117 protein-coding genes, 4 tRNA genes, 16 pseudogenes and 1 riboswitch (1 of these 138 cut by a window edge) are annotated in these 114,334 nt (G+C 40.8%); of the genes and pseudogenes, 60 read left to right on the top strand and 77 right to left on the bottom strand.

Features of this window, described 5'->3' with window-relative positions:
• Positions 1–53 precede the first annotated feature (53 nt).
• The gene (locus ACU8V8_RS06310; RefSeq protein WP_446889172.1) at positions 54–317 is read right to left on the bottom strand and encodes a YkgJ family cysteine cluster protein; all 264 of its coding nucleotides are present in this window, start codon (positions 315–317) and stop codon (positions 54–56) included.
• A 126-nt stretch (positions 318–443) separates the two neighbouring features.
• Between ACU8V8_RS06310 and ACU8V8_RS06305 the strand changes: the two genes are divergently transcribed.
• The 3 genes from ACU8V8_RS06305 (at position 444) to ACU8V8_RS06295 (ending at position 6,418) form a co-directional block, all read left to right on the top strand.
• Complete coding sequence (locus ACU8V8_RS06305; RefSeq protein WP_446889171.1) at positions 444–1,616, top strand: efflux RND transporter periplasmic adaptor subunit; 1,173 nt, start codon at positions 444–446, stop codon at positions 1,614–1,616.
• Between the two features lie 3 nt (positions 1,617–1,619).
• Positions 1,620–4,799, top strand: coding sequence for an efflux RND transporter permease subunit (locus ACU8V8_RS06300; RefSeq protein WP_446889170.1), 3,180 nt, complete (start codon positions 1,620–1,622; stop codon positions 4,797–4,799).
• A 173-nt stretch (positions 4,800–4,972) separates the two neighbouring features.
• Positions 4,973–6,418: a serine hydrolase gene (locus ACU8V8_RS06295; RefSeq protein ID WP_446889169.1), complete on the top strand. Its 1,446-nt coding sequence runs from the start codon at positions 4,973–4,975 to the stop codon at positions 6,416–6,418.
• Between the two features lie 51 nt (positions 6,419–6,469).
• Here ACU8V8_RS06295 and ribB read toward each other — a convergent pair whose 3' ends face one another.
• Together ribB and ACU8V8_RS06285 are read right to left on the bottom strand one after the other, a co-directional pair.
• On the bottom strand, positions 6,470–7,123 hold the full coding sequence (gene ribB, locus ACU8V8_RS06290) for a 3,4-dihydroxy-2-butanone-4-phosphate synthase (RefSeq protein ID WP_446889595.1): 654 nt from the start codon (positions 7,121–7,123) through the stop codon (positions 6,470–6,472).
• Between the two features lie 114 nt (positions 7,124–7,237).
• Positions 7,238–7,404: riboswitch (FMN riboswitch) on the bottom strand.
• A gap of 67 nt (positions 7,405–7,471) precedes the next feature.
• On the bottom strand, positions 7,472–8,410 hold the full coding sequence (locus tag ACU8V8_RS06285; RefSeq protein ID WP_446889594.1) for a LysR family transcriptional regulator: 939 nt from the start codon (positions 8,408–8,410) through the stop codon (positions 7,472–7,474).
• 116 nt (positions 8,411–8,526) lie between these two features.
• Here ACU8V8_RS06285 and ACU8V8_RS06280 point away from each other — a divergent pair, with 116 nt between their 5' ends.
• Complete coding sequence (locus tag ACU8V8_RS06280) at positions 8,527–8,817, top strand: putative quinol monooxygenase (protein WP_446889168.1); 291 nt, start codon at positions 8,527–8,529, stop codon at positions 8,815–8,817.
• Between the two features lie 23 nt (positions 8,818–8,840).
• Positions 8,841–9,497, top strand: a complete 657-nt coding sequence (locus tag ACU8V8_RS06275; RefSeq protein WP_446889167.1) for a nitroreductase family protein — start codon at positions 8,841–8,843, stop codon at positions 9,495–9,497.
• Between the two features lie 39 nt (positions 9,498–9,536).
• On the opposite strand, the gene ACU8V8_RS06270 is transcribed toward ACU8V8_RS06275, so the two are convergent.
• The 5 genes from ACU8V8_RS06270 to dapB all read right to left on the bottom strand — a co-directional run bounded on the left by ACU8V8_RS06270 (position 9,537) and on the right by dapB (position 16,657).
• The gene (locus ACU8V8_RS06270) at positions 9,537–10,580 is read right to left on the bottom strand and encodes a S66 family peptidase (protein ID WP_087531651.1); all 1,044 of its coding nucleotides are present in this window, start codon (positions 10,578–10,580) and stop codon (positions 9,537–9,539) included.
• A gap of 170 nt (positions 10,581–10,750) precedes the next feature.
• A complete protein-coding gene (greA, locus tag ACU8V8_RS06265) occupies positions 10,751–11,227 on the bottom strand; it encodes a transcription elongation factor GreA (protein WP_087531652.1) in 477 nt (158 codons plus the stop codon).
• Positions 11,228–11,277: 50 nt separating this feature from the next.
• Complete coding sequence (gene carB / locus ACU8V8_RS06260) at positions 11,278–14,496, bottom strand: carbamoyl-phosphate synthase large subunit (protein ID WP_087531653.1); 3,219 nt, start codon at positions 14,494–14,496, stop codon at positions 11,278–11,280.
• A 16-nt stretch (positions 14,497–14,512) separates the two neighbouring features.
• Entirely contained in the window at positions 14,513–15,649 is a 1,137-nt protein-coding gene (gene carA, locus ACU8V8_RS06255; protein WP_446889166.1) for a glutamine-hydrolyzing carbamoyl-phosphate synthase small subunit, read from the bottom strand.
• 207 nt (positions 15,650–15,856) lie between these two features.
• Entirely contained in the window at positions 15,857–16,657 is an 801-nt protein-coding gene (gene dapB, locus ACU8V8_RS06250; protein WP_446889165.1) for a 4-hydroxy-tetrahydrodipicolinate reductase, read from the bottom strand.
• 268 nt (positions 16,658–16,925) lie between these two features.
• Here dapB and ACU8V8_RS06245 point away from each other — a divergent pair, with 268 nt between their 5' ends.
• Entirely contained in the window at positions 16,926–18,239 is a 1,314-nt protein-coding gene (locus tag ACU8V8_RS06245) for a Na+/H+ antiporter NhaC family protein (protein WP_446889593.1), read from the top strand.
• A gap of 89 nt (positions 18,240–18,328) precedes the next feature.
• Complete coding sequence (locus ACU8V8_RS06240; RefSeq protein WP_446889164.1) at positions 18,329–19,105, top strand: outer membrane protein OmpK; 777 nt, start codon at positions 18,329–18,331, stop codon at positions 19,103–19,105.
• Between the two features lie 64 nt (positions 19,106–19,169).
• On the opposite strand, the gene ACU8V8_RS06235 is transcribed toward ACU8V8_RS06240, so the two are convergent.
• From ACU8V8_RS06235 to ACU8V8_RS06175, 13 genes and pseudogenes are all read right to left on the bottom strand, one after another.
• Positions 19,170–19,958: a putative porin gene (locus ACU8V8_RS06235; protein ID WP_446889163.1), complete on the bottom strand. Its 789-nt coding sequence runs from the start codon at positions 19,956–19,958 to the stop codon at positions 19,170–19,172.
• Between the two features lie 218 nt (positions 19,959–20,176).
• Positions 20,177–20,551, bottom strand: coding sequence for a PH domain-containing protein (locus ACU8V8_RS06230; RefSeq protein ID WP_446889162.1), 375 nt, complete (start codon positions 20,549–20,551; stop codon positions 20,177–20,179).
• The gene (locus tag ACU8V8_RS06225) at positions 20,551–21,462 is read right to left on the bottom strand and encodes an ABC transporter ATP-binding protein (RefSeq protein ID WP_446889161.1); all 912 of its coding nucleotides are present in this window, start codon (positions 21,460–21,462) and stop codon (positions 20,551–20,553) included. Before ACU8V8_RS06225 ends, ACU8V8_RS06230 begins: the two co-directional genes overlap by 1 nt.
• Positions 21,459–22,277 (bottom strand): ABC transporter permease, encoded by an 819-nt coding sequence (locus ACU8V8_RS06220; RefSeq protein ID WP_446889160.1) that lies wholly within the window; start codon positions 22,275–22,277, stop codon positions 21,459–21,461. The genes ACU8V8_RS06225 and ACU8V8_RS06220 overlap by 4 nt, the downstream gene beginning before the upstream one ends.
• Before the next feature lie 120 nt (positions 22,278–22,397).
• A pseudogene (locus ACU8V8_RS06215) lies at positions 22,398–23,579 on the bottom strand (cystathionine beta-lyase).
• A 13-nt stretch (positions 23,580–23,592) separates the two neighbouring features.
• On the bottom strand, positions 23,593–24,516 hold the full coding sequence (gene nudC, locus ACU8V8_RS06210; protein ID WP_446889159.1) for an NAD(+) diphosphatase: 924 nt from the start codon (positions 24,514–24,516) through the stop codon (positions 23,593–23,595).
• A gap of 135 nt (positions 24,517–24,651) precedes the next feature.
• On the bottom strand, positions 24,652–25,446 hold the full coding sequence (nagB, locus tag ACU8V8_RS06205) for a glucosamine-6-phosphate deaminase (protein WP_446889158.1): 795 nt from the start codon (positions 25,444–25,446) through the stop codon (positions 24,652–24,654).
• Positions 25,447–25,654: 208 nt separating this feature from the next.
• Complete coding sequence (gene nagX / locus ACU8V8_RS06200) at positions 25,655–26,797, bottom strand: transmembrane glucosamine N-acetyltransferase NagX (RefSeq protein ID WP_446889157.1); 1,143 nt, start codon at positions 26,795–26,797, stop codon at positions 25,655–25,657.
• A gap of 63 nt (positions 26,798–26,860) precedes the next feature.
• A complete protein-coding gene (gene nagA / locus ACU8V8_RS06195; RefSeq protein ID WP_446889156.1) occupies positions 26,861–27,979 on the bottom strand; it encodes an N-acetylglucosamine-6-phosphate deacetylase in 1,119 nt (372 codons plus the stop codon).
• A pseudogene (gene nagK / locus ACU8V8_RS06190) lies at positions 27,979–28,892 on the bottom strand (N-acetylglucosamine kinase). Before nagK ends, nagA begins: the two are co-directional and overlap by 1 nt.
• A gap of 348 nt (positions 28,893–29,240) precedes the next feature.
• Positions 29,241–29,453 carry a helix-turn-helix transcriptional regulator gene (locus tag ACU8V8_RS06185; RefSeq protein WP_446889155.1) on the bottom strand — a complete coding sequence of 71 codons (213 nt, stop codon included), beginning with the start codon at positions 29,451–29,453 and terminating at the stop codon, positions 29,241–29,243.
• Between the two features lies 1 nt (position 29,454).
• Positions 29,455–29,883, bottom strand: a complete 429-nt coding sequence (locus ACU8V8_RS06180) for a hypothetical protein (protein ID WP_446889154.1) — start codon at positions 29,881–29,883, stop codon at positions 29,455–29,457.
• A gap of 141 nt (positions 29,884–30,024) precedes the next feature.
• Entirely contained in the window at positions 30,025–30,543 is a 519-nt protein-coding gene (locus ACU8V8_RS06175) for a LabA-like NYN domain-containing protein (protein ID WP_446889153.1), read from the bottom strand.
• A gap of 154 nt (positions 30,544–30,697) precedes the next feature.
• On the opposite strand from ACU8V8_RS06175, the gene ACU8V8_RS06170 reads away from it, so the two are divergent.
• Positions 30,698–31,324, top strand: a complete 627-nt coding sequence (locus ACU8V8_RS06170; protein ID WP_446889152.1) for a hypothetical protein — start codon at positions 30,698–30,700, stop codon at positions 31,322–31,324.
• The gene (locus ACU8V8_RS06165; RefSeq protein WP_446889151.1) at positions 31,321–32,067 is read left to right on the top strand and encodes a DUF3307 domain-containing protein; all 747 of its coding nucleotides are present in this window, start codon (positions 31,321–31,323) and stop codon (positions 32,065–32,067) included. The genes ACU8V8_RS06170 and ACU8V8_RS06165 overlap by 4 nt, the downstream gene beginning before the upstream one ends.
• Before the next feature lie 43 nt (positions 32,068–32,110).
• Here the strand turns inward: ACU8V8_RS06165 and ACU8V8_RS06160 are convergent.
• Both ACU8V8_RS06160 and ACU8V8_RS06155 read right to left on the bottom strand, forming a co-directional pair.
• A pseudogene (locus tag ACU8V8_RS06160) lies at positions 32,111–33,511 on the bottom strand (DEAD/DEAH box helicase).
• 220 nt (positions 33,512–33,731) lie between these two features.
• Complete coding sequence (locus ACU8V8_RS06155) at positions 33,732–34,571, bottom strand: isopenicillin N synthase family dioxygenase (RefSeq protein WP_446889150.1); 840 nt, start codon at positions 34,569–34,571, stop codon at positions 33,732–33,734.
• Between the two features lie 237 nt (positions 34,572–34,808).
• Between ACU8V8_RS06155 and ACU8V8_RS06150 the strand changes: the two are divergent.
• Positions 34,809–36,012 (top strand): annotated as a pseudogene (locus tag ACU8V8_RS06150) (bifunctional alpha/beta hydrolase/OsmC family protein).
• Between the two features lie 91 nt (positions 36,013–36,103).
• A pseudogene (locus ACU8V8_RS06145) lies at positions 36,104–36,425 on the top strand (hypothetical protein).
• 38 nt (positions 36,426–36,463) lie between these two features.
• Here the strand turns inward: ACU8V8_RS06145 and ACU8V8_RS06140 are convergent.
• The 3 genes from ACU8V8_RS06140 to aspS all read right to left on the bottom strand — a co-directional run bounded on the left by ACU8V8_RS06140 (position 36,464) and on the right by aspS (position 39,153).
• Positions 36,464–37,054, bottom strand: coding sequence for a pentapeptide repeat-containing protein (locus ACU8V8_RS06140; RefSeq protein WP_446889149.1), 591 nt, complete (start codon positions 37,052–37,054; stop codon positions 36,464–36,466).
• A complete protein-coding gene (locus ACU8V8_RS06135; protein WP_446889148.1) occupies positions 37,054–37,263 on the bottom strand; it encodes a hypothetical protein in 210 nt (69 codons plus the stop codon). Before ACU8V8_RS06135 ends, ACU8V8_RS06140 begins: the two co-directional genes overlap by 1 nt.
• Positions 37,264–37,374: 111 nt before the next feature.
• The gene (gene aspS, locus ACU8V8_RS06130) at positions 37,375–39,153 is read right to left on the bottom strand and encodes an aspartate--tRNA ligase (protein WP_446889147.1); all 1,779 of its coding nucleotides are present in this window, start codon (positions 39,151–39,153) and stop codon (positions 37,375–37,377) included.
• A gap of 202 nt (positions 39,154–39,355) precedes the next feature.
• Between aspS and ACU8V8_RS06125 the strand changes: the two are divergent.
• A pseudogene (locus tag ACU8V8_RS06125) lies at positions 39,356–40,205 on the top strand (DUF72 domain-containing protein).
• Between the two features lie 4 nt (positions 40,206–40,209).
• Entirely contained in the window at positions 40,210–40,710 is a 501-nt protein-coding gene (locus ACU8V8_RS06120; protein WP_446889146.1) for a M48 metallopeptidase family protein, read from the top strand.
• A gap of 22 nt (positions 40,711–40,732) precedes the next feature.
• On the opposite strand, the gene ACU8V8_RS06115 is transcribed toward ACU8V8_RS06120, so the two are convergent.
• Positions 40,733–41,746, bottom strand: a complete 1,014-nt coding sequence (locus tag ACU8V8_RS06115; protein WP_446889145.1) for a DUF5924 family protein — start codon at positions 41,744–41,746, stop codon at positions 40,733–40,735.
• 178 nt (positions 41,747–41,924) lie between these two features.
• Here ACU8V8_RS06115 and ACU8V8_RS06110 point away from each other — a divergent pair, with 178 nt between their 5' ends.
• Positions 41,925–42,287, top strand: a complete 363-nt coding sequence (locus tag ACU8V8_RS06110) for a hypothetical protein (protein ID WP_446889144.1) — start codon at positions 41,925–41,927, stop codon at positions 42,285–42,287.
• A 71-nt stretch (positions 42,288–42,358) separates the two neighbouring features.
• Positions 42,359–44,326 carry a TonB-dependent receptor plug domain-containing protein gene (locus tag ACU8V8_RS06105; protein WP_446889143.1) on the top strand — a complete coding sequence of 656 codons (1,968 nt, stop codon included), beginning with the start codon at positions 42,359–42,361 and terminating at the stop codon, positions 44,324–44,326.
• An 80-nt stretch (positions 44,327–44,406) separates the two neighbouring features.
• Here the strand turns inward: ACU8V8_RS06105 and queE are convergent, their stop codons facing one another.
• A complete protein-coding gene (gene queE / locus ACU8V8_RS06100; protein ID WP_446889142.1) occupies positions 44,407–45,072 on the bottom strand; it encodes a 7-carboxy-7-deazaguanine synthase QueE in 666 nt (221 codons plus the stop codon).
• A 154-nt stretch (positions 45,073–45,226) separates the two neighbouring features.
• Between queE and queC the strand changes: the two are divergent.
• Positions 45,227–45,884, top strand: a pseudogene (gene queC, locus ACU8V8_RS06095) (7-cyano-7-deazaguanine synthase QueC).
• A 50-nt stretch (positions 45,885–45,934) separates the two neighbouring features.
• On the opposite strand, the pseudogene ACU8V8_RS06090 reads toward queC, so the two are convergent.
• Positions 45,935–46,383 (bottom strand): annotated as a pseudogene (locus ACU8V8_RS06090) (methyltransferase family protein).
• Between the two features lie 161 nt (positions 46,384–46,544).
• Here ACU8V8_RS06090 and ACU8V8_RS06085 point away from each other — a divergent pair.
• Positions 46,545–46,787, top strand: a complete 243-nt coding sequence (locus ACU8V8_RS06085) for a hypothetical protein (protein ID WP_087531686.1) — start codon at positions 46,545–46,547, stop codon at positions 46,785–46,787.
• Here the strand turns inward: ACU8V8_RS06085 and ACU8V8_RS06080 are convergent.
• From ACU8V8_RS06080 to ACU8V8_RS06050, 7 genes and pseudogenes are all read right to left on the bottom strand, one after another.
• Positions 46,774–47,067: a hypothetical protein gene (locus ACU8V8_RS06080; protein ID WP_446889141.1), complete on the bottom strand. Its 294-nt coding sequence runs from the start codon at positions 47,065–47,067 to the stop codon at positions 46,774–46,776. The two genes, ACU8V8_RS06085 and ACU8V8_RS06080, sit on opposite strands and share 14 nt — an antisense overlap.
• A gap of 44 nt (positions 47,068–47,111) precedes the next feature.
• Complete coding sequence (locus tag ACU8V8_RS06075; protein ID WP_446889140.1) at positions 47,112–47,633, bottom strand: hypothetical protein; 522 nt, start codon at positions 47,631–47,633, stop codon at positions 47,112–47,114.
• A complete protein-coding gene (locus ACU8V8_RS06070) occupies positions 47,578–47,802 on the bottom strand; it encodes a hypothetical protein (protein ID WP_446889139.1) in 225 nt (74 codons plus the stop codon). Before ACU8V8_RS06070 ends, ACU8V8_RS06075 begins: the two co-directional genes overlap by 56 nt.
• Before the next feature lie 59 nt (positions 47,803–47,861).
• Complete coding sequence (locus ACU8V8_RS06065; protein ID WP_446889138.1) at positions 47,862–48,533, bottom strand: tRNA (adenine(22)-N(1))-methyltransferase TrmK; 672 nt, start codon at positions 48,531–48,533, stop codon at positions 47,862–47,864.
• A pseudogene (locus tag ACU8V8_RS06060) lies at positions 48,520–49,471 on the bottom strand (class I SAM-dependent methyltransferase). Before ACU8V8_RS06060 ends, ACU8V8_RS06065 begins: the two are co-directional and overlap by 14 nt.
• On the bottom strand, positions 49,464–51,464 hold the full coding sequence (gene uvrB / locus ACU8V8_RS06055) for an excinuclease ABC subunit UvrB (RefSeq protein WP_446889137.1): 2,001 nt from the start codon (positions 51,462–51,464) through the stop codon (positions 49,464–49,466). Before uvrB ends, ACU8V8_RS06060 begins: the two are co-directional and overlap by 8 nt.
• The gene (locus ACU8V8_RS06050; protein ID WP_446889136.1) at positions 51,461–52,840 is read right to left on the bottom strand and encodes an MATE family efflux transporter; all 1,380 of its coding nucleotides are present in this window, start codon (positions 52,838–52,840) and stop codon (positions 51,461–51,463) included. The genes uvrB and ACU8V8_RS06050 overlap by 4 nt, the downstream gene beginning before the upstream one ends.
• Positions 52,841–53,945: 1,105 nt before the next feature.
• Between ACU8V8_RS06050 and ACU8V8_RS06045 the strand changes: the two genes are divergently transcribed.
• The 12 genes and pseudogenes from ACU8V8_RS06045 (at position 53,946) to nth (ending at position 63,274) form a co-directional block, all read left to right on the top strand.
• Positions 53,946–54,022: transfer RNA gene (locus ACU8V8_RS06045), tRNA-Asn, on the top strand.
• Between the two features lie 21 nt (positions 54,023–54,043).
• Positions 54,044–54,120: transfer RNA gene (locus ACU8V8_RS06040), tRNA-Asn, on the top strand.
• 24 nt (positions 54,121–54,144) lie between these two features.
• Positions 54,145–54,221, top strand: a tRNA-Asn gene (locus ACU8V8_RS06035).
• 26 nt (positions 54,222–54,247) lie between these two features.
• Positions 54,248–54,324, top strand: a tRNA-Asn gene (locus ACU8V8_RS06030).
• Between the two features lie 152 nt (positions 54,325–54,476).
• Positions 54,477–56,421 (top strand): annotated as a pseudogene (locus ACU8V8_RS06025) (EAL domain-containing protein).
• 220 nt (positions 56,422–56,641) lie between these two features.
• A complete protein-coding gene (gene rsxA, locus ACU8V8_RS06020; protein WP_446889135.1) occupies positions 56,642–57,223 on the top strand; it encodes an electron transport complex subunit RsxA in 582 nt (193 codons plus the stop codon).
• 1 nt (position 57,224) lies between these two features.
• Entirely contained in the window at positions 57,225–57,779 is a 555-nt protein-coding gene (rsxB, locus tag ACU8V8_RS06015) for an electron transport complex subunit RsxB (RefSeq protein WP_099295825.1), read from the top strand.
• Between the two features lie 8 nt (positions 57,780–57,787).
• Positions 57,788–60,193, top strand: a pseudogene (rsxC, locus tag ACU8V8_RS06010) (electron transport complex subunit RsxC).
• Positions 60,190–61,248, top strand: a complete 1,059-nt coding sequence (rsxD, locus tag ACU8V8_RS06005; RefSeq protein ID WP_446889134.1) for an electron transport complex subunit RsxD — start codon at positions 60,190–60,192, stop codon at positions 61,246–61,248. The pseudogene rsxC and the gene rsxD overlap by 4 nt, the downstream one beginning before the upstream one ends.
• Positions 61,245–61,880: an electron transport complex subunit RsxG gene (rsxG, locus tag ACU8V8_RS06000; RefSeq protein WP_446889133.1), complete on the top strand. Its 636-nt coding sequence runs from the start codon at positions 61,245–61,247 to the stop codon at positions 61,878–61,880. The genes rsxD and rsxG overlap by 4 nt, the downstream gene beginning before the upstream one ends.
• Positions 61,877–62,575, top strand: coding sequence for an electron transport complex subunit E (locus ACU8V8_RS05995; protein ID WP_087531698.1), 699 nt, complete (start codon positions 61,877–61,879; stop codon positions 62,573–62,575). The genes rsxG and ACU8V8_RS05995 overlap by 4 nt, the downstream gene beginning before the upstream one ends.
• A gap of 36 nt (positions 62,576–62,611) precedes the next feature.
• Positions 62,612–63,274: an endonuclease III gene (gene nth, locus ACU8V8_RS05990; RefSeq protein WP_446889592.1), complete on the top strand. Its 663-nt coding sequence runs from the start codon at positions 62,612–62,614 to the stop codon at positions 63,272–63,274.
• Between the two features lie 50 nt (positions 63,275–63,324).
• Here the strand turns inward: nth and ACU8V8_RS05985 are convergent, their stop codons facing one another.
• From ACU8V8_RS05985 to ACU8V8_RS05840, 30 genes are all read right to left on the bottom strand, one after another.
• Entirely contained in the window at positions 63,325–65,826 is a 2,502-nt protein-coding gene (locus ACU8V8_RS05985) for a host specificity factor TipJ family phage tail protein (RefSeq protein ID WP_446889132.1), read from the bottom strand.
• Positions 65,789–66,106 (bottom strand): hypothetical protein, encoded by a 318-nt coding sequence (locus tag ACU8V8_RS05980; protein ID WP_446889131.1) that lies wholly within the window; start codon positions 66,104–66,106, stop codon positions 65,789–65,791. Before ACU8V8_RS05980 ends, ACU8V8_RS05985 begins: the two co-directional genes overlap by 38 nt.
• 102 nt (positions 66,107–66,208) lie before the next feature.
• Positions 66,209–66,700, bottom strand: a complete 492-nt coding sequence (locus ACU8V8_RS05975; protein WP_446889130.1) for a DUF1833 family protein — start codon at positions 66,698–66,700, stop codon at positions 66,209–66,211.
• A 345-nt stretch (positions 66,701–67,045) separates the two neighbouring features.
• Positions 67,046–69,412: a M14 family zinc carboxypeptidase gene (locus tag ACU8V8_RS05970; RefSeq protein ID WP_446889129.1), complete on the bottom strand. Its 2,367-nt coding sequence runs from the start codon at positions 69,410–69,412 to the stop codon at positions 67,046–67,048.
• Positions 69,413–69,627: 215 nt separating this feature from the next.
• Complete coding sequence (locus ACU8V8_RS05965) at positions 69,628–69,882, bottom strand: hypothetical protein (RefSeq protein ID WP_446889128.1); 255 nt, start codon at positions 69,880–69,882, stop codon at positions 69,628–69,630.
• Between the two features lie 2 nt (positions 69,883–69,884).
• Positions 69,885–72,008 carry a hypothetical protein gene (locus ACU8V8_RS05960; RefSeq protein WP_446889127.1) on the bottom strand — a complete coding sequence of 708 codons (2,124 nt, stop codon included), beginning with the start codon at positions 72,006–72,008 and terminating at the stop codon, positions 69,885–69,887.
• A 3-nt stretch (positions 72,009–72,011) separates the two neighbouring features.
• A complete protein-coding gene (locus ACU8V8_RS05955; RefSeq protein ID WP_446889126.1) occupies positions 72,012–72,206 on the bottom strand; it encodes a hypothetical protein in 195 nt (64 codons plus the stop codon).
• Between the two features lie 44 nt (positions 72,207–72,250).
• A complete protein-coding gene (locus tag ACU8V8_RS05950) occupies positions 72,251–72,586 on the bottom strand; it encodes a hypothetical protein (protein ID WP_446889125.1) in 336 nt (111 codons plus the stop codon).
• A gap of 7 nt (positions 72,587–72,593) precedes the next feature.
• Complete coding sequence (locus tag ACU8V8_RS05945; protein WP_446889124.1) at positions 72,594–73,052, bottom strand: hypothetical protein; 459 nt, start codon at positions 73,050–73,052, stop codon at positions 72,594–72,596.
• A 1-nt stretch (position 73,053) separates the two neighbouring features.
• Positions 73,054–73,452, bottom strand: coding sequence for a hypothetical protein (locus tag ACU8V8_RS05940; protein WP_446889123.1), 399 nt, complete (start codon positions 73,450–73,452; stop codon positions 73,054–73,056).
• An 84-nt stretch (positions 73,453–73,536) separates the two neighbouring features.
• Positions 73,537–73,956, bottom strand: a complete 420-nt coding sequence (locus ACU8V8_RS05935; RefSeq protein ID WP_446889122.1) for a hypothetical protein — start codon at positions 73,954–73,956, stop codon at positions 73,537–73,539.
• Entirely contained in the window at positions 73,949–74,884 is a 936-nt protein-coding gene (locus tag ACU8V8_RS05930; protein WP_446889121.1) for a head-tail connector protein, read from the bottom strand. The genes ACU8V8_RS05935 and ACU8V8_RS05930 overlap by 8 nt, the downstream gene beginning before the upstream one ends.
• Before the next feature lie 5 nt (positions 74,885–74,889).
• A complete protein-coding gene (locus ACU8V8_RS05925; RefSeq protein WP_446889120.1) occupies positions 74,890–75,144 on the bottom strand; it encodes a hypothetical protein in 255 nt (84 codons plus the stop codon).
• A gap of 53 nt (positions 75,145–75,197) precedes the next feature.
• Positions 75,198–76,349, bottom strand: coding sequence for a phage major capsid protein (locus tag ACU8V8_RS05920; protein ID WP_446889119.1), 1,152 nt, complete (start codon positions 76,347–76,349; stop codon positions 75,198–75,200).
• A complete protein-coding gene (locus tag ACU8V8_RS05915; RefSeq protein ID WP_446889118.1) occupies positions 76,312–76,443 on the bottom strand; it encodes a hypothetical protein in 132 nt (43 codons plus the stop codon). Before ACU8V8_RS05915 ends, ACU8V8_RS05920 begins: the two co-directional genes overlap by 38 nt.
• Before the next feature lie 70 nt (positions 76,444–76,513).
• Entirely contained in the window at positions 76,514–76,918 is a 405-nt protein-coding gene (locus ACU8V8_RS05910) for a Clp protease ClpP (protein ID WP_446889591.1), read from the bottom strand.
• A gap of 28 nt (positions 76,919–76,946) precedes the next feature.
• Entirely contained in the window at positions 76,947–77,135 is a 189-nt protein-coding gene (locus ACU8V8_RS05905) for an ATP-dependent Clp protease proteolytic subunit (RefSeq protein ID WP_446889117.1), read from the bottom strand.
• Positions 77,132–77,257 carry a hypothetical protein gene (locus ACU8V8_RS05900; RefSeq protein ID WP_446889116.1) on the bottom strand — a complete coding sequence of 42 codons (126 nt, stop codon included), beginning with the start codon at positions 77,255–77,257 and terminating at the stop codon, positions 77,132–77,134. Before ACU8V8_RS05900 ends, ACU8V8_RS05905 begins: the two co-directional genes overlap by 4 nt.
• Entirely contained in the window at positions 77,254–78,501 is a 1,248-nt protein-coding gene (locus ACU8V8_RS05895) for a phage portal protein (RefSeq protein ID WP_446889115.1), read from the bottom strand. The genes ACU8V8_RS05900 and ACU8V8_RS05895 overlap by 4 nt, the downstream gene beginning before the upstream one ends.
• Positions 78,501–80,216, bottom strand: a complete 1,716-nt coding sequence (locus ACU8V8_RS05890; protein WP_446889114.1) for a terminase large subunit — start codon at positions 80,214–80,216, stop codon at positions 78,501–78,503. The genes ACU8V8_RS05895 and ACU8V8_RS05890 overlap by 1 nt, the downstream gene beginning before the upstream one ends.
• Positions 80,217–80,226: 10 nt before the next feature.
• Positions 80,227–80,688, bottom strand: coding sequence for a P27 family phage terminase small subunit (locus ACU8V8_RS05885; RefSeq protein WP_446889113.1), 462 nt, complete (start codon positions 80,686–80,688; stop codon positions 80,227–80,229).
• A gap of 60 nt (positions 80,689–80,748) precedes the next feature.
• Complete coding sequence (locus ACU8V8_RS05880) at positions 80,749–81,159, bottom strand: HNH endonuclease (RefSeq protein ID WP_446889112.1); 411 nt, start codon at positions 81,157–81,159, stop codon at positions 80,749–80,751.
• Positions 81,149–81,445, bottom strand: coding sequence for an HP1 family phage holin (locus tag ACU8V8_RS05875; RefSeq protein ID WP_446889111.1), 297 nt, complete (start codon positions 81,443–81,445; stop codon positions 81,149–81,151). Before ACU8V8_RS05875 ends, ACU8V8_RS05880 begins: the two co-directional genes overlap by 11 nt.
• A complete protein-coding gene (lysC, locus tag ACU8V8_RS05870) occupies positions 81,429–81,710 on the bottom strand; it encodes an Rz1-like lysis system protein LysC (RefSeq protein WP_446889110.1) in 282 nt (93 codons plus the stop codon). The genes ACU8V8_RS05875 and lysC overlap by 17 nt, the downstream gene beginning before the upstream one ends.
• The gene (locus ACU8V8_RS05865; RefSeq protein ID WP_446889673.1) at positions 81,604–82,032 is read right to left on the bottom strand and encodes a hypothetical protein; all 429 of its coding nucleotides are present in this window, start codon (positions 82,030–82,032) and stop codon (positions 81,604–81,606) included. The genes lysC and ACU8V8_RS05865 overlap by 107 nt, the downstream gene beginning before the upstream one ends.
• Entirely contained in the window at positions 82,025–82,498 is a 474-nt protein-coding gene (locus tag ACU8V8_RS05860) for a lysozyme (RefSeq protein ID WP_446889109.1), read from the bottom strand. The genes ACU8V8_RS05865 and ACU8V8_RS05860 overlap by 8 nt, the downstream gene beginning before the upstream one ends.
• 180 nt (positions 82,499–82,678) lie before the next feature.
• Positions 82,679–83,026, bottom strand: a complete 348-nt coding sequence (locus ACU8V8_RS05855; RefSeq protein WP_446889108.1) for an antiterminator Q family protein — start codon at positions 83,024–83,026, stop codon at positions 82,679–82,681.
• Complete coding sequence (locus ACU8V8_RS05850; protein WP_446889107.1) at positions 83,023–83,343, bottom strand: hypothetical protein; 321 nt, start codon at positions 83,341–83,343, stop codon at positions 83,023–83,025. The genes ACU8V8_RS05855 and ACU8V8_RS05850 overlap by 4 nt, the downstream gene beginning before the upstream one ends.
• On the bottom strand, positions 83,333–84,700 hold the full coding sequence (locus ACU8V8_RS05845; protein WP_446889106.1) for a VapE domain-containing protein: 1,368 nt from the start codon (positions 84,698–84,700) through the stop codon (positions 83,333–83,335). The genes ACU8V8_RS05850 and ACU8V8_RS05845 overlap by 11 nt, the downstream gene beginning before the upstream one ends.
• Complete coding sequence (locus ACU8V8_RS05840) at positions 84,700–85,743, bottom strand: PriCT-2 domain-containing protein (protein WP_446889105.1); 1,044 nt, start codon at positions 85,741–85,743, stop codon at positions 84,700–84,702. Before ACU8V8_RS05840 ends, ACU8V8_RS05845 begins: the two co-directional genes overlap by 1 nt.
• Before the next feature lie 89 nt (positions 85,744–85,832).
• Between ACU8V8_RS05840 and ACU8V8_RS05835 the strand changes: the two genes are divergently transcribed.
• Complete coding sequence (locus ACU8V8_RS05835) at positions 85,833–86,042, top strand: hypothetical protein (protein WP_446889104.1); 210 nt, start codon at positions 85,833–85,835, stop codon at positions 86,040–86,042.
• Here ACU8V8_RS05835 and ACU8V8_RS05830 read toward each other — a convergent pair.
• From ACU8V8_RS05830 to ACU8V8_RS05820, 3 genes are all read right to left on the bottom strand, one after another.
• A complete protein-coding gene (locus ACU8V8_RS05830; RefSeq protein WP_446889103.1) occupies positions 86,014–86,217 on the bottom strand; it encodes a hypothetical protein in 204 nt (67 codons plus the stop codon). The two genes, ACU8V8_RS05835 and ACU8V8_RS05830, sit on opposite strands and share 29 nt — an antisense overlap.
• Positions 86,218–86,319: 102 nt before the next feature.
• Positions 86,320–86,655, bottom strand: coding sequence for a hypothetical protein (locus ACU8V8_RS05825; protein ID WP_446889102.1), 336 nt, complete (start codon positions 86,653–86,655; stop codon positions 86,320–86,322).
• 187 nt (positions 86,656–86,842) lie between these two features.
• Entirely contained in the window at positions 86,843–86,989 is a 147-nt protein-coding gene (locus ACU8V8_RS05820; protein WP_446889101.1) for a YdaS family helix-turn-helix protein, read from the bottom strand.
• 197 nt (positions 86,990–87,186) lie between these two features.
• Between ACU8V8_RS05820 and ACU8V8_RS05815 the strand changes: the two are divergent.
• From ACU8V8_RS05815 to ACU8V8_RS05710, 22 genes and pseudogenes are all read left to right on the top strand, one after another.
• A pseudogene (locus ACU8V8_RS05815) lies at positions 87,187–87,288 on the top strand (helix-turn-helix domain-containing protein); the annotation flags it as partial.
• A gap of 60 nt (positions 87,289–87,348) precedes the next feature.
• The gene (locus ACU8V8_RS05810) at positions 87,349–87,744 is read left to right on the top strand and encodes a LexA family protein (RefSeq protein WP_446889100.1); all 396 of its coding nucleotides are present in this window, start codon (positions 87,349–87,351) and stop codon (positions 87,742–87,744) included.
• Complete coding sequence (locus ACU8V8_RS05805; RefSeq protein ID WP_446889099.1) at positions 87,719–89,218, top strand: ATP-binding protein; 1,500 nt, start codon at positions 87,719–87,721, stop codon at positions 89,216–89,218. Before ACU8V8_RS05810 ends, ACU8V8_RS05805 begins: the two co-directional genes overlap by 26 nt.
• Before the next feature lie 115 nt (positions 89,219–89,333).
• Positions 89,334–89,756 (top strand): hypothetical protein, encoded by a 423-nt coding sequence (locus ACU8V8_RS05800; protein WP_446889098.1) that lies wholly within the window; start codon positions 89,334–89,336, stop codon positions 89,754–89,756.
• Between the two features lie 153 nt (positions 89,757–89,909).
• Positions 89,910–90,314, top strand: coding sequence for a helix-turn-helix transcriptional regulator (locus tag ACU8V8_RS05795; RefSeq protein ID WP_446889097.1), 405 nt, complete (start codon positions 89,910–89,912; stop codon positions 90,312–90,314).
• 19 nt (positions 90,315–90,333) lie between these two features.
• Positions 90,334–90,498, top strand: a complete 165-nt coding sequence (locus tag ACU8V8_RS05790; RefSeq protein ID WP_016899782.1) for a hypothetical protein — start codon at positions 90,334–90,336, stop codon at positions 90,496–90,498.
• Between the two features lie 112 nt (positions 90,499–90,610).
• Positions 90,611–90,874, top strand: coding sequence for a hypothetical protein (locus ACU8V8_RS05785; protein ID WP_446889096.1), 264 nt, complete (start codon positions 90,611–90,613; stop codon positions 90,872–90,874).
• Positions 90,875–90,990: 116 nt separating this feature from the next.
• Positions 90,991–91,353 (top strand): hypothetical protein, encoded by a 363-nt coding sequence (locus tag ACU8V8_RS05780; protein WP_446889095.1) that lies wholly within the window; start codon positions 90,991–90,993, stop codon positions 91,351–91,353.
• Positions 91,354–91,365: 12 nt separating this feature from the next.
• Complete coding sequence (locus ACU8V8_RS05775) at positions 91,366–92,148, top strand: DUF2303 family protein (protein ID WP_446889094.1); 783 nt, start codon at positions 91,366–91,368, stop codon at positions 92,146–92,148.
• A gap of 65 nt (positions 92,149–92,213) precedes the next feature.
• Complete coding sequence (locus ACU8V8_RS05770) at positions 92,214–92,867, top strand: hypothetical protein (protein ID WP_446889093.1); 654 nt, start codon at positions 92,214–92,216, stop codon at positions 92,865–92,867.
• Positions 92,836–92,979 (top strand): hypothetical protein, encoded by a 144-nt coding sequence (locus tag ACU8V8_RS05765; protein WP_446889092.1) that lies wholly within the window; start codon positions 92,836–92,838, stop codon positions 92,977–92,979. Before ACU8V8_RS05770 ends, ACU8V8_RS05765 begins: the two co-directional genes overlap by 32 nt.
• Entirely contained in the window at positions 92,966–93,136 is a 171-nt protein-coding gene (locus tag ACU8V8_RS05760) for a hypothetical protein (RefSeq protein ID WP_446889091.1), read from the top strand. The genes ACU8V8_RS05765 and ACU8V8_RS05760 overlap by 14 nt, the downstream gene beginning before the upstream one ends.
• Before the next feature lie 2 nt (positions 93,137–93,138).
• Complete coding sequence (locus tag ACU8V8_RS05755; RefSeq protein ID WP_446889090.1) at positions 93,139–93,363, top strand: Acb2/Tad1 domain-containing protein; 225 nt, start codon at positions 93,139–93,141, stop codon at positions 93,361–93,363.
• Between the two features lie 70 nt (positions 93,364–93,433).
• Positions 93,434–94,018: a 3'-5' exonuclease gene (locus tag ACU8V8_RS05750; RefSeq protein ID WP_446889089.1), complete on the top strand. Its 585-nt coding sequence runs from the start codon at positions 93,434–93,436 to the stop codon at positions 94,016–94,018.
• A gap of 99 nt (positions 94,019–94,117) precedes the next feature.
• Positions 94,118–94,321 (top strand): hypothetical protein, encoded by a 204-nt coding sequence (locus tag ACU8V8_RS05745; protein WP_446889088.1) that lies wholly within the window; start codon positions 94,118–94,120, stop codon positions 94,319–94,321.
• Between the two features lie 145 nt (positions 94,322–94,466).
• The gene (locus ACU8V8_RS05740; RefSeq protein ID WP_446889087.1) at positions 94,467–94,733 is read left to right on the top strand and encodes a hypothetical protein; all 267 of its coding nucleotides are present in this window, start codon (positions 94,467–94,469) and stop codon (positions 94,731–94,733) included.
• A gap of 1 nt (position 94,734) precedes the next feature.
• Positions 94,735–95,046 (top strand): hypothetical protein, encoded by a 312-nt coding sequence (locus ACU8V8_RS05735; protein ID WP_446889086.1) that lies wholly within the window; start codon positions 94,735–94,737, stop codon positions 95,044–95,046.
• Between the two features lie 55 nt (positions 95,047–95,101).
• On the top strand, positions 95,102–95,371 hold the full coding sequence (locus ACU8V8_RS05730) for a hypothetical protein (protein WP_446889085.1): 270 nt from the start codon (positions 95,102–95,104) through the stop codon (positions 95,369–95,371).
• A gap of 9 nt (positions 95,372–95,380) precedes the next feature.
• Positions 95,381–95,569, top strand: coding sequence for a hypothetical protein (locus tag ACU8V8_RS05725; protein WP_446889084.1), 189 nt, complete (start codon positions 95,381–95,383; stop codon positions 95,567–95,569).
• On the top strand, positions 95,566–95,853 hold the full coding sequence (locus ACU8V8_RS05720; RefSeq protein ID WP_446889083.1) for a hypothetical protein: 288 nt from the start codon (positions 95,566–95,568) through the stop codon (positions 95,851–95,853). Before ACU8V8_RS05725 ends, ACU8V8_RS05720 begins: the two co-directional genes overlap by 4 nt.
• Entirely contained in the window at positions 95,846–95,992 is a 147-nt protein-coding gene (locus ACU8V8_RS05715) for a hypothetical protein (protein WP_446889082.1), read from the top strand. Before ACU8V8_RS05720 ends, ACU8V8_RS05715 begins: the two co-directional genes overlap by 8 nt.
• Positions 95,993–96,282: 290 nt before the next feature.
• A complete protein-coding gene (locus ACU8V8_RS05710) occupies positions 96,283–96,810 on the top strand; it encodes a KilA-N domain-containing protein (protein ID WP_446889081.1) in 528 nt (175 codons plus the stop codon).
• A 56-nt stretch (positions 96,811–96,866) separates the two neighbouring features.
• Here the strand turns inward: ACU8V8_RS05710 and ACU8V8_RS05705 are convergent, their stop codons facing one another.
• On the bottom strand, positions 96,867–97,406 hold the full coding sequence (locus ACU8V8_RS05705) for a helix-turn-helix transcriptional regulator (RefSeq protein ID WP_446889080.1): 540 nt from the start codon (positions 97,404–97,406) through the stop codon (positions 96,867–96,869).
• A gap of 463 nt (positions 97,407–97,869) precedes the next feature.
• Positions 97,870–99,534, bottom strand: coding sequence for a recombinase family protein (locus tag ACU8V8_RS05700; RefSeq protein ID WP_446889079.1), 1,665 nt, complete (start codon positions 99,532–99,534; stop codon positions 97,870–97,872).
• A gap of 55 nt (positions 99,535–99,589) precedes the next feature.
• Here ACU8V8_RS05700 and ACU8V8_RS05695 point away from each other — a divergent pair.
• Positions 99,590–99,853 (top strand): annotated as a pseudogene (locus ACU8V8_RS05695) (endonuclease III); the annotation flags it as partial.
• A gap of 103 nt (positions 99,854–99,956) precedes the next feature.
• Here ACU8V8_RS05695 and ACU8V8_RS05690 read toward each other — a convergent pair.
• Positions 99,957–103,751: an SIR2 family protein gene (locus ACU8V8_RS05690; protein WP_446889078.1), complete on the bottom strand. Its 3,795-nt coding sequence runs from the start codon at positions 103,749–103,751 to the stop codon at positions 99,957–99,959.
• Positions 103,752–103,850: 99 nt separating this feature from the next.
• Here ACU8V8_RS05690 and ACU8V8_RS05685 point away from each other — a divergent pair.
• The 3 genes and pseudogenes from ACU8V8_RS05685 to gloA form a co-directional block, all read left to right on the top strand.
• Positions 103,851–104,102, top strand: a pseudogene (locus tag ACU8V8_RS05685) (endonuclease III); the annotation flags it as partial.
• Positions 104,103–104,280: 178 nt separating this feature from the next.
• Positions 104,281–106,191, top strand: a complete 1,911-nt coding sequence (locus tag ACU8V8_RS05680; RefSeq protein ID WP_446889077.1) for an aminotransferase class I/II-fold pyridoxal phosphate-dependent enzyme — start codon at positions 104,281–104,283, stop codon at positions 106,189–106,191.
• 66 nt (positions 106,192–106,257) lie between these two features.
• The gene (gene gloA, locus ACU8V8_RS05675; protein ID WP_446889076.1) at positions 106,258–106,644 is read left to right on the top strand and encodes a lactoylglutathione lyase; all 387 of its coding nucleotides are present in this window, start codon (positions 106,258–106,260) and stop codon (positions 106,642–106,644) included.
• Between the two features lie 157 nt (positions 106,645–106,801).
• Here gloA and ACU8V8_RS05670 read toward each other — a convergent pair whose 3' ends face one another.
• A complete protein-coding gene (locus tag ACU8V8_RS05670) occupies positions 106,802–107,434 on the bottom strand; it encodes a GNAT family N-acetyltransferase (protein WP_446889075.1) in 633 nt (210 codons plus the stop codon).
• Between the two features lie 137 nt (positions 107,435–107,571).
• On the opposite strand from ACU8V8_RS05670, the gene ACU8V8_RS05665 reads away from it, so the two are divergent.
• The 3 genes from ACU8V8_RS05665 (at position 107,572) to ACU8V8_RS05655 (ending at position 108,965) form a co-directional block, all read left to right on the top strand.
• Complete coding sequence (locus ACU8V8_RS05665) at positions 107,572–107,802, top strand: DUF2789 domain-containing protein (protein WP_446889074.1); 231 nt, start codon at positions 107,572–107,574, stop codon at positions 107,800–107,802.
• 109 nt (positions 107,803–107,911) lie between these two features.
• Positions 107,912–108,178, top strand: coding sequence for a hypothetical protein (locus ACU8V8_RS05660; RefSeq protein ID WP_446889073.1), 267 nt, complete (start codon positions 107,912–107,914; stop codon positions 108,176–108,178).
• Positions 108,179–108,191: 13 nt separating this feature from the next.
• Positions 108,192–108,965, top strand: coding sequence for a Zn-ribbon-containing protein (locus tag ACU8V8_RS05655; protein WP_446889072.1), 774 nt, complete (start codon positions 108,192–108,194; stop codon positions 108,963–108,965).
• Positions 108,966–109,015: 50 nt separating this feature from the next.
• On the opposite strand, the pseudogene syd reads toward ACU8V8_RS05655, so the two are convergent.
• Positions 109,016–109,556, bottom strand: a pseudogene (gene syd, locus ACU8V8_RS05650) (SecY-interacting protein).
• 59 nt (positions 109,557–109,615) lie between these two features.
• On the opposite strand from syd, the gene queF reads away from it, so the two are divergent.
• Positions 109,616–110,461 (top strand): NADPH-dependent 7-cyano-7-deazaguanine reductase QueF, encoded by an 846-nt coding sequence (gene queF / locus ACU8V8_RS05645; RefSeq protein ID WP_446889071.1) that lies wholly within the window; start codon positions 109,616–109,618, stop codon positions 110,459–110,461.
• 20 nt (positions 110,462–110,481) lie between these two features.
• On the opposite strand, the gene ACU8V8_RS05640 is transcribed toward queF, so the two are convergent.
• The 3 genes and pseudogenes from ACU8V8_RS05640 to tamB form a co-directional block, all read right to left on the bottom strand.
• Complete coding sequence (locus tag ACU8V8_RS05640; protein WP_446889070.1) at positions 110,482–111,351, bottom strand: peptidylprolyl isomerase; 870 nt, start codon at positions 111,349–111,351, stop codon at positions 110,482–110,484.
• A 34-nt stretch (positions 111,352–111,385) separates the two neighbouring features.
• A complete protein-coding gene (locus ACU8V8_RS05635; RefSeq protein WP_446889069.1) occupies positions 111,386–112,216 on the bottom strand; it encodes a hypothetical protein in 831 nt (276 codons plus the stop codon).
• 8 nt (positions 112,217–112,224) lie between these two features.
• Positions 112,225–114,334: pseudogene (gene tamB / locus ACU8V8_RS05630) on the bottom strand (autotransporter assembly complex protein TamB) (it continues 1,582 nt past the right edge of the window).

Below are 114,334 nucleotides of genomic sequence, written 5' to 3'. Positions count from 1 at the left end.
TCAAAAACCGCGTTAAAAACGCGGCTTTTTTATAACCAAATAGCAGTAAAAACCTAGGTCATTTGCTCTAATTCAGTTATTAATTGTAACGCTTGGGCATTAGTCGTACCGCACACATCAATAGTCGCACTAAAATCACTACATACTTTTGGGCGACTTTCATCACCAAACAGTTTACATAAGTTATTGTTATCTAACTGAATGCAACGCTCACCGGCTTTTTTCCCATGAGGCATGCCAGGGATCGGAGAACTAATACTCGGTGCTATACAACACGCTCCGCAGCCTAGCCTACACGTCATTGGTTGTGTATTCATTTTCACCCCTTAATTACCTATTACTGACACTTTGTTACTTATGTAATGCTTTGTTACATCTTCATACGACTTGTAAATACTTTATTCATTATGCTTACCCTGTCACCCAATTATGAGGAAAGCCTTGTGGCTACTAAAAAACAAATAATTCTACCTATTGCCGTACTGGTTGGCGGCATAGCACTGGCAGCTGGTTTCTCATCTATGAAACAACCCCCAGAAGAAAAACCAGAACAAGATACCCGTCCTCTCGTATCAACTGATGCGCTTCACCTTGATGCCATTACCCTTGATGTTAAATCTTATGGTGTAGTTAAACCAAAAGACCATACACAATTAGTTGCCCAAGTTGCAGGGCAAGTAGTATATGTATCTGAACAATTTGTCCAAGGTGGTTTTGTTAAGCAAGGCGACATTCTAGCACGAATTGACCCAAATGATTATGAAGCTGCACTCATTGAAGCACAAGCAGGTTTAGCACAAGCAAGTGCTGATCTTGAAATCGAACGTGCTCAAGCCCACGTCGCAAAAGCTGAATGGGATCGTATAAAAGATGACTCAAACGAAATGATCCCTTCTAATCTCTATTTACGCAAACCGCAGCTGGCTGAAAAGCTGGCTCGCTATCGTGCAGCACAAGCAAGTGAAAAACGCGCAAGCCGTAATTTAGAACGCACCTATATTAAAGCCCCGTATGATGCCATTATTGCTGCTCGGGATATTAGCCTTGGCAGTGTAGTTAGCCTTGGCAGTAAATTTGGCGAGTTAAGCTCAACATCAATTGCTGAAATCCGTTTGCCTGTTGCCGACAAAGAATTGCAATACCTAAAAAATGGCGGTATCGGCGCAACAGTAACGGTTAATGCCGAGTTTGCAGGTAAGCCTACCACTTGGCAGGCTAGCGTTGTGCGCAGTGAAGGGGTGATTGATCAAACAAGCCGCATGAGCTATTTAGTCGCACAAGTTACAACACCGTATGCTAGTAAACAACCGCTTCGCTTTGGCTCGTATATAAATGCAACCATTTCAGGGCGTTCATTAGATAATGCCATTGTGGTACCACATCATTTAGTTAAAGATAACAAAATTGCAGTACTCAACGATGACTTAACGCTTTCATTCAAAACGCTCAATATTGTGCGAGAACAAAACGGTATGATAATAGCCGATGCTGGTCTAAATGAAGGTCAGCAATTAATTACCTCAGCACTTGAGTTTCCAACCGAAGGCATGCAAGTCAAACTCAACGATAGTCCTGCTCCTTCAGGCGTAACGCAGCTTGCGTTGAAAGAGGAATAAGCCATGACCATCCATAGTGAAAAAGGGCTTATAGCCTGGTTTGCTCGCAACCCAGTTGCAGCCAATTTGATGATGATTTTTATCTTGGTCGGCGGCATCTTAACTGCGTTTTCAATTCGCAAACAGATGTTTCCACAGTTTGAAAATAATTGGATCAGTGTACAAGCTGTCTACCCTGGTGCTGCACCTCAAGAAGTTGAAGAAGGTATCACCATCAAGGTTGAAGAAGCGATTGAGGGGCTCGAAGGCTTAAAGCGTAAAATCACCTATTCGAACCGTGGATATTCCCAAGCATGGATTGAAATAGACGAAAAATACGACACAAAAGAAGTGCTCGACGAAATTAAAATGCAGGTTGATTCAATCAACACTTTCCCTGCAGACATGGAACGCCCTGTTGTTCGCCATGACAAATTTGAACAAGAAGTCATGATACTAGCACTATATGGTGACATGAGTAACTACCAGTTAAAAGAGCTTGGTAATAACATAAAAGATGAGTTACAAGCGTTACCGCAAATAAACCTTGTTGAGTTCAATGGTGGTTTAAATTACGAAATTGGCATTGAAGTCAGCCCAGATAAACTACGCGAATATGGGCTAACCTTTAGAGATATTTCAAATGCTGTACGTGCCTTTTCAGCGAATATGTCAGCGGGGCAAATTCGCTCTGACAATGGCTATATTTCTATGCGTGTAGAAAAACAAGCCTATCGCGGCAACGAGTTTGAAAAACTCCCATTAATACTTCTCCCTGATGGTGCCCAGATTTTTTTAGGAGATGTTGCAACAATTAATGATGACTTTGAAGAAGGATTACAATATTCAAAATATAACGGTAAAAATTCCCTCTCCTTTGAAGTTAATGCATCAAAAGATCAAGACATCACAAAAGTAGCTAAAGTATTAAAGCAATATTTAGCTGATAAAAAAGATCAGCTGCCTGCCGGTGTAAAACTCTCACCTATTGTTGATTTAACCTACTACCTTGAAGGTCGATTAGATATGATGATCGACAACATGGTGTGGGGTGGTATTTTAGTGATGGTTGTTTTAGCCTTATTTTTACCACTACGCTTAGCGTTTTGGGTGATGATGGGCTTGCCTGTATCCTTCCTAGGTGCTTTTTTAATGATGCCAATGGGCTTTTTAGACGTCACGATCAATTTGGCATCACTGTTTGCATTTATTTTAGTACTAGGGATAGTGGTAGATGATGCCATTGTTGTTGGTGAGTCAGCTAGCGCTGAAATTGAAAAACACGGCCACTCACTCGATAACGTTGTACGCGGCGTAAAGCGTGTCGCAATGCCGGCCACTTTTGGTGTATTAACAACGATTGCCGCGTTTTTACCCCAAACGTTAGCAACTGGACCTGGCGCTGCATTTTCTAAAGCCATTGGTGGTGTAATTATTTTATGCTTAATTTTCTCTTTGATTGAATCAAAGTTAATCCTCCCAGCTCACTTAGCAGCAATGAAAGTGCGTAAACCTAATCCAAAAAACCCATTACATCGCTTACGTAAGGTGATGGATGGTGGCTTAAAGCGGTTTGTCGATAACTATTACACGCCGTTTATTGCACGTTGTATTCACTATCGTTATACCGTCATCATTGGTTTTGTGTGTGTGCTTATTGTTAGTGGCGGTATGTTTGCAGGTGGCTTAGTTAAATTTGTAGCTAACCCGAAAATCCCCCATGATTTCCCACGAATTTCAGTAGAAATGAACTTAGCTTCTTCTGAGCAAGCAACATTAGAAACCGCTAAAAAAATAGAAGACGTCATCTTAAAAGTTGATCAACAACTTAAAGAGCAGTATGGCACAGCGATGGTACGTGATTTATCAGTAAGCCTTCGCGGTCGTACCAATGCCAGTTTAATGGCTGTGCTTATTGAGCCTGATTTACGCCCTATTGATACCTTTGCACTAAGCGCACTATGGCGCGAGCAGATGCCACCTCTTCCTGGTGTTAAAACTCTCACAATTGAAGACAGCATTATGAATGGCGGGCGTGACGACGGTGATATTAGCTTTCGTCTTGAAGGTAAAGATGCAAAGCAACTTAAAGCAGTAGCAGCTCAGCTAAAACAGAAGTTAAACAGCATGGAAGGTGTCGGTGATGTAAATGACTCAATGCAAAGTGCCACTGACGAAGTGCAGCTTGACTTAAAACCATTGGCTTACAGCATGGGCTTAACCCTTGCTGATGTAGCGTCACAAGTTAGCTTTAGTTACTACGGCTTGGAAGCACAACGCATATTGCGTGATGGCGAAGAAGTCAAAGTGATGATCCGCTACCCACAAGAAGCACGTAATTCAATTAGCGATATACAAAGCGTACGTATCATTACACCGAGTGGTGTTGAGGTTCCGCTTACAGAAGTCGCCACTGTCAGCCTAGTTGATGGTGTTAACCGGATACGCAGGGAGAATTCAAAACGTACTGTTAACGTATGGGCTGCGGTTAATACGGATAAAGTAGAACCGTTTGCGATTGCACAAGAGATTCGTGATGAATACTTACCTGCCTTACTGAAAAACTACCCTGGTGTGCAAAGTAGTGTTGCAGGACGAATTCAAGAAGAAATGGACAGTGTTGCAGAACAAGTACGTGATTTTGCTCTGTCTATGATGATTATATTTGCATTATTAGCAATACCGCTTCGCTCATATTCACAACCCTTTATTATTATGTCTGTGATCCCATTTGGTGTCATTGGTGCCATGTTTGGTCACATGATTTTAGGAATGACCATGAGTGGCCTATCAATTTTTGGTATTATCGCTGTTGCAGGTGTTGTGGTGAATGATTCACTTGTTATGGTTGATTTTGTTAATAAAGCACGCGCAGAAGGCGTTGCAATAAAAGACGCCGTTATGCAAGCGGGTGCACGCCGTTTTAGAGCAATATTACTGACCTCAGTAACCACCTTTATTGGTGTATTGCCTATTATTATGGAAACTAGCTTACAAGCCAAAATTGTTATCCCAATGGCTGTATCACTCGCCTTTGGTGTGCTATTTGCCACTGTTATCACGTTAATTTTAATTCCATGTCAATATGTTGCACTAGAAGATGCCAAACGCTTAATTCGTAAATGGCGCGGCAAAGAAGCGCTGATAGATGGTGCGCCAATTAATAACCAGACGGATACGAAAATAAGTCATTCAGCGTTATAAAATTTGTTATCCCAACCATCAAGCCCGAGCTGTTTACAACTCGGGCTTTTTATTGCAAAAAATAAAAAAACAAACGAACTGAACACAAAAGTGCAACACGAAATCAGTTTACTTTTCATACTAACCACGCTAAAAATTGATTTTAAAACAAACAATAATAATTAAGGGAAATTATGAGTCACAAGACTAGAGTTTGGCTAACTCAATTATTAGCTATGAGTTTACTTTTTATATCTACAATAAGCTTAGCCGCTAATAAAGCCACAGAAATTGACTCTTTCATACAAGGCTTTCATGAGTTAAAACAATTTAATGGTAACGTGTTAGTTGCCAAACAAGGCGAAGTTATTTTTGAAAAAAGCTATGGTTACGCAAACTTTGAATGGGATATTAAAAATACATCACAGACCAAGTTTCGAATCGGCTCTATTACAAAGCAATTTACAGCCCTACTCATTCTACAATTGGTTCAACAAAACAAAATACAGCTCGATGCACCTTTAAGCACTTACCTGCCCAACTACCGCAAAGATATTGGCAATAAAATTACTATACGCCAAATACTTAACCATACATCAGGGCTAAGTAATTACACCCATGTAAAAGCATTTAGAGATGATTATAGCCGTAACCCTTACAGCGTTGATGAGTTTATAACGCTGTTATGCAGTGATGATTTATTATTTGAGCCCGGTACACAATTTCGCTACAGCAACTCAGGCTACTTTATTTTAGGTGCAGTGATTGAAAAAATCACTCAACAACGTTATCAGGATGTGTTGCAAGAAAATATTTTTACGCCGCTGAATATGCACAACACCGGCTATGATTCTCATGAAAAACTAATCACGCAACGTGCATCTGGCTATAATAATAACTTGAACGGTTACACAAATGCTGAATATTTGGATATGTCTATTCCCTATGCCGCGGGGTCTCTCTATTCAACCGCCCGCGATCTCGTAAAATGGGATCAAGCACTTTATACAAATAAGCTAATAAATGAAGAGCTAAAAAAGCAAATGTATACCGTAACGCAGCAGCGTAATTACGCATTTGGCTGGGAAGTTAATCAATTAAATACTGATAAATATGGCAAACCACTAACACAAGTACAACATGGTGGAGGTATAGATGGATTTAATGCATTTATTAGTCGTATATTGGAAGATCAGCTACTCATCGTGATTTTAAATAACACTGGCGGTGCCCCTCTTACACCAATGACACAGGGGTTAACCAATATTTTTTACGGTAAGCCCTACGACGACGCAACTGAAAATGTGGATAGTCAACTTTATCACGCCTTGCAAAGTGGTGGTATTACAGCATTAAAAGACAAGTACAAACAATTAGATAGGAATAATGTGCCACTTAGAGAAAGAAGTATTAATTATTTTGGTTATGAATTAATAGCAATGAAAAAACTCGATGCTGCTATTGCCATATTTAAACTAAACGCTATTAAGTATCCCAATTCTGCTAATACTCACGATAGTCTGGGTGAAGCCTATATTACCGCCAACAACCCGGAACTTGCATTAAAAAGTTACCAACGTGCTCTTGAATTAAACCCCGACAGTGAAAGCGCAAAGCAAGCTATTATAAAATTACAGTAAACTTTAATAATAAAGCCACAAGTATGTGGCTTTATTACGAATGCATAGTCTCTAACTAGCGTGTTGTTGGTGTAATCGTATGTACTGTACTAAATCTTCTATAGAGACCACCACCATGTCATGCTTTAACGCAAACTCACTTACCTGCGGTAATCGCGCCATTGAGCCATCAACATTATTTAACTCGCAAATAACCCCAAAAGGTTTTAAGCCCGCTAACTGCATTAAGTCTATTGATGCTTCGGTGTGGCCACGACGAACAAGTACACCACCAGTTTGTGCTTTTAAACCAAATACATGCCCTGGGCGCGATAAATCACTAGGTTGAGCATTATCGGCGGTAGCCGCTTTAATAGTAGTTACCCTATCTGCTGCCGAAACCCCCGTTGTAACACCATGTTTAGCTTCAATGGTAACCGTATAAGCGGTGTTATTTTGGCTGGTATTGTTCGTTACCATTTGTGGTAAATCGAGTTGTTTAACTCGCTCTTCCCCCATACACAAACACACAATTCCACTCCCCTCGCGGATCATCATTGCCATTTGCGCTGTGGTTAGGTGCTGTGCTGAAAACACAAAGTCACCTTCATTTTCACGATTTTCATCATCAACTACAAGCACACCTTCACCTCGCTGCAATGCAACAATAGCACGTTCAACACGTTCGAGTGGTTCGCCAAATTGACTAAGTAAAGAAGACTGAATCATCATTTTTAATACCTGTTAAAATATGAAAAGATTCAGGACACTGAAAGACACAACAAAAGGCCGCCTAAATTGGCAGCCAAGTAACTGTTTTAATAAGCCAAAAAACTTTGGCCTTGTTCTCTTTCATCCGGACTATAACCGTCGGCTCTGGCCTCTCACCAGATCTGCTGACCTTTATAACTAAGATAGAAATAAAGCGCTCGCGGGCTCATTTTGTAATAATAAATCACAGAAAATATACCGCCGGTGGGGAATTTCACCCCGCCCTGAGAATTTACTCACACTATTAATTTTGTGTCAGCTCAGCTATTTTATACCCAAACAACCTATTGACGCGAGTAATAATTAGTTATCTAACACACTGCCCTCAAGTATGCCTCTATCAACTAATTTAGTTAACGTTGTATTGGCTTTGTCTCTACACACGTCCCGTAATAAACGAACAGCAGGCGTTATTGATTGACGACTAGGACAAATTAACCACAGTTCGCCACAGGTGTGTTGATAACCAGGCATCAGTGTGATCACTCGGTCATTTAGTAGATCATCTGCAATGTCTAATGCTGATTTTACTGCAATACCCTTACCTGCAACGCACCAACGCCTAACTAAATCACCATCATTAGCGGCACGTGATCCATCCATTTTAACTTTGAATTTTGTCTCGCCATCAGTAAATTCCCAGACATTATTGATTATATCTTGTAACTGATAAAACAGCCCTTGGTGCTGGCTAAGTTCGTCTGGGTGCTGAGGGTTACCATGTTGCTGCACGTATTCTTTGGTCGCGCACAGTAAACGTGGCACATTACAAATTTTAAAGCCATACACGTTTGTGTCACTGGGCGAACCATAGCGCAATGCTATATCCACTGAGTCACGATAAAAGTCTATGTTGCTGTCACTGATATGCGCACGTAAGCTTACCTTAGGGTACTTATCCATTATTTCATCAATCCAAGGGATCACTAAGTTACGCCCTAAATCAGACGATAACGCCACTCTGAGCTCCCCCTCAATTTCATCGTGCTCGCCTTTTAAATTTTGCCGCGCGTTTTCAAGCACTACTAAAGCTTGCTCGCATTGTGGTATATATCGCTCTCCTGCTGCTGACAGTCTAAGGTGGCGTGTTGTTCGTACAAAAAGATCAACACCTAATGCTGCTTCTACACGTTTGATAGCAGCACTTGCTGTGGCGGTTCGCATATCAAGTTTTGCCGCAGCTAAGGTAATACTTTTGAACTCAGCCACTTTCAATATCAGTTTTAAATCATCTAACTGCATATTATCTATTTTATTTTGATAATGATTCAATAATTATGCTGTTTATAAAAAGCAATGCAAGGGCTATTATGCAATCCATAGTAAAACAATCGTTCTAAAACGCTTAAGGATTAACAATGAATCAGCTAACCGTTGTAGCAAATATTGTAGCCCATCAAGACAAAACTGAATTAGTAAAAAACGCACTATTTAAGTTAATTGACGAAACCAGAAAAGAACCGGGTTGCATTCGTTATGAATTGCATCAAGATGTTGATAATTTAAGCCATTTTATAATGTATGAACAATGGAAAACGACTCAGTTATGGTCAGAGCATACACAAACTGAGCATATAAAAACGTATTCAGCCGCGGTAGAAGGTGCAATTGCACATTTTACTATTAATAAATTGACCCTAATTAAGTAAACAGTTTTAAACAGGAAAGAAAAATGACACACCCTATCATTGCAGATTTAGAAGCACGTTATACCGCTAAAAAATACGACTCCTCTAAACGCGTATCTGAGCAAGACTTGGCGGTACTTATTGAGGCTATGCGTCTTTCACCATCCTCTATCAACTCACAACCTTGGAAATTTATTGTGATTGAATCTGATCAAGCAAAAGAACGTATGCACAATACTTTTGCTAATAAATTCCAGTTTAATCAACCCCATATTAAAGCAGCTTCGCATACGATTTTATTCGCTTACAATCCACACTACACGCGTGAAGATTATGCAAAAGTGATTGATGCTGATATCGCCAATGGCCGTACGCCCACAGAAAATCGCGAGCAAGCATTTGGCGCTTACGCCTTTGTAGATTTAAATACTGATGAAGCTGGTAATAATGCCACTTGGACCAAAGCACAAACTTATATTGCGCTGGGTAACACTATGCACGCAGCAGCACGTTTAGGTATTGATTCAACGCCAATGGAAGGTGTTGATGCAGAGCTTATCGGTGAAGAGTTTAAACAAGAGCTCGGTGGTTATATTTGCGATGTAGCCTTAGTCATTGGCTACCATGATAACGCTGAAGACTACAACGCTAAACTGCCGAAGTCACGCTTAGCACAAGAGCATATTATCAATATTTTATAAATTCAGAAGGCTCATGGGCAACCATGAGCCTTACTCACCTTATTTTAATGAAGTTGTTACACTCACTTCACTCGCTAAGCCTTTATTAATTTTTGCTGTTAGTGTACAAAATGCGCCATTAACTAAACTCATATTAGGTGCAACATGACCTATATCGGCATCAATGATTACTGGAAAAATACACTTTCCAAGAGCAAACTCAATGGCATCATAATAATCAATACCTTGGTAAGGTGATTTAACTAATGCACTTCGTCCTAGTATAATTCCATTAATGTCAGCGAAAACACCATTCAGCTTCAACGCCATTAAGCTGCGCGCAACCGCACTCGGTGACAACTCTGCATTTTCTAAATAAAGTACCAGCCCCTCTTGAGCAAACTCTTGTTTAAAGCTGTGTAAGTCTAAATAAGGTGTCGCAAGTAATACATTTAGAGTATCTAAACAACCGCCAAAAAGTCGCCCTGTTAATTCTATCTCACGTTTATCTTTGTAATTTAAACATCGCCATTGGCTAGGCTCTGTTAAATCAAACAATGTATCAGGTTCGTTTGCGTAATCAATCGCCTTGCTTTGGTAAAACTTAGCGGGCTCTTGAATAAACTGCTCCCCTTTAGTAAGGGTCAAAACATCAAATACTTGCAAGCATGCACTATCACTTTCGTCTGGGTGAAGCTGCATTAAATTTGCGGTGTGTAAAGTTGCCCAGCCACAACGTGCTGTTAGTACACACATAAAAGTGCTGATATCTGAAAAACCAACAACCCATTTAGGGCGACACTTTTTAAGTGCACTAAAGTCAATATATTGCAGTATTTCCATCGCTAACTCACCACCCCAAGGTGGCATAACTGCAGCGATAGTATCATCCTTTAAAAATGCCATTAACTCATCTGCGCGGTCTTTGGCTGAATTGAGCTCTCTGAGGCACTGCCCTTCAATAACATCATAACCGCGTGTTTTAAGCCCATGTAGAACTTTATCCAAACGTGGTTGAAATTCAGCATCTACACAGCTTGAGAATGCACAAATTGCAATTTTATCACCTTGTTCCAAAGGTGCAGGAAAAATAATTGGTTCCATAAAACTCCTTGGTAAACTTCTGCGCCACTAAAAATGTAAACTTAATGGAATGGTTTTTACAAGACTCTAAGCTACCGAAATAATCAAGCTGTGTCTAATTTAGCTCACGCATAAAAAAACCGCTGCAGTTACGCAGCGGTTTCTATTAAAACGCAAAGTCAGTAAAGTATTTAAACGTACTCAACCTCGATAACTTCGTATTCAACATCGCCGTTAGGGGTTTTAATGATCACAGCATCATCTGCCTGTTTACCAATTAAACCGCGTGCGATTGGTGAATTTACCGAAATACGATTATTTTTTATATCTGCTTCGTCATCACCCACAATTTGGTACGTTACTTCGGCATCAGTTTCAACATTAACGATTGTTACTGTAGTGCCAAAGATAACTTTACCTGTATTTGGTAATTTAGTTACATCAATAATTTGTACGTTTGAAAGCTTCGCTTCAATTTCTTGAATACGGCCTTCGCAAAAACCCTGTTGTTCACGCGCTGCGTGATATTCAGCGTTTTCTTTTAAGTCACCATGTTCTCGTGCATCTGCTATATCAGCAACGATTTTAGGACGGGTAACTGTTTTTAATTCGTTAAGTTCTTTGCGCAATAACTCTGCGCCACGAACTGTCATCGGAATTGTTTGCATACTTTTCTCACTTAATCCCAAGGCCGAAAACACGGCCTTGGCACATTTCCTTAGTTCAATCGCTGATGTAGTTCTTGAACTGACGTCACTTTGCTACGGTCATCCGCTTGGTTAGCAGTACAGTTAGCAAATGCCGCATTCAAGGTTGTCGTGTAATTGGTTTTGTTTTGCAATGCACCACGACGCAACACCTTCGAGTCTTCGATCGCTTGGCGACCTTCGGTCGTATTTACGATATAGCTGTATTCTTTATTCTTGATGTTATCAAGAATATGAGGGCGGCCTTCAAATACTTTATTTACACGGCGTACTTCAATACCCGCAGCTTTAAGGGCTTCGGCTGTACCACCTGTAGCATCTATTTTAAAACCAAGATCAGTCATAGTTTTAGCTAGTTCTACAATACGTGGCTTATCGCTATTACGTACCGATAGTAACGCGCGACCGCCGCGTGGTAAAGTATTGCTTGCACCTAATTGTGCTTTTGCGAATGCTTCGGCGAAAGTATCACCAACACCCATAACTTCACCCGTTGAGCGCATTTCTGGACCACGGATTGGATCAACACCTTGGAACTTAGCAAACGGTAATACAACTTCTTTTACGCTGTAATACGGTGGAATCACTTCTTTTGTGATGCCTTGACTTGCAAGCGATTGACCCGCCATACAACGTGCCGCTACTTTTGCAAGTGCTACACCTGTTGCTTTAGATACAAATGGCACTGTACGTGCGGCACGCGGGTTTACTTCGATTAAATACACTTTGCCATCTTTAACAGCAAACTGTGTATTCATTAAACCAACTACGCCAAGCTCAAGTGCCATATCGGTTACTTGCTTACGCATTACATCTTGTACTTCTTGCGTTAATGAGTGCGCAGGTAATGAACATGCAGAGTCACCTGAGTGAACACCGGCTTGTTCAATATGTTCCATGATACCGCCGATAATTACTTGTTCGCCGTCGCAAATTGCGTCAACATCAACTTCAATCGCGTTATCTAAGAAACGGTCAAGTAGTACTGGCGCTTCGTTTGATGCAGATACGGCTTCAGTCATGTAACGACGTAAATCTTGCTCGTCATACACAATTTCCATTGCACGGCCACCTAGTACATACGAAGGACGTACCACTAGAGGGAAACCAATTTCAGCTGATTTAGCAATCGCTTCTTCTGTTGAAGTCACTGTCGCGTTTTCTGGCTGTAATAAATCAAGACGTTCAACTAATTGTTGGAAACGTTCACGGTCTTCAGCACGGTCGATTGCATCAGGCGAAGTACCAATCACTGGCACGCCATTAGCTTCAAGTTCACGGGCAAGTTTAAGTGGTGTTTGACCACCATATTGCACGATAACGCCTTTTGGCTTTTCAACACGTACGATTTCTAGTACGTCTTCAAGCGTAATTGGCTCGAAGAATAAGCGATCTGATGTGTCATAGTCAGTAGAAACCGTTTCTGGGTTACAGTTAACCATGATTGTTTCATAACCGTCATCACGAAGTGCAAGGGCTGCATGAACACAACAGTAATCAAACTCAATGCCTTGACCGATACGGTTAGGACCACCACCGATAACCATGATTTTATCACGATCAGATGGGTTCGCTTCACACTCTTCATCGTATGATGAGTACATGTAAGCAGTATCAGAGCTAAATTCTGCCGCGCAGGTATCAACGCGCTTATAAACTGGCACGATGTTTAACTGATGACGTTTTTTACGAATTTCAGCTTCAGATACACCGGCAATTTCAGCGATACGTGGGTCTGCAAAACCTTTACGCTTTAATTTACGTAGGAAGTCAGCATTTAAGCCTGCCATACCTACTTCTGAAATTTTAGCTTCGTCTTTTAAGATGTCTTCAATCTGTACTAAGTACCAAGGGTCAATCTTAGTCAGTTCGAACACATCATCAACGCTCATGCCATGGCGCATTGCATCTGCAATATACCAAATGCGCTCTGCACCGGGCTCACGTAATTCACGAATGATTTTTTCTTTCGCTTTCGGGTCATCTAAGGCCACAATTGGGTTAAAGCCTGTTGCGCCAACTTCAAGACCACGTAAAGCTTTATGTAATGACTCTTGTTGGTTACGACCAATCGCCATTACTTCGCCCACTGACTTCATTTGCGTTGTTAGACGGTCATTAGCACCGGCAAATTTTTCAAAGTTAAAGCGTGGGATCTTAGTTACAACGTAATCGATTGATGGCTCAAACGATGCCGGTGTTTTACCGCCTGTGATATCGTTTTGTAGCTCATCAAGGGTGTAACCTACAGCAAGCTTTGCTGCAATTTTAGCAATTGGGAAACCCGTTGCTTTAGAAGCAAGTGCAGATGAACGTGATACACGAGGGTTCATCTCAATGATAACCATACGTCCATCAACTGGATTTACACCAAACTGTACGTTTGAACCACCTGTTTCAACACCAATTTCACGTAGTACCGCCATAGAGGCGTTACGCATTAATTGATATTCTTTGTCAGTGAGTGTTTGTGCTGGTGCAACCGTGATTGAGTCACCGGTGTGCACACCCATTGGGTCAAAGTTTTCGATAGAACACACGATAATACAGTTGTCTTTTTTGTCGCGGACAACTTCCATTTCGTATTCTTTCCAACCAATTAATGATTCATCAATCAATAATTCGCTAGTAGGTGAAAGGTCTAAGCCACGCTCACAAATTTCTTCGAACTCTTCTAAATTATAAGCAACACCGCCGCCGGTGCCACCCATAGTGAAAGAAGGACGAATGATACATGGCAAGCCGATGCGCGTCATCGTGTCGCGAGCTTCTTCCATTGAGTGAGCAATTTCTGCACGCGGACACTCTAAACCGATGTTTTTCATTGCAACATCGAAACGTTCGCGGTTTTCTGCTTTGTCAATTGCATCTGCCGTTGCGCCGATCAGCTCAACGCCGTGCTTAGCCAATACACCGTGCTTGTCGAGTTCTAGTGCACAGTTTAATGCAGTTTGACCACCCATAGTTGGTAGTACTGCATCTGGCTTTTCTTTTTCAATAATTTTTTCAACAACTTCCCAGTGAATTGGTTCGATGTACGTCGCATCAGCCATTTCAGGGTCAGTCATAATTGTTGCAGGATTTGAGTTAACTAAGATAACTCGATAGCCTTCTTCTCTAAGTGCTTTACACGCTTGAGCACCAGAGTAGTCAAATTCACAGGCTTGGCCGATTACAATCGGGCCAGCGCCTAGGATAAGAATGCTTTTTAAATCGGTACGTTTTGGCATTATTACTCCAGTCTAATTAGTTGTTACGCGCTTGCATCAAGTCGATGAAGTGGTCAAATAATGGGGCTGCATCGTGCGGACCTGGGCTTGCTTCTGGATGACCTTGGAAGCTAAACGCTGGCTTATCGGTGCGGTGGATACCTTGTAATGTGCCGTCAAATAATGATTTGTGCGTTGCACGAAGGTTAGCTGGCAAGCTTGCTTCGTCAGCAGCAAAACCGTGGTTTTGTGCAGTGATCATTACAACGTCACGGTCTAAGTCTTTCACAGGGTGGTTACCGCCGTGATGACCAAACTTCATTTTTGCGGTTTTTGCGCCCGACGCTAATGCTAATAATTGATGCCCTAAACAAATGCCAAAAATTGGCGTATCTGTTTCTAAGAAGGCTTTAATTGCATCAATTGCGTAGGTACATGGTTCTGGATCACCTGGGCCATTTGATAAAAAGATACCATCTGGGTTTAGTGCTAATACGTCTGCTGCCGAGGTTTGTGCAGGCACAACGGTTAGTTTACAGCCACGGTCTACTAGCATACGTAAAATGTTACGTTTTACACCAAAGTCGTATGCTACAACGTGAAACTTTTCATCAGCCGCATCTAAGGTTTTAAACCCTGCGCCTAATGTCCAGCTTGATTCACGCCACTCAAAATTTTCCTTGGTTGAGACTACTTTTGCTAAATCCATGCCTTTTAAGCCTGGGAAGGCTTGCGCAGCTGCGAGCGCTTTGCTTTCATCGATATCATCACCGGCAATAATACAGCCGTTTTGAGCGCCTTTATCGCGCAAGATACGCGTCAATTTACGGGTGTCGATATCTGCAATACCTAAGATATTGCGTTGTTTTAAGTAATCATCTAACGATTGCTCGTTACGGAAATTACTTGCTAGCAGTGGCAAATCACGGATCACTAGGCCTTTCGCCCAAATGTGGCCCGCTTCTTCGTCTTCGCTGTTAGTACCCGTATTACCGATATGTGGGTACGTCAAAGTTACGATTTGTTCCGCGTATGAAGGGTCAGTCAGGATTTCCTGATAACCAGTCATAGACGTATTGAATACTACTTCACCGACTGACATGCCGTCAGCGCCGATTGCAGTACCGCGAAACACTGTGCCGTCTTCTAGAACTAACAGAGCGGATTTAGTCAAGTTAACCTCCTAACAGTAAAAAACGGGAGTAAAGTCATTTGCTTTACTACCCGTTTATAGCGATTGGAAACACGCAATTATGAATTTTTGGCAAATTGGCGCTATTTTATAGCAATTTGCTCTTTAGGTCTAACGATAATTCATTAAATAGCAAAAATAAGCACTATCAACCAAAAAACACTTCAAACCGCCAAAAATGCACCTTAACTACTTCAAGTCAAGCACATCCTGCATATCATAAAGTCCAGCTGGTTTATTTTTCAACCAGCCTGCAGCTCTTACCGCACCTAATGCAAAGGTCATTCGAGAACTCGCTTTGTGAGTTAATTCAAGCCTTTCGCCAGAAGTTGCGAAATATGCTGTGTGTTCACCAACTATATCGCCACCCCTGAGTACTGAATAACCGATTTCTTTTTGCGATTTTGCTTGTTCAACCTGGCTACGATCATAAACAGCAACTTCATCGTGCTGCCACCCTTTTGCCTGTGCGATCGCTTCGCCAATGGCTAATGCCGTGCCTGATGGCGCATCAATTTTATGGCGGTGATGTGCTTCAAAGATTTCGATATCAAGATCATCACCAAATTTAGTCGCAGCGGTTTGCACTAAGTTAAGCAGTAAATTAACGCCAACGCTATAATTACGCGCAAAAACGATTGGGATTTGCTTAGCGGCTTCATTTAGAGCCTGCATATCATCATCACTTAGGCCCGTGGTGCCGATAACCATTGCGATATTATTTGCTACGGCAGTTTTTAAATGCGCGCGCATACCGGCAGGTAAAGTAAAATCGATTAAAACATCAATACCATTTGCCACTTCGCGCTCATCACTAAAAGTAACATCGAGTGGCGCAGCGCTATTTAATTGATTGACTGCAATATTCAGCAAAGGTGAACTACTACGAACATAGGCAGCTGCTAACTCGGCATTGTTATTTTTGTGTGCGGCTTCTACTAATGCCAACCCCATTCTTCCGTTTGCGCCAAATACGCCAATTCGATTCATATTAATAACCTTTGCAAAATTAAGTGAACTAGATTTTATCTAAAACTCGTGTAATAGTCAGGTAACCCTTTTAAAAAATAATAATAACAGATACCCATAGACTTTAGCCATCTATACATTTAAACTTCCTTTTTGCGCCGATTTGGTCTTTGGCTTGCGGGCGCTGTTGAGTTACTTATCATTGTGGTAAGAAAAACAACTAAATGCTGCTAAAAGAAGGATGTTTTGGCTGCCTAAGTTGTCTATGAGTTATCTAACGAGGAATATGATGCAGCCATCATTTAATAAAACTAACGCAAAGCTCTCTTTGCTACCCCTTCTTACCTTTGTAGCCTTATTTTTAGGTGCAGGTCTATACTTGCAATCACAAGGGGTCGATTACGCCTTTTATCAACTCCCTGCCCCTGTTGCTATTTTACCCGCCATTATGTTGGCGTTTATCCTCAATAAAAATAGCATCAATCACAGCGTTGAGACTTTTATCAAAGGCGCTGGTCACAATAATATTATTACCATGTGTTTAATTTACCTACTCGCAGGTGCATTTTCTGCTGTAGCAGGTGCCACTGGTGGTGTTGATGCAGTGGTAAATGCAGGTTTATCGCTTATTCCTCCCGCTTTATTACTGCCTGGTTTATTTTTAATTGCCGCGGTTGTATCAACGGCTATGGGTACCTCAATGGGTACTATCGGCGCAATTGGTCCGATAGCTTATGCTGTATCAATTAAAACCGGTATTGATCCTGCCTTAATGGCTGGTACTATTGTATCTGGCGCCATGTTTGGTGATAATCTATCAATCATTTCAGATACGACTATTGCAGCGACACGTACTCAAGGCTGTGAAATGAAAGACAAGTTCCGCGAAAACTTAAAAATAGCCCTACCTGCAGCAATCCTCACTATTGGCTTATTATTTTTCTTAACCCCTGCAGCGCAAGCGGTAGAAACCAAAGATTTCGACATCCTATTAGTGTTGCCTTATGTCTTTATTTTAGTGCTAGCGGTAATGGGCTTTAACGTATTTGTTGTGTTGTTTAGCGGAATAATTTTTGCGGCATTGATGGGGTTTACTGGTAGTTATGAAGGCGCCAGCTTTGTAAAAGACATCTATAAAGGCTTTACTGATATGCAAGAAATATTTTTGCTGTCGATGTTTATTGGTGGTTTGTCTGAGTTTATTCGCATTAATGGCGGCCTTGATTATATTGCACAAAAAATTCAAGCCATTACAAAAGTAATCGCTAAATGGCATAGAAAAGTGGCTGACCAGTTAGGCATAGCTGCACTCGTAATGACCAGTAACTTATGCATTGCAAATAACACCGTATCGATAATCGTTGCAGGACCTATCGCCAAAAAGTTAGCAGATGACGGTAAAATAAGCTCTAAGCGTTCTGCCAGCTTATTAGATATATTTGCCTGTGTAACACAGGGTTCACTGCCATATGGCGCACAAGCGCTATTACTCGGGGCAACCTTTAAAATTAGCCCATGGGAAGTATCCACATCCTCATACTACTGTTTTATTCTCGCGTTTACTGCGATTATAGTGATTTGCCTGCGTCGTAATAAAGCCTAATATCTTTTGCAGATACGCTCAAATTTGCGCGTATCTGCTATAATCTCGTTTTTGGATTAATTAACAACCTTTAGATTCGAGATAATACATTGAACAAAACCGTCATCTTTGCTGCCATTAGCTTGGTCAGCGCTTCAAGCCAAGCGGCTAATTGGAGCAACACCGCATTACACCTTAATAATGGTGATTTTAAAAACCCATTTACAGGGCAAAAATCAAACACCACCATCGCATCACTGCAACATGCATCGGCTTATGATTACGGCGATAACTTTTTCTTTATAGACTACATTAATGATGCAACCGATGATGACTACCAAGATAAAGACTTTTATGGTGAATGGTACTCAACGTTTAGCCTGTCGAAAATGTCTAGCAGCGATATGTCTTATGGACCGATTACTGATATCGGCTTAACAGCGGGTTTTAATGCAGCCGGTGATTCAAAGGTGTTGAAGTATTTACCCGGTGTAAAAGTAAACTGGCAAGCACCTGGTTTTACTTTTTTGTCTACATTAGTCACAGCCTATATTGATGATAATGATGGTGTAGCCCGCGGTGGGGCACCAATTGAAACTAATAGCTGGATGCTGGATGTTGCCTGGGGTTACCCATTCTCAATAGGCTCACAAAAGTTCAATGTAACAGGTCACGTGGAGTACATCGCTGAACGTGAAAATGAATTTGGCGAAGATGTAAAAGCATGGATTTTAGCTCAGCCCATTATTACTTGGGATTTAGGCCACGCTATAAGCATGAAAGAAAACACCTTATTGCTAGGTTTAGAATGGCAATATTGGCATAACAAGTTAGGCACTGATACCACCGAGTCAGTACCTCAATTTCACGTAGAGTGGACATTTTAAATAACCCCCTCGTGATGAAATGAAAAAAGCCTACTTAGAGTAGGCTTTTTTATATACATTCATATTAGAATTGTAAGCTTACATTTGCAAAGTATGCATCATAATCTGAGTCATCCCAATTATTCGCGTAACCCGCTTTTAAGCCTATATTCTTGTTGAAGAAATGTTGTGCACCAAAGCTATAGTCATCATTTTTGTCAAACGTAACAAATGCCGATGTAGCTTTAGAGAAGTAGTAGTTAGAACCTAACTCCCATGAGCTACCTGAGTTATCAGTGTCTGAAATAGTCCCTTCAACAGTTAAGTAGTTACCTTGTTGAAGATCCATGAAGTATTTAGCATTTACGGCACGGTAATCAAACTCATCATCTGATGTTACTGTAAAACCAACATAATCTGTGCTGTTTAGCTGGTGGTTATACGCTAAATCAAATAAAACACGGTTTTCACCATCTTCAACATCTTCAAATGTTGCTTTTAAAAGCAGATTTGGGTTGAAGAAATAACCTGCTGAAAGTTGAATTACATCAGTGCTAGATGCGTAATCTAGGTTTGAATATTCTGCACCTAGTACAAAATCTTGTACGAAATATTCGCCGCCAATTGTAGTTACATCACCAAAGTCATCATCGCTGTATGCACCATACACATTAGATTGCTTATTGATGTATTCAAATTGATCATAAGGACCTAAAGTCGCTTTTGGAGAAAAGTAATAAGTAGAGTCAACGCTGATAGTATCATTGTTGTCCGTGTCCTTGTACCCTACATGGCTAATTGAGTTGTAGCTATCCGCAGCAGTCGCGGCGCTAGAAAGAAGAATGCTCGAAATAATAACTGCTAATTTTTTCATGATAAGATTTCCCTATTAAAATTGTTACAATGCTGATTTGCCTAGCCTGTTGACTAAGACGGGTGCATGCTAACGCGGGGAAACTGAATGAAAACTTAACCAAGCCATTGTTTCTAAAGAACTAATTGTAATAAACTGTAGGTAAATGTAAATAAAAGTTTGCCAGCACACCAAGGTGCTGGCATCAATAAAGGTAAAACATCTGCAATATCAGATGATTATAAAGCGTATGTTGAGATTATTTTATATACTTCATTAATATTATCATCGGCTTTAAAATCTTTACTAATAGGTGTTGGATCAGAGCCCACCCATATTTTAAGCTCAGCATCGAGGTCAAAGTGCCCGGCACTTTCTTTACTAAATTTAGTGATTTTTGAGTAAGCGATGCTGATCATCTCCATTTTTGAACCTGTTACGCCTTGCTTATCAATTAAAATTAGGCGTTTATTGGTAAAAATAAACATGTCACGTACTACTTTGTAAGCTTTTTCGACCTGCTCGCCGTCAATCATGGTATTTGCTAATACTTTTTCTAAATCGTCATCATCTACTTCACTAGCATTGCCCATTAATCCGCTGAATAAACCCATTATAATTTCTCCTGTGTAAAAATCTGATTTTCTAAAGTGTGACCATTCACCAATTGACGGTAACGCCACCCTTGTTGATGGCAAAAGTTTAGTAACTCAATATCAAACAAGTTATCCGATTTTTGATATTCAATTACATACTCTTTGGCCTGACTCATATACACCCGACTAACGCCATTTAATGATTGTATTGTTTGCTCAACATTGGAGTAGTTATCAGCAAGTAGTATGGTCATAAAGTGTTGTGTTTGTTGCTGGCTGCTATCAGCTTGATGCTCTGTCAAGTGACCTTTATTTAAGTGTAGAACCTGGCCGCAAAGTCGCTCTAACTCTGTTAGATCATGTGAACTTAAAATAAATGTAGCTTCGTTACTTAAAGTTGCTACCAATTCACGTACTTCTCGCGCATGAATTGGATCAAGCCCTGCTGTGGCTTCATCCAACATTACAATTTCAGGTTTACCTATCAGGGCTTGGGCTATTGTTACGCGTTTTCGCATCCCGTGAGATAAATCGTCAGAGCGTTGCTTAGCGACCTCCCCTAATCCGACTAAATCAAGTACTCGCAGCGCTTCAATTTGACTTTGCTTGTTGGAAAGCCCTTGTAGTTGCCCATAAAAGGCTAACTGATGAGCAATACTAAAACGAGGGTCTAATTGCGCATCTTGCGGGAGCGCACTGAGTTTGCCAAATAATTCGCTGCTGCCAGGTTTATATCCTAAGACACTTAGCTGGCCATGCGTCGGTAAAATATACCCACATAGTATGCTAAACAAAGTGGTTTTTCCTGCGCCATTTGGGCCAACTAATGCAACTGGAGCGCCCTTTTTTACTTCAAAGCTAACATCATCTAATGCCAGCTTACTGCCATAACGTTTAGTTAATGATTGTGCTTGTATTAACGTACTCATAGCGAGCTCCTTACAAAAATACGTTGAGCAACAAGGAGTAAAATAGCGCTTTGGAGTAGCGGAATACCTAAACTACTAAGCAGGCTTGAATTTTGTCCCGCCATTTGATCTAGTTGTACCCCTGGGAATATATAATCAAGGACGCTTAGCGCAGGTATTTGCCAAGCTAAAATGCCAATAACAATATTGCCTAAGGAAAAAAATAAAATAGCCAGCACCAATGCTAATCTAGCAGAACGAGCAAACGTGTTTAGTAGTGCCATTAACGCGATAAAAGGCATGACGGCCACAATCAAGTAACACAACATAATAAAGCTGCGGCTGAGGCCATGCATTAATAAGCTGGCATCTCTAAACACCATAACAGCTAATGTTGCAATCAATGTTACAGCCATTAATGCGGCTAATATCAATACTTGGCCTAAAAATCGTCCAAATAAGATTTCATTTCTAGTCGCACGAAGAGTTAAAAATCGAAGAGTACCTCGTTGTTTATCACCGACAATTTGGTCACTGCATATAAACAAACAAAAACAGGGAAAGCTATACAAAGCAATAAGCCAGTACATCGCAAGTTCTGCTTCTGGCCAATCAAGCAATTTACTTAACCCTATTGCGCCAAACACCTGTTTAGCTAGTTCAGCCATTTCTGGCGAGCTAATAATACTAACCGCTTGCCCTATCGGGTAGCGTAAAACTAATAACCAACAAATGGTAAAGGCTGCTACTGCAAGTAGCCCGCGCTTAGTCATAAATAGCCTGACAAGCTCAAACTGTGCGATTTTCAATAATCGCTGTGGGTGTATTTGCGTCACAGGTGTTCCTTTTATTTTCTAGTTATATCTACATTAAGGGCAAACGTATTGAATTACTAGCAAAAAAAAGCTCACCAACGGTGAGCTTTGTAACAATAGATGAAATTGTAACAGCCGTTTTTAAAGGTGCTGCTGATATACCTCTAAAGCTTGTGCTAAGTCAGCAATTAAATCATCCACATCTTCAAGGCCTATATGTAAGCGGATCACTGGCCCTTGCTCCCAGCCGGTTGCAGAACGTAAATTTTTCATCGTTAAATTAGCCGTGACTAAACTTTCAAATCCGCCCCATGAAAAACCCATTTTAAAATGGGTTAAGCTATCTAAAAATGCATCTATAGCTTGCTGATTGCCTTGCTTCATAACAAATGAAAATAAACCATTACTGCCATCAAAGTCACGCTTGAAAAACTCATGCCCTGGGCAAGTACTAAACGCCGGGTGGCGAATATGATCAACAAGACTGTGTTGCTCCAACCACGTTGCCACTTCAATCGCCGCCTTTTCATGTTGGTTTAACCGCACGGCCATGGTTCTGAGTCCACGAAGTGCTAAATACGCATCATCTGCTGAAGTGCATTGACCTAATAAGTAAGATTGCTCACGTAGTTTTGGCCAATATTTTTTATTGGCAACCGCAACGCCCATCATCACATCAGAATGGCCTACAATATACTTTGTTGCAGCTTGAATACTGATATCAACTCCATGTTCCAAAGGACGATAATGTAAACCATTGCCATAGGTGTTATCTAACATGGTCATTACACCTTGTTCATTCGCAACAGCAACCATGGCAGGCACATCTTGGATTTCCATAGTGATTGAACCTGGTGACTCTAAAAACAACACTTTTGTATTATCTTTAATAAGCGACTTTATTCCGGCGCCAATAGTCGCTGGGTAGTAAGTTGTTTCCACACCAAAACCAGCTAAAATTTTATCGCAAAAAATCTCGCGTTGGCTCATAAGCGGTATCAACCATGAGTATATGATCGCCAGCTTTTACAAATGCCAGAAGTGCACTACTAATTGCTGCTGCACCACATGGGTATAAGGCACAACCCTCCCCCCCTTCAAGCTCAGTGATTGCCTCTTGCAAAGCAAAGTGAGTAGTTGTGCCGCGACGACCATAAAAAAGTGTTTTATCACCACGCTTTTTTGCCGCATTTTTTAATTCATCAACTGAATCGAATACCACAGTAGATGCGCGCTGTACCACGGGGTTTACAACACCATGTGTATAAGCTTTTTTCTACCACTACTGACTAATTGCGTATTCATATTTGTTTTACTGGTCATTATTAATCCTTGTTTAGTCTTTTTGGTCAAGCCAATAATTTATTAAATAGCGAGAGATTGAATCAGTCCGAGGTAACTTTAAGTGCTCCCCCTCTTCGTGCCAATTGCCAAATTTTCTAAGCTCTTCGCGGCTAAACCACTGTGCATCGTCTAACTCGTCTTTATCTACTTGGATTTTTTCTGTCACCGCTTCGGCAATAAAGCCAAGCATGATAGAGGAAGGAAACGGCCAAGGCTGTGAAGCAATATAGCGAACATTATCAACCACAACCCCAGCTTCTTCCATCACTTCACGGGCAACAGCTTGCTCAAGCGTTTCACCAGGATCGACAAAACCCGCTAAAGATGAATACATCCCTTGGGCCCAGGCAGCTTGCCGCCCAAGTAAACAACGCTCAATCCCATCTGAAAATTTACGCGTAACCACCATGATAACGGCAGGATCGGTACGAGGAAAAGTTTGATGTTTACATACAGGATTACTGCATAAACGCGAGTGCCCGGCCTCGACTAATTGATTTTGCGTGCCGCAACGACCACAAAATTTATGGGTTGCATGCCAATAACATAACCCTCGAGCCAGTGCAGCCATTGATCCATGTAACATATCCACTTGCGCGCCATAGTGACGAATATCAACAAACTCAGCGCCAGAAGTTAACGTTAATAAGTTGGCCTCATCAAGCTCAGTGACGTCCAAAGCAAAGTGGTTAATTTTTTGTTTGTCAAAACCTAAAAACACACTGTTTTCTAAGTTGAGGTGACTGACTTTGTCGTGAGATAAAAAGGTCACGGCAACACTGTTTTTATTAAAGAGCGTATGATTGTTATGAACTAATAACCACCTACTTTGCTGATTTTTTTGTGCTGCCAACCATTGCGTATCTTTTCTTAAGTTTGATCCGCGATCCAATGCCATGTGACTGTAATTTAGCATTGTTACCCCTTTTGCTATTTAGATGGCTAAAACTAACATAACACCGTGTTAAACCCAATTGATTAATCAACTAAAAAACAAGCAAAAAAAAAGCCCCACAGGGCTTTTTTGAACACACAATAAATTAGCTTCTTATTACAAGGCTGCAAGTTGCGCCTGTAACTTTTGATTTTCAGCTTCGATATGCTGATAAAACTCTAAATCTTCTAGTTTACTTGCAGCGGCTTTATCAATCACGATAACAGCATCTTTATGTAATTGCAGTGCCGAAGCTGGACACTTCGCCATTAATGGCCCCTCAATCATTGCCAAAACTGCGTCAGCTTTATTTTCACCCGTTGCTAATAGTACGACTTTTTTAGCTTCTAAAATTGTGCCAATACCCATCGTAATAGATAAGTGTGGTTGGTATTCATCAGCGGCAAAAAAACGTGCATTATCGTCGATGGTCGCTTTTGTCAGCGTTTTAACGCGTGTACGCGATGTTAAGCCTGATGATGGTTCGTTAAAGCCTATATGACCATTACGACCAATGCCTAATAACTGTACATCGACTCCACCTGCAGCTTTAATTTTGTCTTCGTATTCATTGCAAGCTGTCACAGGGTTGGTTGCATCACCCGGTGGTACAAATGTATTTGCAGTATCAATATCAACATGATTAAACAGTTGTTCATTCATAAAAAAGCGATAACTTTGTGGGTGTTCACCTGTTAAGCCAAGGTATTCATCAAGGTTAAATGTCGTCGCTTGTGAAAAAGATATGTCACCGGCTTTATTTTTAGCTATTAATTGTTGGTATAACGCAACCGGCGTTGAACCCGTTGCTAAACCGAGCACTGATGTTGGCTTTTGTTGTAATTGTTGTGCGAAGATATTTGCGCCATATGCCGCTACGGCTGCCGCATCATTTAAAATGACTATTTGCATATTAGTTTGCTCAGTTATTAATTAGTTGATAAAAAAATGGGATCTAAAACCCAACTCCACGTGCAATCGAGTTGGGTTTTAGATCAAACCTGACTGGGATACATCAGTCTAGGTTAATACCATTATGACAACGCTGTCATTATTGCTATTTACAATTCGTTTGTAAAGTAAAAGTGAATAAAAAACTATTTTTTTATCCACTAAAGGGCTAAACACTGACGAATATTTTACGTTTATACATCCAGTGCAATACCAGCATTTGCACTAGTAATAAAGCAATCACTGTGATGAGCGGTTGCAATGGCTCGCTAGCAGCCGAAATAAAGCCACCAAATACGCTAATACTGATAAACTCCCAATTGACTAAGCTAGATGCTAAATAAATAATGATTGAGTTAGCACCAATAATCACAAACGGGTAGGCCAACTTTTGTCCATTGAGAATATCGACCAATGCATAAAATACTGCCAATAATATGGCACTCCACCCAACGGTAACGAGTACAAAAGAGCTGGTCCATAACTCTTTATTTACTGGGAACTGTAAATCCCACAGCCAGCCTAAACAAATACTGATAACACCTGCTACAAATAATATTGCTGCCGTCTTCCACTCACCAATTTTACTTGCTTTAGCAATTAGCTGACCTGCAAATACACCAATCATCGCGTTCACAATAGCTGGTAAATTTGACAATACGCCTTCTGGATCAACGGCTCTATTTTGATAACTAATTCCCGGTAAAAAATATTTATCAAACCATGCATTCCAACTACCCGCAGCACTTAAGTCACCAGCAGTCCCACCCGGAACAGGAATAAAACACATAAGTAGCCAATAGCCAAACAGCAAACCAATGGCAGTAAATAGTTGGGTGCGAATACTTGTATGCCATACCAACATGGCGCAAAAGAACCATGCGATAGCAATGCGCCCTAGCACACTGGCATAGCGTATTTCATCCAGTGCCAGTGGAATGCCAGCCCCCCAACCATGGTTATACATGACACCTAATGCACTTAATAAAAGTAACCGCTTAATCGCTTTGCGGTAAAATACTTTACGCTCACCCCAAGGCAAGTGATCTATGCGCTTAGGTGCCAACCCCATCGCCACACCAGATAAGAATATAAATAACGGAAAAATTAAATCGTAAAATGTAAAGCCATGCCATTGACTGTGAACCGTTTGCGCCTCAAACGCCTTCCAGCCAGTCCAACCTGTTAATACAAATAAAGCGGCAAAAATTGATTGCCCCCCTAAAATCCAAAACATATCCATACCACGTAATGCATCCAGTGATGCTAAACGTTTTTTAACCGGTTTTACTTGTGCTTGCGTTGTTGTCATATTTTTCTTCTCTTAAAACAAAAAGCCCCGCGATACTACGGCGGGGTTTTTTCCAGGGAAACGTTAAATTGCTTTACCTGCAATATACGTGGCTTTGACATATTGGTGCTCATCAAGCACTACAAAATCTGCGTCAAAGCCATCAAGTAAGCGTCCCTTTTTCTTGAGGTTTAAATACTGGGCTGGGTACAGTGCCGCCATTCGTAAGCTTTCAGCTAGGCTTACATCCAATGAGTTCACTGTATTTCTCACCGCACTGGCCATATCAAGCACACTGCCCGCAAGCTCTCCAGTACTAGAATTAAGTCTGTCGCCTGTTCGGATCACCTTTCGGTCATCAAAAAAATCGAACTCCAAATCATCGGTACCGACCGGTGGCATAGCATCTGTTACTAACATAATTTTGCCACGCTGCTTAGTGCGAATTGCCAACTGAGCTGATAATGGATGAACATGATGACCATCCACTATCAAACCACACCAGCTGTTATCATGCCAAAGCGCGGCACCAACAACACCCGGCTCACGTGAGGTAAATGCAGACATCGCATTATATAAATGGGTAAACCCATCAGCACCAGCATTGAGCGCCGCCATCGTCGTTGCGTAATCCGCATTTGTATGGCCAATTGATACTTTAACGCCACATTCCACTAAGCGCTCAACATCAGCAACACTGACATTTTCTGGCGCTAAAGTGACCATTTTGATACCTAAATCTTGGCGTGCATAAATTGCAAATTCTTGTTCGCTGATAGGCCGGATAAGCCGCTCACTATGCGTGCCTTTCTTAGGCAATGATAAGTGCGGACCTTCAAAGTGAATACCTAAAACTCCCGGTACACCTTCGCTAATTGCTTTTGCTGTGGCGTCGGCCGCTGCTTGCATGATTTCAACTTTATCAGTAATGAGCGTTGGCATTAATGCCGTACTGCCAAATTGAGCGTGTGCTTTGGCTATTCTATTTAGGCATTGTGGCGTTTGTTCAGCATTAAAAAACGCCCCGCCGCCGCCATTAACTTGTACATCAATAAACCCTGGTGCTACTAAGCCTTCGAGTTCTGTAACCGCGCAATCGATTTGGGTTTCTAATTGAAAAACTCCATTCGCCACACTAAATAAAGCGTCATCAATAAAGTTTTCACCAGTGAATAAACACTCAGCACGGTAAAATTTTTTCATTACAAAGCTACCTTTTGATTTTGTTCTAATACCGACTGCTGTGCAAAATAAATAGCACCCATTTCAGGGGGTTGAATTGGTGCTTCAACCAGTTTTGCAATAGCAGGGTCAAGCCATTTATTAAGCGGCTCTGCAAGCCCGCCTATCATTGTTAAACGTGGTGGGTTGTTCTCTAATAAACGATGTGCTAATTGACTTACGTACGCTGCGCCTTCTTTTACTATCGCTAATGCAATTTCATCGTTTTGATGTGCTGCATCAAATACATATCGAGCAAGTTTAGCATAACTGCTTGAAGGCTGGCCGGCCATCTGCTCAGCTATACCCATCGCGTTATCAGTATTAAAGTGTTCTTTAATAATTGCTGTCAGGGCAGTTTTAGGCCCTAAACCATCTAAATCAACTAATGCCGCTTTTATTGCTTCAAGGCCCATCCACGCACCACTGCCTTTATCGCCTAAAGCAAAACCATGACCGCCATAATTCACTGACTGACCTTTCACATATGAGAAGCCACACGATCCGGTTCCGTGATGATAACCGCGCCATCACCGCCATCATGTGCGCCTATACAGGCTGTATGCAGATCTGTGGTTAAAAACATTTGTTTAAATGGGTGTTCCCATTCACTTATTTTTTCATATAAGCTGGGTAGGTTTACACCAGCCAAGCCAAGACCCGCATATATTTGATGAATGCTCTCTAGGGGTAAGCCTGCGTCACGCATAGCGAGTTGTGTAGACACCATTATTGACTCTAATGTGCGCTCTAACCCGTGTAGTGGATTCGCGGGGCCGCCAAGACCAGTTCCTAATACCCCATTTTGTACAGAGTATATAGTTGCACGGCACTTTGTTCCGCCACCATCGATACCAATAAACAATTGGTCCTCATTCGCACTCTTAGCCATCATCTAACGACCTCTAACCTTCGTTTTATATTTGTTTCAACCGCACTTTTTTTATTATATTAATGCGATTCACCCTCAACCCATGTTGAATTAATGTTACACAACAAATGACAGCGTTGTCATTATATTTTTGATAAAAATTCATATAACTTTTATATTAATTTGTAATTACCTGAATTAACTAGAAATTTAGTAAAAATAAATTTATGCCGGTTATTTTAAATACAGGTTAGTTTTATGGTTCTCACTCGTTTTTTTATCGATAATAGTTAAAAGTTGTTTAAGAACGTTATTTTATTTGAAATCAAATAACATTCTTAAGGTACAGCTTAAAAATAAATTAGTAAAGTTTCAAGGTGAATATTGGAATATATTTTCTAGAGGCTGACCAAATACCGCTGCAATTTTAAATGCCACTTCCAATGAAGGAGAATACCTAGCGGATTCTATTGCAGCAATTGTTTGACGCGTTACGCCAACGTGATCAGCTAACTGCTGCTGAGTCATTTCATTATGGTGAAATCGCTGGGTTCTAATTGTATTTGTGATTGCTAACTTTGCCATTTTAACCTCTGTGCAATAACCATGTTTCAACAGCTGCGCCAATCACCTCACTCAATAATGCAGCGATAACTAACTGATGTACTGGGCTCATTGGTATTGGGTAAACTGAGTCAACTAATAGGGCAAAAACAGCATTAACAACACCTAGCTGCAAAACAAATAAGCTCACACTTTTAGCCTTCAAGGCGATTGCTTGTTCACGCTCATCTTTAGCTTGGTTAGCGTATTTTGAGTTAAACGCAGCTAAAATACTATGCATAATTACCAACATTACTACCGTTTGAATCACTAACTTTATTAGTAAGCCACTAGCAAGTGTTGGATCCATCTGTGCTTCTGGGGTCATTGACAGCACGGCTTGTAAATAATTAAACAGCACGACTAACGTTATGCTCGCTTCTAATAACCGTGTTTTTTGTGTGTAACTCATTATTTGCTCCTTGTGTAAAGAATTACAAGCTTCATGTTAAATATATCTAACATGCAAAACTATAGAGTTCCCCCACCCCAATGTCAAACATATTTAACATGGGGGTAAGGTTATTTTACATAAGGATTGAATGTTCTTCTTTTATAGTAACAATGACTGATCGATACAATAAAAATGCTCTGCACTTTGTTTTAACGCTTCGGCAGTTAATTTATCTGCGCCATAAACATCAGCGGGTACATTGTACTTATGCTTTAAATGGCCTAGTAATAGCGCAAAATCGCCATCACCTGAGAGCAAAATAACACGATCGAGGTTTTTACCCTGCTCGAGCATATCGATGGTTATACCTACGTCCCAGTCCCCTTTAGCGCTGCCATCCTTACGCTGAATAAACGGCTTTAGCTTTACCTCAAAACCAATTGCCCGCAAGATATTTTGAAATTGTGATTGTTTATCATCACCTCGATAAATAGCGTAAGCGAATGCGCAGTCAATATCGTAACGCTCACTTACGTGTGCCCAAAATGCATTGTAATCAAAATTTTTGCCATAACTTTGTCGGCAGGTGTAGTAAATATTTTGCACATCAACAAATATTCCGACTCTGGGCTTTGAGGCTATTTGTGATATAGCTAACGACTCTGATGATTGCGACATAAACTGCTCTTCAATTAAGTTTTAAACAATGTAGCATAGTTAACTTGAAAAAAAGCTAAAAGTAACTTAAATTGGTTACTTAGCAACAAGTAACTGAATTTGGTTACATAACAAAAAGTAACTGATATAGGTTACATTTAGCTAGGTAAAAAGAATGATTGCAGTCATTAGTGGCGACTTGATCAAATCACAAAAAATTCCGCAACATCAGTACGATGATATGCTTTATCAACTAGATCAAAGCTTACGCTTTATTGTAAGCAAGTTTAATGGTCAATTCAGTGTTTATCGCGGTGATGCCCTACAAATACAATTACCTGATCCAACTGATGTGTGCAGTGCAGCCGTCTTGCTCTACTTACAGCTAAAATCAGCCAATTATTCATTACGCCAAAGCCTTGCTGTTGGTAAACTGGATAACCCTCGCGCTGATATAAAAACAGCCACGGGCTCTGCGTATACGCTCTCTGGCCAAGGCTTAGATGCAATGAACCAACTGTTATTATTGCAAATTGAGCATAGTCCGCTCGATACAAGCTTCGCACTTAATATAGATTTCATTGATGTGCTGCTCGATAAAATGAGCCAAAAGCAAGCTAATGCATTGTTCTACTATTTAACCACCAACAATAACAGTCATAGCGAGCTTGCCAAAGAGCTTAAAACCAGTCGTGAAAATGTGACTAAGTTACTTAATTTAGCACATTACCAACTTATAGAGCGCTTTTTGAATTACAGCAAACATGCTATCGAGCAACAGCTCAAAGGAGTGACGACGTGAGCTTTTATTTATTATTAACAGGTCTTGTTATTGCTCATTTACTTGCCGATTTTTATTGGCAACCCATGAGCTGGGTCCACGATAGAAACACACGGCACTTTAGCGCAAGTAAGCTTTACTTACATGTTTTAATGCACAGCCTAGTCAGCGCCCTCGTGATTGCTATATGGGAATACCACTATGGTTGGGGAGACGGCTTGAACATAGCACTTGCGACTGTAGCGATAGCGGTTAGCCATTACTTTATTGATATTGCCAAATCATACTCAAACAAAGGGGTGATCCCTTTTGTGCTAGATCAATGTGCTCATTTAATTGTTATCGTCATGGTCGCGGTGTGGCTTGCTGATAACCACGACTTTTACAACCAACTAGTACACCAACTTATTGCCCTCGATAATTTAATTGTACTGACAGGCTATTTATTAATGCTTAACCCAAGCTCGGTATTTATTCGCATGGCTCTTGAGCGTATCACCAGTGGCTTTTCTACATCAGGCAGCATTCCCGCTGCAGGGCACAGTATTGGTATATTAGAGCGAGTTTTAATGCTGACATTTATTTTATTAGGTGAGTATGCAGGTGTTGGCTTTTTACTGGCGGCCAAGTCTATTTTTCGTTTTGGGGATTTACGAGCTAGTGAAGAAAAGCAACTCACTGAGTATGTGATGCTAGGTACTTTGTTAAGTGTAACGGTGACTTTATTTATCGGTTTAACTATTAACTTTTTAATTGCACAATAAAAAACGCGCTATTAAAGCGCGTTATTTATTATTTCGGCAAAGGTTAAGCGTTCCCCTGCGAGCCGCCATTACTTGGGCGACGACGGCGCTGTGAATTACCACCGACAGACTGACGTTTCGCCCATGGATTTTGTTGCTCCCCCTCGCCTTTAGCGGCAGGTTTTTTAGACCCCCCACGGCGTGGTCCTGTGCCATTACCACCATTGTTTGGCTTTTTGCTATCAGACTTAGGCTTTGAAAACGGCTGTTTAGCTTTTTTAGGCTTTTTAGGTTTTATCGGCTTTGCATCAAGTGCTCTTTCTGGCACTGGGTTGCTTGGCTCAAAGCCCGGCTCAGAAGCTCGAGGAATAAGCTCACCAATAAAGCGTTCAATTCCGTATAAATCAGCAGCATCATCAGTCGTTACAAACGAAATAGCATGGCCTGTAGCACCCGCACGACCTGTACGGCCAATACGGTGAACGTAATCTTCATAAATGTTTGGTAAATCATAATTTACTACATGTGGAAGCTCTACAATATCAAGTCCACGAGCCACAATATCAGTAGCCACTAAAACACGCACTTCACCGCTTTTAAAGCCATCTAATGCTTTAACACGTGCGCCTTGTGATTTATTACCATGAATTGCAGCACCCACAATGTCATCGCGTTCGAGTTGCTTAACTAAACGGTTGGCACCATGCTTAGTTCGACTAAATACTAAAACTTGCTGCCAATCATTACTGCGAATTAAATGACTCAAAAGTGCAGTTTTACTTGCTTTGTCTACAGCATACACTGATTGTGTAACGCTCTTCGCCGTGGTATTTTTGCTGCTACTGAAATCTCAACTGGATCATTGATCAAACCTTTTGCAAGTGCACGAATTTCATCTGAAAATGTAGCAGAAAACATTAAGTTTTGACGTTTTTCAGGTAACTTACTAATAATACGTTTAATATCATGAATAAAGCCCATATCTAGCATACGGTCAGCTTCATCAAGTACTAATACTTCAAGGTTATCAAACTTCAGAGCATTTTGATTATGTAAATCAATAAGTCGCCCAGGTGTCGCCACTAAAATATCCACACCTTTACGAAGTCTTTGCATTTGCGGGTTTATTTTAACCCCACCATAAACAACAAATGAGCTGATGTTAGAGTGCTTAGCATACTCTTCAACGTTTTCACTTACTTGCAACGCAAGCTCACGAGTTGGCGCTAAAATTAACGCGCGTACTTGGTTACCTTTGGCTTTTTGTCCTTTGGCTAACGACTCAATCAGCGGTAACGTAAAACCAGCAGTTTTACCTGTGCCTGTTTGCGCTGCTGCCATTACATCACGACCTTCGATGATCGCAGGAATGGCCTGAGCCTGAATTGGTGTTGGCGTTTCATAGCCCCTTTTCTAAAACTGCATTAACTAAAGACTGTGATAAACCTAACCCATCAAAACTCATATAAACTCTCTTTTAAATAAGGCCAAAGTGGCCAGTTGCGCGCATTATACCGATCGTGGCCAATAATGCATTGAATATTAACCCTACTGTTCATTCGCTAACGATCAATTGAGTGTTCATGAGTTCAAAACCGCGATATAAACACAAGCAAATAAAAATAAAATACTCAGCAAAATAAAAAAGCGGCATTAAGCCGCTTTCATATCACTAGGAAGAGTAATTACTTAACACCTAACTCACGTAAACGCTCTTGCAGGTAGCTGTCTGCAGTATATCGCTCTGATAAAACAACATCAGGACGTGGGTGTAAAAATAACGGTAGCGAAATACGTGACTTAGTAGACGCCTTGCCTGTTGGGTTAATTACCCTGTGAATCGTTGATGGAAAATACCCACCAGACGCTTCTTGTAGCATGTCACCAATATTAATAATCAAACTGCCAAAATCACACGGCACATCTAACCAACCACCGTCAGTTTTTTGCACTTGTAAACCAGGCTCATTAGAGGCAGGTAAAACCGTTAATAGGTTAATGTCACCATGCGCAGCAGCGCGGATTGCACCAGGTTCTTCATCACCGGTCATAGGTGGATAATGCAATATACGCAATAACGTTTGCTCAGAATCAGCAATCATATCTTTCAAATCGATTGAAAATTTAGCACGTACATCAACTGGCGCTTCGGCTTGTACCCAGCTTAATAACGTTGCCGCAAACTCATTCGCTAAGCGGTAATATTCACGTACATCAGCTTCAAGCTGTTCAGGTACACGGCCTTTTGGATAAACATGAAAATATTCTTTAATATCTTTTACTGTAAAACCTTTAGCAACCTCAGATACTGACGGTGGGAAATACCCATCTTGTGTTTCTTTAGAGAATAAGAAATCATGCTTTTGCTCAGAGTTAAAAAATTCCTGCCAGTTGTGGTAAATCGATTCAACTAAAGATTGCGGAATTGGATGGTTTTTTAATACACCAAAGCCAGTGTTTCTAAGAGATTCAACAAATTGAGCGGCTGCATCGCTCGCTTGATAATCAACGGTAGGTAGTTGCATGTTCGTATCCAATGAATTAAGTTGTCAATAGCCTGTGCTAATCATAGCAGTTGCTCTATTGTTGCGCTTCGCGAGGATAATAAAATAGCCTTAAAAACATAAGGACTTATGTCCGCCCCTTTACCGAGTTCAACTAATAGTTGATATAGATCAAACGCTAAAAATTAGCACAATTAAATTGAAATCATACCGCTATTATATTGGTCTACTCTTTCTAACTACTATAAGGTACATTCAATGCGACAAAAATTAACCTTTCAAAGTGGTGAGTTACAACTTGCCGGACAATTAGAGTCACCGGCTGGCGATATTAAATTTTACGCCCTATTTGCCCATTGTTTTACGTGCGGTAAAGACATTGCAGCAGCCACTCGTATTAGCCGTGCATTAACACAACAAGGTATTGCTGTTTTACGGTTTGACTTTACTGGTCTGGGTAACAGCGATGGCGACTTTGCCAATAGTAACTTTTCATCAAATATTCAGGACTTAGTCGCTGCTGCTGACCATTTAAGAGAGCATTTCAAGGCCCCACAATTATTAATCGGACATAGTTTAGGTGGTGCAGCGGTCCTTGCAGCTGCTGAGCATATAAGTGAAGTACAAGCCATTACAACTATTGGTGCTCCATCAGATGCACAACATGTAGCGTATAACTTTAGCGCCCACCTTGATGAAATAAACAGCGCGGGCGAAGCAAAGGTAAGTTTAGCTGGGCGTGAATTCACCATTAAAAAGCAGTTTGTTGACGATATAGCTAAATACGATCGTAGCCATATCAGTAAATTAAAACGCGCTTTACTGGTTATGCACTCTCCCATTGATGCCACGGTTAGTATCAATGAGGCTGAAAAAAATTTACGCAGCAGCAAAACACCCTAAAAGTTTTATTAGTTTAGATAAAGCTGATCACTTACTCACTAACAAAGAAGATGCCGACTACGCAGCTGAGGTTATCGCATCATGGGCCAAGCGCTATGTCGATCACAATAAAACTCAATACTCTGGCAAACTAACCAATGGCAATGTATTAGTGGAAGAAAAAGACCATGTATTTACTCAACATGTTAGCACTAAGGATCATACTTGGCTTGCCGATGAACCTTTAAAAGCGGGCGGCAGTAATTTAGGACCCGATCCGTATCATCATTTACTCGCCGGACTTGGAGCCTGTACAGCAATGACACTTCGTATGTATGCGAGTCGCAAAAAGTTACCGCTTGAACATGTAAAGGTAGAACTTGATCATACCCGTGACTACCACGCAGATTGTGATGACTGTGATAAAGACGCTAAAATTGAAGCTATCACCCGAAAAATTACCCTGATAGGCGATTTAACTGATGAACAACGCATGCGCTTGCTTGAAATAGCAGACAAATGCCCTGTTCATAAAACCTTGCATAACGCTCCACTGATCGTCAGTGAGCTGGTTAAATAAATACAAAGGCGCTGTGTCGTGTTTAGCAGCGCCATAATTTTAATTATATGCAATAATAGCGCTAATATTTATATTTATTTAAAAGTGTCCCATGAAATCATACAGCAGCATCGAACAACGTATCGACATTTTACAAAGTCGCATTGAAGCCTATAAAGAAGAAATCGCAGTACTACAAGCCGAGCCAAAAAATAATAACGAACGTATTATTTTTAAGTTTATTGAAACCGGTAGCACAGGTAAAACAAAGGATTTTGTAAGAAACCGGCATTAAATCACCCCGTGATAGCTTATACTCATCTGGCGATGTGACTAAGTTAATTAAAGATGGCGCTGATGATATTAACCCTGCGCTACTTGAAATTGCTCGCGCCCTTGCCAGCGCTCGCAATAAAAACGGCCCAGCCTGCTAATAGTAAGTACAATAGCGCATTAGCCGTAAGCTCTACGGCTAATCCACCAGCTCGATATCAAGTCCTGCTAATAAATTTAACGCTTCAAGTCGTTCAAATTTAGCACCACTGATGTCGTTATTTTTTATATCAATATTGAACTGTGTAGCACCGACAAAATTAGCGTTACTTAAATTGGTTTGATGAAACACACTGTCTCTAAAATCTGTGCCTATAAACTGACTTTTCGCTAAGTTGGCATGTCTAAAATCAACATCTTTTGCAAAGCAGTCCGTCATTGTTAACGCTTTTAATGACAACTCGAAAAATGAGCTATGGCTAAGCTCGCAGTCTTTAAAACTAACAGGCGCAGTTAATGCTAGTTGCGGCCAGTTGACTTGTCCCCAAACAATGCTATTGAGTTTGCAGCCTTTAAAACTCACCTCTTCTAATGAGCTGTAGTTCCAACTTAAATCACACAAATTGCAATTAATAAACTCACAATCGATAAAACGACAGTTACTGAATTGACTGTGACTGAAGTCACACTCAATAAATTGGCATTGTTCAAATTCAATGTCGCTAAAACGCTGTGCTGTTGCTTTAACCTTGAAGAATTCGTGCTCATAATAATCGTTTTGTGAAAACATCAAACAGCTTCTTTAGATAAATCACTCTTTAAAGCTAATACAGCAATAAAAATAAGGCCAAGTATCGGCACCAAACCTAAAAAACCACCAATAATACCAACTATTATAGGAGTTGTTGTTTTACGCTTTCCTAAGAAATAACTAACTAGCCCAAATATCGGTATTAAAACGAGAACGATAAGACCTAAAAGGGTCGCATTAAAAGACATTTTATTTCCTTATTATTAATTAGTTAAGCTTAAAGTAAATCATAAAAAAACCCCTTAGGTATAGACCTAAGGGTTTTTTAAAGTCGGTGCACTTAAGCACTGTGTTATAACTTATTCAGCTGGTTTTTCAGCTTTTTCAACAACGTTGATAGCAAGCTCAGTCAATGAATCTGCATTGGCTTTACTTGGTGCGTCAGTTAGTAAACATGAAGCTTGTGTTGTTTTAGGGAAAGCAATAACGTCACGAATGTTATCAGTACCACACAGTAGCATTACTAAACGGTCTAAACCAAACGCAAGACCGGCATGCGGTGGCGTGCCGTATTTAAGCGCGTCAAGTAAGAAGCCAAACTTGTCTTGTTGCTCTTGTGCTTCAATACCTAGAATTCTAAAAGCCGCTTCTTGCATATCTGCATTGTGAATACGAACAGAGCCGCCGCCTACTTCGTAGCCGTTTAATACCATATCGTAGGCATCTGAGATAGCCGCTGCAGGGTTTGCTTCAAGCTCTTCAGCACTGATGTCTTTAGGTGCAGTAAATGGATGGTGAACGGCGTGAAGTGTGCCTTCGTCATCTTCTTCAAACATTGGGAAGTCAACAACCCAAAGTGGTGCCCAGCTATCAAGGTTAGTGATTTCTAAATCAACACCAATCTTCAAGCGTAATGCGCCCATGGCTTCATTTACTGTGTTGCGTTTATCTGCACCAAATAAAATGATGTCGCCAGTTTGTGCATTAGTACGTGCTAGAAGTTCGTTAATCACTTCTTCGTTTAAGAACTTGGCAATTGGCGATTGAACACCTTCAGCGCCTGCATCACGGTCGTTAACTTTCATCCAAGCTAGGCCTTTCGCACCGTAAATACCAATAAACTTGGTGTAGTCATCTAACTGCTTACGAGAAAGCTTAGCACCACCTGGAACTGTTAGTACTGCAACACGGCCTTTTTCATCATTTGCAGGGCCTGAGAATACTTTAAACTCAACGTCTTTTACCAAATCAGCAACGTCAATCAACTTCATTGGGTTACGTAGGTCTGGTTTATCTGAGCCGTACAAGCTCATCGCCTCTGAATAAGGCATGATTGGGAACCCGCCTAAATCAACGTTAAGCAATGACTGCCACATTTCACGGATCATCTTTTCAGTCATACCGCGTACTTGATCAGAGCTCATGAACGACGTTTCTAAATCTATTTGAGTAAATTCAGGTTGACGATCAGCACGTAAATCTTCATCACGGAAACATTTAACGATTTGGTAGTAACGATCAAAACCAGACATCATCAATAATTGCTTAAACAACTGTGGTGATTGCGGTAATGCGTAAAAGCTGCCTTTGTGAACACGGCTTGGTACTAAATAGTCACGCGCACCTTCAGGTGTTGCTTTAGTTAAAACAGGTGTTTCAATATCTAAAAATGCATTTTCATCTAAAAAGCGACGAACAAAGCTGCTTGCCTTAGCACGTAACTTAATACGGTCGCTCATCTCTAAACGACGTAAATCTAAATAACGGTACTTTAAGCGGCGCTCTTCTGAATTTACTTGGTTAAAATCAAGCGGTAACGGCTCAGAGCGATTGATGATAGTTAAGCTAGTGCCTAGAATTTCAACTTCACCTGTTGCCATATCTTTGTTTACTTGGCTCTCTGGGCGTGCACGAACAACACCTTTAAGCTGCACACAAAATTCTTGACGAAGTTTATTAGCTGTATCCATTAAGCCTTCAACTTCAGGATCGAATACAACTTGCACTAAGCCTTCTCTGTCGCGTAAGTCAACAAAAATAAGACCACCAAGGTCACGTCGTTTATTTATCCAGCCACATAGTTCAACTTCTTGATCCACGTGAGTTTTATTAAGCTGTCCGCAGTATATAGAGCGCATAGTATTCCTGTCAGTTAAAGACTCATAGCCGCTTTCCCTAAGAATTTGCTGTTTTTGGGGAGTTAAAGCCACTATTTATTAATCATTTTAGGGGGTGCATTATACCCAAGTTACTTAAAAATGCGAGCGCGGCAGCGGGCACTGTGCTTTCAATTTATAGATTTGATATACTAGCCAAAACACACAATCAGTTAACCGTTTTATGTTGTATTTAGGGTGTCCGCAGTGGTCAAGCACCGCGTGGAAAGGCAATTTGTTATCCAGCCATTGTAAAAATGCTGACATGCTGCATGAATACGCGCAGGTGTTCAATTCTGTTGAAGGTAATACAAGCTTTTACGCCGACCCTAGTATTGAATCCCTAAAGCGCTGGCGTGATGCTGTTAATAACGATTTTAAATTTACCTTTAAATTCCACCGCCGCTTTAGCCACGAATTACAATTAACCAATATTGATGATGAGCTAACTGCTTGGTTTAACTTATTCGAACCGCTATTACCTTATATTGGGCAAATCATGTTGCAACTACCAAGTAGCTTTAGCCCTGCACAATTGCCCCTTCTCGCTCAGTTTATTAGTAAGTTGCCACACGATATAAACTACGGAGTTGAAGTGCGCCACGGTGGAGTTCTTTAAAAAAGGTGATGCAGAAGTTGCGTTAAACCAGTTATTAATGGCCAACAACATAAACCGCATTGCCATGGACACGCGCGCCCTGTTTGCGGTAAAAGCTAATACCGAAGCCTTGATAGATGCGCAGCAAAAAAAGCCTCACTTACCTGTTCATGCTATCGCAACCGGTGAGCAGCCAATGGCCAGATTTGTGATTGCCAGTCTAGAACATGACTATAAAAGCTACTACCAGCCGTGGCTGAAAAAAGTACAACAATGGCTCGATGAAGGTAAAACCCCTTATGTGTTTTTTCATACCGCCGATAATCGCCAAGCTCCATTGTTAGCGCGTCAATTTTGCCAAGACTTAAATTATAACCACCGCGTTTTATCACCTTTTGTAGGTGAAAAAGAAGCCACTCAATCGAGCTTATTTTAAATTTATGAAAGACTACTCTCGCTATTTTACCGGCTACCCTGAACAAATTGTCACCCAAGTGATGCAGCTCATTAATAACAACAAACACGGCGCATACTTAACTAAAAAATACCCGCATGCTCATACGATAACGAGTGACAAGTCATTATATGCTTACGCAACCGAGCTTAAAAAACGCTACTTAAAAAATGCACCACCGTTTGGCCGCGCGGCATTTAAAAAGCAAGGTGATATGGTCACTAACGCACTGGGTACACATACTTACCGTATGCAAGGCAAAACCCGCAAACACGATTTAGCGATCAACAGCGATTTACTGCGCGCACCAGAGCCATTATTAAAAGCACTCGTGGTTCACGAGCTCGCTCACTTTAAAGAAAAAGATCACAACAAAAGTTTTTACGCCCTGTGTTGCCACATGGAGCCAGAGTACCACCAGCTGGAGTTAGATTTGCGAATATTTTGTGTGTTAGTGGCGCAAAATAATAATCCTTATTTAACCTAATAGTATCCATTAGTACTACTGACTATGCGCCCACTACAAACTTAGTTAAGCCTATTAACTGCCCTGACTCGGTTACTACTTGTACTTGCCATTTGCCAACAGGGTCTGCGGGAAAGTTCATTTTATGGGTCCATGCTCTATAGCCCTGCTCTCGCCCGCCGGTGATATCTAATGCAATTCGCTCCACGACTTGGTTATTAAGGATCCAAACATGAAAAATCTTTTCGTTTAACCCTCTTGGTGCCTTCACCGCTGTCCAACTATACAAACCTTCGTTATGTAATGTTTTTACATCTAATTGCTTCACGTTACCGATGGGCTTGCGTTGTGCAACATCGACTTCATGGGATAATGTAATATCTGTTAAGCGCAGCGCTGCCGGCGGTACCCAGCTACGTAGCTGCCATAAACCCGCGCTAAGCGCACTTAATAATAAAACGAGTAAAGGAAAACGCCACCAGCGTGCATTTGGCATTAAATTACCTAAACTTGGCAGTGTACAAATAACTGAGGTGATCAATGCTATTGTTAAGCTTTCACTGGTTGTAAGATTAAGTAAAATAGGCAGAGTAACGAGAATAACAACGAACAGTGCGAAATTATGAAATACGGTAAATAATATGCTGTGTTTAGCTAACTTTTTATAATAAAGCGGATCAACAACCGATATAAATGCACATAGAATAATCAAGGAAGTAAACACAGCCTGCGGATGGTTCCATGACGTCACTGCGAGAAAAAACGGCAATGCAAAAAACAAGCTTTCTTGTTGCACCATCTGTAATGCAAAACACATAAAATTTGGCGAAACAGCAACACCAAAGCGCTGCTCAACTTTATCGCGTAGCCAATTATCAACGATTAACCACACCCAGCTGACGAGTAAAAGTATAGCTATAATTTGCGAAAACGACTCCTTTCGCTCAACTAACACATAACTTGCCACACCGCTGCAAAATGCAAACACCGCTAATAAGCCCGGTCGATTTTGCATCATCATTATGAATTTTGTTATTAGATTTTTAAAATAGCTCATGCAAAAATAAGATCCTTTTACAACTTAACATCTTAGTTAGTCACCTAAACAATATACCTTAATACATGAACAACGGATTTACACTTTTGCTCTAAAATTATTTAGTTATGAGTCACAAGTATTCACATCACATTGTAAATTCAATATAATGTTCACACTTCTTCCTTTTGAGATTACTATGCCTAAGCCATTTTCAAACATGTTGGCTGTTTTGTTTATTTTGCTCACCTTTGCTGAACAAAGTATGGCGTATAGTGTATCTCCTTCGAACAGTACTCACCTTTACAATCAAACGTTAAATATTGACAGCCCTCTGGGGATTGAAAACACCACAAAGAGTGACGATGACTGTTGCGAAATAGAGTGTTGTGATAGCACCTGCTTTTGCCCTGCAAATACTTGTGTATCAGCCTTTTATCTGCCGTCAGAAATCACGACAACTCAAATTGATATGCAAAATCATCACGCTATAAAACAAAATATTGCAAAAATAATCTCCGTTGCCACTTATATTTACCGCCCTCCTATCGCTATCTCATAAATACAGTTCCCATGTTTTTTAGCCACGTTAAGGGCTAATTCGCTCTACTTTAATACAATTATGAGACAAATATGTTTATAAAAACATCTAAGCTAGCTGTTGTTGCTGCTTTACTCCCTGCTTATTCGTTCGCCAACGAACAGCATCATGACCATGACGAGCATGAAAAAAAATCGATAGAGAAAATCCAAGTCACGGCTTCTCGTCTTGGTCGAATTGTTACCGAGTCAGCAACTCGCACTGAAATTATCAATGCTGAAGAAATACATGAAAAAGCGTTAATGCGCCCTGGCAACATTTCAATGTTAGTGGCAGAAACTGGCGGTGTACGCGTGCAAAACACTTCACCCGCTTTAGGCAGTGCAAATATCCGTTTGCAAAGCCTATATGGCCGCTATACCCAGCTACTTAGTGACGGACTGCCATTATATGGCGGTCAATCAATAGGCTTATTACAAATCCCGCCGACTGATCTTGCCAATGTTGAGATCATAAAAGGCTCTGCTTCTTCATTATATGGAGGCTCTGCGCTAGGTGGTGTGATCAATTTGATTTCACGTACGCCGAGCGATGAATTTGAGGGCGAAGTTCTCCTCAATGCGACCTCAAAAAATGGCCAAGATGTTACCTCTTACTTTGCGGCCCCGTTAACTGACTCAATCAGCGCCTCTGTTACCGCAGGGCTTCATCATCAAGAAGAGCAAGACTTAGATGATGATGGCTGGCTTGATATGGCAAGCTATAATAGAGCAAGTGTACGACCCCGTATCTATTGGGAAGGTGATAATGGCGCCAATTTATACGTCACTGTAGGTGCAATGACCGAGCAACGAGATGGCGGCACCGTTGAAAACGCAACCATGCCAGATGGCAACCCATTTGCACAAACACAAGACAGCTTAAGGCTCGATACTGGGTTTATATTTGATAAACCATTAAATGAAGTACTGGCCTTAAATGTACGTGGCTCTGCAATGCAGCAAGATCATGATCACGTATATGGCACAGTAAACGAAGATGACAACCATGAAAGTTATTTATTTGAGTCAAGTATCTCTGGTTATACCGACAACATCGCATGGCTAGTCGGTGCCGCGTATCAATCTGAAAAATACCAATCTGAAGACTTTTCCGCGTTTGACTACAGCTACGAAGTGCCGGGTGTTTTTTCACAACTTGATTATGAAGCAAGCGAAAATATATCGTTGTCGTTGAGTGCACGTGCCGACTGGCACAATGAATACGGCACGCAATTTAGTCCGCGAATTTCCATGCTTTATAAACCAGAAAACTGGACCGTAAGAGGCTCGTACGGTAAAGGTTTTTTCGCCCCCTCCCCATTTATTGAAGACATTGAAGATGCTGGTTTATCCCATTTAGAACCGCTTGAAGGTATTGAAGAGGAACATGCAAACACCGCCTCTATCGATATCAGCTATGCATTTGATAGCGTCGAAACAAGTGTTACCTTTTTCTCCTCCGATGTTGAAAACGTCACTGAGTTAGAAGTTATTAATCAGCAACTCACACCTTCAGATAAAAATGTTCGCATTGTCAACGCACCTGGCCAAAGTGAAATACGCGGTGCAGAATTTCTATTACGTTATCGCTGGAATGATATCAAGCTAACGGGTAGTTATTTATATACAGATGCAAGTAAACAAAGCAGCTCAGGAACAGGTCGTGTGCCTCTTACTCTCACTCCAGAACACTCAGCGGGTGCAGTAATTATGTGGGAAGAACATGGTAGTCACCTAGTTGGTTTTGAAGCCTACTATACCGGCACACAACACCTTGAGAATAACCCTTACAGAGATAAAAGTGATGCTTACTGGCACTTAGGTTTACTTGGGCAAATTACAGTTGGGCGGATTAGCTATTTTGTTAATGCAGAGAATTTACTCAATGTAAGACAAACAAAAGAAGACTCTCTCATATTGCCACAACAAGCACCGAGTGGCCGTTGGACGACAGATATTTGGTCTCGAAACGATGGTTTTACTGTCAATGCTGGCATTCGTATCAAGTTTAACGATTAATGAAGGTGTAAACACGCTGGTAAGATAATCACCGGCGTGTTTTTACAAATTCAGCTATAAAAAATAAAATACAACGTTTGCTAACTGATTCCTAAGTACTTGTGTACTTGCACAGATAAACGCCAGTTTTTATCAATGCACGTTTCTATTGCCAATTTCGTTGCAGAAACTTTTTGGCTAATAGGTTGCAAGTAGACTAATTTAGGGTCAACACCCGTTTTAGCAAATAATGCTTCAAGCTCTTCTACATGTTTTTGCATTGCAATGGGGTGCTTTATTTCATCTGCGCGCTTCATTGCCGAGGTCAGCACTTCATAGCCACCACGCATATTAATTTTTGGCGATACAGTAACCCATGTTTGCGTTGGTACTAAAATTTCAAAAGTGCCGCTGGTTTCTATTTGCGTACTAAAACCATTCTCATGAAGTAATACGCATACTGGGTTTAAGTCATACATGCATGGCTCGCCACCGGTGATCACCACATGTTTTGCACGGTACCCTCGCGATTTAAATAGCGCTAATATTTGCTGTGCTGATGCATCAGCCCAGTGATCTGAGTCGGCTTTTTTTTCTACCGTCTCATCAAGTGAAACTTTATATACGTTATCGACATCCCAAGTTTGTTTTGTATCACACCAAGCACACCCAACCGGGCAGCCTTGCAGACGCAAAAATATTGAAGGCGTGCCTGTAAAACTTGCTTCACCTTGGATTGTTTCAAATACTTCATTTATTTTGTACAAACGTTATCTCACTTACTACTTAGCATATTTATCGGTTAAAATAGCGATAAAATAGAAATCAAAAAGCACGGGCAAAAATTGTTATTTATGCTCCAGCCGTGTAGTATATCGCGCCCTGATATAAACCTCTATTAAAACTAAGAGCAAAACAGATATGACGCAAAAAGTAGTTGTGATTTATTCCGGCGGTATGGATTCATTTACCGTATTAAATAAAGCCCTGCAAGAAGGCCACGATGTTTACGCCTTATCATTTGATTATGGTCAGCGTCATGTTAAAGAGCTAAAAGTCGCCGCACAAGTATGTGAAAAGCTTAATGTTCCACATAAAATCGTTGATATCTCTGCCATCAACCAACTTATTGGTGGCTCATCATTAACTGACGATATTGACGTGCCTGAAGGCCATTACGAAGAAGAAAGCATGAAAAGTACCATCGTGCCTAACCGTAATATGATTTTACTGTCATTAGCTGTTGGGTATGCTGTTTCTCTTAAAGCCAGCCAAGTTTATTATGGTGCCCATTCGGGCGATCATGCTATTTATCCTGATTGTCGTCCTGAGTTTGTGAAGAAAATGGACGATTTATGCCGTATTGCTAATTACGATGCTGTCGAAATTTTTAGCCCTTACTTAAACAATACTAAAATTGATATTTTAACCGATGGTATAAAAATGGGACTAGACTACAGCCAAACTTGGACCTGTTATAACGGCCGAGAAAAAGCCTGTGGTAAATGTGGTGCGTGCCAAGAACCGCCTTGAAGCATTTAAACTTAACGACGTTACAGACCCACTTGAGTATGAATAAGCTTATTTGAAGCTAAATTAAAGGCTATCATTGATAGCCTTTTTTATTATTTATAACCAGCGTCTTACTCGGTTCATGTAATCTGTGTATTGTTGACCAAATATTTTGCTCAATGCGCGCTCCTCTGGAATTATCTGAAAAAGCGTTAAATACGCAACAAACCCCGCAATGCAAGCGATAGCCCAAATAGACATTAGCCACACGCCCCAGCCTAATAATATAAACGCAAAACCAACATACATAGGATTACGAGACAACTTATACACTCCTGTTGTTACAAGCTCCGTAGCCTGCTCAGGGTTATTAGGATTAACAGTAGTTTTAGCTAAACGAAAACTCACCACACCGGCAATACAAAAAATAACCCCTATAACCACAAAAATAGCGGCAACATAGCTAATAAATGCGCTCAAATCGATAACACTATAGTGAGCAACTAACGCCATAATCGCGGCGAAAAAAGTACTACCAATACCGGCGGTATTTTATTATTTAACATACATATCCTTCTAGATAGTTTCACTTATACTGACTTAGTAAACGGCCTTAATTTAACCTCCCAGACTAAGAATACAAATAAAGTTACAATTGTCAGCTTTCTGGGTGCGTAAAGCAGGTTATACTTTATACTAATAAAAACGAATAAAGGAAATAAAAGTTATGTCAGGTACAACGATGATCGTGTTAATTGTGTTTATTTCGGTTGGCTCTGGAGTCATATACGATATGTACAAGAAGCACCTTGAGTTTAAACATAAAATGCAAAACAACAATAACGATGCAAATAAACAACTAGATGCGGTAAATGCTGAAGTACGCGCACTAAAAGAACGCGTACAAACACTTGAAGCTATCGTAACCGACTCAAGTTATGATGTTAAACAAGAAATTAATCGACTTTAAACTGCTTTGTGTACAAATGCGCATTTTCTGGCCGTTCGATACCATGAGCGGCTAAAAAACCCGTAATTTCGCTATCACAACCTTGTGGAACGCGTGCACTATCGATTTCAAAATTAAGTCGATTCGCGTTTTGTTTACCCAAAGAGCATAATTGTAAGGTATTATGCGATCTCAACTTGATGCTCAACTCCCCCACTTTTTCAACTGCGATACATCGACCAAACCGCGTTAATCCAGCGTAACTAAATTGCTCACTCACATATTCGTTACTTTTATCCACAAGCGCATTCATTAAGCCATGTAAAAAACCCGTTACTTGTATTATCAGTAACCAAAAAAGGTAATGGACGCATTATTAAATTCACTAAGCTGACACTCACTACACATAAGCTGAACTCGGTACACCCAACTGGTTGGATCAATATTCTGCACCGAAACTAATTCAAGCGCTTCACCTGCAAACAGACAATGACTTAAGAGCGTATGTATATCGATATCACACTCATCGCTTAGATGTACTAAAGCTGCATTGTCAGCCATTAAGGGAAGATCATGATGGTTATTAAATGGTGTACTAGTACCGTGATGGTGTTTGAACTGAAATAACTCTCTTACTTCATGTTCTCTCGCGATTTTTAGCGCTAAAAAAGCGGTTTGAATTAACTCCGAGGTAGGTAGGTTTTCTTCCACGTACCAACGCCGACCAAAAAGTAACTTTTTAGCATCAGGAGTTTGTGTATTAGTTTGATAATTATCAGGGCTCAGAACCGCTACTTGTAAATATAGTTGGTTATCTTTTTTGCGCTGCGAGCACTGTAAAGTGTGCTGAAAACTTGATTTTTTCAAGCACTTCATTGACTGACGTTAACGTATGCTTGTAACGTAAAAAGTGCTGCGGCACGACCCAATTATTATTAGCAAGTTGAACAAGTGGCGCATAAGAGATGGGCTGTTCATAACTATGCGGCCACTTTTCATTATTATTGCCCGAAGGTCTCATTGTTTGACGATTCATACTTACTTCAATTCATCTACAGGTTATCTTTGTATTACGAATTAACAGTATTAAATAGATCACTCAATGCTTAACAATTGTTTGTAATCATTGATCACTTTTTCAAAGCGTTGCGGGCTCTGCTGTGCCATTCGCGTATAATGCAAAAGCAGTTTATTTAAATAGCTACGATGATGTTTATTACTCATATCCCACATCGTATTGCCTGTTGGGGTTATTTTAGTTGTGCTTTCAAAACTAAGGTGTAGGGCTTCATAGAAACGCTTATTTTCAACAATAATGTGTTCTGATATCAGGCCTAAATCAAGCTCGTTTAGCCCCTCTCTTAAACTGTAGGTATGATGAACTGGGCAGATAATAAAGCTTATTTTAGCTAATTCTTGTTGAGTGTGGTTGGCTATAATTTGCTGCATTAACTTAAGTAGTAACTCGCCTCCCACACCGGCGATAATCACTAACTGTTTGGCGTTGTTCTCAAGTGTAATACCGCCTACATCTTTACACATTACTTGCCAGTCACTGCTTGACTGAGAACCCGCAAAACGCGTCAATGTCACATTAAGCTCGCTCATCAGCTCAGGTACAATATCAACAAACACCACTTTTTTTGCAATCTCGCGCTTGAGAATTGCCATACCCAGCAAACCATGATCACAACAGCAATCCCAAATCACATCATAGGGCTGAGTGATTAACGCATTGATCGCATTTAAACGATTACTCAGTTTCATTCATACCGTGTTTTGCTGAAGTTTTATAAATAAGCGCTTTTAAGCTACGGTCACTGTCAATTTCAATAAAACCAGCCGTAGGAGCAAGGCGCTCTACAAACTCAATGGCATCGTGGGTATGCTCTGCAATCAGTGCTTTGAATGCGCTTTCACTTAGCTCGGGACTATTTGCGCAGAGCAAAAAGCTGGGTATTGCTATTAAGTAGCTCAGGTAAGCGCCGTAATACTTTTTGATAGTCTTTGGTGAGTATAAAACTACCTTTTTGAAAGCTAGGCGGATCGACAATGATCAAATCAAACGGTGCCGCTTTTTTTAGCTTACCAAACGATTTCAAAATATCATGAGGTAAAAAGCTCACACCACGCTCAAAACCATTCAGCTGATGATTTTGTTTACCTGTGCGTAATACACCTTTATTCATATCCATGTTGATCACTGAATCAGCTCCACCTTGCATCGCACTGACTGAAAAACCACACGTATAAGAGAATAAATTAAGGACCTTTGCGTTTTGGCTGTTGTTGCTCACAAACTCGCGACCACTTCGCATATCAGGGAAGATACCGGTATTTTGCCGACTCATTAAATCTACAATAAATTCAACGGCACCTTCTTTAACTGTATGAGGTTCGGGCAGTATTCCCTGCACTAATTTATTTTGCGTTTGTAACCCAGCTCTTTGCTGGTAAACCATCGCAGTAACCTGATCAGGTGCATGTTGTTGCGCCCATTGCCACACCTGATCGGTTAATTCCTTTAATGTGTCATCGTCAATTTCTTCATACGATACTAAAAACAAGCTCGGTGGATAAAAGTCTAAATTTAAATGACTTAAGTGCTCAACACTGTGACCACGGCCATGAAAAATACGGCACAGCTCATTAGCTGCAAGCGGTGCACTTTCAAGTGCACTAATAAGAGGAGAAAAATTATGCATTTTTAATCAACTGTTGTTGTAATTCGTGTATTTCATCGCGTACTGAGGCGGCCTTTTCAAACTCAAGGTCGCTCGCATAGGCATGCATTTTACTCTCAAGTTGTTTAATCTGCGCCGCAATCTCTTTTGCACTAAGCACTTGCGTGGTTTCTTTACGAATAAGTTTTAAGTTATCTTGTGGACCGGCTTGCTCACCTACATCCATAATGTCGGTTATTTTCTTCAGCAGTGCTTTAGGCTCTATACCATGCTTTACATTGTAGGCATGTTGGATATCACGACGACGCTGAGTTTCGTCCATCGCTTTGGCCATCGACTTAGTTACCCGATCAGCATATAAAATGGCACGGCCATTTAAGTGTCGTGCAGCACGTCCTATTGTTTGTATAAGTGAGCGAGCTGAACGTAAAAAGCCTTCTTTATCAGCATCAAGTATCGCCACTAACGACACTTCTGGCATGTCTAAACCTTCACGTAATAAGTTAATACCGACTAACACATCAAACACCCCAGCACGAAAATCACGAATAATCTCAACGCGCTCGACAGTGTCTATGTCTGAGTGTAAATAACGTACTTTTACGTTATGCTCATTGAGGTAGTCGGTTAAATCTTCGGCCATACGTTTAGTGAGTGTTGTTACCAGCACCCGTTCATCAATTTCCACCCGTTTGTAAATTTCAGAGAGTAAATCATCAACCTGGGTGCCCACAGGGCGCACTTCTATTTCAGGGTCAAGCAAACCTGTTGGGCGAATAACTTGTTCAGCAATATCATCACCACAACGCTCTAATTCAAAATCCCCAGGGGTTGCTGAAACATAAATAGTTTGTGGCGCAATGGCTTCAAACTCTTCAAATCGAAGTGGTCGGTTATCCATTGCTGATGGCATCCGAAAGCCATATTCAACTAAGTTTTCTTTACGGCTTCTATCACCTTTATACATAGCGCCAATTTGCGATACAGTAACGTGTGACTCGTCAATAATCATTAATGCATCGTCAGGCAAATAATCCAATAACGTAGGGGGTGGATCGCCAGGTGTACGACCCGATAAGTAACGGCTGTAGTTTTCTATGCCTGAGCAATAACCAAGCTCGGTCATCATTTCTATGTCGTACTGGGTACGCTGTGCAACGCGCTGCTCTTCAACCAACTTATTGGCGCTGAGCAGTTGTGCACGGCGATCTTTAAGTTCGGCCTTGATATGCTCTACCGCATCAAGAATCTTCTCGCGTGGTGTGACATAGTGCGTTTTAGGGTAAATAGTTGCGCGTACAATGTGCTTCTCAATTGCACCAGTAAGTGGGTCAAAAATACTTAAGCGCTCTATTTCGTCATCAAACATTTCAACACGTACTGCATAGGTGTCTGACTCTGCAGGAAAAATATCGATTACTTCACCACGTACTCGATAAGTACCACGACTAAAATCAATGTCGTTACGGGTGTATTGTAATTCAGCCAATCTGCGTAACATATCGCGTTGGTCAACGGTCTCCCCGACTTTTAATAACAGCATCATTTTCATGTATGAATCAGGGTCACCCAAACCATAAATGGCTGATACTGAGGCCACTATTATCGTATCACGACGCTCTAACAAGGCTTTAGTCGCACTTAAGCGCATTTGTTCGATATGTTCGTTAATTGATGCATCTTTTTCGATGAACGTATCGCTGGCTACAACGTAAGCTTCAGGTTGGTAATAATCATAGTAAGAGACAAAATATTCAACAGCATTATTGGGGAAAAACTCTTTCATTTCACCGTAAAGCTGTGCTGCTAATGTTTTATTGTGCGCCATAATAATCGTTGGGCGATTTAAATCATTAATAATGTTCGCCATGGTAAATGTTTTACCGGTCCCGGTTGCACCGAGTAAAGTTTGATGAGCCAAACCGGCTTCTAAACCTTCACAAAGCTGGGCTATCGCAGTGGGTTGATCGCCGCTTGGGGTAAACTGTGATACCAATTGGAAATGATCACTCATGCTTGGCACTCCTTAACTGGTTGATTATTAATAGCGTCTAGCTCTTTTATAAACCACTTATACGCCACAATACCGGTAAATACATTGCCTATTGCAGCACCGATTAGCAGCCCTGACAATCCTGCAAGCACACTTCCGACGTAAGCAAATGGAACATAAAATACAAATAAACGCACAACACTCAAAATAAGCGCATTCATTGGTTTATGTAAGGCATTAAATGACGAATTAGATAAAATTATCACCCCTTGAAAGCCATAACTAAGCGGTAATGTGTATATAAAGAGTTTGATAACATCAATGACCATTTGCTCTTTACCAAACAACTGGCTTATAACACCAGAAAAAGCTATTAATAATAAATAAATAATAAATTGCCATACCATGACAAATTTTAACGTTGTACTGTACGCACTCTTCACTCTACTCAGCTTACCAGCACCAAAGTTTTGACTAATAAATGGGGGCAATGTCATTGATAAGGCGAGTACAACTAAACTTGCAATGGACTCAATTCGACTGCCGACGCCAAATGCTGCAACAGCTTCTGGACCATACCCTGCAACTAATGCTGTCATCACAGCCATAGCAATTGGGGTTAACATATTGGCTCCCGCTGCGGGAAAGCCTATTTTTAATATCTTCTGTATTGATGCTAAAGGCGTTTGGTTTTTTGCGTGTAAGCTTAATAACCCTTTTTTTACGGCTAAAATATATAAAATGATCACCACAGCAACTGACCATGCAATGACACTGGCAATAGCAGCACCTTGAATCCCCAGTGTAGGAATAGGGCCAAAGCCAAAAATTAACATAGGATCAAGAACAGCATTAATCAGCCCTGCTCCCCCCATAACAATGCTTGGTGTTTTTGTATCGCCGCTAGCGCGAAGCACTGAATTACCAACCATAGGAGTAATTAAAAATACGCTGCCCAGAAACCAAACACTCATATATTCATGTATTAATGGGAGTGTGTGCTGCCCTGCTCCTAGTAATGTAAATATGGGTTCAAGCATTAAGTAACCAAAAAGTGACAAACACAAAACCATTACTACGGCGATAATCAACGCCATGCTGGCATCAAAACGTGCTTCTTCTATATTGTTACTGCCTAGTGCTTTGGCAATCACTGCCGATGTTCCAATGCCTAAGCCAATTGCCAAACTAATAACAGTAAACGTGACAGGAAAAGTAAAGCTCACAGCAGCTAAAGGCTCTGTTCCAAGCATGCTGATAAAAAAAGTATCAACAAGATTAAACATCATTAACGTGATCATGCCAAAAATCATTGGTATAGTCATTCGTTTAAGTGTTGGAACTATAGGGGCATTTAATAAATCAGGAGATGTGTTTGTTTGCAAATTAGCACGCATGGGAATAAATAAGCCTCTTTTATTAAGCGTGCTATTTTAAAGCATGATGCCTTTTCAAGCCATGCATTTATCAAATGAATCCCAGCTAGCAGCAATAATTATCAAGAATAAGCAAACAGAAGCTGCTTTCTCTACGAAAACTTACTATTTCAAGCTGTTTAACGAAAATTGCAGCCAACCTCTAGTAAAAAACAATAAAAATACAGCTGTGCAACTTTTATTATACAAAACGCGTGGCCGCTGCTGTATTTTTACACAAAACTTGCTGATATCTAATCGTCACGAATAAATTTACTCATCAATCAGTTGTTTTTCACCCTTAATTTTTAAGTCATTGTTTTTATTTATAATAAAAAAACTGTTTTAAATACTTGATATCCTTACAGCGCCCGAAAAATCAGGCTCAAACGATGTTCTTAAAGTTTCATAAACAGAGTTATCCACAGAAACCGTGGATAACTCTCTCAAACCCGCATTAATAAAGGCGTACAACCACGCTGAAATTTCTATGCAAACTTCATGTTGGCGAATACTAACTTTAATGTATTTAATCAATCAGTTCAAAAAACATACTCAAACCAGACATTGCAGAAATATTAATGTAAGTGAATTATTTTTTAATATCGTATCTGAGCAACTATATAACTGATATAGAATAACTTTTACTAACCTTCTACTCAGATACTAAAAACCAAATTTAATTGAAGCAAAATATAATCATGGATTTTATTGCATGGTAATAATGAAATGCTTACTCATTAACTTAATTTATGTAGCTAGCAAGCTCAACTTAGCTAAATATTCTTTCTGCCTCTTAAAAATACTTTTTATGATTTTGATGCCTTTGAGCGAGGCAACTGCATTTTTAATACATTTATTACTGGCGTAACCCTAGTTAATTTTTGTACAAAACTAATTTGATTTTCGGTATTTGCTATTTCGACTGCTATTTTCGTGCGTTATAAAACGTACGATTAAAGCTATAAAACACACAGATCGAACATAAAAACATCGAATAGACTACTTTTTTGAATTTATGAAGTTTTTATGTTGACACTTTGCGGCTCCATCATTAATATTTCGCCCCGTTGAAAGGCATGACGCTTCCCCCTTAGCTCAGTTGGTTAGAGCGACGGACTGTTAATCCGCAGGTCCCCCGTTCGAGTCGGGGAGGGGGAGCCAAGTTTTTCAGCCATAAACGATTCCCCCTTAGCTCAGTTGGTTAGAGCGACGGACTGTTAATCCGCAGGTCCCCCGTTCGAGTCGGGGAGGGGGAGCCAAGTTTATGTAATATGATATGTAGTTCCCCCTTAGCTCAGTTGGTTAGAGCGACGGACTGTTAATCCGCAGGTCCCCCGTTCGAGTCGGGGAGGGGGAGCCAAATCATATAATTTAAGTTATTGTAGTTCCCCCTTAGCTCAGTTGGTTAGAGCGACGGACTGTTAATCCGCAGGTCCCCCGTTCGAGTCGGGGAGGGGGAGCCAACTTAACGAATCAATTAGACTTTTCTTAATATTTCCTCTACTCTACATCTGTCAAATAAATAATTTTTGTTATTACATTAACAACCAAATAAAACCTTTGACTGATCAAGGACTTGATTCCTTCCCTTTTGAACGACTTAAAGACTTAAGACATGGCTGGTTTTAAAAAACTTATATTAATACAACTTATTTCTTGGCTGTTACTAGCAAGTGTGGGCGGTTATTTTGTTGCTTTAGCTTTTGATAACGCAGCGAGCTCTGCACAAAAGAAAGCACAAAATGTTGTAAGTAATTACATCGACAATCACACCATCGAAGAAATTTCACCGCAACAGATTCAGCAAGCACTTGCTGATGGCAATACGTTTTCATCCTTTATTCTTCGTGATTATGATGGAAAAGAGCTTATAAATATTCAGTCCCCTACTCCATTGCCAAGTTTTGCGGCATTTGTTGAGGAGCGTTTTAACTCTATACGCCCACAATTTGCGGTTAATAAAGCATCTGATATCAAAGTTGAATTCACAATTAATGCTCACAACCTAGGTGCATTGTTACAACAAGCCATGTTCATTGTTATCTTGGTTTCAGGATTGATGGCAATAATCCCCGTTATATTTATGAAAGCGATGCTCAAAAGGCTAAACAGCAATATAAGTATGACGGTAGCAGAGATTGTTGACGTTTATATAAATCAAAACCAGGTAAACAACGGATTAGAAGCGTCTATTGATAATACTAAAATTAAAAAGCTTGCCGCTGATTTAGTGCCAAGCTTTAATCGGCTGTCACATTTTTTACAATCTAAACATGAAGATATTCAAAATGTTGCCCTCTCTATTAAGCAAGAAGCATATAAAGACGTAGTCACTGAGCTTGGTAACCGTAATATGTTTGTTGAATATTATGAAAAACATATTGAGAGCAGCGAAAAAAGTACATTTGGCTCCCTCGCTATGGTCAGATGTAGTGAACTACAATCTATCAACCAAACTCGCGGCTACCAAAAAGGCGATGAATACGTTAAAGCCGTTGCTGATATTATTAAGCATATAAGTGGTACGTATACCGGAAGCAAAGTTTTCCGCTTAAATAGCTCTGACTTTGCTGTAGTACTGCCAAACATTCCACTAAAAGAGTCTGAACGTTTTGGTGATAACTTACAGTCTCGCTTTACCCAATACCAACAAAATCAAGAGCTCAGTTCCGTCGCTAATACAGGTATTGTCGGCTACGAAAAAGGTAAACCTTTAGGAGAGTTACTGTCAATTGTTGATAATGCTATGAGTATGGCACAATCAAAACAAGCAAATGCATGGCATGTACAACGCGACACTGACTTAATAAATAACGTCAGTGCTGGTTTTGGCAACCAAAATTGGCGCAAGGTTATAAATGAAGTAATTGAAGCTGAGCGAGTGCATTTGGTAATGCAAAACATTATGCCAATAGGCAAAAGTGTTAAAGCTTATGCTGAGATCCAAGTACGTTTTAAAACCGAAGAAAACCAAGCGTTACCGACAGCTTCATTCTTAGCCATGGCTGAAAAACTCGATATGGCTATTGAAATCGACCGACTTATTATTGGCACTTCATTAGAAAAAAATCAAAAGCCGTAATTTTTCAGAAAAATACTTTGGAATCAACGTAACTGCATCGAGCGCTCATAATGACCAATTTGTCATTTGGCTAGAACGCCGCTTATTAAAAGACACTAACATTGCTTCTAAACTGGTTTTTGAAGTCAGCGAGTTCGGACTACAGCAAAATATTAAAGCTAGTAAACGCTTTATCGACATGGTGCACCGTGTCGGTGCTCGTATCACGGTTGAGCGTTTTGGTGTTGGTTTAACTTCATTTAAGTTTTTCCGAGATTTAAAGCCAGACTTTATCAAAATGGATGCAAGCTATACCCGCGGCCTAGAAGAAGATAAAAACAACCAATACTTTATGCGTTTAATGGTTGACTTAGCACATCGCATAGGCGTCAGTGTTTTTGCTGAGGGTATTGAAAGCCAAGAAGAAAAGCATATCGTTGAAACATTATGTTTAGACGGTGTCCAAGGCTATTACATAGAAAAACCAAAAGATATCTAACATTTCACATTTCACATTTCACATTTCTAATAAGGCGCGTCTAGCGCCTTATTGCTGCCCGTAAGAACGCGCCGATACTAACAAGATCCAACTGACTTATATTGCAAAATTGTAAATGATAGTAAGTATCATTACTAAAGTAGCTTTTTTCCTTTTGATGTGTTGTTAAACTAGTGAGAAAAAAGGATAATGTCGACGATTATGATAGCTTGAGGCGAATATGACAGAATATGTCTTGCTGTTAATTGGCACTGTGCTGGTTAATAACTTTGTTTTAGTACAGTTTTTAGGTTTATGCCCTTTTATGGGGGTATCAGGTAAATTAGATACTGCTATTGGTATGTCGCTCGCGACGACCTTTGTACTGACGCTCGCCTCTGTAACAAGCTATTTAGTCAATCAGTATATTTTAGTTCCTCTAGATATCACTTTTTTACGTACAATGAGTTTTATTTTGGTGATTGCGGTCGTCGTTCAATTTACCGAAATGGTGGTTAAAAAAACCAGCCCTACACTCTATCGTTTGTTGGGGATATTCTTACCTTTGATCACCACTAACTGTGCAGTATTGGGGGTTGCAATATTGAATATTAAAGAAGACCATACTTTCTTACAATCAGCTGTTTATGGATTTGGCGCTGCCATTGGTTTTTCATTAGTGTTAGTGTTATTTGCCGCCCTACGCGAGCGCTTAGCTGCCGCAGACGTCCCCTCTCCTTTTAAAGGTGCATCTATTGCGATGATCACCGCAGGCCTTATGTCCATGGCCTTTATGGGTTTTACAGGATTAGTGAAGTTTTAACATGACCTTGTTTTATGCATTGCTGGCGCTCGGATCGCTGGCACTTATTTTTGGCTTAATTTTAGGCTTTGCTGCTGTACGCTTTCGCGTGCAAGGCAGTCCTATTGTTGAGCAAATAGACACCATTTTACCGCAAACTCAATGTGGTCAATGTGGTTACCCTGGTTGCCGCCCTTATGCTGAAGCTATCGCCAATGGTGATGAAATCAATAAATGCCCACCAGGCGGTGAAGCAACCGTTAAAAAGCTGGCTGATTTAATGGGCGTTGAAGCCAAGCCGCTTGCCGGAGGTGAGCAAGCTGAACCGGTTAAAACTGTTGCCTATATACGTGAAGATGAATGTATTGGCTGTACAAAATGCATTCAAGCTTGCCCTGTTGATGCCATTGTTGGTGCAACAAGACAAATGCACACTGTACTGATAGATGAATGCACTGGCTGTGATTTATGTGTTGAACCTTGTCCTGTTGATTGTATCGATATGTTGCCCGTAGAAACCACAAAACAAACGTGGAAATGGCAACTCGATGCAATCCCAGTTACACAAATAGATTAAGGTCACACATGGAAAAGTTAATTCAGCAAATAAAACAAGGTAAAGTGTGGCCGTTTCCAGGCGGAGTTCACCCACCGGGGCAAAAAGCACTGTCGAATACTCAGGCTATATCGCGCCTCCCGTTACCTGATAAGCTTATTGTGCCGCTTAAACAGCATATCGGTGCAAACGGTCAGCTCATCGTCGAAAAAGGTCAGTCGGTTTTAAAAGGCCAAGCACTCACTAAGCCTGTTGCTAATTGGTCAGTGCCTGTGCATGCTCCTACATCAGGTGTTATCGTTGACATTTGTCAAATGCCATCAGCTCACCCATCTGCATTACCAGAGCTAAGCATTATTATTACACCTGATGGCCAAGATACATGGTGTGAGCTTAACCCTATTGCCGATCCCAGTAATCTCTCCATCAAGAGTTAATCGATATTATCCATAACAGCGGTATTGCTGGTATGGGGGGAGCGGGGTTTCCAACATATATAAAAGCAGATAGTCGCAAGCCGATTGAATTTTTTATTGTTAATGCCGTTGAGTGCGAGCCTTACATCACAGCCGACGATGTACTCATGCGCGAACATGCCGAGCAAATAGTAAAAGGGATAGAGCTGATGCAACAGTTACTATCTCCGACATTAACAATCATTGGCATCGAAGATAATAAGCCTGAAGCCATTGCAGCGATGAAGCATGCGGCTCAGCACAATGATAAAATTATCGTGCAAACCGTGCCAACCGTATACCCGTCAGGCGGTGAAAAGCAGTTAATTCAATTATTAACTGACAAAGAAGTTCCCAGTGGTGGAATTCCTGCAGATATTGGTGTACTGGTACAAAACGTGGGGACCTTGTTTGCCATTGAACAAGCAGTAATTCAAGGCAAGCCACTTATAGAGCGTGTGATCACTGTCACTGGTAATACAATTCACAATGCAGGAAATGTGTGGGCATTATTGGGCACTGAGATAAAACATTTATTAGATTGCCAAGGGTTTTCGCCTGTCCCGCAGCAACGTGTAGTAATGGGTGGGCCTATGATGGGCTTTACTTTACCGACAGTGCGTATTGGTGTAGTTAAAACAACTAACTGTATTTTAGCACCTGATCATAATGAGCTAGCAGAACCAGGCCCAGAGCAAGCATGTATTCGCTGTAGTGCCTGTGCTGATGCCTGCCCTGCTTCTTTGTTACCTCAACAGTTACAATGGTTCGCTAAATCTAAAGAATACGACAAACTCAAAGAATACAACCTATTTGACTGTATTGAGTGTGGGGCGTGTGCGTATGTATGCCCAAGCGAAATTCCTTTGGTTCAATACTATCGTGTTGCTAAAGTCGAGATAAAAGAGCAACAAGCAGAACAAGTTAAAGCTGAACGAGCAAAAGAGCGATTTGAGCTGAGAAAAGAGCGCTTAGAACGCGAGCAAGAAGCAAGGCAAAATCGCCATAAACGCAAGCCTACTGCCAAATCGGCTGATGAAAAGCAAAAAGTCGCAGATGCGCTAGCACGAGTTAAAAAATCAGACGATAAAGCAGACAGTAAATCAGCCGTCGCTGCTGCCATTGCCCGTGCTAAAGCTAAAAAGCAAACAGGTGAATTAGAGCCAGATAATAGCGAAGTAGCGCAAGAACGCGCCGCACGTAAAGAACAAGCACGCGCCTACAAAGCGCAAAAAGAAGCTGAGAAAAACTCAACAACGCAAGAAACAGGTGATAAGAAATCAGCCGTTGCTGCTGCCATTGCACGTGCTAAAGCTAAAAAAGCCGCGCAAGCTGATCATAGCGATACCGCTGATGCGCCTGTTGATGACAAAAAAAACGGCCGTTGCAGCCGCTATCGCCCGCGCTAAAGCTAAAAAAGACGCGCAAGCTGATAATAGCGAAACCGCTGATGCGCCTGTTGATGACAAAAAAGCGGCTGTCGCAGCCGCTATTGCCCGTGCTAAAGCTAAAAAAGCTGCGCAAGCTGATACTAGCGAAACCGCTGATGCGCCTGTTGATGACAAAAAAGCGGCTGTCGCAGCCGCTATTGCCCGTGCTAAAGCTAAAAAAGCTGCGCAAGCTGATACTAGCGATACCGCTGATGCGCCTGTTGATGATAAAAAAGCGGCTGTCGCAGCCGCTATTGCCCGCGCTAAAGCTAAAAAAGCTGCGCAAGCTGATACTAGCGATACCGCTGATGCGCCTGTTGATGACAAAAAAGCGGCTGTCGCAGCCGCTATTGCCCGCGCTAAAGCTAAAAAAGCAGCCAAACAGACTGATACTGCACAATCGGATGAAGTAATAACCGATGACGAATCAAGCCAAGTGCAAGAATCTGTATCGCAAACCGCAGATGATAAAAAGAAAGCTGCCGTTGCAGCCGCTATCGCTCGTGCCAAAGCTAAAAAACGCCAACAAGAAGGAAGTGATAAGTCATGAAATTAACCATGGCAAGCTCGCCCCACAATCATAGCCATAAATCACTTAATAAACTGATGCTGACTGTGATTTTAGCCTGTATTCCGGGTTTAATTGCCCAGCTGGTGTTTTTTGGCACAGGTGTTTTAATACAACTGATCCTAGCACTGGTAACCGTCAGTGTTGCAGAAGCGGCTATCATGCGGATACGTAAACGCCCAGCACTGACAGCGTTGAGTGACTCCAGTGCTTGGTTAACCGCAGTATTACTCGCTCTAAGTATTCCGCCACTTGCCCCTTGGTGGATTATTGTCATTGGTTGTTTATTTGCCATCATTATTGTGAAACAGCTGTATGGCGGCTTAGGGTTTAACTTATTTAACCCAGCCATGGCTGCCTATGTTTTACTGCTTATCTCATTTCCAGTGCAGATGACTGCTTGGCTACCTACAGCTGATTTACTGGCAAAGCCAATCACTTTTACCCAGCAATTGAGTGTTATATTTAATGGTTATACAACAGCTGGTTTTAGCGTTGATCAACTTAGGGTCGGCATTGATGGTATGACGATGGCCACCCCCCTTGATACGGTTAAAACTGATGTCGCACATGGTTTAACAATCACTGAAAGCATGCAGTCGCCACTATTTAATCAATGGCTTGGTAAAGGCTGGGGATGGGTAAACCTTGGCTTTTTGCTAGGTGGATTATATTTAATTAAAACTAAAGTTATCAATTGGCACATTCCAGTTAGTTTTATCGCAACACTTGCAATATGTAGTGGCATTGGCTATCTCGTTGCCCCAGGCACAGAGCCAGGTATCGTGTTTCACCTATTTAGTGGTGCAACCATGCTCGGCGCATTTTTTATAGCCACAGACCCTGTTTCAGCTGCAACAACGAATCGTGGGCGTTTAGTATACGGTGCATTAATTGGCTTATTAATTTATCTGATCCGTACATTCGGTGGTTTTCCTGATGCTGTCGCCTTCTCAGTGTTGCTTTTAAATATGGCAGTACCTTTAATTGACTATTACACACAGCCTCGAACATACGGCCATGGGATGAAAAAATGATCCTACCTTCAATGACAAAAAATGGCGCGATATTGACCCTTTTTGCGCTGCTTACAACAGGCGCTGTTGCAATTATTCATGAATTAACAGCTGACAGTATTGCTGAGCAAGAACGTAAGCAGCTATCAACCCAATTACAAGAAGTGCTGGATCCTAGTTTTTACGATAATGTTTTATATAATGATTGCGCCCTCATTAATGATCCATTATTGGCTAAAACACCACAGATTGTTTACCGTGCTCGAAAAAATGGTGAACCTGTTGCCTTAGTTATGCGACATATCACCCCTAAAGGCTACAGTGGTGATATTGAGCTATTAACCGCAGTATTTTCTAATGGTGAGATTGCAGGTGTTCGTGTGACTAAACATGAGGAAACTCCTGGCCTTGGTGACAAAATTGAAATTAAAAAATCACCTTGGATCACTGTATTCAATAATAAATCAGTATTGGGCGAAGACGACACACGCTGGGCGGTAAAAAAAGATGGTGGTAGTTTTGACCAGTTCACTGGCGCTACAATTACACCTCGCGCTGTTGTTGGCTCTGTAAAACACGCTGTGCTATTCTCTCAAACTCAATTTGATGCTGTATTTAATGCATCTAACGCATGCAAAGTAGGTGAGTCATGAGCCAATTAAAAGAACTTTTTAACGAAGGAATGTGGAAAAACAACCCTGCCCTCGTCCAGTTACTTGGTTTATGTCCATTACTCGCTGTCACGTCAACTGTCACCAATGCAATGGGGCTGGGCCTTGCGACCTTAATGGTGCTAGTAGGTTCTAACGTTACTATTTCTGCTGTAAGAAACTGGGTACCAAAAGATATTCGGATTCCTGTATTTGTGATGATCATCGCAGCCTTTGTAACGATTATTCAGCTTTTAATGAATGCCTATACCTTTGGCCTGTATCAATCTTTGGGGATTTTCATACCCCTTATTGTTACTAACTGCGCCATTATTGGTCGCGCAGAAGCGTTTGCCTCGAAAAACCCAGTGCATTTATCCGCCTTTGACGGACTCATGATGGGTGCAGGCTTTATGGTAGTATTGTTAGTTTTGGGAGCAATGCGAGAAGTCATTGGGCAAGGCACTCTTTTTGATGGTGCCGATTTATTACTTGGCCCGTGGGCAGCTGTTTTACGCATTGAAATATTTAGTTTTGACAATCAATTTTTGCTGGCCATATTACCGCCAGGCGCTTTTTTAGGTTTAGGTTTATTAATTGCAGCTAAAAATGTGATAGATGCACAAATAAAAGCGAAGCAAGTAGCACCGCCAGAAGCAGAAAAAGGCCCTCGGGCACGAGTAACCAGTTTAACTTAAGGGGAAGCGTACAGCTTGGCTGTACGTTTAAGTTGCATGAATAAAGAAAAACGCTACGAGATTTTAACTCGTCTACGCGATGATAATCCACATCCAGAAACCGAGCTTGAATACTCAAGCCCATTTGAATTACTTGTCGCGGTCACACTCTCAGCGCAAGCCACAGACGTTGGCGTCAACAAAGCCACCCGTAAGCTCTTTCCGGTTGCTAATACGCCGCAAGCTATTTTAGATTTAGGCCACGATAAACTTCGCGATTATATTAAAACCATTGGTTTGTTTAATTCCAAAGCCGCCAATGTGTACAAAATGTGCCAAATTTTAGTTGATCAGCACAACAGCATCGTACCTGAGAACCGTGAAGCCCTAGAAGCCCTACCCGGCGTTGGCCGAAAAACTGCAAACGTTGTGCTCAATACTGCCTTCGGCTGGCTAAAAGATAATGAAGGTAAATACTTTTTAGCGGTTGATACTCACATCCAACGCCTTGCAAACCGTACTGGTTACGCCAAAGGCAAGACTGTTGAGCAAACAGAACAAGCAATAATAAAAAACACACCAAATAAAAAAGAGTTTATGTTTAACCTGCATCATTGGTTTATTTTGCATGGGCGTTATACGTGTACAGCGAGAAAACCAAAGTGTGGAAGTTGTATTATTGAAGATTTATGTGACTTTAAAGAAAAAACTGAAGCATAAAGAAAAGGAAAGCCGCTTATTAGCGGCTTTTTTGTTGGGAATGATAATACCTAAGCTGCAGGTGCTAGGCTGTCGTCGTCTAGATAAACACGATCGTCGTCTAGCTCTGCGGTTACACTTACTTGCTCTGTGGATGATGGCTTTATGTCGCGGATCAATACTGCGTTGCACCAACGTTCGTTGATACCAAACATGTACAGGGGTGGCTCTATTGAGCCGTCAAATACTGGTGTGAAGTCTAGGTCATCATCAATTATCACTTCATTATTCGCGCTTCCTGGTGATGCATTGTAAGGGCCGGATAAAGTGCCATCTGGTTTTCTTAATGCTAGGACATGCGATTGCCCTGACTGCCACTCTAGACCTATATGATCAACATAAATAGAACGACCAGAAACCCCCACTACAGTACCGCTTTGTTCATAACCGGGTATGTCGTCAGCAAGTGCAGAATAATCTAAATAGCGTGAGTTAAGTGCGTCCAGTTCTGTTTTAAAATCAAAACGTGTTCGGCGGTAACGACGAGCTCGGCGCTTACGCATGCCAAATTGATAGGCTTTATCACGGTTTGTTATACCAAACGCCCTAATATTCTCAGGGTTTAAACCTAAGTCACCTGGCAATAGACACAGAATTGTTTCTGACTTCCAAGTAACTGGGTCAAAGTATTCAACCTCTACGCCGTCTGGTTCGTCGTCATCAATGAGTGATATTGAACGTTTGAGCATGCCAATGTAATTATCTGGCTGATACATGTGGCGGTATACTGTTCTTTTTTGGTCGCGAACTGGAATGATTTGACCATAATCTATTGTTGGCTCAGCAAAGCCTACGGCTAGCACACGTTTTAATACTTCAAACATGGTGCTTTCACTATCAAAAACAGCATTAAACTCGTCAGCGCGATTGTGCCAAATAGGGTGCAATGCTTCGAGTGCTTGCAGGCCTATTTTACTATCGCTATGCCCTGCGCTTTTAATTACATGTGCAAAAAACGGGGCTATGTCAGTTGTTGGCCTTGGGGCACTCCATGCGCCATTTTCATAAACAGGTAAAATACGGGTGGCTATTAGGTTAAATTTATTTTCGGCAGTGCCGGCTAATGCGTTGGTACCACGAATTTTAACTGCAATGGTTGTCATGCCTGCATAGCTCGTTGCGCTTGCTAATTCGGCTTTTAGCCCAGTCCAATAAATATCGTCGTTGATACGTGTACTGTCTGTTGCTGAAGTTACTCGTTTAACGCGTACCTCTGGGCGTATTTTACTTGGCAAAGTGAAAGGAATTGTGCGCCCTAGCTCATCATTGCTTGAATTAGTGAAGGAAGGGCTATCAGCAACTATCCAATCATCATCACCTTCGTTTCTATATTCAATCGTGATAGTGACTGAACGAGATAAGAAATCGCCATCATCATCAAGTTCACCCAAACCTTGTGGGAATTTAAAATCTAGCCAAAGCTGATCAGTTACCTCACCCGCAGGACAAGCAAAGAAAGGGCCGTTGAATTGACCATCACCACCGCCATCTTCAACAATTACTGAGGCGTTTGATGTGTTTTCAGTAACAAAGTCAGTCCAACTTGGGTCGTCTTGAAATTGGCCATCAACCTTATTAACTTGACTACCATTTGAGTTTTTATCAAGTAGTTCAAAATACCCATCGTTTTGGCCTTCAAGCGAGCCTGAAATAGTAAGAACTTCACCTACATCAAAAGGCGGAACTGTTTTGAATCTGTTTGGAGCTCCAAACTCACTGTCCCACTCCATAAAATGAACAACTAACTTATCATCAATAAATGAGTACTCATAAAATCCATTATAGCCACCAGTGCTGGTAACTCGGCCTTTTAATTCAATACCAGCACTGCCTGATGTCGCGCCGACTTCGCTTGATGTATATACGTTACGGTGCGCTTCATGGGCTGTTACATTTTCACCTGGGCCAAACACTTGATATTCGATATCACCGACATACCCGCGCACTGGTGTAGCTGCAATGAATATTTCTTCAGGTAATATCTCGTATTCACCATAACCTACACTGAGCATTAAATATAACCATTGCTCGTTGTTAATATATTCACGGCGCGGCATTGTTAAGTAGTCTGGGTATATTAAATGTCGGCCTGCTGTTTCAGGTATGATCCCCATCAAGCGCGGTTTATTACCCTGTGTATTTACATCATAAATACTGCTGCCATCAGGGGTGGTTGAATTGTAGTTATCGGGTATTTGATTCGCTGCATATACTGCATAACCAATAGCGACAATAGCTGCAATGTAATAAACAGCAGCAGGTATTGCGGCTTTAGCTTCTATTATTAACTTGATATCGTCTTTAGCTTTTAGCTTGTAGGTTTTCCACTGAGCAGGCAGTAAAATTTTGTTGTTTATTACAGCGCTAAATAATGGGCTCTCTGACTCATAATAATTAGACACTGTTTTAATGAGCCAATCATGTAGTGTAGTTCCTTCTTCGGCTAGACATTCTTCATAAGCTTCATCATTCAACTTATTTGGATATACCTTTATTTCTACCGGTATATTCATAAAATTTAACCTCTTCAAATAGGCGTTTAAATGCCTCTATTTTAATAAAACGAGCACCATGCTTTTCACATGTATGAAAAATATCAAGTTGCCCATCTGCTGCAATACATACAGCCACATGAACTAAACTACCGCCATCAAAACCACATGCAACTACGCCATCTTTAGGTTCGCATGGGTTGAATTGTCCAACTAGTGAAGAATAGGCTGATGAGCAATTAGCGCTATGTTCAGAACGAACATGGCCGAACGCTGAAAAAAAGCGGCTTGTTATACACATGGTGTAAAATAAGCCGAGATTGGCCCCAGCAGTCTAGGCCAGACATATCCCTGCCGCCATCTACATACGGCACAGTAAAGTAATCATTAATATGATGCATAATTAACTGAAGTATTTCAGCCCTGGGGCGATGGTTGGGGTATAGCGGTTTTTAGGCCAGGCTTTATTTACCAAGTCGTTAAATGACGCTATTACATTTAAACTTAACGCGGTGGCCTGTACATCAACCGCTTTCATTTCAATCGCTGGCTCTGCAGGTTCTGTTAAATCACTGACCGTATAAACACGGTAGATTACTTTAATTGGCACACCTGCATCGATGGCCTCATTTACTTTGGTTAGCGCTTCGCCAGTGACATTATCAATTTGAAATTGTAAGTCTTGGCGCCCTTTTACCCCGCGGGTAGGGAGCGAAACCCCCATCCCGCTGGCTAAAAATGGTACCATTTCATCCCCTTCAATGCCTGCCGTTACATCATCAAAGCCGTCACAAATTCTTAAAGTCCATAAAGAATCAGCTTGAAGTTCTAATGTGTGGATTGGCAGATCATCAACAGGGGCGCTGGCGTAAACGCGTTGGAGTACTTGACTCATAAGTGCTTTATATCGTTTTGATGTAACGACCGTACAACTTGTACGCCCGCAAACTTTCATAGATAGTGTTCATAAATACATTAGTCGATGCGATTATTTCATCATTTGTTAGATAACCCCCCCCAACTGTATCTCTGCTGCACTCAAAAGTACCACCTATTATCCCTGTCGCATCGAATTGATTAGCCATCATACCTGTATAGTCAAAAACACTTTCTGTCTCAGTGTATCTGTAGAAAGCATGAAAATCTTTATTGTTAAACCCTGTTAACTCATTAACAACGAGTTGATACGTTTGTAACGCCGCTGTCTGTGTAGCACATCTATAGCGGGGGTTGTTACCGATTACCCAATTGAACCGTACATCCCCCCCTGAAACGCATGGCAATCTATACCTACGTGAGGGGCAAAGCTGCCCATAACGTCAAGTAGTATTTGTGTTTCAACTTCCGAAGCGGGTGTTGTTCCACTGTAATAAGATCCCTCCTCTCTTAACTCCCAGTTAGCAGGAAAGTTTCTGTTAATGTCAACTCCTCTGGAATTTACCCTTGTTTTGTTTATCATACTCCACGGATTACCACATGGAATAACGTAAAATTCCACTCCCGTCCTAAGAGCTGATAATCTATCGTTTGCAGTCCAGTTTCTACATATTTCTCTCATTAATACATGTGTGTACACGTAATTAAGAGTTTCAGCATGTACTGCTGTTAGCATTACTCTCGGAGTTGTGCTTGTGTCAATAGCGTTAGGTAGAGATGGTTGAAATTTATAACCATAAATCGGGAGGGCCCCACTCTGATCATAGCCTAATAACTGCCTACTAACATAGTCGGGGAAGTCTGTGACCAGCTGATCATACCATTCGTAAACCGTATCTGGCATTAACGTGTTTGATGTAAATGCGCCGTAAATCGGTAGAGGGTCACTCTGAGTATGACTGTCAGAAACATGGACAGTGCTAACAGCTGCTGTATCATTAAATACAATATTATCTGACAAATCCCGTAAATCGGCTTTTTCTACACCGTTTATTTTATATCTGAAATCAGTGTAAACAGTTGCTAGTGCCTCATTGTAAAAATACAGTATTTCAAATAATCTAGTGTCAATATCATGGATTGACTTTACATGTAATGTGTCATCTCTTGAATCAAGCAGGACAGCATAAGTTCGTGTTCCAATTCTGTTAGTTTGTAGATCTACATTCTGTGCAGGAATTAAAACAGATTCACCGCTTCTAACTACTCTAAACTGAGAGTGTTCGATGACATTGTTAATAAAATCAAAATTAGCTAGAAATAGGTCTGTATTAACACTTAGTGTAAATGCTGTTAATGAGCTGGAGTTATTCACATCACTACCGTTCACAGTGTAATCATATTCTGTATAAGCGCGATGGAGTGCTTCATTGTAGAAATATAAAATCTCATATCTACCTGACCCATAGCTGAGAGTTGTCGAGTTAGCAACTGAAAGTGTTAGATCATCCTTATCTAAAACAATAGCATGTGTTTGAGCTTTTGACCTGTTAGGGTCTAACTGTATAGTTTGTGGTTGAACTAATGTTGTTTTGCTCCCTATAACCACACGCATAGCTTCGTGGTCAATTTCATCATTATTAAAATTAAAATTTGCGATGTGTTTTTGCGTATATAAAGACAGTGTATACGGTATTGTACCCCCAGATGACGTACCTAAGGAGTGACCATCCCTGCCGTTAATTAAATAGTTATACTCAGTGTAAACAATGTTTTTAGACTCATTGTAAGTATATAATACAATAAATTTTCTATAATCCTCATTGTCCATTTCTGACAGCTGTTTATAATCCAGCGTATTGTCAGTGAGATTTAACACAACAGCATGATCGAAACCTGTGTTTCTGTCAGTATTTAAACTAATTATTTGAGGATCTAGAATCTTAACAGTACCATTAATTACAACACGAATGGTGCGATGCTCAATTTGATTATTAGTAAAGTTAAAATTTGCTAATGGTTCATTTGCTGTTGTCAAATGAATGTTAACTCCTGTAGATATATTATCTCTGAATCCGTTAATAGTGTAATCACCATTAATACCTACATGACCTGTAGCACCATCAAAAATCAACAATACATATTCATATCTAGACAAATTCAAGTCTCTATAATCTGATAAAATACTCACAGAGTTATCAGATATGTCTAATATCAATGCTTGCGGCCATGCGCTGGATTCTATAGTTAAAACTTCAGGGGTTTCAAATAAATTAATTGCCTCATTATAAACCTGTACTCTACATTGGTTAATAGTCAACTCGTTATTAATAAAATCCAGTTCAAATATTGGGACGCTTTTTTCGTTGGGAACTGTGTGCGTTGCAATTAATACTTTAGAGTGGTATAAATCACGCTTATCTAAATAAGTTTGTTGCACAACTGCTGTCCCAGCATCGTTTTCCCATAATGTAACTCTAGGATCAGTTAAAAATCCCATCGTCCAAAACAATTCACCGTCAGACGTATTTGACAAACCTTCTGATATGCTACTGTAAAAATCAATCCCTCCGTTTATTAATAGTTGAACTATATCAAAAATTTTTTTTTGAATACTTGGTTTTTCTTCGCCATCAATCATTACAGAGGTATTCTCATCGCCTTGCAAGACTTGGTTCAGTTGATCTACCGCTGTTTTTAGATCCTCAGTTAACTCTAAAAATTCACTCATTGTTATTTTCCAAATAGTTGTTCATTGAATTGGTAATTGAATCTACGTACTCGTCATAAGTAGAAGGTTTGAGTAACTGCTCAACCATCCCCTCTTCACTCACCACTTGTCGTTTTTTAATCTCGATGTTTGCGCTGTAGTTCCAAAATCCGCCGTTGAAACTAGCGGATTCTAATGGGCTTTGTTTAAACCGTACTTCGTGTTCGATTAATCCCTCAGGGGTGCGGAACTGGCATTAAAAACCAGTTAACAGCATCGTTAACGCCGTGGGTTACAAATCCCTCAAGTATTTGCGCTTGATATTTATTGAGTTTCCAAGTGGCGCCCATGGTCGTGGGTACCGACTGAAAACGCTTTCGCTGGCGAGCGCGGCCGCTTGCCATATCTGTGCGTAATAAGTTTGATTGTTGTGCTAAGGTGTGGCTTGAAACGAGTGGGAGCTTTAAGTCTTTTGGATATTTTACTAACACGTTTATACCCCCTGCCTTTGTAGGTTATAGGTGCTTTCAATTGCAGTAGATGCATCACCACCTTGGCGGATATTGCTCACAAATATGTTTATAACGTCTTCGCCATTTAAATTATTACGGCTTTGTGAGCCTGCGCGGCTGGCATCTTCAATCACATTTACAGTGACACTAGAGCCCAGGCTTTGCCCTTTAGTGTGATCAACAACGGTTTCTTGAGGGTGCAGCATGGCCAGTTGACCACCTTTACCATCTAAACCGCCTGAACGAGGGCCATCCCATGTGTAACCACCGCCATCGAAAGAGGCTAGGCCGCTTACTTTGCCTGCATATAAACCACCGGCTGCAATTACAACACCCGCAGCGGCGGCACCAAGTACAGGCCCAACATACGGAATACCAGCAAGTGCGTTATAGGCTTTCATCGCTGTATCGTAGGTGTTGGTCCAAATGCTTTGCATTGAATTACGCTTTTCTTCATCAAGCATGGTTTGGCCAATCGTCATTGCTGATTTTGCATAGCTGGCGTTTTTACCTTCCATACCATCAAAATAGCCACTCATGGTGTTAAATAAGCTGCTATAGCCTTCATCCATCATTTGCTGGCGTTCTTGTTCTACTAGAGCAAGGTTTTCTTGATGTTCACGTTCTTTTTCTTCACGAACCGCTAGCTGCTCTTGCTTAATGAGGCTTATATTTTGCTCATGCTGGGCTAATGCTTGCTCTTTTGCTGTGTTGTATTCAGCCTCTAACTCAGCGGTGATAAGATTTTTATCACGCAGTAGCTGAAACTCACGCTCCATTTCTTGCTGCTTACGTTCAAAGCGGCGGTTCTCAAGCTCTACTTCTTTGCCGTCTTGTTGTAGTTGAGCATCAAATATTTGTTGGTATTGATTGCGTGCAGATTCAATCAGCTTTTGTGCTTTTTCATCAGCTACTTTAGGATCTGAATTTACCAATAAATCACTGAGGTCTTTCTTTTTTGGGTTGTTTACTTGTTCTTGTGCTGCGGCTTCAAACTTGTCTTGAACATCAGCAATCCATGTTTTTATTTTCTCTGATGGCATGGGTGCCATAGATAAATCACTGAGCTCTTTAGCTAGGCTATCTGTTGTTTGTGAAACTGACTCAGCAAACAAGTTGATTTCATCTAACGTTTCAGTGTCAAAACCTAAGGCATCCCCTAATTTACCGCCGACTTTTGACGCTACAGTGCCTATTTGCACTATGCCATTTACAAGCTCAGCCATCGCCTGGCGAACAAGTAAAAAGGTCACTTGCAAGCCACGGCCCATATCAGATAAAAAGCCAATACCTGATGCAACTTTGGTTACCACTTGCTGAGCAATAGAACCAAAGCCGCCGGCTTCTTTGGCTGACTCTGTCCACATATCTGAAATGGCCCCAATAATAGGCGCTGTTTCAATAGCTAAGGTTTGGCCAAAACTATGTGTGGTTTTTTGTGCTTTGTCGAATGCATCGTTTGCCATTTCGACTTTAGCTGCATCAATACGATCGAACGTCATGCCTAGGGCGTCGGCTTCTTGCATCATGGCAGTTATGCCATCTGCGCCCGCGTCCATCACGTTGATCATCTTAGCGCCCGATTTACCCATTAAGGTTTGGGCTATGTAAACCTTTTGGCTTTGGTCTTCAACGCCTTTTAGCTTGTCGGCAATAACTTTAAATTGCTCTTCAGGTGCTAGGCCTTGCAACTCTTGAACAGATAAACCTAAACCATCAAGCGCGTATTTAGCTTCACCAGTGCCTGTTTGCCCCACTTGGCCTAAGTTTTTTTGCATTATTTGCAGTGATTTATTTAGGTCTTCGTTGGAAGCACCGTATAAATTAGCAGCATGCTGTAAACCGCCTAACGCCTCTGTGGTAATTCCTAGTCGGTCGGCTGTTTTTGCCTGTTGATCAATAAACTCCGCATTTTTGGCATAAATTGAGGCATACGCGGCTACACCTGCCGCGCCAAACCCCGCCATAACTTTAGCGCTACTGCCTACCAACTTGCGGGTTTTATCAGCCCACGATGAGGTTTTTTTATTGGCTTTATTGAGCTCAGCAGTCAGCTTCCCACTTTTACCGATTAAATCGATAGTGAGTGTTGCAATTGATGCCATGTGTTAATTTCTCTTTTGTTTACGCCAAGGACAGGTATTTAAAAACGCTTCGGCTTCGCGGCGTTTTTGCTCGTATTCTATTTTTCGTTGTTCGCTTCTGTCGAAAGTCAGGCCCATTTTTAGCCCTTGGTGGACTAAGCGCAGTTCCAGTTCGTCAGCTGATAAGCGTGTATGAAGGTCATAGAGTGAGCAACCCAAGCTATCTGCTAGGTTGCAGAGCGCTTGTAACTCAGGTTGCTGTTTTAGTTTTTTTCAATCGCCTCAAGGTTTTCTTGAGCAAGGTTAGTGAAAAACAAACCTGTGGTGTGGATCATACCGAGCTGCTGCATATCCAACAGGTTTGGCAGTTTAGCTGCTTCTTTATCGTCAAACTTGCCATGCAGCATGTAATAAGTATTACGCTGTGCCATTTTCTCTAACTTTTTAGGATCGGCCTCTTTATCACTAAATAGCTCCCGCGCTTTTACTTCTTCAATCGCCGGCAGTCGGTGCAATACAATTTTACCCACACCTTCAATATCAAACTCACGTGAGGAAGTGGGTAACTTCCCCGCCATTATTTGCGCTGCTGTAATCATTTAGCCCCTAAGCTGCTGGTAGTGTTGAAAAGTCAACTTCTTGCAGCTTGCCAATGCAGGCAAACATTTGCTTACCAGAATCTTTACCTGATTCACCACTAAAGTAATCGTGTGGTAAAAACTCAACATCTTGTACTTCACCACTGGCGCGGGTTACTTTAATGCTGATCGGTGTGCCGGCCTTTACCATGTCACAAAAGGCTTTTTGGTCTGCATTGGCTGGTTTATGGCGAAAGCTAAGCTCCCAATCTTGGTCTTCAGGTAAGCATTTCTCACTGTAAGAGCGTCTATCGGCTGCAATGTCGGTGTCGTCTTCGTATACTTTGCCTGAGTTAATTTGTGGGATGATATCTAGCCCTGGCAATATAGCGTCGACTTCACCTACACCTGTGGTGCAAAATTGCAGTGTAGACTTGTGTGAATCAACCGTATCTGCGGCTGGTGTTGTTACTGGAGTGACTGGCATTTTAAACCTCGTTATTTATGGTGTGGTACTTAAAAATGTATTCGTATGACTCGCGGTATAAATGCGAGCCGGTTTCAAAGTCAGGTATGCGGCCTTGCTTTAGCGCTAGTTGCACGTTTACGTCATCATCAACAAAGCCTTGTTTGTTAAAAATGTTATCAAGCTCTTTGGCTATGGCTTTGGCCGTAGCAGGTAGTTTGCTGTAACAGTCAAACTGAATGAGTGCTTCGCTTTGGTTGTCTTCCATATGTATTTCGATAGGTGTGTCATCTGTGATCACACTAAGCAATACATAGTTATCATCTGAGTTATGGTTAACAGTAAAGTGCAGGTTGCTGCCAATTAAGGCGCTAAGCGCTGATGACGCGAGTGCTTTTGTACGTATGCTGTTTTCTATCATGCTGATTTGTTCTTTTTAGCAATGCGACGTTCAGCAAGCTTTATGCGCTTGGCTAAATTTCTGTTTATGACAACAACAGCTTGATTAGTACGCTTTTTTGAATGCTTGGCGAATAAATGGGTCTGCCTGCTGGTTGTTAGTGCCGTATTCAACTTGCACAATGTAAGGCACTTTAAACACACCAACACGTACTAGCGATACAACCCCTTTACCAAAGCGGCGGGTTTCACGCCCTTGGCGGTTAGTACTTGCCTTTACTTGGATGCGCGATCTTAAAAAGCCAGGGCGAATTTCTACTTTTTGGCCGCGCTTGGTTTTAACCTTACGAACTATGTCTGATTCGGGCGCGTTGCGTTGCATACCTTGCTGGTATTTAATGGCGCCTTGCTTTATGGCGCTGGTCATCATGCCGGTGGCCTTTTTTGCCCCCACTTCTTTGGCTATATCAAGCAGTGCTTTTTCCATTTCTTTAAGGCCAGAAATATCAATACCTGTATCAAGCATGTGTGATCTCCTTAACCGCGATAATAGTTAATACGTTTGCAAAGTCCTGATTAACGGGCGTGCCAATGATTTCAAACACGCGTTGCTTATAAACAATCTGCTGTGTTGGGGTTATTTTATTGCTGTAACGGCACGAGATTGTGTGAGTTATTTCGCCCATTAATTGGCCGCTTTGCTCAAACTCTTTTGCTGCACCTGTTTGTATGTTTACCCATTTATAAAACTCATGTTGATGGCTGTTAGTGTTATAGCCATCATTTGATTTTGTGCCTTTACCAAAGCTGGCTTTGCAGTTGTATTTAGCAGCTGGGAGCGATTTCATAGCAGTTCTCACGGCTAGTTCGTCTGCAATAGCTTTGAATGCATTAGGCATGTCGTAAAGTTTGACGGGCGCAGTGTCTTCACGGTTACGAAACCAATCACCAATAAGTACTAATATGGCTTGTTTTGCTAGGTCGTATTTGTCCTGGTCTAGCATGGTGGCGGCATCAATTGCATTGTCATCAACCGCAGCATGACCAAATACGCATTCAATTTGCACTGCATCTGCTACTTTAAAACCAACCGCTGGCCATTGCCCACCTAGTTTAGGAGTAATTATGGCCGTTAATCCATGTTCAATTACACGGTATTCACTTGGGTCAATAGTAACGAGCTGCCCCAAGTTATTAATATATTTAATTGATGTGATGCTCCGAAGCGGCGCGTAAGGCAAGTGTATTTCTTTGCAGAACTTGGGCAGTGCAAACTGCCATGTTTGCTCTACTAATAACCGGCCACTACGTTGTTCAAAACGTTTGCGCGCTCTAGGTACCAAACTTTGCAAATAATCATGGTGATCATCATCAGCATGGGTATGTGCTGCCAGTTCTTCTACAGTGAATGGCTCAATACTTGGCGCCTGTATTAACTTTCGGAGCATTTTCATTGTTGTTACTCTTTGCCGTCAGTGTTTTCGGTGTTTTCACTTTCTGCGGCTTCATCAGTCGCATTAAGGTCAACAACTTTTACTTCTAGCTCTTTGCTGCAGTAGTCAACCGCTGCTTTGTCACTTGATAACTCACCTACTTTAATAAGTGGCTCAAGTAACTCAGCATCGCCTTTTACAAGTGCGTTTGGTTCAAAAGATTGATCTGCAATTACACATGCAACCAGTACACGTGCAGTAATTAGCTTTTTAGCTGCCATGGTCAAATTCCTTAAATAAAAAAGCCCCTTTACAGGGGCAATTGGAGCATCAATTAAGCGGCTGCATTTTGGTAGTACTTAACAGCACCACCTACATCAATGCAGCGGCCACCTGTGCGCATAAATGCTAAGAAACCAACTTGGCCCTTGCGGCTATATGCACTATCTGTGAAGCGGAAGAACAACATTTGCGATACATCACGCACAATGTATTTAGAAAAATCACCAAACAAAACCGACTTAGCGTTAGCCGCCATGGTTGGAATGTGTTGGTTTGTTGCATACGGTTTGCCTAAAATGGTGTTAGGCTCTGAGGCTTCCATACCCGGTAGCCAAAGCGGGCGGCCTTGCAGGTCTTTAAGTTTTTTAACGACTTTGATTGTAGCGTCGTTCATCATGTAACCGCATTGCATGCTGCGGCGATACGCAGGGTCTACGCTGTGTTGTAAATCAACCAAGTCATCATACATAACGGTTGCAATTTGGCCTGAACCCCCTACTTTGCCCGCTGTGGTATCAGCTAAAATACCGTGTGGTTTGCCAGTACCATCACCATTAATAAAGCTATCTTCTGAGGTGCGGCCAATGCGCATACCAATTTGGCCATTAATGTAACCTTCAAGGTCAAACTGAGTGTCTTGCAGTAATTGGAACGGTACTGCAATCACTTTAGAGCTGATCATGTGCGTATCAATGTTACGAACACCAAATGAAGTATCTTCATCATCTGCTGTGCCATTTTCCGCTAACCACTCACCTTGCTCAGCGGTTGCGTTAGCCGTAGGCCAAGGAATTGTAGAGCCGGTTTCTGTAGGTACTACGGTTGCAAGCTCACGCATGCCGCCATATGCTTTAAGCGCTTGTGAAATACCCGGTGCAATTTCGTCAGCTGTTAAATAACCGCCTTCTGAACCGGTGCCTGTGCTCATGGTATTTTTAGGGCTGTCGATACGGGCTTGTACTGCGCTGCGTTGTTCTTCATTGAGCGCCGACATACCACCGCGTAACCACGATGCATACGCGGCTTTTTCTTGATGAAGTTGGTGCTCTGCTTCATCAGTAGAAATACCGTTATTATCGGCGCGGTCTTGAATGGTTTGCTTTGACTTAGCTTGTAGGTCGAGCACTTTTTGTTGGCGGTCTAAATCACCATCTAGTGCATCAATTTTAGTTACTAGGTCGTCGTATTTCTTTTTGCTTGTCATCACCCCATGCTTCATCTTTAGGGTGATCCGATACCAATTTGTTTAGGGTTACAGCTAAATCTTTTCGCTGCTCACGCTTTTGTTGGATAGACATATTTCAATTTCCTCAATTTTAAGTACAAAAAAAAGCACCCGTAGGTGCTTTAGTAGTGGTGCCAGCGGAGCTAGCCAGTTTTTAACAGCATGTTGGCAAATCGTTCTAGCCGATCACGCTGCACAAATTTATCTTGTGGTTGTTGGGGTTTAGGTGCATTTTGATATGACGTTAAATCCCACGCTTTATTTGCTGTTGAATCGCTTGTGCCTTCTTGCATAATGCTGTCTACAAAGCCATGCTCTAAGGCTTCTTGTGCAGTAAACCATGTTTCGTTTTTCATCCAGGTGCGTACTTGTTCTTCGCCTGCTTCAGTGCGTTTTTCGTAGTCGTTTACAATGGTGTTGTCGACTTTATCAAGCATATCGGCGGTGTCGCGTATCTCTTGTGCATTACCAAGGGCAAGTGTCCAGGCGTAGTGAATCATATAAAAGCCCGAATCAGCTATTTCAATAGTGTCACCTGCTAATGCAATACGCGTTGCTGCACTGGCTGCTATACCATCAATATGAACATGGATTTTTTGCAGAGTGCGCTTTTAAGCTTGAGTAAATAGCGGTTGCTTCAAATACGTCACCACCTGGGCTGTTAATATAAACATCGATGTCGGTTGCATCAGTAATGCTTAGCAGGTCGCGTTTTATCATTTCTGCTGATACGCCCCACCATGGATCAATTACATCGTAAATCAAAATGCTGGGCGGCTTTCGCCTGCGTTAGCCAAAGGTGATTGCTGTTTTACTTGATAACCAACTTGGTCACGGTTTTGGCAGTTATTTTTAACTAACTGCATTAGTTTGCGGCTGTTATTCATGATTCGTTTTCCATTGGTTGATTATTTGCAATTGGGTCGTATGGTAAAGCGTATTTACCACCAAATTCAGGGAGGTTTTCGAGCTTACGAACTTCGTCTATGCTCATCCAGCCGGGGCCTTGTGAGCCACCAATTGCTTGGCGGTAGGCTTCGTTTCTGTCTTTAAGCGTTAAGCGCATTAAATTAGCGGCTATAAACTCGGCAAACATCGGTTTGTTTAAAAACAGTTTGCGGTTTAGCTCTTGTTCAAAGCGGTTAAGGTGTGGCCCTAACGTAAAGCGTAAGAACGATAAGCCAATTTCACCTATACCTGAGCCCCATGATGTTGATTTTTGCTCTTGGTTTACCATAAAACTAGGTAAACCAAATGCGCGGGCTATATCGGTAATTTGAAATTCACGTGATTCAAGCAGCTGTGAGTCTTTAGCTGATAAGCTCAATGCTTTAACATCAGTGCTTTCATCAAGAACAAGTGGGAATTTTGAGTTTTCTACACCGCCATAGGCCTTAACCCATGCCGTACGGAACTTTTCTTTTTGCTGTTCATCCCATTTGCCTTTTTTAACAACGGCTACACGTTGCGTTGAGCCCGATTTAAAGAATTCGCCGCTGTGTTGCTCCATGGCCAGTTCAAGGCCAATGCTGTTAAACGCGCCCCACTGAATAACCGACATAGATTTAAGGCCGTTAAAGCCAAAGCCAGGAAAGTGCAATATGTCGTCTTGATCAAATCCGCGGGCAGTACCATCAAGTGTAAAAAAGTAATTTAGCCGGCCGTTGTTATTAACAACGTTCATACCTACCGGGCTAATTGGTAAAATCTCTTCTATGTCACCATTGCGATCACGTAATAACACGGCATAACCATCGCCATGCAGCAAAACACTTGAAACCATGAACTCCCAAAACGTTGCAGCACTCCACACAGCTGTGGGTTGTAGGTTAAAAAGATTAGCTAAAGTGTGGTTTGCAAGGCGTTTTTTATCGCCATTATCACCTTGCTCAAATATATGTACGGGCATCTGCGCAATAGCACCGGCGATTAGGCGTACACAAGCAAATACAATAGACACTTTCATTGATGTTTTAGGCGTTACAGCTGGGCCTGCCAATGATGGCATGACGCCAAACAGGTCAGATAAACTATTTATATCCTGCACTGTAATATCTTTTTGATCAGCAGAGTTATTAACTGCTGGCGCGGTTTTACTGCTGAAACGACTTAAAAACGGGATATTAAACATTAGAATTCCAAAAACTCTTGGTTAGAACCATCATCTTCTTCAGGCTGCCATGAGCCAATGAAGGCCAGCAACTTAGCGACGGCGGTATCAATTTTGTTGTCTTTATGTTCTTTTACTGGGCGGATATATTTACCGTCCATGGTTTCTTTGGCTATTACGTTGCCTAAGCACCAAGTAAGAACTGGATCACCGTTATGGTGTATGCGGCCTTGCCTGAGTAAGTTTTCAAACTCACGCATTGCCGGTGAAAAATTGGTGTAATTTTGTGACACTTTAATTGGCTCTATGCCTGTGCTGTTTTGCACGCGCTGTGCAATAGGTGCTGCACCTGCTGGGTCGTAAAATAAGCCTGTTACTTGGTAGTTTTCGTTATCGGTTTCGATAGCGCGTTCTACTTCGTCGTAATCTATGCTGGTACCTTCGCATTCAATTAAGTGGCCTTGGTCTACCCAGTCACGATAAATGTCTATTTCGTTTGCTTTAGCCTCTGTTACGTAGGTTTTAGCAAAGAAGTAGTAATGTAATTTGCCGTTTATCTCGCGGGTAAAGCAGGTAACATCGGCTGTTAAGTCGTCTGACTCTGAAAGGTCGACGCCCTTTGTGCATTCCTCACCAGTAAATTGCTCCATTGTAAGGGTGCTATCAGCAGCTGATAACCAATCTTCAAGGTTAAGCCAAGATTCGCGAGCACCTACCCATAAATTAAGGTGCTTTGTTTTAAATGCGTTTTGCTTACGCGCTGATTGCCTTGCTTTTGAAAGCTGGTTTAAAAGAAACTCAACCTCTACTGATATACCAAAGTTAGGATTAGCCTTGCGCAGTGCTTCTTCGCTTTGCCAGTCGTCATCTTTATCTATGGTGTAAATCATTGCGAAAACAGTTTCGTCGGTGCGGGTTCCTTCAAGAATCTCTTGGCACTCTTTTTGGAATTGCCCACATGGCCCAAACCAATTAGAACCGGCTGTTGATATGATCCATTCAAGTGGCTGCTCTCGGGCACCCATGCCGGTGATCATCGTATCGCGTTGGTCGTCATCATCATGTTCGTGATACTCATCACATAAATAACAACTTGGTGAACCACCATCACCAGGATTACCAATTAAGCGTTCAAACTTGCCGCCATCCGTTGTTTTTTCTATTTGTTGAGCAAACAATTCAATATTAAAACGGCGTCTAAATATAGGTTGTTTTAACGCCATCTTTTTAGCAGGATTAAACACTTCGTTTGCTTGTTTTTGTGTAGTCGCACCGCAGTAAACTTCAGCGCCTGGTTCATCATCATTCGCTAGCATGTATAAACCAATTGGGGCAACCCAAGTAGATTTGCCGTTTTTACGTGGTACTAACGTGAATGCTGTACGAAAACGCCGGCGATGAGTTTCTATATGTTTCCAGCCATATACTTGGGCTGTTATCCACTTTTGCCAACCGCTTAATTTAAGTAAGCCTTCATGCCCTTTTGCTCTGGCCCATTTGCCTTTTACATGGCTGAAAGTTTCTAAAAACCAAATGACTTTAAGTGCTGCTTCAGGATCAAAATAATATGGGAAGTCCTTACTTCCTGCTCTTGCTAGGTCATGACTTTCACGTTCTACAGCTAACATCTCATATTTGTTAGATGGCCGCTTGCCGCTTAATACATCAGATGCATACTTTTCAATATCAGCTAAGTGATCACGTTGAAACGTTGGGTAATTACTACGATTTTGCATTTAGGTGAACTCAGTACAGATCATCAAATAAACCAGGTTGCAGATTGTTAAACCGTTGGTCTGTCGCAGGACTGCCACCAATCTGATTTATCAAGCTGTTGAGCTTACGCCAGTCGTCATTGTACTGGCTGGCCTCTGGCCTTGTTTTATGCTGAGTACCGTTACGGCCTTCAGTTGTATACTTCCAATCATTCGCTTCTAGGTATGCAAGAGCCGCTTCCATGCGAGCAATTACAATGCAGTACTCTTTAAAAAAACGAACATAGTGAGGCTTGAAGCGATTAATCTTTACATACTCAGGTATATCGCTATTCCATACCTGCTGCTCTGGTTTTGACATACCACGCGGACGCGATTGGGTCGCGATCTTTTTCGCGTCCTTATCACTAATTTCCTTGTTTTCAGCAGAATTAGGGAACTGAACAACCTTATTAGCTGTGTCCTCTGCTACTGCTGGGTATCTACCTGCCATAATTACCAAATAATCTCTTCAAGTGGGTTTTTCAATTTCATTTAGCCCCCGCATAAAAATCTAATTGAGGGGGCGGTGTACGTGAGGTAGCGCTAAACTTTGCCTACCCCCCGGGTTAAGACTTTGACGTGACTCAAGTGCTGTTTTTTCTTTATCACATGCTTGGCATATGGTCTGAAGGTTATCTATCTTATCGTCACCACCTTGGCTGATAGGCACAATGTGATCACATATACCATGGTAAGCACCGTGCAACTCAACAGAGGTTAGAACACCTTTAGCTTTGCATATCTGACACAAGAAGTTATCACGATGAAATATAAACTCTCTTGTTCGCTGCCACACACGGCCACCTCTACCTGATTTTTTGTTCCCGTTACGCTTACGGCCAAACGGTACGCGTTTAGGGCATGGTTCACCTCTGTGAACAGCTTTGCACTTAGTGCACCAAGTACCTGGCTTAGTTGCCATTTAACTTATCTTGGCAAAGCAGTTGTGCTTGGTCGCTTTGTTGTAGTGCATCCATACGCGCACGATGAAACTCTTTATCATCCTCATGCTTACGTGCTTCACGTTCATTACGTTTATGCTGAAACCAAGCGTTAACCAAGAAGGTTCCCGCAGCAAACACTATACCCAGTAATATGGCCCATTCGTTCAAGCTTAAAATCCCTCCAGCTGCTGCGCCTAAGCTTGCACTGTAAGTCGTTGCACTTACCGCTTTTTGCATAGCTATATCACTAGTCTCTATTCGCATTGTTCCAACTTCTTGCTTTTAATAATTGTTCATTGCACGTATCAATAACAGACTCTAAATAAACCGTATATTGACTATGTGATGCATTATCACCAACAACATAAGGGCTAACACTGCATGGCTTGATAAACTCATTAGGCATCAACACAAACTCATATTTAGTTTGTACTATTGTCTTTACTGCAGGCTTCAACTCCTGCGTACTTGAACATGCTGATAACAGTGCTAGGCACGCAATCGTTAGCCCAGGTCTTAGTTGTTTCATTAGTTGAAAGCCTTAACGCATCAAGCTGCGAGGTAGAGTGTTGGAGTTGAGTTTTAATAGAAGTAAGCTGCTGTTGGTGATCAGCTCTTAACTTAGCCAGTAAGTCACGCTCTTTAAGCAGCTGCTTGTTCTGCTGATCAGCAACTGCCAAACTATTAGTCAAATACTCTGCATGGTTTTTATAACTTTTTACTGACGCCTTAAGCTGCTTGTTATCGTCAAGCGCTTGCGTTAAATCAGACTCAAGGCCTGCATACCTAATTACAGCAATGCCTAGCATCGTTGCTAAGCCTGCAAAAACAACCTTATTTAAACTAAGCATCAGTTAGCTCACTCAAACATAGTTGGCGCTCCAGCTCACGGCGCTTAACTAAGCCAGCAAGCATACGGCCATCAGCATAAACCCAGCGTGGTAATTCATTACACGCCTTAACACGCTCACCGTTATTTAAGTATTTAAGCAGCGTACTACTACGGAAGTTCCCAGCGCCCACGTTATAGTGAAACGACAAATAAGCAGCATGCTCACTTGTTGAAAGCGGTTGCTTAACCGCTCTCAATAACTGCTCATTATGATCACCTAAGTCCATAGCAAACAGATTTAAACATTCAGTCTCAGTGTAAGTCTTATCAAGCTCAGCTGTTTGAGTATGGCCAAAGCAGGCCGTAACCACACCAACAGGATCCACATAACCTGTTCTTACCTCACCCTCAAATTCAGCAACCATCACACCAGCCAAAGCAAGAACGCCCGTAACACCAGCGGCTAATAGTTTGTTAACTTTCATTTAAGGCCTCAAACGTAAAAAAACCCGCTAAGGCAAAACCAAAGCGGGTTACAACAACAGGATGTAAGGATAAATCAGCAGACACAAAAAAGCCCAAGGTGTTAACCTCGGGCTTTATGATGCAGCTTTGCTAAGCTTACCTGAATTAGTATAGTTATTGCGCGCGCAATTGCAAACTATTTATGCAGCAGTTTTAATTAAAACCCCTTTAGCCATTAAATGGCCCTCAAGCCAAGCCGAACCACTCAACAACAACTGCCTAGCTTTCGTTTCACCAATATCTAAATTCTTAGCTATTTGCCTAGTACTCAACTGAGAACGGTAACTCATCATAATCACCTTCTTAGTTTTTGGTGCGTACTGGCCTAACATAGCCACCGCTTGATCAATCAACAAACCCATATCATCATCAATAGACGTAATCACATCATTCGATGCAGAGCTCAACGTAAGCCCTAACCCAGCCTGAGACCACACACCCCATTCATTAAGCAAATCATCAATCGTCGTAACTAACTGCATCATCATTCCCCGCTAAAGCCTAATAACAAATTAAAACCGCCTTGGTCACCCTTACTTTTACCGTGACCACCTACCGTGACCGCTAGAACCCTTGTATTTACTCTATTGGTCATACTGGTCATGGTGGTCATAGTGTTTTTACATACACAAGAACAAACATATAAATAGAAAGTACAAAATACGCGTGTCCGCTCGCACCCGCGCGCGTATGTGTGCGCGAAAACACCGTGACCACCGTGACCACCATGACCACACCAACAACCACGCACCTTACAGCGGTCACCTTTACTGGTCATGGTCATACTAAAAAGCCTATTTTGCATCCCAAAACCCCAAAGGTGGCACATAAAACGCAGGGCGCTTACCATCAATCCGTTTCTTCTTTTTAGTAAACCCAAGCCTATGCATAATTTGGCCAACACGCTTTTGTTCAGGCGGTCGCATAGCATGAGGGTCCATACCAAGCACCTCAGTCATAATATCGGCCAACGAATAATCACCACGCATATTCTTAAGCAACCAATCATAAATAAGCCCTTCCCACACATCAGAATCAAACCTATCTTCCTGCTGCTCTTCAAACAAATGCTTATATTCATCAGTAGGCCACCACGGCATACCACCATTAAACAAATGAAGCGCCTCAGCCCAAAGCTGATCCCTATCACGGGCAATTGCATCCTGGCATATCTTTGTACACATCACAGGCCAGTAACGCCGGTTACCCGTAGAGTCTTTTAAATACCTATCTTGGTTAGTCGTCCCCACAAACACACATTGCCTAGGGAACTCCTGCACCATACGCCCATAACTTGGGCGATACCTATCAACCTTAGAGCCAAAAAACTGTTTAGCCTTCGTGTTTTCCGCCTTATTAAACGAATCAAGCTCAGCCAACTCAATACCCCACATCCCCTGCATTTGCTGAAACGTATCTTTTTCACCAAGGGCCATAGGCGTATCAGTAAACCAATCACCAAACAAATTATTACACATGGTCGACTTACCTAAACCCTGATTACCCTCAAGTATTAAAACCGAATCCACCTTAACTGGCGGGCACATCACCCGCGCCACAGCCGAAACCAAAAAGAACGTCCCAACCATAGCGGCATATTCAGTATCTTCAGCGCCCAAGTAATTATGCAACCACACAGCAACGCGCGGCGTACCATCCCACTTAACCGAATTCAAATAATCTTTAACAGGGTGAAAAGCATGTTCTTCAGAGTGAACCAAAATAGCACCCAGCACATCATTAGCCCTAGGCGTAAAACCATACGTTTCAGAAAGGTAAATACGTAAGCGCTCAGTGTCAGTATCGGTCCACTCACCCGCTTTACCCTTTAAAAAAGGCGGTTTCTTACGTTTAATAATACGGTAACTAAAGTCGCAATAGCCCAAAACACCATCAAAAGCGGGGTCATTTTCAAGCACCAACTTTGTATTACTAATACTCGCCTGAGGATTGCCCGAATTAGTTCTTTGGAAATTAGCCTGCCACTGCTCATCCCCCAGAGAACGCTGTCGCGCGTCAGCGTTTTTCGGCGGCGGGTTATTTTCTTGCTTACCATCATTAGCACTAGGCTTGTCAATCACACTCAGTAACTGTGCTTTAACCGCATCAAGCCCAGCATTAACATGTAAATCATTCCAATCATTTAAAGTACTCTTTGCCATTATGCCGCCTTATCAACAACAGCAGAAAAGTCAGGTATCGCAACCAAACCATTAACAGCAGCCGCAGCATCATTAGCCATACTTACACCCGGGTTCCCCTTCGTATTGGCATCATCATCAGCGCAAAATATAAAGGTTTTATCAGCAAGCTTTTGTTTAAGCTCAGTAGCCACCGCCATCAAATTACCCGCATCAAGCGCAACAGCACACGGCCACTTAGTCGCCATATGAATACTTGCCCCAGTGGCATACCCCTCACAAACAGCCAAAATATTGCAACTGCTCGCCTTACCAATAAAGTGGAACAACCCAGCCTTACGGCCATGCTTTAAAAACAGCTTAGTACCCTGCTCATTAATAACCTGAATATTCCAAAGTGCCTTATTAATATCAATTAACGGCATCACTAAATCACCACGCTTAAAATGCAAAAAGCTAAAATCGCGGGTTTCCTTATCAGGCAAATCAGCAAAAAATTGCTTAATCTCTTTACCACCTGCCACAGTCTCAGTCGTAAAATTAGGCCTAAAAATAACTATCACAGCACTTTTAAAGCTGCTTAAACCAAAACTGGCCACCTTCTTGGTAGCCAAATATTTATTAGAGTTAACAGGTTTAGTAAATTGGTCGACAAGTATTCTGGAAAAATCAGCAATCACCCCATGCCAACGCTGGCGCGCGGCTTCATCTTCTGCCTCTTGCGCTTCGCGCTCCTTAGCACGTTGTGCAAATTCAGCGTTAAGCCTGGCTTGTTCTTCTGGGGATATCGGTTCACGCTTAACAGTAAAACCATTATCAATAGCCATTTTAAAAACCGATTTAATCGTAGTGCCACCGCCCACTTTTATGCTGCGCCACGTACTTTTAATATCGCTCGGTTTATATTGCTCACTGCCAGCGCTCCAACTATCAAACGCATCAAAGCCCGCATCACCAAACTCATTTTTAATACCCATGCCCACCTTAACCCACTCATCACGCGAGCAATTAGGGTCAAGGTACTGCAACGCATCATGTAAATCCTGCAAAGTCGTTTGCTGCATTATTATTATTCCTGTGTTGTATTAAAGCGCCTCCTTAAATTAGTATGTTCAGTAACCAAACCAACAAACCAAAATAAGGAAGCTAAACCATGAAAGCCGATAACCCGTTTGATAAACACATAGCAGTAGCTCAATCAAAAATGCCTGAACACCTCAAAAATGTAGCTATTGACCTAGTAGATCAAATGGACCTAGCCAAAAAAATTACAGATACAGTTTTCGAAGACGCATCAACACCCGAGTTAACAATTCAAGTTTATGATCGACTAATCAAAGAACTTGTGCGCGAAACTGATTAAGTAGCTCATCACAACTAATTAACTCACTCGTATAAGGGAGTCTTAAAAACACTCCCTTATAACTTTCATCACACATTTCCTTACCTTGTTCAGCTAAATTTCGAATATGAGTAATAACCTCATCTTTATTTGTACGACCAACAGGCCCTTTTAATTCATTGCTGCAAGCTTGCATATCATCTGCTCCTATCACTGTTTTTATCGCTATTTAAAATCACCTTCTTGGTGGCGGTGGTGGTGGTGGCGTTTGTATTCTTTGCTCTTCCATTATCAATCCCTATTTAATTTTAGGTGGTCTAGAATTAACAAACTCAGATACTGAAGGTATTAGCTCTGGCAATAAGTCTTCATATCGTTTATCAAACACAGCTTTCGCAATACGTAATAAACCCTCACTTGGATAAAGACACACCACACTACTCATATCGTCTTTATTAAAATGAGTTACCATCACATACAAATCGCCTTTTTGGCGCAGCTCTTCAATATTAGTGCACACCAAATTAGCCACATGCACTTCTAGCTTTTCAAGCGCAGAACGCAAACGATCAAAAAGTGGCATCACTGCCGAACTATCAACAGTAAAACTAAGCGTCAAATCTTTAACCGCCATAAATCACCTGTATAAAAAAACATATATTGCGCAGGTTTGTTCCTTATTGAGCTATTGCACTAAAATTAACCGCACAACAACACAGGAATACCCCACATGAAAACTACCAACCTAAGCAGCTTGTTTGCTTTCCTCAGGCGGATAAATATCAGGCCGCAATTCATACCTAGGCACACCCGTGACTTTTTCAATAAGAATGACTTTGCCAGGCGCAACTTTGCCGGTTTCTTAGCCAGTTAGATACGTTTTGTTGAGAGGTTTGAATTGCATCCGCAAGTTTTACTTGGCCACCTAAGGTAGCAATTGCTTTTTGTAATGCTGGTTGAGTAGTCATTTTGATACCTACTTTGTAATTAACTCCTCACATCATACAACTTAAATTGTAATTTACAACAATTTAAGTTGTTTTCTATGTTACAAATTTTCTTGTAAAATGAGAAAAACCATAAAAATTAATAATTATGAATACATTAGCTAAGCGTTTAAGTTATGTTTTAGAGATGAAAGACATAACTCAGGGAAAAAGTCGCTAGCGCTATAGGTGCTAGCCAGCAGTCCATTCATGCCATATGTTCGGGTAAGACCTTAAAGCCGAGAAACCTTGTTGCTATAGCAAGGTTCCTAAATGTATCACCAGATTGGTTAGAATCTGGCAATGGTAGTATGGGTTTAAGTGAAAGCAACACTATAGAAATGAAAAAATTTAGCCCTAGCGTTCCGTTAATCAGCTGGGTGCAAGCTGGTCATTGGACTGATATACATTTAAATGATATTGACGAATTTTACCCATGCCCAGAAAAACACAGTCAATCAACATACTCACTTGAAGTAAAAGGCGAGTCAATGTCACCCGACTTTATTAATGGCGAAATAATTTTCGTTGATCCAGAGGTCGAAGCGCGTAATGGTTCGTGCGTTGTTATTAGGCAAAATGGCAATACTGAGGCTACATTTAAACAACTAATTATTGATGGCTCACAAAAATACTTAAAAGCACTCAACCCTAACTGGCCCAACCCAATAATAGAAATGCTGCCTGATGCCACCATTTGTGGTGTTGTTATTGGAAGTTATAGAAAAAGGAATTGAAAACATGGCTAAAACCATAACTAGAACAGCTACTATAAGTAATAAAGCAATAACAAAACGTTTTAACTCTCATAAACCTTTCGAAGTGGTCAGTGAGTATGTTTGGAATGGTATTGATGCAAAAGCCAACGACGTAAACATTAAACTTTATTTCTATGACGATGAGGTTCAAACAGTTGATAAAATAGATATTATTGATAATGGTGATGGAATTGACTTTCAAAACCCTGATACAAATTTTGATCAATGGGATTCATCTTCAAAAGACAGTTTTGATGAAAAAGGAAGTCAAGGAAGGGGCCGTTTTTCATTCCATAAAATTGCAACTCAAGCAACTTGGTTTACTTGCCATCATGATGAGCATGCAATAATTTCGGCATTCTCTCAAGAAATCCCTAATTACTCAATTACACCTATAACAGCCAGTGAACAAAACTCAACTGTTTTAAAAAATAAGAAAGGTACTTGCGTATCTTTAACAAACATAACTAAAAAACAAGCTGAAAAAATCCCTCGAGTTGAACAGCTTCTCAAAGAATTCTCGCTAGAATTTGGTTGGAAGCTAATTATCGATAATAAATTATCAATTAAAGTTAACTCTATTGATATCAAACCACCGAAGCATAGATTACACACTTTTGACAAAGAAATAGATGGCCATAATTTTTCTATAAGCTTAATTATTTGGGACGAGAAACCTAATAAAGAAAAGTCCTATAACTACTACTACAACTCCGAAATACGTTATGTCTATAATGATCTAACAGGACTAAATTACAAAAATGGTTTTTATTTAAGTGCTTATATCACTTCAAGTTGGTTTAATAATTTTAATACATCAACAAATCGTACCTTATCACTTTATGATGACAATGAGAGCTCACCGTGTTCTGAGACATTCACAAAACTGAAATCATTTATCAAGAATGAATCTCGACGTTTATATAATGAATTCATTATAGAACAAGCAGATGAACTTGTAGAAGACTTTGAAAATAAAGGATTTATTCCAACTTATAAACATGAAAAAGAAGAAGAACAAAGACTACGAATCGAGCACACAAAGAATCTGATCAAAAGCATACATATTGCCGAACCCAACACTTTCAACGGTCTGAAAAGCAATAAGCATAAAAAAATACTTGTCGCCTTACTGGACAAAATCACAGTATCCAACGAGAATGATAGTCTATTAGAAGTTCTCGAGGGAGTATTAGATTTGACCCAAGAAAAATTAGACACTCTTGCTAATCAAATTAAGAGAACAAAGCTTGATCATATAATTAGTACTATTGAAGTCTTAACTAAACGCTCTGATACAATTGAGAAACTAAAATATCTGTTTGAAATGTTTTCTAAAGATACAAAAGAAACCCCTGATTTACAGAAAATCATTGAGAATAATTTTTGGTTATTCGGCGCTCAATATGAAATTATAGGGGCTGAGGAAGATGATTTTCAAAAAAACTTCTGAGAAACTTTTAAGAACGATAACTAATAAAGATCAGATAGAAATTGAGGATTTGGTCAACAGCAATTTAAGCCTAGAGAATATCCGGTGCCAAACTGATCTTTTTCTCGCACGAAAGATGATCACATATACCGAGGAAATCGGCTCCCACTTTAGATGTACCGTGATTGAAATAAAAAGACCAAGCACTGTACTCAATGAAAAACATTTACGACAAATCGAAAAGTATGCAGCTGTAATTAATAAGCATACTGGTTTTAACGATCCAGATATGACTTTTGATATCATCTTAGTTGGCTGTAAAATTTCAACAGATGATTACATTATAAAACAACGACTCAAAGATAACCGTGGTAAAGGGCATAAAGGTCTTGTTTTTGGTGCTGAATCACGTATTAGAGGTTATGTACGAACTTGGGCTGAAATATTCAATGAATTCGATATTACTCATAAACACTTAATAATGCAGCTTAGGAATCAGAGAGTAAAAATAGAGTCTCCAACTAAAGATGAACTGGTTTCTGACCTGCAAAATAGTTAACTATAACTTAAAGAAAAACCGCCTTTCGGCGGTTTTTTTATGCCCATCAAAAGTCCCACCTAAACAACAATACAATTTAAATTGTAATTTAATGTTGACTTAAACAATTTAAGTTGTATTCTGAATAACAACTTAAATTGTTAGAACTCATTTATGAACACTCAACGCACAGAAACCGGATACCAGCTTGACGACATGCACGTTAACGCCAAGCCCTATTCACGCCTACCAACCCAACAAGCGCGCACCTTGTTATTGGTCGCTAAAGGCCTACCGCAAAAATGTATCGCTGCTGAGTTAGGCGTAAAACTGTGCACGGTTCGCCAAGCCTGTAACGAGCTCAGCTTTAAATTTAACACCCATTCCATGCGCCAAACGGTACACCAAGCAATCAAGCAAGGCGTATTGCGCTACACAGTTTGCATACTGCTTTGCCTAATTAGTGCAGCAAATAACGACCTAGAGCGCAGTTTTAGAACTATTCGGGTAGCCCGAACAGTTCGCACCACCCGTTTACGCCGCATGCGTGAACTACAAAACGACTTACTAGCAGCCTAACGGCACAAGGAGAATAGCGATGACCAAAGTATTTTTATTCCCAACAGCCCGAAATAACGCCGCCACGGCCCCGTTACTTCACACGCTAAAGCAAGCACAAAAAGCAAGCCCCTTTGAACTGGTAATTCCAAATATTAAAGCGGCCAACAACCCATACCCTGAGCCACCGCCACACGCGGCCTAACTCAAGGCAACCGTTTCACAACCTGCTGGCGCGCACTTGCCCAACTAGCCCAGCCGAGTGGTTGCCGTAAGCAACCAACCAACAACACAACAGGAAAAAAGGACGAACAATCATGCTAAACGTATTCACAGCATTGGTAATAAACCAACTAAAACAACGCATTCACTTTATGAACCAACGCATGCAAGGTGAAGAGCTACGCATCTACGAATCAGGCACTAAATACTGCTTCATAGCACTTGTAAATACGCATACCCAGCAGGTTATAGGCTCAATCGCCCTAAACGCCAGCGCCCGCCGCGACCTCTGCATGACCAAAGCATTTTTAAGCCTAATAGAAAACACACGCGCCCCAAAAGCGCTAATGGCCGCATGAAAACCCTAAAGAAAAACCTAACAGCATTGCTCTGGGTAATCGCACTTGTAGCGCTGCTAATTTTTGAACAAAACCTAGACCGATGGGTTTAACCACCACAACGAGAGGATATACCAATGAGCGATAAGCACATTACCCCATTTAGCCAAACAATGGCTTACCTTGAAAAAGGTTGTTTAGATGCCGAATTAACTGAGCTGTTAGCAGAGGTTATTCAAGGCGTTCGTGAAACTGGCAAGCAAGGCACAGTAAGCTTGCAGCTAAAAGTGTCACTCATGAAAGGCAGTGAAGACACCGTAACTATTCAAAGCACTACAAATAACAAAGTGCCACAACTTGACCGCGCTCAAACCATTATGTGGTCAACCTATGATGGCGACCTTATTCGTAATGACCCACACCAACAGTCTTTAGACCTTAAATCTGTTGAAACTTCAAACACGCCAAGCGAACTTAAAACCGCTTCTGGCCAAAACTAAGAGACCTTAACTATGGAAAAGCAAGAATTAGAAATTCAATACGACAACGCTGCCGCGCAACATTTGCATGAAGTAGCAGGCGGTGTTCCATTTGTAGCAGTACCTCGCGGGTATAGCCTAGAAAACGTTGAGCATTTTTTAGATGCCCCAACACGCATCCGTAAAAACTTAAACGTGCTATCTGCCGATTCATTCATTACTTATTTTACGAAGTTTTGCGATGAAGACAGCATGGTTATATTTAACGACGACACACAATGCGTTACCGGCATGCTGGATTACCACACTGTAGAAAGTGCCAGCTGGTGTGATCATCAAATTAAATACGCCTGCCCTAAATCACGTGAATGGATTACATGGACTCAAAACGACAAAAATAAATTTAACCAATTAACTTTTGCCGAATTCATTGAAGAAAACATTAAAGACTTTGCAGAACCATCAGGCGGTGAGCTACTCGAAATTGCCACCAAGTTTAGCGTAATACGCACCGCTGTATTCAGTAATAGTGTGCGTTTACAGTCTGGCGAGTTTGAATTTCAATTTAGCGAGCAAAACCAAAGCAAGGGCACAGTAACAGTTCCTGAAAAAATCGCGATCGGCATTGCCCCATTCCAAAACGGCACACGTTATCGCATTGAAGCGCGCTTACGTTATCGCCTGCGCGAAGGTCAATTGTCAATTTGGTATGAACTAATTGAACCTCAAAAAGTACTAGACGATGCCTTTAACGAAGTGAAAACCAATATTCGTGACAGCATCGACACCGTATTAATGATTGAAGCAACTGCTTAGTAATTTCTGACAGCTCACTCAACGAGTGGGCTGAATTGAAGTTACTACAACACCAGGATATGAACATGGCCAACCAACCTTTATCAGTAGTCGATGCAATCGACACCTTAGTAACGGCTTACAACCAAGAAGTAGCCGAATTTGATCAACTGGTCACTGACGCCGACCAGCTGCAAGAACAAAACGACAAACTAACCACCGTGGTCAAAGACTACGAACAAGGCGCAGCTGTATTACTTAAAAACCTTGAGAACGCCCAAATAGAGCTAGCGCAAGCAAACCGAGAACGCGATCAGGCACTTGCCAAAAACCAAGATGCCAACATTACCCTTGCTGCATTTAAAGAAATAGCCAGCACACCTAAAAAGCTACGCGACAAAATTAAAAGCTATAAAGAACGCCTTGAAAGCCAACGCCTAGCAGCTGAGCAACAAAAGCGCCAGTATCAAAGCGAACGCAAAATAACGGCCCAACTTAAAACCGAAATAAGCGAACTTAAAAATCGCTTAGCAGCTGCTGACATAGTGCAAATCTACCGTGGTGAAGCCGACATAATACAAACTTACCCATATCACATTGGTGGCATGGTCGAGGGCCATGACGCAAGACAAACCCCACTACTCTACTTACATCAAAGTGGCCGAGGCGGTTTAATCATCCTTAACAAAGACGACGAAGCCGAACTAGTTGAAGCGCCAAAAAGGTGGCTTACGCCCTAAAAAAGCAACCTTAGAACTCTGTGGTAACTGGTTACGCCGTGTTAAAGCCAATAACTGGGAACTAACAGCCACAGACCTACTTACTTTAAGCAATGAAGATGAACAGCTTTGAGCAAGCAACGCTCGAAACCTTAGTCAGCTTTAAAGCAAAAAAGCCAGAAGAGATCAGCCGCTTACTAACTAACAAAAAGCTTCAACAAGAAGCCTGCCAGCTAGTTAAAAAGTGGAACGACAAACGTAAACAACTGGGCTTAGCCCCTTGGAGATGAAGATGGAAAACCAACACAAGAAAATCAAAGGCTATCGAGATTTAAGCCAACAAGAAATTAATGATATGAACCACATTAAAGCGGAAGGAGAAAGGCTAAAAACTGTTATTGCAGCAATGCGTAGTCGTAAAGGAATAGATCAGCGATGGGTGTCAATTGCTGAAACTCATTTGCAGCAAGGAATAATGGCTGCCGTTCGTGCTGTAGCACAACCGGAGTCTTTCTAAGTATTAAGTGGTTAATTCCTAAATGGAATTAACCACTACTAAACATAAGTTAAGAATAACAGGAACCACCATGAACACAGAACTAAACGACGTAATGCTAGACCTAGAAACCATAGGCCAGCACTCAAATGCGGTTATCGTCTCTATTGGCGCCGTATTTTTCAACCCACTTACAGGCAACATTGGAGCAGAATTTTACCAAGTCATCGACCTAGAAGACGCCATGAACTACGGCACAGTAGACGGTGCAACCCTAAAATGGTGGATGAAAAAAAGCGACGAAGCCCGCGCTATTTTTAACAGCAAAGACACCATGCTATTAAAAGACGCTCTGCTCGAATTTAACGACTGGCTTTACCAAATCGAAGGTTACAAAAACCGCATCGTATGGGGTAACGGTGCCACGTTCGACAACACCATTCTAACCAACGCCTACACCGCCACCAAAATGACCAAACCATGGCATTTTAGCAATGACCGCGACATTCGCACCGTTGTAGACATGGGCCGCAGAATACTAAACATCGACCCTAAAAAATCAAACGAATTTAAAGGCAACCCACACAACGCCCTAGACGATGCCAAGCACCAGGCTAAATACGTAAGCGACATCTATCACCAATTTAAACCAGAGTATTGGGATGCACAAATTTAAACGCAATTGCATAGCCCAACAACGGGCACGCATACGTCAATTTTATCAACGTAAAAACGCTGCGCAAAACACACAGCCAAAGCAAACCAAGGAGGCCGCATGAGCCTAATAACATCAGGTACCAACAGCCTAACACTAGGCAAAGGCCACACCCTCGCCATTATTGACGAGCAAGGCAACATCGTAGAGCAAGGTAAAGCCGTAGAGCAGCAAGTATTTGACGCCATGACCGACCAAGTGATCAACGTATTTTGCAGCCGCTTCAAACCACTCAACCCCGCAGACTTTAAAAAAGCAGCATAGGAGGCAGCATGAGTAAATTATATAAAAATTGGTTTGTTCATAACGTAATAGCTCACCCCTTAATGTATTTCGTAGGAGTATTGGGGTGCACTAAATTAAGTAAAAAAATACACGATTCAACACTCCCGTTATTAAAGGAGGCAGCATGAACCAAAAGCTTAAAAAGCGACTACAAAAAACGATTGAAATTTCACAATGTCTCCTCGAGGGCAAAGTGTTCTGCGTTAGTGATAGCGAGATTGATTATGTTCCAGTCCCAGTGATGACTAGAACAGCGGCAAAAAAGAGAGGTTTGGTTTTAAAGGGTGGAGCTAAACCCGTTGGTTCATGGGGCTGGCAAATTCCTACAGGTGGCAGGGCTAATGGCGACCTCTACTTATCAGAACGATTCAAAAAGGCTAAGGAGCAATAAAATGGCTACAGGAAAAATAAGCGCCGGCGATGTATTTAACAACTGGACCGTACTATCGCAAGAAAGCCCCAACGAAAATGGCGAACAATACTTTTTATGCCTATGTATTTGCGGCACTCAACGTTCAGTTCGTAAAGGTAACTTAGGCAAAGTAACCGGCTGCGGCTGTACTCGTAAAAAATACCAAGCCAGCAATACACCACGCAAAGTAAAAAAACAACCGGCTAAAGTACCCAAGCAAAAACCAGCGGCACTAAAAAAGCCGTACCCGTTGCCTATGAAGAACGAACCAAATCGCCACGCGAACAACTAGAAGACCGACTAGACCAACACCGCCTAGAACGTGAACTTAATGAATTGTGGGTTGCATGATCAATAAAATCACTATGCCAAAGGCCTGTATTAGCTGTCAGGCCTATAAACACATAGGTAAAAGCGACGATCTGCATTGCCCGCATACCGACTGGCGCGGGCAAGCTAAAACAAAAACCCGTTATGGCCACTGCCAAACCCACGGCACCCAAGTATTCATAACAGAGCTGTGCAACCAATATCAGCAAGAACCATTTATAGAAGTGGTTGATGCTGATAACAGACCAACAGCAAAACAACCAAGGCAAGAACGACTCTTATTTTAAGGAACCCGTATGAGTATTAAAAAGAAAAGAATAGGTATGTTGGCATCTTTGAATAACACATTGCGTGATATTGAAGCTGATGCAAAAAATCAAACACCTGCAATACTGGCTTCAAATATGAAAATACTACAAGCACATGTGAAGGATATTTTAGCCCTAGATGGTGTTGGGTTTATAAATGACGAGGTAAAACTATGAAAAATGTTAAATGGTTTCTAAGTGAATTAGCACTTGCCGAACCTGAGCAATATGAAGCAGGTGAGCTTGAAATAATCTGCGAAGATGAATCAGGCCGTGAGGGATATACATCATTTGAAATTAAAGACTTAGCCGAAAATTCACTTAAGCTAATTGAAAGCCTTGAAAGTAAACTTGATGAAGCCAATGGTCGTATATCCAAAGCTCTAGATGCCCTTGATAGCGAAAACCTAGAAGATGTTCCTTATAACATAGCGTGTGCACTTGGAGAAGAACATGGCTAAAAAAGTGATCAGCATAATAGAAGATGACGACGGCGTAATAATTGACATTAGAACGCCTGGTCATCGTGTTACTTATGAATGTGAAGACCTAGACGAAGCGCTAGAAGTACTCCCCAACTTAGAAGAACTACAAGCATGATATTGACAAAAAATAATGCTCAGCCCATACTTACCCCACACCAGCAAAATCTGGTGTCGAGGGTCGCAGCTCGAAAGTTCAAAAAGGCGCTCACAACACGCCAATACACTTATGCGTGTTTTTTTGTGAGCGGTGCCTAGTCGCGCCATCATTATGGTGCTCTGGGTGAGGCAGCCTTCGGGCTGGTCGGATTCCTTTTTGGCCGATACTGCGAACCTTGCTCAGAGCATCACCACTAGGATTCGCAGCCTTAGGTGATGTTTTTAAAACATCAACAAAAAGGTTTTAACATGACTACTCTATCCATCTTATCAAAACAGATCCGTTTACATGACGGGTTATATTCCATCAATGATTTACACCAAGTAAGTGGCGGCCTAGATAAAAACCGACCAGTCAAATTTCTAAGACTTGAACAAACTAAAGATTTAATAAACGAAATCTCAACTTGTCCAGATATGGACAACCCCGTTGAAACTAAGCGCGGTATAGGAACTTGGGTTTGCAAAGAACTGGTTTACGCCTACGCGATGTGGATAAGCCCCAAGTTTCACCTACAAGTGATCCGCGCATTTGACGCCCAGCAACAACTAGCCATCACCAAAGCACCGAGCCCACTGGACTACCAGCGCATATTACTCACTATAGAAGATGGCGAAACCACACATACGCATGCACTGGCCATAGAAGACATGGTTACATCGTTCGACAAACTGCCCAACGTCATCCGTGAAAGTTTTAAAATACAGCCCTACCAGCTGCTAGAAATAGCCAAAGCCGCCAACGAAAAACTAAGCCGAATGATACACAAATACTAAACCCATAAAAAAGCACCCATCAGGGTGCTTTTGTTTGAATCATTTAAAGGTTTGGTTTATATAGCACAAGCTTCTGTAAGCTCGTTCGCTATTTGTTTTACAACGGGAGTTGAATATCGTTGTGCTAAAGCTTGGTTAAAAGCCTCAGTAACTAACGCATGCTGCGCTAGTTCAATGTCTACTTTTCCATTATCAGCAAGCCAAGTAGCTACATCGCTCCAGCGCCATAATGGGTTTGTGTTTTTAAGGCGATATACTGGGTTAGGAAATTCGCCTGGGCCTCTTTTGCCGTCTTTGTATGCACTAATTGTCTTCTTTGAAATATCAGATAATTGAGCGATGTCGCTAACACCAACTAAATCACCTGCATCAACTGAAACAACTTTTGCGTTAAGTGGTGATGACTCTATATTTTTTATAGCAGATAAAACAGCTTCTTTATAGCTATTTGCTTCGCGCATAAAATCAATATAGACAGTATCGTTATAGCTGCAGATCAAGCCGTCATCACAACCAGCTTCAAACAGTGTATCTTCTAAGTTTGGTGTATTTTTATCTACCCCACTTAGCACTAGTGAAAACTCATATGTGTTCATAAATCACGACCTTAATTGAATATAAATATATGTATAAATATGTTTGTACTTCTAAATGTTGTTTATATAACTTAAAAATTAAAACTTACTAACAAAAACTATAATTAACAGGCTCAATAAAGGTGGCTTGCGCCACCTACTTATTACATTGGTCAACCTTATTCCTAATTTGTTTCGCGTGGTTTTCGCAATTTTTAGGGGTTGACCATATACTCATCATATGAGTGCCATGTTCTGAATTACCACATCTAATCTTTGCGTAACAATGCGCCGATTTACCGCCTTTAACAAGTACCCAACCTTGGCTGATTGCATAATCTATTGCAGCTTGAATGTGTTTGTCTTTGTGTTTAGCTATACTCTTACCTCCTTTAAATGATTCCTCTGTAGTATATGCGCTCATGTAGACGTTTGTCTACACTATGTATATACCGATATGTTATAAGAACTAGGCTAAATACATCTAAACATCTAACCCCGTCATCACTTCACCGTTAAGCTTATTAACCCTTAACAACCGCTTTTTATCATTATGAAATTCAAGCATCAGGTCAAAGTAATCAGCTGTTGCATCACCTAATAACTGATTAAACACAGATAACAAACCGCCCTGCTTTTCAGTTTGAGTAACATCAATTTGCAGAGTAATACTTTTAAAGGTGTCTTTAACGAGTTGGCGAATGGCCAAGCGCTCATCACCAGATAAAGTAACAAGATTTTTAGTAAGCGATAACCAGCGATCAGTTACCTCATCACGAAAAGAGTGATCAATTTTAGCAAGCTTGTTTTTACTGGTATCTATTTGGGTTTGAATGTCACGCGATTGTGTTTCAAGGGCTGATATTTTATTAGCTATCGCCTGTGGTGGCGTGCCCTCAAGTATTAAAAGCGTTTCTGTAAGTGAATTTATATCGTCATTAATTTTTTCAAGCTGCGCAACCAGTACTGATTCTTCAGTATTAATTAGTTCGCGGTCGCTGCCTTTTAACAATATACGTTGCAGGTTTACTTTATCCTGGCAAAACGTTACTACTGCATTTTCTACCATTTCAATTTGCACTGTTGAGCTCATTTCACAGTTATTATTACGCCGAGCCTCCACGCAACCATAGCGCTTATGGCTACTTTTTACATCATCAATACACTTTTTACGATAAACAACATGCGAACCGACCGATTTACCACAACAACCACACTTAAATACACCAATGCCAGATAGAATACCCACAAACTTTTGTGTGTGCTTAGCAGCACCTCGTTTTGAAGAGTCAGTAACTAAAAAATCAAACTCTGCTTTATCCATCAACGGCGGGTAGTAGTCTTCAAGAACGTAATCAACATCCCCTACTTTGACATTGAGTTCACCAATAAGTGAACGGCGCTTTACCTCTTTATAAACATTAGCCCCAGTGTGGTGAACAGTACCCGCACCAAACTCACCATTAATAAGCTCAGCTATTTTTATACCGCCGTGCCCTTTTTTAAATAATTCAAGCTTACGCAGCATAATAGCTTTATTGTGCGGATCGAACTCGAATAACTTTTTATCATCATTCCACACTACCCAGCTAGGCGGCTTACCACACTTAACCCTAAAACCACGTTTGCCGGCTAACCAATCATCACATTGCTTAGTTAACGCAGAACGAACCCGCAGAGATTTAGTTTCACTTTCCTCATTGGCTCGTATCAACACCAGGATAATATAAACCAAATCCATCGGATTCTTTTTAATGGTTTCTTTATTGTACTCTTTACGGTCAGCCGCCGTGATCACCGTAATATCAGCATTAATAATTTGTGCAATAATGCCCTGACTTTCAAGCGGCGCTGCACGAGAAATGCGGTCCAAACTTTCAAGCACTAAAATAGAACCCGCCGGTACCTTACCCTGCTCAACCGCCGCTAAAAATATACCCAAAGCACCCCGGGTAATATTGGTTTTATGAAACGCACTTAACCCCATATCACGCATTGATAATGAGTCATCAAGCTCAAGCCCTTTTTCCTTAGCAACCTCTTTAGCAAAACTAAGCTGCCGATTTAAAGACTGCCCTTTAGCCTGTTCGATTGTAGAAAAGCGTATATAACTGTAGAGTAATGGTTTTAAAGTAGTATGCTTATTCATGTTTTTGATTCACCGCTGTTGTTATATACAGTGTAAATCAATACAATATAAGCATCTACTATTATTATCCTTCGGCTGGCCGACTATCGCTGTAGACACCCATATAGACCGAGTATCAAATCGCACCAAGTTTGCCATGGGTAAGAACGTTGTTGAAGTTGAGAAAAAGCTTGAAAAAGTAGTTCCTAAAGAATTTAAAGTCGATGTACATCACTGGTTGATTCTTCACGGACGTTACACATGCGTAGCACGTAAACCTAAGTGTGGCAGCTGTATTATTGAAGACTTGTGTGAGTTTAAAGACAAGACTGAAATTTAAGTCACATTAATTAGTATCTAATTTGAGCTTACTTTACTGCTTAATTAAAACTTATCAGGGAGAGTTATAAAACTCCCCCACTTAAAAAATACTATTGAAAAATTTAACTTGGAAGCGCTTTTAACTCAGTGTTGCCCTGATTGAATGGATTCAAGCTTGTACCATAAGTTTGTTTTATCCACTTAGCCTGCTTTTCTACTAATGACGAAATATCAGGGTTTCCAGGTAGTGGGTAATCTTCTGGTTTATAAGGCCCTAAATTGGGTTGTTTTAATAATAAAAATCTGTGTTGCCAATATCGATAATGATGCCTTTTAGTTAATCCCAACCCTTTTTCATAAATAGTTTCGAAATCTATGCTATCAGCTTTTTGTAAAAATCGAGCATAAAAATAAAGAGCTTGCACATAATAAAACTTAATATGGCTTAAGTCTGGTAATGCTGATTGGTAATACCGAATTATATTCTCATTCAGCTCATTATATTCTAGCTCAGATGACTGCTCATACTCGCATGAAAAAGCATACATCAACTTTTTTAAACCTCGCGTATAAGGGTTAACACTAACCAACTTATCTATAGCTTCATAGCTCACATAAGTTTCACGAGATTTGAGGTAAGTTAACTGCACCCTTTCCATATGCTGATTTTCATATAGATCATCAATGGAATGATTGAGTTGATTTAGATTAATTGCACCATATAAATAACCTTGTGCCTCAAAGTAATCCAACTCAGTTATAACCAGGCTCATTAAGGGTTCAACATTGGTTGCAACTTGCACAGTCGAGCCCAAAGCGATGAACCGATATGAATTAAACTTTATGTCATGAACAATCTTATCAAGTACATAACCTTCCATCCCATATAGATTTGCTGCGATATTGAAAACAATACTTTCAAGCACTCGACCTCTTTCATACTTTGCAGAAAGAGTAGATAGCGACCCAATTGTAATTAAAGATTTTAATTCCTCATAAGCAGCATCAAACTCTCCGTTATAATAGCTCGCTAGAAGTTTAATGAGTTTCGATACCTGCCTTACCTGAAGTTCATTACTTTTTGTTATAAGCCCTTCAATATTAATTGCTTCGTAGGCAGATAAAAATTCAGGACCCAGATTTAACTCAATTGAAAAAGCACCAATGTTTTCAACCATCTCAATGTAACCTTCTACTTCATCTTCACTTCTAATTACATTGCTCTTAGTGCCATAAGTGAGCGCGGCTATCAAATTATTAAAAAGAGATGAAAAAATTAGATTTGACTTTTTATTAATGTTTTTGAGATTGTAAAGAAACTCCATAAGCTGCTGATTGTATCTAAAAGCTTGCCTGAACAATTCTAGCTTGTCTTTTTCTGCCGTATGTTGTTCAAACTGGAAGCGAGCAAAACGTTGAATAACCGACTGTAATGAATAAAACCCACCATTAGCTTCGACTAATGATTTATTTGTAAGAACGGCAATATCTTTATCACTAATCGGCTTTTTCAACTTAGTTACCTCTTCGTTTCTATCCCCTTTTTTGCTTTCTATTATTATGCGTTTAAACGTATTGAGGTCTATTCCGTCTGGAAATAACGAGAAGGATTCAAATGTGCGTTTCTGATGCTCTTGCAATGAATCATAAGAATAAAGAATAGAAACATAAAGAGACTCTTGTCGATTAATATTCATATCAACTTCATCGTCAAACATTAAAGTTAAGTCTTCTTCTTTTACTTTATCAAAAAAGTCGTCTTCTAACTCTTGCTTTAACTCTTTTAAGTTTTTACCCGCTGGCATACCGTCACAAATTAACTTAATGGCTAACGGGTTATTATTAAGAAGTGGCTCTAAAATCTTTCTGCGCGCAAACTCTTGATCTTTATCACTGCGATAACCGTTTTTAGTTAGGCGATTAAATAATGCTAACGCTTCTTCAGACTCCATTTGCCGAAATGGCAACACATCTTCCCATTCTACATTAATACTTTCTCTTGAGGTCACCAAAACATTTGCGTACATTAGGGTTTGCGATAACAATAACCTAACTTGTTCTACTTCTTGCTTGTTTTGGCTTTTATCCGCTTGTTTTAAATACAATAAACTTTCTAAGTTATCAAAAATTAGCAAACGTTCTTTCTGGTCATGGTATTTTGACAAGTGACCAAATAAATCCTCAGCAGCACGTAAATTAAAGGTACTGCCTATATGCATTTCAAGCTGATTGCTACTTGAGATATGTTCACAATCGATAAAATACACACCTGCATCAAAATGCCCGCGATTCGCTAATTCCAATGCCACTTTTTTTGCTATTGTTGTTTTACCTAAGCCACCACTGCCTTTAATTGTTAATAACCTTTGTTTGTTGGCTGCTTTAGCAAGCTTTTGGCTGATATCCGCTAAATCAGATAAACGCCCTGTAAAGCCTTGCAATTCACTTGTATTAATACCTTTAGGTAGTAATGGTTGATACTTATGCCAATGCTGACGGTTTTCTGGTTTCAGAGATTCTAGTAACTCACCGCTAATATGCACCGATTGAACATTACTTTTATCATTGAAGTGTTTAACATCCGGCCTTTTAAATAGCTGATGCGCTAATTTATCAAGAGGTTTAAGATCTTTGCCTTGTTGATTTAACAGTGGAAAAACCAGTAATGGAAACTTAACTTGCCCTGGTTCTTGCTCATTCAATAGTTTATCTGTGATCAACACTGTTATTTTAGCATTAATTGGTAAGCTACTTTCTAGTTCATCAATTGCTAAGTAATCACTACAAGCGTTGTCGTCTTCAATCAACAATCCACTACTCGTTGTTTTGGCTAATAAAAATAAAATGGAATAATCATCAGCCTCCATTAAGTTACTTTCAGTAAAAGCTTGTTGCGAAATAGGATATTTAAACTTTTTAAGTTTTGCGATGATATCCGAATCATCTATTGGTTTATCTAAAGGTGAGGCTGTAAATAGACCAATTTTATCGTGCTTATTTGGTTCTTCCTTAAGTGGTTGAATTGATTCTTTTGGTTGCTGCTCTTGTTGATTTTTGCATTCAACTAATTGATGTACAGCATCAATTAACGGTTGACCAAAGTCACTAAAAGTAATTGTGTTAACTGGTATGCCAGTCAATTTAGCATCAATTACCTGCTTATCACTTTCTCTTACCAGCGCATAATGAGGACCAGTATTACCAGCAAACAATTCATTTTGTTTTGCAATTTCAGCTAGCAACTCCGCATCATCAAGTGAGCAACCAATAAAAAGAATAATCTTGTTGCTTAACAGCTCTTTGAACTTGATAAGCGCAGCCAGATAATGTTTTTCAGCATCTTCTTGGTATAGCCGATTATATGATTGTGGAGTAAGCACCATATGCTTAGGATTTTCGATTTTACCATGCAAATGCCAAAGCATTTCTTTGCTATTCGCTCTGGTAAACTCAGCTAATTGACTATGGTTAGCATTATCAAACACACATAAATTGGCAGACTCTTCATGAGCCCACTCTAAAACCTTATCGTAGTTTAAAGTAATAACCCTATTACTTAATTGCCAAATAGCCTTAGGTAAAGCTTTACAACTATCATCAAATTGTTTGAAATCAATGACAAACTGAGAGTTCAGAAATTCAACCCAACGTCGACCGGATAGCTGCGTTTGAGCAACTTCAGCAGCTGCTTGATACATATCAGTTTCGACTTGCAAATTAACCATTTGAGAATATGCATCTAGGTTTTCATCTTTTAACTTATTTGCAGCCCTTTTAAGCAATTCAGGCCAAGATGGAAAAGCTCTACTTCCATCTTTATTATCGACAGACATCGAAACACCCGCACCAATTAAAGGAGTAACGTCATTGTTAGCTAAGTATTCTTTTAAAGATTGGGGAATTAAAAGTTCTGCCATGAAAAATCCATATTATTTTATTGCGTTAGCCACTATGCCACTGAAAAGCAGAGCAATTCAAGTGCTATTATACTTTCAACCATACAACTACCTTGCTTATCTCTCGGCTGGCCGACAATCGCTGAAGATACGCACATATTCCGTGTATCAAACCGTACCAAGCTTGCTATGGGTAAAGACGTGGTCGCGGTTGAGCAAAAACTTGAAAAAGTAGTTCCAAAAGAATTTAAGGTTGATGTGCACCACTGGCTCATTTTACATGGTCGCTATGTGTGTACCGCCCGCAAGTCTAAATGTGGCCGTTGTATTATTGAAGATTTATGTGAGTACTCCCCACCAAAGAAAAAGTAAAGATAAAACTGATTAAATTCATTTTTCAATTTCTTGAAAATCAATTTAAATACATGCTACTTATACATATAAGCGCTTTAAGAGCAATTAATAGGTTAATTTCAAAGTATTAATTTCACAAGTCTCAATCCTTTAGTTATGCTATTGAACACTGTGAAATTTTATTGCGTGAACGCCTATGTTACCCTTACTTCGTATCTTGTTAATTGAGCAAGAGCCAGCCACCTTGCAAGAGCTTTCAACGAACCTCTCGAAAACAATTCCTAACTTTGAACGCAGCGATATTCATATTGATATTATTGAACGTCTTGAGCTTAAGCAAGCATTGGAAACAATAGTGGAAGATGGTGATGTTCAAGCCGTGGTACTAAGCTGGGATCTACATAACAAGGTTGGCGAACGAATATATAGTCGCTTTATAGAGCAGTTAAAGGCGATTCGTCTTGAGTTGCCGGTTTATGTTATCGGCGATGACACTGAAGGTCTGGAGATAATCAACGAATCTGAGGAGATTGAGTCTTTTTTCTTTAAAGATGAAGTAATTTCTGATCCAGAAGCGATTTTAGGCTATGTGATCAACGACTTCGATGACCGTTCAGAAACCCCATTCTGGACTGCATATCGCCGTTATGTTGGCGAAGCAAATGATTCTTGGCACACACCCGGCCACAGCGGTGGTTCTAGCTTTAGAAACTCCCCATATATCAAAGATTTTTATCAGTTTTATGGACGTAATGTATTCGTTGGCGATTTGTCTGTTTCCGTGGATTCGTTAGGATCTTTATCAGACAGCACTAATACCATTGGCCGAGCCCAAGAGTCCGCTGCAGCAACATTTGAGGTAAAACATACCTACTTTGTTACCAACGGATCATCTACTTCAAATAAAATTATCTTGCAAACACTGCTGCGTAAAGGCGATAAAGTGATCATCGACCGCAATTGCCATAAGTCAGTGCACTATGGCATCTTGCAATCAGCCAGTTTACCTATTTATTTATCGAGTATTTTAAACCCTAAATATGGCATTTTTGCACCACCGTCGTTGGCCGACATAAAACAGGTAATTGAACAAAATACCGATGCTAAATTACTGGTACTCACTGGGTGTACGTATGACGGCCTTCTCAGCGATCTAAAACAAGTGGTTGGTTTTGCCCATAAGCACGGTATAAAAGTATTTATCGACGAAGCATGGTTTGCTTACTCTCTGTTTCACCCAAGCTTACGTAATTACTCCGCGATTCATGCAGGGGCTGACTATGTTACTCACTCAGCACATAAAGTGGTCTCGGCATTTTCTCAAGCCTCTTATATTCATGTAAACGATCCCGATTTCGATGCCGATTTTTTTCGAGAGATTTACAGTATTTACGCCAGTACATCGCCTAAATATCAGCTTATAGCGTCACTTGACGTGTGCCAAAAACAATTGGAGATGGAAGGCTATAAGTTGCTCAACGCCTTGTTGAACCATGTGGATGAATTTAAACAACAGATGGCCTCGCTCAAGCATATCAAAGTGCTTGGTAAGCAAGACTTTATGGAAATATTTCCGCACTTTAGCGGCGACAACATGGGTCATGATCCACTCAAAATTCTTATAGATATTAGCGAATTGCCTTATTCATTAAAGGATATTCATAAATTTCTGCTGGATGAAATTGGACTTGAAATAGAAAAATATACTCATAGTACTATTTTAGTTTTATTGACACTGGGCGGCACACGCTCAAAGATCATTCGTTTATACAACGCACTAAGAAAGCTCGATTCTGGTAAAGTGAAGCTGGCAACTTCAATGAGACGCTCTCGCTTGCCGGAGAATTTACCAGCGATAGATTTAGCCTGTATTCCAAGCGATGCATTTTATGGCGAGCGTGAATCCGTGCCCATTGGCAAAAGCAACAACCGCATTTGTGCGGGGTTAGTCACCCCCTATCCACCAGGCATCCCCCTGTTAGTTCCGGGCCAGCATATTACTGAGGAACATATTGAATACCTAAAAGAGTTGGCTGGACAAGGATTAACAATTCAGGGCAGTTTTGATGGCGAAATCTATGTTCTAAAGGGCAAAGTGAGGCAATAAAGATTCACTTAAACCATTACGTTGTCTTAAACATATTTAATTTTAAAATAAACCAAGGGGATCAAAATGCGTTTACTGCACACCATGTTACGAGTTGCGGATCTAGAAAGGTCAATTGCGTTTTACACGCAAGTATTAGGTATGAAGGAGCTGCGTCGTAATGACAATGAAGAATATCGCTATACTCTGGCTTTCGTTGGCTATGGCAATGAAAAAAATAGCACAGTATTAGAACTGACTTACAACTGGGATACCGATAGCTATGATTTAGGTAATGCCTATGGTCACATTGCGATTGAATTTGATGATATTTACAAAGCATGCGAAGCAATAAAAGCTGCTGGCGGTAATGTAAGCCGAGAGCCTGGTCCTGTTAAGGGTGGCACAACCGAAATTGCATTTGTCAAAGACCCTGATGGTTATGCTATAGAGCTTATTCAAAAAAAAAGATAATTCACTCTTTTAATTTGCTAAATATAATTTAAATTAACCCACATCATTTTATCAAGAAGCTTGCCTGTGCAGCTTCTTGAGTTTTAATTCATTCCATCACCCCACACCGAGGCCAACACTTTACTGGTGTGAGAATTTAAAGAGTTAGTCTGCCAACTTATTTAAACAGCAGCTCCCCTTCAACGCTATTAAACGTTAATTTCTTTAGTAATTTAAACCCTTCACTTTCAAAGAAAGTGTTGTGCTGATGACGGGTTACAAACACAGCTAGTCCAGAGGAAGCTGTATTACTTTGTACTAGATCATCTAAGCCTCGTAATAGATGCCTTCCTAACCCTTGCCCTTGAAAGTGAGGATCTACTGCAATAAAGGCTAAAAAGTAGTAGTTTCCTTTCCCTTTTAGCGCATTACGGATAGTTTGTTCTTTTTCTATTAATTGATTCGTTTGTAAATAGCCAGCACTAAGCATTAATTTTAATCGCCAGTGCCAATAACGCTGCGCTTGTAATTGACTATTAGATTCAAACACGCACGCTACCGCTTTGAGCCTTTCATTGCTGTATAAACCTATTAATGGCTGTTTTTCTTGCCAGAATGTATTTAATTCTTCACGGATCAACGCGCGTAATTTTTTTTCATAAGCGCCAAGGTTCTGTTCAGAGTAATTGAGTAATTGCTGCAATACTGGATCATCATGATAGGCTTGGTATATTAAGCTTGCTGCTACACTTATGTCTTCAGCTGCAATATATTGCACACTATAAGCGTTATTTTGCATGGTGGTTGTCATAAGCAGTCCTTATTATTGTTGATTGTTTGCGTATTACCATCTATAGGTATATTCCTATCCACAACAAAATGCAAATTCAGCGAGAGTTAAACTCACTCACCTCACCATAGGCTAACACTTCCTTAAAGGAGTATGACATGGATACCACGAAGCATGATATTACCACCTTGTTTAAACAACTTGGTCTACCAAGTCGTGATTCTGAAATAGATTCGTTTATTGAGCAAAATTCTCTACCCGCAACAACGTTATTACAAGATGCGCCGTTTTGGGATGAAGCGCAACAGCATTTCATTGCAGAGTCTTTAGCGCAAGATGGTGATTGGAGCGAAGTAATTGACGAACTAGACGTAAGGCTTCGTCAATAACACCTGATGATTCTTACTCAAGCTTTTATTGAGTGAAACAGAGTATATTGATATTATACCCGCGCAGTACACTGTAGTACTGTGCGTTATTTTAAGAGTTTATAAATTAATGAATTCCATCGTTATTGATGCTATAAAAGCCCTTCTTGAAGAAGGCAAAACCCCTACAGTTGCGTTAACTAAAAATAAATTATCTCAACCTGTACCCATGCCGATTATTATAGCGGCGGTAAGCCAGTATAAAAATAATCCTGATTCAATCCACAGTTTAATCAAACAGCCTAGTACCGAACAAAATAGCAACGCACATGAAAACCAACTTGATCGTATTGAAGCTAAACTTGATAAACTATTAGCGCTGCTAGAAAAAAATTAATTGAGAAAATGCAATGTTTGTTGTTGATTTAACTTTTGACTGTTACCAAGACACCACCCTTGAAAACGCGGAGCAAGCAATTAACCGTTTAGTGAATGCGTTGCGTTTTAACGGTCAAATTATGGGTGAAGAATTCCCGACGGTTTTAAAAGATGGTTATTTTATTACTCGGGTAATGTGCCCGACTGATAACGCAATGCATCCATTAAATCACAGCCCTTTTGTCAAACACAGTATTGATAAATTACATGATGCCGGCTTACTTGCACCAAAAGTTAAAGTAATAGGCCAAGATATTCACTCTAACGGCGCTGATGCATGCCATGAGCCTTCATCGTATATTTTATATACCACTTATGTTCACACTTGCAGCCCGCTTTATTGTGGCGATGATTTTTTACCCGTGCCATTATTTAAAATCCCCGCTATAGCAAACGGCGATTATAAAACCTTAATTAAATGGCAAGAAGACTGGCAAGCATGCGATCAGATTCAAATTAATGGCGCAACACGGTGTGAATTCCCTGCGTTAGATGAAATATCTAATCTTGATAGTGACCTTTCTCGCCGTGGTAAAGATATTGCTAAACGCATAACGTTTTTAACAAATAAGCCCGTTTACTATTATTTATATCGTGTGGGCGGTAAAGATAGAGCGTCAGAACTTGCAAGAAAGTGTCCGAGCTGCAACGGTGACTGGAAGTTGCCAGAGTCGTGGTTTGGCTTATTTGATTTTAGGTGTGAACCATGCGGATTAGTATCAAACATTTCGTGGGATTTTCAATAACATTGATATTATACGCGGAGTACATCTTACTTACTCCGCGAAATTATCGGTTACACCTTGAGTGCTTTTATAAACTCTTCAAGGTTAGGTGCAAGTACATGATGAGGTTTTTTTACCCACATATTCTAAGCACACCTCACCACTTTCAACCGACACAGTAACCAATAAATCTTCTTGGTCTGTCAGACCGATAAATACACTAGGTGGCTGCTTTAGTTTTTGTTTCATCAAAACATGCCCCGTTATATTCTGTTGCAGTAAGTCAAAATCATCCTCACTCCAAGTTTGTAATAACTCAATAGTATGTTCATCAATTTTTGCAATAATTGAGCCTGCGTAAAATGCGCCGTAGTACTCATTGAGTGCTTCAGGGAACTCTAGGTTCAATGCAGCGGCTAAATCCTTGAGCGACCCAACGGTTTCTCTTCGTGTTGCCTGCCATTGAATAAAACCATCATCATTGGGCGTGCCTACTTCTGCTGGGCTTGGCCAGCTTTCGTCATGTTCAATCTGAGGCAATACATTGGTTTGACTTAATTTATGCTGTGCAAAATTTTTATGGAGTTGTTCTAATTGGGTAACAATAGACATACTGCGAAACTTATTGGCTTTAGGTATAATACCCGTATTGTAACTACAAAAGACGCAACATGACAGATTACAGCAACTCCCCTGAACTAAAAGGCAGTGTGCTTGGACAATCAACTGAGTACGTTGATACCTACACGCCAAGTTTGTTATTTCCCATCGCCCGTAAACTAAACCGCGATGATTTAAATATTGACGAAACAAAATTGCCTTTCAAAGGGCAAGATATTTGGACTGGCTATGAGTTGTCATGGCTCAATAACAAGGGAAAACCTATGGTTGCTGTGGCAACTTTCGCGTTTCCTTGCCAAACAAGTCATATTATTGAATCTAAATCATTTAAGCTGTATTTAAATAGTTTTAACCAAACCCGATTTGACAGTATCGAGCAGGTAAAAAGTGCTTTAACAAATGATTTATCACAAGCGGTAGCAATGCCAATTGCCGTTACTCTTTACAGTGCAGATGATTTTAATTGCCTTCCTTGCACACCACTACCCGGTGAGTGTATTGATGATCTAGATATTGAAATTAACGATTATGATCTAGACGCAAATACTCTTAAAAGCGAGTCTAAAGAGGTCGTTAGTGAAACCTTACACAGCCATCTACTTAAATCTAACTGCTTAATTACCTCACAACCTGATTGGGCGAGTATTATTATTCGATATACTGGTGAGAAGATTTGTAAAGAATCCTTATTACGATACTTGATTTCATTTCGAACTCACAATGAATTTCATGAACAGTGTGTTGAACGCATATACAGTGACTTAACAGGTATTCTTAATATTACGGATCTTGAAGTATATGCGCGTTATACTCGTCGTGGTGGTCTTGATATCAACCCATATCGCTCTACTCACAACGATATTGTGCCATTTAGTGTCAAAATAAACCGCCAATAAAGGCGGTTTGTGACTACGCTTTATTTACTGACTCGCTGCGTTGGTATAGGCATGGCACATACATCTATGTAATTAGGCGTTGCAACAAACCATGCTTCACTGCGGTTCTTGCGTGCTTCGATTAGCGCTTTAAAAGCCATCGAGTCTGTTCGCATAACTTTAAATTGGCTGCTATCGTGCTCAGCAATATCAGCCAATACTTGTATATCAGTGATTGGGTTAAAAGGTTCTTTATCGTTTGCTTGTCTATTAAGTCGATTAAAGTGCTGCATCCCTTCAAGAACACGACCAAAAACGGTAATGTTTCTATCTAAATAGCGCTGGCTGTTACCAATCGTTACATAGAACTCTGTTCCACCACTGTTAATATCATTACCCCGAGCCATGGCAAAAATACCATTACAATGCACCTGCCAAGTTTCGGTCTTGTTTTTATTTTGTGCCACGGCAAAACCACCGAGAAAACCTGTTATTGGGGCATAGCCATCATGGTTATCAAGCTCGGTAATAGCCACAGGTGCTTTAGTTGTTAAATAAAATTCTGCGGGAAGTGTTTTACTCGCTTTGGTAATTACTTTTTTGCCACTGGCATCCCCACCTTGAGCAACAAACCCTTCAACAAAACGATAGACATTGAGCCCTTTATAAAAGCCCTGTTGCGCTAACAATTTTATATTTTGTGTGTGTTTAGGGGCAAGGTACGGATTAAGCTCAATATACGCAGAGCCTGTAGCTAGGGTTATTTTCAGTACATTATTCGGCTCAACAGATCGCCACTGGGAGTCGCCTGCGTGTTCCAAAATACTACTCACTGTTGACTTATTAGCATGCACTATTGGGGTGTGAGCTAACAGCGTCAATAGAACTGCGACTAACGGTTTTTTTAGCATAAAATAGCTTATTGTAGGGAGTTATAGCTACAGGTTATTGATTAACAGCTTTTTTATCAAGCCAATAATGTTCACTATTTAATGGCGCACTTAAAGGGAGAAGCTGGTTTTTTAATTCAATAATACGTCTATGCTTTAAATTAGCTTGAGCAATAGCATACGCAAAATGGTGATAAAAGAGTTCATCGAATGAGCCATCGGCAATCGCAATTTCTAACCCATACTTGATTTTATCATGTAGCTTTACGTTGTCATTTGCGACAAAAAAGTAAACCGCGCTAGGGTAATGAATAGCGATATACTGATCGTTTACTAAATTTTTATCTCGCGGTTGTGTTACCTCAAAGATTTCATAAGGTAGTGCATCAAAACGTGCTGTTGCCAGCATGTGCAATGGATCTGCACCTTGTCCATAGGTTGATGTTTTTAACTCGTTACTTTGGAAGATAGCAGCGTCCGGCCAATCTTCTCGTAAACCAAAAATAAAACGCTGTAACTCGCGCGAATGACGCACATCTTTAAATAACTCTTTATTATTAATATGAACTAAAGGGATTCGATAGCCAAGAAGCCCTTTAACAATGGGGATCAAGATAGCTTTTGCTTGTTTTTCAGATTCAGAGTTTGTGACTTTCCACACAATGTCGATGCCATCTTTAACACCTAATAAACGAATAGCGCGAGTTTGACTTGGGATGTGTTCAACTGGTTGTGGATCAATTGTAATACCTGATTTACTCAGAGCTAGTTGTAATAACTCAATGGCGTAAGGGTGCCCACCAGCGTTATAACGTAAAGTTAATTGTTCAGCTTTTGCATTGGGTAATAACATAAACATACATCCAACTAGCAGCAGTAATTTCATATAGCTAATCATTCATTCCAATCAAATTTATAAAGTATATCGACATTTTGTGTTAAGCCACTGGTCACTTCTACATACAATTGAGAGAGGAGTTGATAACGAATAGCCACTTCGCTTAAGGACTCGAACACGCCTACGCTGTACTTCACCTGAATTCCAGGAGCAACATAACCTGAAATTTCAACTTTGGTGTCATCACCACTGCCTTTCGAACTTAAACTAACATCTGATAAGCCAAAAGTTTCACCCACTTTTGACACCATACCTTCACTGCGGCTCACCCCTTGTGCTAATAATAACTGCGTTAACATTGCATCAGTTGAACTATCGCCTTCATCAAGCGGCTGACCATTTAGAAGATAAGCCAATGATTGTCCTTGATCCATAGCTGGCTCTGAAAATACCTTCAGTGAAGGTTGCTCAACATTTCCTGTTAGTGTGACACCCGCTACTACGTCATTTGCGGTATTCTCAGGATTACGAATTGCTTTTATATTTAAATAAGGTTTATCTATTGGCCCACTAAAACCAACCTGCCCTTTAGTAATAATGAGGTCTTGCCCAAATGCTCGGTAAGTACCTTCGCGTAAGTTTAGCTCACCGGTAGCAATCATGGGGGTTTGTTCATCCATTTTAATAGCTAAGTCACCAGCAATTTTAGATTCGAGTCCAAACGAATCTATACGCACATCATTTTCTACAATTAATTTAAGGGCAATATCATAATCAAATGGCATTGCTTTTGATTGTTCTTGTTGCTGATCAATAATAATCTCATCGTCACTAACTTGCACAGCCCCTTCAGGTAACTCTTCAATCGTTATTCTTCCGTAAGGTACGACGACTTGCCCGGCTAATTTGAATGCACTATCTGCTAGGCTCAATTGAAGATCTGGGGATACTTTAAAAAGCACACCTTGTTGTGCTCTAACATAAAATTGCTCACCGTCTACGGCTAAGTTTACTGCTGGTTTTTCCCTCCCCAATCGATATCGCCAGTAAGGGTAATGTTGCCACCTTCGCTATCATTAAGCTTACCATCTAATGTAGCCGTTGTTTTATCAAAACCGATATCAATATTTGAATCAACCACTGACACAGGGAGCTGGTCACCTTGTAAATTTACTTGCGCGATATTAACATCACCCTTTAACAACGGATCGGAGATAGAACCACTGAGTACAATTTGACCGCTAATATCGCCTTTTAGCTGTTCGAGAGTGCCAATGAAGGGTTGCAGATCAGCAAGTAAAATTTGATCTATATTTATATTGCCTGACAATGCCTGACTTGAAGGTAAGTCTTGCACTGAGATATCAGCACTTATATCTCCTAACAAGCTAGAGCTAAGATTTGCTTGAAGCTGGCCATTTACCGCGTCAGAACTTGCGTTAAGTGTAAAAGTTTCAATAGGTAACTGATAACGTTTTTCATCATCAACGAAAGTGGCTGCAAGGTGCTCTGATTGTAGTGATGCTGTTAACTTTGTTAGGGTTTTAGCCTGCCACTTTGCATCAACTATCCCATTAAAGCCACCCTTAGTAGTTAGGTTTTGAGGTAATAAGTGTTTTAAGTCTGTTAAATCTAAATTATCTAGTTTAGCTGCTAAATGGCCCATATTTTTAGTCTGCTTAAGCTGATCAATACATAACTTACTATTGTCAGTTTGCCAACAGTGCTTAGCGACGGAGAAATCTCCAGTATCTGTATCAACAGTCAAAGCCACCTTAGGAGTTGCAGTTAATTGTATTGTTTTATCTGTCAGTAACACATCATTTAACTGCCCCTGCCAGACTTTATTTACAAGCTTTCCTGCTATTTCAAATTCGGCTTTTCCTTCGAGAGCATCTAATTCAAGCTGTACTGTATGGTCTTTTTTGTCCCCTGTGGCATTTAAATTTAGGCTATTAACTTGCTGTCCTCTAACCTGAGCATCCGTTAACTTGATACTGGCATTCGTTTGCCAGTCAGCAGCATAATTGAAGTCAGACTTAATGGATAACGCTGCTACAGCTGTGTCTTCATAACTTAAATTTTGCAAGGCTAAATCTAAGTTAAGGCTCGGCTCTAAACGTTTTCCTCGTATGGAAAGCTTCCCATTACCTGCTCCTGAGAATG

It is taken from the genome of Pseudoalteromonas sp. SaAl2 (genome assembly GCF_052947895.1).
The sequence above is the reverse complement of the archived record's forward strand: the minus strand, read 5'-3'. Positions and strand labels throughout refer to the sequence as shown.

Bases quoted from the DNA above. Each gene is read 5' to 3' on its own strand.
- lysC (WP_446889110.1), bottom strand. From the start codon at position 81,710: ATGAAACAACTAAGACCTGGGCTAACGATTGCGTGCCTAGCACTGTTA.
- ACU8V8_RS05865 (WP_446889673.1), bottom strand. From the start codon at position 82,032: ATGCTTAGTTTAAATAAGGTTGTTTTTGCAGGCTTAGCAACGATGCTA.
- ACU8V8_RS05705 (WP_446889080.1), bottom strand. From the start codon at position 97,406: ATGAACACATATGAGTTTTCACTAGTGCTAAGTGGGGTAGATAAAAAT.
- ACU8V8_RS05970 (WP_446889129.1), bottom strand. From the start codon at position 69,412: ATGAGTGAATTTTTAGAGTTAACTGAGGATCTAAAAACAGCGGTAGAT.
- ACU8V8_RS06280 (WP_446889168.1), top strand. From the start codon at position 8,527: ATGAATCAGCTAACCGTTGTAGCAAATATTGTAGCCCATCAAGACAAA.
- ACU8V8_RS05770 (WP_446889093.1), top strand. From the start codon at position 92,214: ATGGCCAACCAACCTTTATCAGTAGTCGATGCAATCGACACCTTAGTA.
- ACU8V8_RS05680 (WP_446889077.1), top strand. From the start codon at position 104,281: ATGTTACCCTTACTTCGTATCTTGTTAATTGAGCAAGAGCCAGCCACC.
- nagA (WP_446889156.1), bottom strand. From the start codon at position 27,979: ATGAAAAAATTTTACCGTGCTGAGTGTTTATTCACTGGTGAAAACTTT.
- ACU8V8_RS05960 (WP_446889127.1), bottom strand. From the start codon at position 72,008: ATGGCATCAATTGCAACACTCACTATCGATTTAATCGGTAAAAGTGGG.
- ACU8V8_RS05930 (WP_446889121.1), bottom strand. From the start codon at position 74,884: ATGAAAATGCTCCGAAAGTTAATACAGGCGCCAAGTATTGAGCCATTC.
- nagB (WP_446889158.1), bottom strand. From the start codon at position 25,446: ATGCAAATAGTCATTTTAAATGATGCGGCAGCCGTAGCGGCATATGGC.
- ACU8V8_RS05830 (WP_446889103.1), bottom strand. From the start codon at position 86,217: ATGCAAGCTTGCAGCAATGAATTAAAAGGGCCTGTTGGTCGTACAAAT.
- nth (WP_446889592.1), top strand. From the start codon at position 62,612: ATGAATAAAGAAAAACGCTACGAGATTTTAACTCGTCTACGCGATGAT.
- ACU8V8_RS05710 (WP_446889081.1), top strand. From the start codon at position 96,283: ATGACTACTCTATCCATCTTATCAAAACAGATCCGTTTACATGACGGG.
- ACU8V8_RS05850 (WP_446889107.1), bottom strand. From the start codon at position 83,343: ATGCAAAATAGGCTTTTTAGTATGACCATGACCAGTAAAGGTGACCGC.
- ACU8V8_RS05915 (WP_446889118.1), bottom strand. From the start codon at position 76,443: ATGTCTATCCAACAAAAGCGTGAGCAGCGAAAAGATTTAGCTGTAACC.
- ACU8V8_RS05840 (WP_446889105.1), bottom strand. From the start codon at position 85,743: ATGCAGCAAACGACTTTGCAGGATTTACATGATGCGTTGCAGTACCTT.
- ACU8V8_RS06270 (WP_087531651.1), bottom strand. From the start codon at position 10,580: ATGGAACCAATTATTTTTCCTGCACCTTTGGAACAAGGTGATAAAATT.
- rsxD (WP_446889134.1), top strand. From the start codon at position 60,190: ATGAAATTAACCATGGCAAGCTCGCCCCACAATCATAGCCATAAATCA.
- ACU8V8_RS05775 (WP_446889094.1), top strand. From the start codon at position 91,366: ATGGAAAAGCAAGAATTAGAAATTCAATACGACAACGCTGCCGCGCAA.
- ACU8V8_RS06140 (WP_446889149.1), bottom strand. From the start codon at position 37,054: ATGTTTTCACAAAACGATTATTATGAGCACGAATTCTTCAAGGTTAAA.
- ACU8V8_RS05885 (WP_446889113.1), bottom strand. From the start codon at position 80,688: ATGGCAGGTAGATACCCAGCAGTAGCAGAGGACACAGCTAATAAGGTT.
- nagX (WP_446889157.1), bottom strand. From the start codon at position 26,797: ATGACAACAACGCAAGCACAAGTAAAACCGGTTAAAAAACGTTTAGCA.
- ACU8V8_RS05835 (WP_446889104.1), top strand. From the start codon at position 85,833: ATGAAAGCCGATAACCCGTTTGATAAACACATAGCAGTAGCTCAATCA.
- ACU8V8_RS05655 (WP_446889072.1), top strand. From the start codon at position 108,192: ATGTTTGTTGTTGATTTAACTTTTGACTGTTACCAAGACACCACCCTT.
- ACU8V8_RS06120 (WP_446889146.1), top strand. From the start codon at position 40,210: ATGAAAGACTACTCTCGCTATTTTACCGGCTACCCTGAACAAATTGTC.
- ACU8V8_RS06155 (WP_446889150.1), bottom strand. From the start codon at position 34,571: ATGCAACTACCTACCGTTGATTATCAAGCGAGCGATGCAGCCGCTCAA.
- ACU8V8_RS05785 (WP_446889096.1), top strand. From the start codon at position 90,611: ATGCTAAACGTATTCACAGCATTGGTAATAAACCAACTAAAACAACGC.
- ACU8V8_RS05810 (WP_446889100.1), top strand. From the start codon at position 87,349: ATGAAAAAATTTAGCCCTAGCGTTCCGTTAATCAGCTGGGTGCAAGCT.
- ACU8V8_RS05755 (WP_446889090.1), top strand. From the start codon at position 93,139: ATGGAAAACCAACACAAGAAAATCAAAGGCTATCGAGATTTAAGCCAA.
- ACU8V8_RS06245 (WP_446889593.1), top strand. From the start codon at position 16,926: ATGCAGCCATCATTTAATAAAACTAACGCAAAGCTCTCTTTGCTACCC.
- ACU8V8_RS05845 (WP_446889106.1), bottom strand. From the start codon at position 84,700: ATGGCAAAGAGTACTTTAAATGATTGGAATGATTTACATGTTAATGCT.
- rsxA (WP_446889135.1), top strand. From the start codon at position 56,642: ATGACAGAATATGTCTTGCTGTTAATTGGCACTGTGCTGGTTAATAAC.
- ACU8V8_RS05800 (WP_446889098.1), top strand. From the start codon at position 89,334: ATGATCACATATACCGAGGAAATCGGCTCCCACTTTAGATGTACCGTG.
- ACU8V8_RS06110 (WP_446889144.1), top strand. From the start codon at position 41,925: ATGCCTAAGCCATTTTCAAACATGTTGGCTGTTTTGTTTATTTTGCTC.
- ACU8V8_RS06285 (WP_446889594.1), bottom strand. From the start codon at position 8,410: ATGCAGTTAGATGATTTAAAACTGATATTGAAAGTGGCTGAGTTCAAA.
- ACU8V8_RS05895 (WP_446889115.1), bottom strand. From the start codon at position 78,501: ATGTTTAATATCCCGTTTTTAAGTCGTTTCAGCAGTAAAACCGCGCCA.
- ACU8V8_RS05640 (WP_446889070.1), bottom strand. From the start codon at position 111,351: ATGCTAAAAAAACCGTTAGTCGCAGTTCTATTGACGCTGTTAGCTCAC.
- ACU8V8_RS05745 (WP_446889088.1), top strand. From the start codon at position 94,118: ATGAGCCTAATAACATCAGGTACCAACAGCCTAACACTAGGCAAAGGC.
- ACU8V8_RS06185 (WP_446889155.1), bottom strand. From the start codon at position 29,453: ATGGCAAAGTTAGCAATCACAAATACAATTAGAACCCAGCGATTTCAC.
- ACU8V8_RS05890 (WP_446889114.1), bottom strand. From the start codon at position 80,216: ATGCAAAATCGTAGTAATTACCCAACGTTTCAACGTGATCACTTAGCT.
- ACU8V8_RS05740 (WP_446889087.1), top strand. From the start codon at position 94,467: ATGAACCAAAAGCTTAAAAAGCGACTACAAAAAACGATTGAAATTTCA.
- ACU8V8_RS06115 (WP_446889145.1), bottom strand. From the start codon at position 41,746: ATGAGCTATTTTAAAAATCTAATAACAAAATTCATAATGATGATGCAA.
- nudC (WP_446889159.1), bottom strand. From the start codon at position 24,516: ATGCTAAATTACAGTCACATGGCATTGGATCGCGGATCAAACTTAAGA.
- ACU8V8_RS05980 (WP_446889131.1), bottom strand. From the start codon at position 66,106: ATGTGTATAACAAGCCGCTTTTTTTCAGCGTTCGGCCATGTTCGTTCT.
- greA (WP_087531652.1), bottom strand. From the start codon at position 11,227: ATGCAAACAATTCCGATGACAGTTCGTGGCGCAGAGTTATTGCGCAAA.
- ACU8V8_RS05920 (WP_446889119.1), bottom strand. From the start codon at position 76,349: ATGACAAGCAAAAAGAAATACGACGACCTAGTAACTAAAATTGATGCA.
- ACU8V8_RS05820 (WP_446889101.1), bottom strand. From the start codon at position 86,989: ATGACTACTCAACCAGCATTACAAAAAGCAATTGCTACCTTAGGTGGC.
- ACU8V8_RS05855 (WP_446889108.1), bottom strand. From the start codon at position 83,026: ATGATGATGCAGTTAGTTACGACGATTGATGATTTGCTTAATGAATGG.
- ACU8V8_RS06085 (WP_087531686.1), top strand. From the start codon at position 46,545: ATGTCAGGTACAACGATGATCGTGTTAATTGTGTTTATTTCGGTTGGC.
- ACU8V8_RS05760 (WP_446889091.1), top strand. From the start codon at position 92,966: ATGAACAGCTTTGAGCAAGCAACGCTCGAAACCTTAGTCAGCTTTAAA.
- ACU8V8_RS05780 (WP_446889095.1), top strand. From the start codon at position 90,991: ATGAGCGATAAGCACATTACCCCATTTAGCCAAACAATGGCTTACCTT.
- ACU8V8_RS05730 (WP_446889085.1), top strand. From the start codon at position 95,102: ATGATCAATAAAATCACTATGCCAAAGGCCTGTATTAGCTGTCAGGCC.
- ACU8V8_RS06230 (WP_446889162.1), bottom strand. From the start codon at position 20,551: ATGGGTTTATTCAGCGGATTAATGGGCAATGCTAGTGAAGTAGATGAT.
- ACU8V8_RS05825 (WP_446889102.1), bottom strand. From the start codon at position 86,655: ATGGCGGTTAAAGATTTGACGCTTAGTTTTACTGTTGATAGTTCGGCA.
- ACU8V8_RS05670 (WP_446889075.1), bottom strand. From the start codon at position 107,434: ATGACAACCACCATGCAAAATAACGCTTATAGTGTGCAATATATTGCA.
- ACU8V8_RS05985 (WP_446889132.1), bottom strand. From the start codon at position 65,826: ATGAATATACCGGTAGAAATAAAGGTATATCCAAATAAGTTGAATGAT.
- ACU8V8_RS05635 (WP_446889069.1), bottom strand. From the start codon at position 112,216: ATGAAATTACTGCTGCTAGTTGGATGTATGTTTATGTTATTACCCAAT.
- ACU8V8_RS05720 (WP_446889083.1), top strand. From the start codon at position 95,566: ATGAAAAATGTTAAATGGTTTCTAAGTGAATTAGCACTTGCCGAACCT.
- rsxG (WP_446889133.1), top strand. From the start codon at position 61,245: ATGATCCTACCTTCAATGACAAAAAATGGCGCGATATTGACCCTTTTT.
- ACU8V8_RS06070 (WP_446889139.1), bottom strand. From the start codon at position 47,802: ATGAATCGTCAAACAATGAGACCTTCGGGCAATAATAATGAAAAGTGG.
- ACU8V8_RS05790 (WP_016899782.1), top strand. From the start codon at position 90,334: ATGACCAAAGTATTTTTATTCCCAACAGCCCGAAATAACGCCGCCACG.
- ACU8V8_RS06235 (WP_446889163.1), bottom strand. From the start codon at position 19,958: ATGAAAAAATTAGCAGTTATTATTTCGAGCATTCTTCTTTCTAGCGCC.
- ACU8V8_RS06065 (WP_446889138.1), bottom strand. From the start codon at position 48,533: ATGAAACTGAGTAATCGTTTAAATGCGATCAATGCGTTAATCACTCAG.
- ACU8V8_RS06300 (WP_446889170.1), top strand. From the start codon at position 1,620: ATGACCATCCATAGTGAAAAAGGGCTTATAGCCTGGTTTGCTCGCAAC.
- ACU8V8_RS06180 (WP_446889154.1), bottom strand. From the start codon at position 29,883: ATGAGTTACACACAAAAAACACGGTTATTAGAAGCGAGCATAACGTTA.
- dapB (WP_446889165.1), bottom strand. From the start codon at position 16,657: ATGAATCGAATTGGCGTATTTGGCGCAAACGGAAGAATGGGGTTGGCA.
- ACU8V8_RS05665 (WP_446889074.1), top strand. From the start codon at position 107,572: ATGGATACCACGAAGCATGATATTACCACCTTGTTTAAACAACTTGGT.
- ACU8V8_RS05750 (WP_446889089.1), top strand. From the start codon at position 93,434: ATGAACACAGAACTAAACGACGTAATGCTAGACCTAGAAACCATAGGC.
- ACU8V8_RS05880 (WP_446889112.1), bottom strand. From the start codon at position 81,159: ATGGCAACTAAGCCAGGTACTTGGTGCACTAAGTGCAAAGCTGTTCAC.
- ACU8V8_RS06105 (WP_446889143.1), top strand. From the start codon at position 42,359: ATGTTTATAAAAACATCTAAGCTAGCTGTTGTTGCTGCTTTACTCCCT.
- queF (WP_446889071.1), top strand. From the start codon at position 109,616: ATGACAGATTACAGCAACTCCCCTGAACTAAAAGGCAGTGTGCTTGGA.
- ACU8V8_RS05860 (WP_446889109.1), bottom strand. From the start codon at position 82,498: ATGAAAGTTAACAAACTATTAGCCGCTGGTGTTACGGGCGTTCTTGCT.
- ACU8V8_RS05950 (WP_446889125.1), bottom strand. From the start codon at position 72,586: ATGATTACAGCAGCGCAAATAATGGCGGGGAAGTTACCCACTTCCTCA.
- ACU8V8_RS05660 (WP_446889073.1), top strand. From the start codon at position 107,912: ATGAATTCCATCGTTATTGATGCTATAAAAGCCCTTCTTGAAGAAGGC.
- ACU8V8_RS05735 (WP_446889086.1), top strand. From the start codon at position 94,735: ATGGCTACAGGAAAAATAAGCGCCGGCGATGTATTTAACAACTGGACC.
- rsxB (WP_099295825.1), top strand. From the start codon at position 57,225: ATGACCTTGTTTTATGCATTGCTGGCGCTCGGATCGCTGGCACTTATT.
- ACU8V8_RS05940 (WP_446889123.1), bottom strand. From the start codon at position 73,452: ATGATAGAAAACAGCATACGTACAAAAGCACTCGCGTCATCAGCGCTT.
- ACU8V8_RS05725 (WP_446889084.1), top strand. From the start codon at position 95,381: ATGAGTATTAAAAAGAAAAGAATAGGTATGTTGGCATCTTTGAATAAC.
- ACU8V8_RS05700 (WP_446889079.1), bottom strand. From the start codon at position 99,534: ATGAATAAGCATACTACTTTAAAACCATTACTCTACAGTTATATACGC.
- ACU8V8_RS06050 (WP_446889136.1), bottom strand. From the start codon at position 52,840: ATGCGTGCTAATTTGCAAACAAACACATCTCCTGATTTATTAAATGCC.
- uvrB (WP_446889137.1), bottom strand. From the start codon at position 51,464: ATGAGTGATCATTTCCAATTGGTATCACAGTTTACCCCAAGCGGCGAT.
- ACU8V8_RS05690 (WP_446889078.1), bottom strand. From the start codon at position 103,751: ATGGCAGAACTTTTAATTCCCCAATCTTTAAAAGAATACTTAGCTAAC.
- ACU8V8_RS06170 (WP_446889152.1), top strand. From the start codon at position 30,698: ATGATTGCAGTCATTAGTGGCGACTTGATCAAATCACAAAAAATTCCG.
- ACU8V8_RS06225 (WP_446889161.1), bottom strand. From the start codon at position 21,462: ATGAGTACGTTAATACAAGCACAATCATTAACTAAACGTTATGGCAGT.
- ACU8V8_RS05995 (WP_087531698.1), top strand. From the start codon at position 61,877: ATGAGCCAATTAAAAGAACTTTTTAACGAAGGAATGTGGAAAAACAAC.
- ACU8V8_RS05875 (WP_446889111.1), bottom strand. From the start codon at position 81,445: ATGCGAATAGAGACTAGTGATATAGCTATGCAAAAAGCGGTAAGTGCA.
- ACU8V8_RS06295 (WP_446889169.1), top strand. From the start codon at position 4,973: ATGAGTCACAAGACTAGAGTTTGGCTAACTCAATTATTAGCTATGAGT.
- ACU8V8_RS05795 (WP_446889097.1), top strand. From the start codon at position 89,910: ATGAACACTCAACGCACAGAAACCGGATACCAGCTTGACGACATGCAC.
- ACU8V8_RS06175 (WP_446889153.1), bottom strand. From the start codon at position 30,543: ATGTCGCAATCATCAGAGTCGTTAGCTATATCACAAATAGCCTCAAAG.
- ACU8V8_RS06135 (WP_446889148.1), bottom strand. From the start codon at position 37,263: ATGTCTTTTAATGCGACCCTTTTAGGTCTTATCGTTCTCGTTTTAATA.
- ACU8V8_RS06275 (WP_446889167.1), top strand. From the start codon at position 8,841: ATGACACACCCTATCATTGCAGATTTAGAAGCACGTTATACCGCTAAA.
- ACU8V8_RS05715 (WP_446889082.1), top strand. From the start codon at position 95,846: ATGGCTAAAAAAGTGATCAGCATAATAGAAGATGACGACGGCGTAATA.
- ACU8V8_RS05925 (WP_446889120.1), bottom strand. From the start codon at position 75,144: ATGGCAGCTAAAAAGCTAATTACTGCACGTGTACTGGTTGCATGTGTA.
- gloA (WP_446889076.1), top strand. From the start codon at position 106,258: ATGCGTTTACTGCACACCATGTTACGAGTTGCGGATCTAGAAAGGTCA.
- ACU8V8_RS05975 (WP_446889130.1), bottom strand. From the start codon at position 66,700: ATGAGTCAAGTACTCCAACGCGTTTACGCCAGCGCCCCTGTTGATGAT.
- carB (WP_087531653.1), bottom strand. From the start codon at position 14,496: ATGCCAAAACGTACCGATTTAAAAAGCATTCTTATCCTAGGCGCTGGC.
- ACU8V8_RS05945 (WP_446889124.1), bottom strand. From the start codon at position 73,052: ATGCCAGTCACTCCAGTAACAACACCAGCCGCAGATACGGTTGATTCA.
- ACU8V8_RS05935 (WP_446889122.1), bottom strand. From the start codon at position 73,956: ATGCTTGATACAGGTATTGATATTTCTGGCCTTAAAGAAATGGAAAAA.
- aspS (WP_446889147.1), bottom strand. From the start codon at position 39,153: ATGCGCTCTATATACTGCGGACAGCTTAATAAAACTCACGTGGATCAA.
- ACU8V8_RS05900 (WP_446889116.1), bottom strand. From the start codon at position 77,257: ATGAATAACAGCCGCAAACTAATGCAGTTAGTTAAAAATAACTGCCAA.
- ACU8V8_RS06310 (WP_446889172.1), bottom strand. From the start codon at position 317: ATGAATACACAACCAATGACGTGTAGGCTAGGCTGCGGAGCGTGTTGT.